General features: G+C 53.1%; 94 protein-coding genes, 3 tRNA genes, 1 pseudogene and 1 other annotated feature (2 of these 99 running past the window's edge). Of the genes and pseudogenes, 61 read left to right on the top strand and 37 right to left on the bottom strand.

Annotated elements, in window-relative coordinates; all coding sequences use genetic code 11:
• From EDF78_RS12955 to EDF78_RS12945, 3 genes are all read right to left on the bottom strand, one after another.
• Nucleotides 1-633: the 5' portion of a hypothetical protein gene (locus EDF78_RS12955; protein WP_133823220.1), read on the bottom strand. Its footprint begins 237 nt before the window's first position; only the first 633 of its 870 coding nucleotides appear in the window; the start codon lies at nucleotides 631-633; the stop codon falls past the left edge of the window.
• A gap of 18 nt (nucleotides 634-651) precedes the next feature.
• Nucleotides 652-3,153, bottom strand: a complete 2,502-nt coding sequence (gene vgrG / locus EDF78_RS12950; protein ID WP_133823219.1) for a type VI secretion system Vgr family protein — start codon at nucleotides 3,151-3,153, stop codon at nucleotides 652-654.
• Between the two features lie 320 nt (nucleotides 3,154-3,473).
• Nucleotides 3,474-4,436 carry a glycosyltransferase gene (locus tag EDF78_RS12945; RefSeq protein WP_243839452.1) on the bottom strand — a complete coding sequence of 321 codons (963 nt, stop codon included), beginning with the start codon at nucleotides 4,434-4,436 and terminating at the stop codon, nucleotides 3,474-3,476.
• Nucleotides 4,437-4,892: 456 nt separating this feature from the next.
• Between EDF78_RS12945 and EDF78_RS25790 the strand changes: the two are divergent.
• A pseudogene (locus tag EDF78_RS25790) lies at nucleotides 4,893-5,009 on the top strand (alpha/beta hydrolase); the annotation flags it as partial.
• Here EDF78_RS25790 and EDF78_RS12935 read toward each other — a convergent pair.
• Nucleotides 4,987-5,322, bottom strand: a complete 336-nt coding sequence (locus tag EDF78_RS12935) for a hypothetical protein (RefSeq protein ID WP_095924537.1) — start codon at nucleotides 5,320-5,322, stop codon at nucleotides 4,987-4,989. The pseudogene EDF78_RS25790 and the gene EDF78_RS12935 sit on opposite strands and share 23 nt — an antisense overlap.
• Nucleotides 5,323-5,952: 630 nt before the next feature.
• Here EDF78_RS12935 and EDF78_RS12930 point away from each other — a divergent pair.
• Nucleotides 5,953-7,089, top strand: a complete 1,137-nt coding sequence (locus EDF78_RS12930) for a porin (protein ID WP_095924538.1) — start codon at nucleotides 5,953-5,955, stop codon at nucleotides 7,087-7,089.
• Nucleotides 7,090-7,155: 66 nt separating this feature from the next.
• Here EDF78_RS12930 and EDF78_RS12925 read toward each other — a convergent pair whose 3' ends face one another.
• Nucleotides 7,156-7,377: a hypothetical protein gene (locus EDF78_RS12925; protein ID WP_095924539.1), complete on the bottom strand. Its 222-nt coding sequence runs from the start codon at nucleotides 7,375-7,377 to the stop codon at nucleotides 7,156-7,158.
• A gap of 469 nt (nucleotides 7,378-7,846) precedes the next feature.
• On the opposite strand from EDF78_RS12925, the gene EDF78_RS12920 reads away from it, so the two are divergent.
• Nucleotides 7,847-8,683 carry an HNH endonuclease gene (locus tag EDF78_RS12920; RefSeq protein ID WP_208294476.1) on the top strand — a complete coding sequence of 279 codons (837 nt, stop codon included), beginning with the start codon at nucleotides 7,847-7,849 and terminating at the stop codon, nucleotides 8,681-8,683.
• 30 nt (nucleotides 8,684-8,713) lie between these two features.
• On the opposite strand, the gene alsS is transcribed toward EDF78_RS12920, so the two are convergent.
• Complete coding sequence (gene alsS, locus EDF78_RS12915) at nucleotides 8,714-10,390, bottom strand: acetolactate synthase AlsS (protein WP_131693401.1); 1,677 nt, start codon at nucleotides 10,388-10,390, stop codon at nucleotides 8,714-8,716.
• A 27-nt stretch (nucleotides 10,391-10,417) separates the two neighbouring features.
• On the bottom strand, nucleotides 10,418-11,200 hold the full coding sequence (budA, locus tag EDF78_RS12910) for an acetolactate decarboxylase (protein WP_133823218.1): 783 nt from the start codon (nucleotides 11,198-11,200) through the stop codon (nucleotides 10,418-10,420).
• Between the two features lie 102 nt (nucleotides 11,201-11,302).
• On the opposite strand from budA, the gene EDF78_RS12905 reads away from it, so the two are divergent.
• Complete coding sequence (locus EDF78_RS12905) at nucleotides 11,303-12,175, top strand: LysR family transcriptional regulator (RefSeq protein ID WP_095924543.1); 873 nt, start codon at nucleotides 11,303-11,305, stop codon at nucleotides 12,173-12,175.
• 1 nt (nucleotide 12,176) lies between these two features.
• Here the strand turns inward: EDF78_RS12905 and EDF78_RS12900 are convergent, their stop codons facing one another.
• Genes EDF78_RS12900 through EDF78_RS12890 form a run of 3 tightly spaced genes read right to left on the bottom strand, consistent with a single transcriptional unit; the run spans nucleotide 12,177 to nucleotide 14,557 of the window.
• Nucleotides 12,177-12,674, bottom strand: a complete 498-nt coding sequence (locus EDF78_RS12900; protein ID WP_095925272.1) for an OmpA family protein — start codon at nucleotides 12,672-12,674, stop codon at nucleotides 12,177-12,179.
• Between the two features lie 15 nt (nucleotides 12,675-12,689).
• Nucleotides 12,690-13,970: a diguanylate cyclase gene (locus EDF78_RS12895; RefSeq protein WP_119822477.1), complete on the bottom strand. Its 1,281-nt coding sequence runs from the start codon at nucleotides 13,968-13,970 to the stop codon at nucleotides 12,690-12,692.
• 2 nt (nucleotides 13,971-13,972) lie between these two features.
• Nucleotides 13,973-14,557, bottom strand: a complete 585-nt coding sequence (locus EDF78_RS12890; protein WP_243839451.1) for a YfiR family protein — start codon at nucleotides 14,555-14,557, stop codon at nucleotides 13,973-13,975.
• 582 nt (nucleotides 14,558-15,139) lie between these two features.
• On the opposite strand from EDF78_RS12890, the gene EDF78_RS12885 reads away from it, so the two are divergent.
• From EDF78_RS12885 to EDF78_RS12875, 3 genes are all read left to right on the top strand, one after another.
• The gene (locus EDF78_RS12885; protein ID WP_133823217.1) at nucleotides 15,140-16,423 is read left to right on the top strand and encodes an HAAAP family serine/threonine permease; all 1,284 of its coding nucleotides are present in this window, start codon (nucleotides 15,140-15,142) and stop codon (nucleotides 16,421-16,423) included.
• A 103-nt stretch (nucleotides 16,424-16,526) separates the two neighbouring features.
• A complete protein-coding gene (locus EDF78_RS12880) occupies nucleotides 16,527-17,894 on the top strand; it encodes an L-serine ammonia-lyase (protein WP_095924546.1) in 1,368 nt (455 codons plus the stop codon).
• Between the two features lie 144 nt (nucleotides 17,895-18,038).
• Nucleotides 18,039-19,691, top strand: coding sequence for a dihydroxyacetone kinase subunit DhaK (locus EDF78_RS12875; RefSeq protein WP_133823216.1), 1,653 nt, complete (start codon nucleotides 18,039-18,041; stop codon nucleotides 19,689-19,691).
• A 64-nt stretch (nucleotides 19,692-19,755) separates the two neighbouring features.
• On the opposite strand, the gene EDF78_RS12870 is transcribed toward EDF78_RS12875, so the two are convergent.
• Nucleotides 19,756-20,487, bottom strand: a complete 732-nt coding sequence (locus EDF78_RS12870; RefSeq protein ID WP_133823215.1) for a hypothetical protein — start codon at nucleotides 20,485-20,487, stop codon at nucleotides 19,756-19,758.
• Nucleotides 20,488-20,746: 259 nt separating this feature from the next.
• On the opposite strand from EDF78_RS12870, the gene EDF78_RS12865 reads away from it, so the two are divergent.
• Nucleotides 20,747-22,927: a YgiQ family radical SAM protein gene (locus EDF78_RS12865; protein ID WP_133823214.1), complete on the top strand. Its 2,181-nt coding sequence runs from the start codon at nucleotides 20,747-20,749 to the stop codon at nucleotides 22,925-22,927.
• On the opposite strand, the gene rhaM is transcribed toward EDF78_RS12865, so the two are convergent.
• The 5 genes from rhaM to rhaB form a co-directional block, all read right to left on the bottom strand.
• Entirely contained in the window at nucleotides 22,902-23,216 is a 315-nt protein-coding gene (rhaM, locus tag EDF78_RS12860) for an L-rhamnose mutarotase (RefSeq protein ID WP_095924550.1), read from the bottom strand. The two genes, EDF78_RS12865 and rhaM, sit on opposite strands and share 26 nt — an antisense overlap.
• A gap of 179 nt (nucleotides 23,217-23,395) precedes the next feature.
• Entirely contained in the window at nucleotides 23,396-24,544 is a 1,149-nt protein-coding gene (gene fucO, locus EDF78_RS12855) for a lactaldehyde reductase (protein WP_131693398.1), read from the bottom strand.
• A 136-nt stretch (nucleotides 24,545-24,680) separates the two neighbouring features.
• Complete coding sequence (gene rhaD / locus EDF78_RS12850) at nucleotides 24,681-25,505, bottom strand: rhamnulose-1-phosphate aldolase (protein WP_119822482.1); 825 nt, start codon at nucleotides 25,503-25,505, stop codon at nucleotides 24,681-24,683.
• A gap of 52 nt (nucleotides 25,506-25,557) precedes the next feature.
• A complete protein-coding gene (locus EDF78_RS12845) occupies nucleotides 25,558-26,814 on the bottom strand; it encodes an L-rhamnose isomerase (protein ID WP_095924553.1) in 1,257 nt (418 codons plus the stop codon).
• Nucleotides 26,811-28,295: a rhamnulokinase gene (rhaB, locus tag EDF78_RS12840; RefSeq protein WP_133823213.1), complete on the bottom strand. Its 1,485-nt coding sequence runs from the start codon at nucleotides 28,293-28,295 to the stop codon at nucleotides 26,811-26,813. The genes EDF78_RS12845 and rhaB overlap by 4 nt, the downstream gene beginning before the upstream one ends.
• Nucleotides 28,296-28,635: 340 nt before the next feature.
• On the opposite strand from rhaB, the gene rhaS reads away from it, so the two are divergent.
• Together rhaS and rhaR are read left to right on the top strand one after the other, a co-directional pair.
• Nucleotides 28,636-29,463, top strand: a complete 828-nt coding sequence (rhaS, locus tag EDF78_RS12835) for an HTH-type transcriptional activator RhaS (protein WP_095924555.1) — start codon at nucleotides 28,636-28,638, stop codon at nucleotides 29,461-29,463.
• Nucleotides 29,464-29,546: 83 nt separating this feature from the next.
• Nucleotides 29,547-30,446 carry an HTH-type transcriptional activator RhaR gene (gene rhaR, locus EDF78_RS12830; RefSeq protein WP_133823212.1) on the top strand — a complete coding sequence of 300 codons (900 nt, stop codon included), beginning with the start codon at nucleotides 29,547-29,549 and terminating at the stop codon, nucleotides 30,444-30,446.
• 19 nt (nucleotides 30,447-30,465) lie between these two features.
• On the opposite strand, the gene rhaT is transcribed toward rhaR, so the two are convergent.
• Both rhaT and EDF78_RS12820 read right to left on the bottom strand, forming a co-directional pair.
• Nucleotides 30,466-31,500, bottom strand: a complete 1,035-nt coding sequence (gene rhaT, locus EDF78_RS12825; RefSeq protein WP_095924557.1) for an L-rhamnose/proton symporter RhaT — start codon at nucleotides 31,498-31,500, stop codon at nucleotides 30,466-30,468.
• A 579-nt stretch (nucleotides 31,501-32,079) separates the two neighbouring features.
• Nucleotides 32,080-33,174, bottom strand: coding sequence for a GGDEF domain-containing protein (locus EDF78_RS12820; RefSeq protein ID WP_119822484.1), 1,095 nt, complete (start codon nucleotides 33,172-33,174; stop codon nucleotides 32,080-32,082).
• A gap of 318 nt (nucleotides 33,175-33,492) precedes the next feature.
• Between EDF78_RS12820 and EDF78_RS12815 the strand changes: the two genes are divergently transcribed.
• Together EDF78_RS12815 and EDF78_RS25955 are read left to right on the top strand one after the other, a co-directional pair.
• The gene (locus tag EDF78_RS12815; protein ID WP_095924559.1) at nucleotides 33,493-33,777 is read left to right on the top strand and encodes a DUF1435 domain-containing protein; all 285 of its coding nucleotides are present in this window, start codon (nucleotides 33,493-33,495) and stop codon (nucleotides 33,775-33,777) included.
• Between the two features lie 17 nt (nucleotides 33,778-33,794).
• The gene (locus EDF78_RS25955; protein WP_267890972.1) at nucleotides 33,795-33,929 is read left to right on the top strand and encodes a hypothetical protein; all 135 of its coding nucleotides are present in this window, start codon (nucleotides 33,795-33,797) and stop codon (nucleotides 33,927-33,929) included.
• Here EDF78_RS25955 and EDF78_RS12810 read toward each other — a convergent pair.
• From EDF78_RS12810 to EDF78_RS12795, 4 genes are all read right to left on the bottom strand, one after another.
• Nucleotides 33,892-33,978, bottom strand: a tRNA-Leu gene (locus EDF78_RS12810). The two genes, EDF78_RS25955 and EDF78_RS12810, sit on opposite strands and share 38 nt — an antisense overlap.
• A 45-nt stretch (nucleotides 33,979-34,023) precedes the next feature.
• A tRNA-Leu gene (locus tag EDF78_RS12805) sits at nucleotides 34,024-34,110 on the bottom strand.
• Nucleotides 34,111-34,146: 36 nt separating this feature from the next.
• A tRNA-Leu gene (locus tag EDF78_RS12800) sits at nucleotides 34,147-34,232 on the bottom strand.
• A gap of 194 nt (nucleotides 34,233-34,426) precedes the next feature.
• Nucleotides 34,427-35,365 carry a LysR family transcriptional regulator gene (locus EDF78_RS12795; RefSeq protein ID WP_095924560.1) on the bottom strand — a complete coding sequence of 313 codons (939 nt, stop codon included), beginning with the start codon at nucleotides 35,363-35,365 and terminating at the stop codon, nucleotides 34,427-34,429.
• Nucleotides 35,366-35,489: 124 nt separating this feature from the next.
• On the opposite strand from EDF78_RS12795, the gene EDF78_RS12790 reads away from it, so the two are divergent.
• A complete protein-coding gene (locus EDF78_RS12790) occupies nucleotides 35,490-36,482 on the top strand; it encodes an aldo/keto reductase (RefSeq protein ID WP_133823211.1) in 993 nt (330 codons plus the stop codon).
• Nucleotides 36,483-36,497: 15 nt separating this feature from the next.
• Here EDF78_RS12790 and rsmC read toward each other — a convergent pair whose 3' ends face one another.
• Entirely contained in the window at nucleotides 36,498-37,544 is a 1,047-nt protein-coding gene (gene rsmC / locus EDF78_RS12785) for a 16S rRNA (guanine(1207)-N(2))-methyltransferase RsmC (RefSeq protein WP_131693392.1), read from the bottom strand.
• 139 nt (nucleotides 37,545-37,683) lie between these two features.
• Between rsmC and EDF78_RS12780 the strand changes: the two genes are divergently transcribed.
• The 15 genes from EDF78_RS12780 (at nucleotide 37,684) to yjjJ (ending at nucleotide 55,189) form a co-directional block, all read left to right on the top strand.
• Nucleotides 37,684-38,097: a DNA polymerase III subunit psi gene (locus EDF78_RS12780; RefSeq protein WP_131693391.1), complete on the top strand. Its 414-nt coding sequence runs from the start codon at nucleotides 37,684-37,686 to the stop codon at nucleotides 38,095-38,097.
• Nucleotides 38,066-38,509 (top strand): ribosomal protein S18-alanine N-acetyltransferase, encoded by a 444-nt coding sequence (gene rimI, locus EDF78_RS12775; protein ID WP_095924564.1) that lies wholly within the window; start codon nucleotides 38,066-38,068, stop codon nucleotides 38,507-38,509. The genes EDF78_RS12780 and rimI overlap by 32 nt, the downstream gene beginning before the upstream one ends.
• A 231-nt stretch (nucleotides 38,510-38,740) precedes the next feature.
• Entirely contained in the window at nucleotides 38,741-39,064 is a 324-nt protein-coding gene (locus tag EDF78_RS12770) for a helix-turn-helix domain-containing protein (RefSeq protein WP_095924565.1), read from the top strand.
• Nucleotides 39,065-39,066: 2 nt separating this feature from the next.
• Nucleotides 39,067-40,326: a type II toxin-antitoxin system HipA family toxin gene (locus EDF78_RS12765; RefSeq protein ID WP_133823210.1), complete on the top strand. Its 1,260-nt coding sequence runs from the start codon at nucleotides 39,067-39,069 to the stop codon at nucleotides 40,324-40,326.
• 161 nt (nucleotides 40,327-40,487) lie between these two features.
• Nucleotides 40,488-42,077: a peptide chain release factor 3 gene (gene prfC / locus EDF78_RS12760; protein WP_095924567.1), complete on the top strand. Its 1,590-nt coding sequence runs from the start codon at nucleotides 40,488-40,490 to the stop codon at nucleotides 42,075-42,077.
• Nucleotides 42,078-42,491: 414 nt separating this feature from the next.
• On the top strand, nucleotides 42,492-45,047 hold the full coding sequence (locus tag EDF78_RS25950; protein ID WP_133823209.1) for a glycosyl hydrolase family 18 protein: 2,556 nt from the start codon (nucleotides 42,492-42,494) through the stop codon (nucleotides 45,045-45,047).
• A 435-nt stretch (nucleotides 45,048-45,482) separates the two neighbouring features.
• Nucleotides 45,483-46,073: a molecular chaperone OsmY gene (gene osmY, locus EDF78_RS12750; RefSeq protein WP_095924569.1), complete on the top strand. Its 591-nt coding sequence runs from the start codon at nucleotides 45,483-45,485 to the stop codon at nucleotides 46,071-46,073.
• A 310-nt stretch (nucleotides 46,074-46,383) separates the two neighbouring features.
• Nucleotides 46,384-46,545 carry a DUF1328 domain-containing protein gene (locus EDF78_RS12745; RefSeq protein ID WP_013577105.1) on the top strand — a complete coding sequence of 54 codons (162 nt, stop codon included), beginning with the start codon at nucleotides 46,384-46,386 and terminating at the stop codon, nucleotides 46,543-46,545.
• Nucleotides 46,546-46,773: 228 nt separating this feature from the next.
• Nucleotides 46,774-48,006, top strand: coding sequence for a patatin family protein (locus EDF78_RS12740; protein ID WP_119822490.1), 1,233 nt, complete (start codon nucleotides 46,774-46,776; stop codon nucleotides 48,004-48,006).
• Nucleotides 48,003-48,788 (top strand): TatD family hydrolase, encoded by a 786-nt coding sequence (locus EDF78_RS12735; protein WP_095924571.1) that lies wholly within the window; start codon nucleotides 48,003-48,005, stop codon nucleotides 48,786-48,788. Before EDF78_RS12740 ends, EDF78_RS12735 begins: the two co-directional genes overlap by 4 nt.
• A gap of 546 nt (nucleotides 48,789-49,334) precedes the next feature.
• Nucleotides 49,335-50,114, top strand: coding sequence for a deoxyribose-phosphate aldolase (gene deoC, locus EDF78_RS12730; RefSeq protein WP_095924572.1), 780 nt, complete (start codon nucleotides 49,335-49,337; stop codon nucleotides 50,112-50,114).
• Between the two features lie 88 nt (nucleotides 50,115-50,202).
• Nucleotides 50,203-51,531, top strand: coding sequence for a thymidine phosphorylase (gene deoA, locus EDF78_RS12725; RefSeq protein ID WP_095924573.1), 1,329 nt, complete (start codon nucleotides 50,203-50,205; stop codon nucleotides 51,529-51,531).
• Between the two features lie 88 nt (nucleotides 51,532-51,619).
• Nucleotides 51,620-52,843: a phosphopentomutase gene (gene deoB, locus EDF78_RS12720; RefSeq protein ID WP_133823208.1), complete on the top strand. Its 1,224-nt coding sequence runs from the start codon at nucleotides 51,620-51,622 to the stop codon at nucleotides 52,841-52,843.
• 83 nt (nucleotides 52,844-52,926) lie between these two features.
• Nucleotides 52,927-53,646: a purine-nucleoside phosphorylase gene (gene deoD / locus EDF78_RS12715; RefSeq protein WP_013577098.1), complete on the top strand. Its 720-nt coding sequence runs from the start codon at nucleotides 52,927-52,929 to the stop codon at nucleotides 53,644-53,646.
• 196 nt (nucleotides 53,647-53,842) lie between these two features.
• Nucleotides 53,843-55,189: a type II toxin-antitoxin system HipA family toxin YjjJ gene (gene yjjJ / locus EDF78_RS12710; protein ID WP_133823207.1), complete on the top strand. Its 1,347-nt coding sequence runs from the start codon at nucleotides 53,843-53,845 to the stop codon at nucleotides 55,187-55,189.
• A gap of 1 nt (nucleotide 55,190) precedes the next feature.
• Here yjjJ and EDF78_RS12705 read toward each other — a convergent pair whose 3' ends face one another.
• Complete coding sequence (locus EDF78_RS12705; RefSeq protein WP_095924575.1) at nucleotides 55,191-55,979, bottom strand: YtjB family periplasmic protein; 789 nt, start codon at nucleotides 55,977-55,979, stop codon at nucleotides 55,191-55,193.
• Nucleotides 55,980-56,225: 246 nt separating this feature from the next.
• On the opposite strand from EDF78_RS12705, the gene serB reads away from it, so the two are divergent.
• From serB to EDF78_RS12680, 5 genes are all read left to right on the top strand, one after another.
• The gene (gene serB / locus EDF78_RS12700; RefSeq protein WP_133823206.1) at nucleotides 56,226-57,194 is read left to right on the top strand and encodes a phosphoserine phosphatase; all 969 of its coding nucleotides are present in this window, start codon (nucleotides 56,226-56,228) and stop codon (nucleotides 57,192-57,194) included.
• Nucleotides 57,195-57,223: 29 nt separating this feature from the next.
• On the top strand, nucleotides 57,224-58,606 hold the full coding sequence (gene radA, locus EDF78_RS12695; protein WP_112289023.1) for a DNA repair protein RadA: 1,383 nt from the start codon (nucleotides 57,224-57,226) through the stop codon (nucleotides 58,604-58,606).
• Nucleotides 58,607-58,678: 72 nt separating this feature from the next.
• Nucleotides 58,679-59,938, top strand: a complete 1,260-nt coding sequence (gene nadR / locus EDF78_RS12690) for a multifunctional transcriptional regulator/nicotinamide-nucleotide adenylyltransferase/ribosylnicotinamide kinase NadR (protein ID WP_095924577.1) — start codon at nucleotides 58,679-58,681, stop codon at nucleotides 59,936-59,938.
• 351 nt (nucleotides 59,939-60,289) lie between these two features.
• A complete protein-coding gene (locus EDF78_RS12685; RefSeq protein ID WP_133823205.1) occupies nucleotides 60,290-61,900 on the top strand; it encodes a DUF3300 domain-containing protein in 1,611 nt (536 codons plus the stop codon).
• A 17-nt stretch (nucleotides 61,901-61,917) separates the two neighbouring features.
• On the top strand, nucleotides 61,918-62,775 hold the full coding sequence (locus EDF78_RS12680) for a DUF2950 domain-containing protein (protein ID WP_133823204.1): 858 nt from the start codon (nucleotides 61,918-61,920) through the stop codon (nucleotides 62,773-62,775).
• A 66-nt stretch (nucleotides 62,776-62,841) separates the two neighbouring features.
• Here EDF78_RS12680 and EDF78_RS12675 read toward each other — a convergent pair whose 3' ends face one another.
• Nucleotides 62,842-63,843, bottom strand: coding sequence for a zinc-binding alcohol dehydrogenase family protein (locus EDF78_RS12675; RefSeq protein ID WP_133823203.1), 1,002 nt, complete (start codon nucleotides 63,841-63,843; stop codon nucleotides 62,842-62,844).
• A gap of 100 nt (nucleotides 63,844-63,943) precedes the next feature.
• Between EDF78_RS12675 and EDF78_RS12670 the strand changes: the two genes are divergently transcribed.
• Nucleotides 63,944-64,852, top strand: a complete 909-nt coding sequence (locus EDF78_RS12670; protein WP_119822496.1) for a LysR family transcriptional regulator — start codon at nucleotides 63,944-63,946, stop codon at nucleotides 64,850-64,852.
• 65 nt (nucleotides 64,853-64,917) lie between these two features.
• On the opposite strand, the gene ettA is transcribed toward EDF78_RS12670, so the two are convergent.
• The 3 genes from ettA to EDF78_RS12655 all read right to left on the bottom strand — a co-directional run bounded on the left by ettA (nucleotide 64,918) and on the right by EDF78_RS12655 (nucleotide 70,531).
• The gene (gene ettA, locus EDF78_RS12665) at nucleotides 64,918-66,585 is read right to left on the bottom strand and encodes an energy-dependent translational throttle protein EttA (protein WP_095925274.1); all 1,668 of its coding nucleotides are present in this window, start codon (nucleotides 66,583-66,585) and stop codon (nucleotides 64,918-64,920) included.
• Between the two features lie 203 nt (nucleotides 66,586-66,788).
• The gene (gene rcsA, locus EDF78_RS12660) at nucleotides 66,789-67,469 is read right to left on the bottom strand and encodes a transcriptional regulator RcsA (protein ID WP_095924582.1); all 681 of its coding nucleotides are present in this window, start codon (nucleotides 67,467-67,469) and stop codon (nucleotides 66,789-66,791) included.
• A gap of 323 nt (nucleotides 67,470-67,792) precedes the next feature.
• Nucleotides 67,793-70,531 carry a cation-transporting P-type ATPase gene (locus EDF78_RS12655; protein WP_133823202.1) on the bottom strand — a complete coding sequence of 913 codons (2,739 nt, stop codon included), beginning with the start codon at nucleotides 70,529-70,531 and terminating at the stop codon, nucleotides 67,793-67,795.
• Between the two features lie 590 nt (nucleotides 70,532-71,121).
• Here EDF78_RS12655 and sltY point away from each other — a divergent pair.
• Nucleotides 71,122-73,050, top strand: a complete 1,929-nt coding sequence (gene sltY / locus EDF78_RS12650) for a murein transglycosylase (protein WP_133823201.1) — start codon at nucleotides 71,122-71,124, stop codon at nucleotides 73,048-73,050.
• Between the two features lie 56 nt (nucleotides 73,051-73,106).
• The gene (gene trpR / locus EDF78_RS12645) at nucleotides 73,107-73,442 is read left to right on the top strand and encodes a trp operon repressor (RefSeq protein ID WP_095924585.1); all 336 of its coding nucleotides are present in this window, start codon (nucleotides 73,107-73,109) and stop codon (nucleotides 73,440-73,442) included.
• A gap of 27 nt (nucleotides 73,443-73,469) precedes the next feature.
• Here the strand turns inward: trpR and yjjX are convergent, their stop codons facing one another.
• Nucleotides 73,470-74,003, bottom strand: coding sequence for an inosine/xanthosine triphosphatase (gene yjjX, locus EDF78_RS12640; RefSeq protein ID WP_095924586.1), 534 nt, complete (start codon nucleotides 74,001-74,003; stop codon nucleotides 73,470-73,472).
• Nucleotides 74,004-74,054: 51 nt separating this feature from the next.
• On the opposite strand from yjjX, the gene gpmB reads away from it, so the two are divergent.
• Complete coding sequence (gpmB, locus tag EDF78_RS12635) at nucleotides 74,055-74,702, top strand: 2,3-diphosphoglycerate-dependent phosphoglycerate mutase GpmB (RefSeq protein ID WP_095924587.1); 648 nt, start codon at nucleotides 74,055-74,057, stop codon at nucleotides 74,700-74,702.
• 12 nt (nucleotides 74,703-74,714) lie between these two features.
• On the opposite strand, the gene robA is transcribed toward gpmB, so the two are convergent.
• Nucleotides 74,715-75,578, bottom strand: coding sequence for an MDR efflux pump AcrAB transcriptional activator RobA (gene robA, locus EDF78_RS12630; RefSeq protein ID WP_095924588.1), 864 nt, complete (start codon nucleotides 75,576-75,578; stop codon nucleotides 74,715-74,717).
• A 208-nt stretch (nucleotides 75,579-75,786) separates the two neighbouring features.
• On the opposite strand from robA, the gene creA reads away from it, so the two are divergent.
• On the top strand, nucleotides 75,787-76,269 hold the full coding sequence (gene creA, locus EDF78_RS12625) for a protein CreA (RefSeq protein WP_095924589.1): 483 nt from the start codon (nucleotides 75,787-75,789) through the stop codon (nucleotides 76,267-76,269).
• Between the two features lie 93 nt (nucleotides 76,270-76,362).
• Here creA and arcA read toward each other — a convergent pair whose 3' ends face one another.
• Nucleotides 76,363-77,079 (bottom strand): two-component system response regulator ArcA, encoded by a 717-nt coding sequence (gene arcA, locus EDF78_RS12620; RefSeq protein WP_013577079.1) that lies wholly within the window; start codon nucleotides 77,077-77,079, stop codon nucleotides 76,363-76,365.
• A 666-nt stretch (nucleotides 77,080-77,745) separates the two neighbouring features.
• On the opposite strand from arcA, the gene EDF78_RS12615 reads away from it, so the two are divergent.
• The 5 genes from EDF78_RS12615 (at nucleotide 77,746) to thrC (ending at nucleotide 83,510) form a co-directional block, all read left to right on the top strand.
• The gene (locus EDF78_RS12615) at nucleotides 77,746-78,432 is read left to right on the top strand and encodes a tRNA/rRNA methyltransferase (protein ID WP_095924590.1); all 687 of its coding nucleotides are present in this window, start codon (nucleotides 77,746-77,748) and stop codon (nucleotides 78,430-78,432) included.
• Between the two features lie 216 nt (nucleotides 78,433-78,648).
• Nucleotides 78,649-78,717: a thr operon leader peptide gene (gene thrL / locus EDF78_RS12610; RefSeq protein WP_071823645.1), complete on the top strand. Its 69-nt coding sequence runs from the start codon at nucleotides 78,649-78,651 to the stop codon at nucleotides 78,715-78,717.
• Nucleotides 78,656-78,771, top strand: a sequence feature (Thr leader region). It overlaps the preceding gene by 62 nt.
• A gap of 34 nt (nucleotides 78,772-78,805) precedes the next feature.
• Nucleotides 78,806-81,265 carry a bifunctional aspartate kinase/homoserine dehydrogenase I gene (gene thrA, locus EDF78_RS12605; protein ID WP_133823200.1) on the top strand — a complete coding sequence of 820 codons (2,460 nt, stop codon included), beginning with the start codon at nucleotides 78,806-78,808 and terminating at the stop codon, nucleotides 81,263-81,265.
• 1 nt (nucleotide 81,266) lies between these two features.
• The gene (gene thrB / locus EDF78_RS12600) at nucleotides 81,267-82,196 is read left to right on the top strand and encodes a homoserine kinase (protein ID WP_119822498.1); all 930 of its coding nucleotides are present in this window, start codon (nucleotides 81,267-81,269) and stop codon (nucleotides 82,194-82,196) included.
• Nucleotides 82,197-82,220: 24 nt separating this feature from the next.
• Nucleotides 82,221-83,510: a threonine synthase gene (thrC, locus tag EDF78_RS12595; RefSeq protein ID WP_095924593.1), complete on the top strand. Its 1,290-nt coding sequence runs from the start codon at nucleotides 82,221-82,223 to the stop codon at nucleotides 83,508-83,510.
• 66 nt (nucleotides 83,511-83,576) lie between these two features.
• Here thrC and yaaA read toward each other — a convergent pair whose 3' ends face one another.
• Both yaaA and EDF78_RS12585 read right to left on the bottom strand, forming a co-directional pair.
• A complete protein-coding gene (yaaA, locus tag EDF78_RS12590) occupies nucleotides 83,577-84,350 on the bottom strand; it encodes a peroxide stress protein YaaA (protein ID WP_119822499.1) in 774 nt (257 codons plus the stop codon).
• 113 nt (nucleotides 84,351-84,463) lie between these two features.
• Entirely contained in the window at nucleotides 84,464-85,891 is a 1,428-nt protein-coding gene (locus tag EDF78_RS12585; protein ID WP_133823199.1) for an alanine/glycine:cation symporter family protein, read from the bottom strand.
• 274 nt (nucleotides 85,892-86,165) lie between these two features.
• Here EDF78_RS12585 and tal point away from each other — a divergent pair, with 274 nt between their 5' ends.
• The 3 genes from tal (at nucleotide 86,166) to EDF78_RS12570 (ending at nucleotide 89,298) form a co-directional block, all read left to right on the top strand.
• Nucleotides 86,166-87,119, top strand: a complete 954-nt coding sequence (tal, locus tag EDF78_RS12580; protein WP_095924596.1) for a transaldolase — start codon at nucleotides 86,166-86,168, stop codon at nucleotides 87,117-87,119.
• Between the two features lie 126 nt (nucleotides 87,120-87,245).
• Nucleotides 87,246-87,833 carry a molybdopterin adenylyltransferase gene (gene mog / locus EDF78_RS12575; RefSeq protein ID WP_095924597.1) on the top strand — a complete coding sequence of 196 codons (588 nt, stop codon included), beginning with the start codon at nucleotides 87,246-87,248 and terminating at the stop codon, nucleotides 87,831-87,833.
• A 142-nt stretch (nucleotides 87,834-87,975) separates the two neighbouring features.
• Nucleotides 87,976-89,298, top strand: coding sequence for an MFS transporter (locus tag EDF78_RS12570; RefSeq protein WP_119822502.1), 1,323 nt, complete (start codon nucleotides 87,976-87,978; stop codon nucleotides 89,296-89,298).
• Nucleotides 89,299-89,374: 76 nt separating this feature from the next.
• Here the strand turns inward: EDF78_RS12570 and satP are convergent, their stop codons facing one another.
• A complete protein-coding gene (gene satP / locus EDF78_RS12565) occupies nucleotides 89,375-89,974 on the bottom strand; it encodes an acetate uptake transporter (RefSeq protein ID WP_095924599.1) in 600 nt (199 codons plus the stop codon).
• A 319-nt stretch (nucleotides 89,975-90,293) separates the two neighbouring features.
• On the opposite strand from satP, the gene dnaK reads away from it, so the two are divergent.
• The 4 genes from dnaK to nhaR all read left to right on the top strand — a co-directional run bounded on the left by dnaK (nucleotide 90,294) and on the right by nhaR (nucleotide 95,760).
• Entirely contained in the window at nucleotides 90,294-92,195 is a 1,902-nt protein-coding gene (dnaK, locus tag EDF78_RS12560; RefSeq protein WP_119822503.1) for a molecular chaperone DnaK, read from the top strand.
• Between the two features lie 99 nt (nucleotides 92,196-92,294).
• On the top strand, nucleotides 92,295-93,428 hold the full coding sequence (gene dnaJ / locus EDF78_RS12555; RefSeq protein ID WP_095924601.1) for a molecular chaperone DnaJ: 1,134 nt from the start codon (nucleotides 92,295-92,297) through the stop codon (nucleotides 93,426-93,428).
• A 229-nt stretch (nucleotides 93,429-93,657) separates the two neighbouring features.
• Nucleotides 93,658-94,833 carry a Na+/H+ antiporter NhaA gene (nhaA, locus tag EDF78_RS12550; protein WP_095924602.1) on the top strand — a complete coding sequence of 392 codons (1,176 nt, stop codon included), beginning with the start codon at nucleotides 93,658-93,660 and terminating at the stop codon, nucleotides 94,831-94,833.
• A gap of 39 nt (nucleotides 94,834-94,872) precedes the next feature.
• The gene (gene nhaR / locus EDF78_RS12545; RefSeq protein WP_095924603.1) at nucleotides 94,873-95,760 is read left to right on the top strand and encodes a transcriptional activator NhaR; all 888 of its coding nucleotides are present in this window, start codon (nucleotides 94,873-94,875) and stop codon (nucleotides 95,758-95,760) included.
• Nucleotides 95,761-95,832: 72 nt separating this feature from the next.
• Here the strand turns inward: nhaR and rpsT are convergent, their stop codons facing one another.
• The gene (gene rpsT, locus EDF78_RS12540) at nucleotides 95,833-96,096 is read right to left on the bottom strand and encodes a 30S ribosomal protein S20 (RefSeq protein WP_013577064.1); all 264 of its coding nucleotides are present in this window, start codon (nucleotides 96,094-96,096) and stop codon (nucleotides 95,833-95,835) included.
• A 439-nt stretch (nucleotides 96,097-96,535) separates the two neighbouring features.
• Between rpsT and ribF the strand changes: the two genes are divergently transcribed.
• The 5 genes from ribF to ispH all read left to right on the top strand — a co-directional run bounded on the left by ribF (nucleotide 96,536) and on the right by ispH (nucleotide 102,268).
• Nucleotides 96,536-97,474: a bifunctional riboflavin kinase/FAD synthetase gene (ribF, locus tag EDF78_RS12530; RefSeq protein ID WP_119822504.1), complete on the top strand. Its 939-nt coding sequence runs from the start codon at nucleotides 96,536-96,538 to the stop codon at nucleotides 97,472-97,474.
• 61 nt (nucleotides 97,475-97,535) lie between these two features.
• Complete coding sequence (gene ileS, locus EDF78_RS12525) at nucleotides 97,536-100,352, top strand: isoleucine--tRNA ligase (RefSeq protein ID WP_133823198.1); 2,817 nt, start codon at nucleotides 97,536-97,538, stop codon at nucleotides 100,350-100,352.
• Nucleotides 100,352-100,858, top strand: a complete 507-nt coding sequence (gene lspA, locus EDF78_RS12520; RefSeq protein ID WP_015698717.1) for a signal peptidase II — start codon at nucleotides 100,352-100,354, stop codon at nucleotides 100,856-100,858. Before ileS ends, lspA begins: the two co-directional genes overlap by 1 nt.
• A 5-nt stretch (nucleotides 100,859-100,863) precedes the next feature.
• Nucleotides 100,864-101,334, top strand: a complete 471-nt coding sequence (gene fkpB / locus EDF78_RS12515) for an FKBP-type peptidyl-prolyl cis-trans isomerase (RefSeq protein ID WP_047605761.1) — start codon at nucleotides 100,864-100,866, stop codon at nucleotides 101,332-101,334.
• The gene (gene ispH, locus EDF78_RS12510) at nucleotides 101,315-102,268 is read left to right on the top strand and encodes a 4-hydroxy-3-methylbut-2-enyl diphosphate reductase (protein ID WP_095924607.1); all 954 of its coding nucleotides are present in this window, start codon (nucleotides 101,315-101,317) and stop codon (nucleotides 102,266-102,268) included. Before fkpB ends, ispH begins: the two co-directional genes overlap by 20 nt.
• Nucleotides 102,269-102,334: 66 nt before the next feature.
• Here the strand turns inward: ispH and EDF78_RS12505 are convergent, their stop codons facing one another.
• Nucleotides 102,335-103,210, bottom strand: a complete 876-nt coding sequence (locus EDF78_RS12505) for an SMP-30/gluconolactonase/LRE family protein (RefSeq protein ID WP_133823197.1) — start codon at nucleotides 103,208-103,210, stop codon at nucleotides 102,335-102,337.
• A gap of 160 nt (nucleotides 103,211-103,370) precedes the next feature.
• Nucleotides 103,371-104,516, bottom strand: a complete 1,146-nt coding sequence (locus EDF78_RS12500) for an autotransporter domain-containing protein (protein ID WP_095924609.1) — start codon at nucleotides 104,514-104,516, stop codon at nucleotides 103,371-103,373.
• Nucleotides 104,517-105,205: 689 nt separating this feature from the next.
• Here EDF78_RS12500 and dapB point away from each other — a divergent pair.
• From dapB to kefC, 6 genes are all read left to right on the top strand, one after another.
• Nucleotides 105,206-106,027: a 4-hydroxy-tetrahydrodipicolinate reductase gene (gene dapB / locus EDF78_RS12495; protein WP_133823196.1), complete on the top strand. Its 822-nt coding sequence runs from the start codon at nucleotides 105,206-105,208 to the stop codon at nucleotides 106,025-106,027.
• Between the two features lie 477 nt (nucleotides 106,028-106,504).
• Nucleotides 106,505-107,656 (top strand): glutamine-hydrolyzing carbamoyl-phosphate synthase small subunit, encoded by a 1,152-nt coding sequence (gene carA, locus EDF78_RS12490; protein ID WP_119822508.1) that lies wholly within the window; start codon nucleotides 106,505-106,507, stop codon nucleotides 107,654-107,656.
• Between the two features lie 16 nt (nucleotides 107,657-107,672).
• The gene (gene carB, locus EDF78_RS12485; protein WP_095924612.1) at nucleotides 107,673-110,897 is read left to right on the top strand and encodes a carbamoyl-phosphate synthase large subunit; all 3,225 of its coding nucleotides are present in this window, start codon (nucleotides 107,673-107,675) and stop codon (nucleotides 110,895-110,897) included.
• Between the two features lie 338 nt (nucleotides 110,898-111,235).
• A complete protein-coding gene (locus tag EDF78_RS12480) occupies nucleotides 111,236-113,827 on the top strand; it encodes a glycosyl hydrolase family 18 protein (RefSeq protein ID WP_133823195.1) in 2,592 nt (863 codons plus the stop codon).
• A 117-nt stretch (nucleotides 113,828-113,944) separates the two neighbouring features.
• A complete protein-coding gene (gene kefF, locus EDF78_RS12475) occupies nucleotides 113,945-114,499 on the top strand; it encodes a glutathione-regulated potassium-efflux system oxidoreductase KefF (RefSeq protein WP_095925275.1) in 555 nt (184 codons plus the stop codon).
• A protein-coding gene (gene kefC, locus EDF78_RS12470) for a glutathione-regulated potassium-efflux system protein KefC (RefSeq protein WP_095924614.1) crosses the window boundary here: on the top strand, nucleotides 114,492-115,343 show its start. The gene runs 1,002 nt beyond the window's last position; only the first 852 of its 1,854 coding nucleotides appear in the window; it begins with the start codon at nucleotides 114,492-114,494; its stop codon lies beyond the right edge, outside the window. The genes kefF and kefC overlap by 8 nt, the downstream gene beginning before the upstream one ends.

Genomic DNA, 115,343 nt, shown 5'->3' with positions numbered 1-115,343 from the left:
TTCAGGTACACCTAACTTCAACATTCCTTTGTAAAATTCATCTTGGATCCAGGCTTGCCTTACGTTATAAAACTCGCCATTGCTATTGATTGCATACTTATCAGTAGATGGATAAAGGTTACTTTTGAAGTAAATTGCATCATCAGTCACAACGATTGTGTAATTTTTAGAGCTTGAGCTGTTAATTGCACCAAATTTAATATCACTAAATTTTTTCCCCCCATCGATACTGGCTGACAAAATACTGTAAGCACAACCTCTGAGTGAGTCCCCACAGGCATCGTTATCTCCACTCACTAACGGAATCGCCAGCATGTCGTCGTTTTTCGCTGCCCAGATAAACTTGCCCTTATAGTTCATTGTCCCCTTAGAGAGGAACCAGAGTTTAGTTTTTATCTTCTTGTTATCATTGTGATAATAAATCGACCCATCATCGCAGTTCGAATAATCTTCCAGCGTGAGATACCGATTTTTATCGATACGATAAATCACCAGTGATGGGTTATGGATGGGTTGTACTGCCAGCTTTTCTGTCTGCGTTGATGTTTGCATCGGAGGCGGTGTCACCGCATAGCTATTCAGGCTGGTCAGTGAAAATACTAATGCACCTGCGAGTAAAGTCAGCTTTTTCATATTCGGTCCTTGAAGTCCTTATTCGCCATCCAGTAACGAAATGACCATATCCTGAGCGGCTTGTGATTTAGTGAGAGAGGTCATGCCTTTTTCATCAGTCAGCCCTTCAATGATCTGTCCATCATCCAGCGTGATTTTATATTTCTGGGAAGCCAGTGGTTTGCCGTTGAGCGGATGAGTAACAACAAATCCTTCATTGAACTGTTCTGGCTCGAACGATTTCATCGCACTCTGCATGCTGGCCGAGCCTTGCTTGACGATGCCGCCATTTTTAACCAGAACTTTCCCAGGTCCGCCAATTTCAACGTTACCGCCTTTCAGTTTGATGTAGGCTCCGCCGCAGATCAGAACCAGCTCGTCCTGTGCTGTCACCGTCATTTTTTTCCCACTGGCAATATGCGTATCGTCCGTTGACCAGGTGGTGAATTTCCCGCCCTGCGCCTGAACGTCAATGTCGCCTTTGGCGGCAAACATTTTGGTGCCCTGGCGGCTGTAGAGGCTGATTTGATCACCGGCGGCGACGGTGAATTTCTTCGTCGCGCCGATATCTACCTGCTTACCGGCGGTTAGGGTCAGGCTGTCTTCCGCGTACAGCTGCATGCTGTCACCGCTGACAATCCCGACGCCTTTTGGCGCGCTGAGCAGTAAAACGGCCTGCTGAAGCTTGTCGAGTTTCTGCTGCAACAGCGTTTGTTGCCGGTCGATGTCTGCAGCTAAGGCCTGCGCCTGTTGAGCGCTGGCCGACAGGCTTTGCATTTCCACCATCGCACTGGAAAGCAGGGCTTTGGCCTGTTGCATATCCAGCTGCTGACCTCCGGCGGAGGCCTGAACATCGGCAGAAATAAACACGCCTTTACCGCCACGAACAGACACCCAGTCATCGGTACGCAGTTCTGCGCCATGTCCCCGGTCTTTACGCTTATCGTCGACCAGTGCACCGAGGTTCAGCTGACTTTTGCCGCTGGCCGGTGTGGAAAGCTTGATGTGTTCTTTGCCACGCGTATCGTCTAATCGAAGTTTGTTATTAGCCGGAGTGCGGATGACGTTCCGCTTGTAGTTCGGTAACGCGACATGGTCCGGATGCGTTGAATCATGCAGCGCACAGGCAATATAAGGCCGGTCAACGTCACCGTTCTCGAACGCAATTGCCACGCCGGTGGAGTCCAGCAGCGGCATATGGAAGCCGTAGGTATCACCGGAATAGGGTTTCGCCAGACGCAGCCAGCAGCTCTCAAAGCCTTTCTGCCATCCGGTGCGGTCGAAGCCAAACCGGGCGCGGTACAAACCGTCGGCGTTGATGTGGGCGTAAGGTTCGTCAGGATGCGCGCTGGAGATACGGGCAGGCAGCGTGCCGGTGACGGTCGGCCACGGCAGCAAGGCAGGGCGATACGGATGCTGGGTATTACGCGGAACCGCGGTGAAGGTGACGAAATACGCCGTGTCGCGGGCGACGTTTTTAGAATCGGTGGAGACAATCAGCAGGCCGTCCGGCGCTTCCGGCCAGTCCTTACCGGGCGTGGTGATGACCATCCCCGGACGCAGCGTCATGCAGTTAGATTTGCCCTCAAAGGTGATTTGCTCACTGAGGTAACGTTCCTGACGGCGTCTGGCGTACCACATGCCCTGTCCGGGCTCGCTGCTGAATTCCTTGCCCGGCTCAGGATAGTACTCACCCCAGCGGTAATCTTCGGCGACCAGCGCCGGATAATCCGGATTAGTCATCGTCGTGCCGGTCATATCGCTTTGCGCAGCGGGGTAGTAATCGTCGTTAACCGTGACAGATTTCGGAATGGCCTTGCGGCTGACTGACATCTCCCAGACTGATTCCAGGCCGCCGTCGAACATGCCCGCCGGGTTACGGAACGGGATGGCGACCGGTTCCGGCCAGGCGTAAGAATGGTCGGCCAGTACCATGACGTCGCAGTTGTTTTCTTCATCATATTCAAAGAAATACGAGATACCGCTGTCGGCAAGACGTCGCGCAATGTGCGCGTACTCGCTTTCGCCGAACTGCATCATGAATTTTTTCAGCGGATACTGATCATTGAGCGCAAACCGAAAATCCAGCCGGTCCATGTTGTAACGCAGGAAGGTGTTCTCGGTCATGCTGATGACGCTGTCATTCTGGTAAATCGCGTTATTGCTGCCCTGATTTAATCTTGTGACGCGGTGTTCCAGCATGGCGACGTAGCGGGTTTCATCGTCGGAGGTACCGCACTGACGGAACCGGGTGATCACACCGGGAATAATGCGCGGCTTAACGGGTTCCCACGGCTTGCCGTCGGGGTACATCAGGAACAGAGCGGAATAGTTGATGATGTGCTGAGCGGGAATGTCTTTCACCGTACTGGTGAAGGTTATCTCGTAGCGCAGGATATCGCTGATGGCCTCAGCGCCACTGAACCTGAGCACCGAAATATCAACGCCGGGCAGTTGGGATTCCAGTCTTTTAAAACGCAACTGATAGTGGTTGTGGATCGGTAATTTACTGCCTGCAAGGATGTATTCCTGAATGCTCATCGTTTAAGTCCTTTTAACGCTAACCGGCGTAAATAAATATTTCATGAGTAAATAATTAATGGTGCGAATGTATCTGTGCATTTACTTCTTTTGCACGAATACCACCACAAATGAAAATGGCATGAATATTTTTCAGAAAATCCTTTCCGGGGAGCAGAAAAAATAGCACAAGCTGGCGACGCATTAAAGCGGGTTGTGTCACCCAAAAGTATTTCATAATCAAATGTCAGGGAGGCGGTAATTAGGATATTTCATGATGGGTGTGAAAGTTCTGAGTGATTACATGCAGGCTAATGAATAATGGAAAAACCTAACTGATGTTATGTCAGGAGCTTCCAGCTTAGCTTCACAAAGAAAAATAAATCACTCGTATTACTTATTCCTTTAAATAATCTGAGTAGCGATATCTCAGTCCTGAAATGGATTTTTACCCCGGAAGTATCGCATACATTATTCCTGTACAATCCCAGAAAATGCCGCGCCTCCACCAGCGCATGCCGGTATAAAAACAGGCTGATATTTTTGTTTTTCTCCCGCTTTGCCAGACGGATGATGTCGGCAATCACCTCAATATAGCTTTGCGCCCTGACATCATAATAATCGCGCCGGTGCGTGATGGAATCGGCATTCACCTTATAGGTGTAATCTTTCGTATCTGACAGACTGAAACGCCCGTTGCTGACCGCAAGATGTATGGTCCAGAGGATATCTTTGTGGCTCTTGCCAGCCTGGAAGGAGAGGGCATGTTGCATGAGATAAGACGATCTGATGATCTGCAGCCACAGGTAATGCGGCCATTCGCGGTGCGTCACGCAGTGGCGTATCCAGTCATGGCCGGATAAGGTTTGTCCGTAAGGTTGCCGGGTATGTACCGGTGCCCTGAATGATCCTGAGTCTGTACGCCAGGCATTGAAAATCGCCACGTCAGCCTGGGTTTTTACGGCGGCCTGCCAGCGTTCATAAATGAATCCGTCTTCGACATCATCGTCAGCGTCGAGAAATATTACCCATTCGCCGCGATGAATATCTAATGCAGTATTCCGTGCCGCGTAGACCCCCTGATTGTTCTGCTCAATAAGGATAATTCTGCTGTCGCGGATATCCCGGACAATGCTGCCGGTTCCATCAACGGAACCGTCATTGACGATAATAAGTTCAATATTGATACGGGTTTCACTGAGGATCTTAGCGATTAATCCGGCGAGGTTATCAGCCGCATTGTAGACCGGGATGATGATACTGACATCGATCATCTGAAATTGTTTTTCCTGAGCGAGCGTCATTTAATTGTTATGCCTTTTGACGGGGACTTCTCTTTTCTCTCGTATTTCGATCTGAATGTCATATAAGCAATCATCACAAAGTTCTTTATCCTGAGAAAATAGCCGTTCGATGAAATGTCTTTTCTTATTACATCGGGTACACCTTTTCATATGTCATCTCTCAGGAACGGCATTATGCAAATGTTGTTTTCAGGACGAAATAAGCCCCGACTGCATCAACAGCCGTACGTAATATAAGCACCTTATCCCGCGTCAAGGAAAGCCAAGGATAACCAGAGTATGCGGGTAAAAGATAATCGTTTTGATAGATCAATAACTAAGAACTGATCGTTATTACCGATCGACGAACTGCGGGTCTTCCTTCATCCCATCGCCACAATGTCGTAAAGAGCCGGGCCGGATATATCGCGTATATAGTGTCAACGATATATCCGATGAGGGAGGATATTTTACCCGGCACAGCGTTATCCTGGCGTCATCCACGTTTTCTTTCAGCCTGCCGGGATCAACCTGACAGCACGAAATCTGATGCGGGATATCGGCGCCAGGGTCAGTTCATCGGATACACCGTAAACTTTTTGGTTTTGGCGAGTCCGCAATTTGCCTGCTCGCTTAATTCAAAAAGTACAGGCAGCAGGTGAGCGGAGGCTTTCAGGTAAGCACTCACCTGCGCAATGCCTTCCGGGGGCACTATCTCGCTGTTCTCCAGCCCTTCGCTTAAGCACAATAACCCCTGACACAAGCCATCGGCCGACTCTGAAGCCAGCGCATTCAGATCGTACAACTGCGCCTCTTCTAATTGACTGAAATCCAGCCCGGCCATAAGCGAGCGAAAGACGGTGATGGAGTTGGTGGTAAACGCGGTGTTGTTATCTGAATCAGTCATACAAGTCATTCCATTGTCAGTGAGTCGAGGCCCCCGGTACTGGCGGGGTGATTGCCGCTGCGGAGAAAACTCTATGCCTGTTCGTGAATCAAAGAAATAGCCTGTGTTTATTTACAGTGGTTTGTTGTCAGATCTGGAAGATGTCTCGCAAATTTCTCACTGACGATCGGGGATATTACCCACCAGAACAGTATTCATGAGATAAAAAATGAATTTGGTTAATTAATAACAGTGTTTGCCAGATATTATTCTGACCAATTGAAATTAACTCAAATTATAACTAATGAAACGCAGTGGTTGTCACGTGATGTAATTATCACGCTGGCATGATTTACTTATTGATGCTATTTTGCAGAGACAATTGTTATTAAATATTTCAATGTGAACGCCCTGATGATTGACAATAGATTAATTACCCGGCAGGTTGATAGTTATTTGCGCAATAATACACAATCCGTTTCCGTGAGTTACATTTAAAAATCTCTTTGTCTAATAATCATCCTAAATATATTTTTCTCTTATAGGGAACTTTCTGATTTTTCACTTTGTCCCCCGTCATACCTATGTTAATTATTTATACGCGGCGCAAGACCGCACACACATCACATAAATAATAAAGACAGGGTAATAATGAGCAATTTAAAAGCGTCAATGTTAATTGGCGGCGTCGTGCTGTCGGCGTTATCAGCCAGTGCGCAAGCCGAGATTACTGTTTTAGATAAAAATCCTCAGAGTAATTCTTTGCTGGCACCGCTGAGTTTGCAGGTAGGCGGGAGTATCCGTCCTGAGTGGATTTTCAATAACGGCCCGGAGCCTGGCTATTATAAAAATGGTCACGATGGCGGCACCCGTTTCCGCTTCCGTGGTGATTATAAACTGACGCAGGACACCTCCATCATCGCTTACTACGAGCTGGGTGTGGACATGGCGAACCTGCTGGGTATGAATGATCATTATCCGGAAGGGGGTCAGCGCGATACGCAGCGTCAGTTATATGCGGGCTTTAAGGACGACCGCTACGGGACATTAACCTACGGTCACCAGTACGGTATTTATTATTCCGTCGTCGGGATTAAAAGTGACGTATGGGATAACGATGGTCATGCGGGCGGTACCGGTATTGGTATTAACGGCAGCTATGATGGCGCGAATAAGCCGAAAAGCAGCCTGAAATATACCAATGACTTTGGTCCTGTGACGTTATACGCCAACTACCTGTTGCCGGAAGATGAAATTCAGGCGGGTGAAGGGCAGCATTATCGCCGTAATAACGGTGGTGGTTTGGGCTTCGATTATAAACTCACCAAAGATTTAGTCTGGAGTGCGGCTTACAGCCTGACCGACGCCACTGTTAAAGATAATCAATATAACGAAAAAGATTATCATCAGCAGTTGTCCGGTACAGCATTAACCTGGCAGCCAAATAACTGGTACATCGTCGGTACCGGCAGCTATTACAAAGATTTCGTGCCAAGCACCCGTGAAAATCCTGTCGAACACTACTTCGCAGGCAGCGGTTACGGTGTGGAAGGGTTCGTCGGTTATACCTTTAATATCGACAAACCGTTCCTGAAATCTATCCAGCCATACGTTGCAGCCGATTCCCTGCAACTGAAAGGCGGCGAAGAATACCACGCGAACCACGTCTATCTGGGCGCGGGTACCACCATCGGTTACGGCCTGTCCGTTTACGTGGAACGCACCTTAGCGCACACCACCGACGACGAAGCAGACGCCACCTGGGTGACCGTCTTCTACGATTTCTAATTCACACGCCTCGTGGATCCTCAGGCCAGCGCATCTGCGCTGGCTTTTTTATGTCTGCAAATCCGCTTAGTGCGTCAGAGGTTCCGCCACTTCTATATCCACGACATCATCATCGCTGAATGGCATTTCCAGCGACTGATACAGCACGTCCAGCCGTTCGCACAGAATATAGCTCAGCAGATCTTTCGCCTGCGGATTATCCAGCGACACAATGGCATAAGACAACGCACGGCAGTGATCGACGATCTCTTCCAGTTCCAGCGGGGTATTGTCATAAAGATTAGGCATGTTGAATACTCCAGAAAATAGTGAGTTTGCTACCACTGGAGACGCTAACCTCGGGGTGGTAGCTCAAACAGCGTTAGCGTTACCGGTTTTCTGGATCCGGTGCTTCGTGAGAAGCCACTGTCTGAGCCACCATAATTGGGGTGAGTGCAGACCGTACCACATTGGCTCTATTTTCATAGAGTTGTAGGTACCAGAAAATGACAGAACGCTAATTCTGACTGCGGGTTTTGCCGCAGTGGGGAGAGTCTAATACGTGGGAATTTATACAGTGAGAGGAATTTTTAGGCAGTTTTCGTTTTTGCGAGATGTCTTGGAAAAGAGCATAAAACTGAACGTGCAAATACGTTATTTACGGAGTCTTTTGAGAGAAAAAGTGGTCAATCTATTCAAAAATCAAATACATGAGTTGTAAGCGATTAAGAACACATTATACTTCCAACCTATTGATTCACTTAACAGGTATCAGTAGATGACCAACAAGGAAATGTGCGTTGTGCTTACGGAGAATGATGTTTCTCCTTGGGACGATGAAACAGGCAAGCTTTATCATTTTCCTAAGCAATACCAAAAGTCAGTAAGTCCTGGGATGCGGTTTGTTTATTACAAAGGGAAATTAAAGTCTGAGAATAAGCAGTATTCTTCCCAACGTTTATCGGACGCTCCACATTACTTCGGTGTTGGGCGGATAAGCAGGATAGAGCCTGATGATGCAGGTAACCTCAATGCTATCCTGACTGACTTTCAGAAATTTGATCAAGCGGTTCTTGCTCGAAAGGGGGATGATTATTATGAACAAATCCCTGAAAGTAAGAAATCTAACTACTGGCGTTCAAGTATCCGCCTGATTTCAGCAGAAGTCTTTGCTGACATAGCCGTAGCCGCTGCGATCACTGAACCACGCCACATCATCAGTGATATAAAAAACGAAGTTGTGCATATTGAAAATGAATCGGATGAAGAATCTCTGGTTTCTTATCTGGAAGGAAAGAAGTCTTCCAAATATGTCACCACTTATGAAAGAGATCAGAAGCTAAAGAAACTCGCTAAAATTATTCATGGCACAACCTGTTTTGCCTGTGGTTTTAACTTTGGTGACTTTTACGGTGAATATGCAAAAAACTTTATTCATATTCATCACGTTGTTCCGGTATCTGAGTTTGGCGGATCGAAAATTGTCGATCCTAATACTGATCTTGTTCCCGTTTGTGCTAACTGCCATGGGGTTATACATCGCAAAAAAGACCGTACGCTCTCGATTGATGAACTGAAAGTTATGATTGCCACGAGTAAGAAAACGCCCTTATAAGGGCGTATTAACCTTTAGTATATTCACCCCCTAAAAAATCCGCCCCATCTCCAGCTGTCCCATCAATAACGCGTTATCACTGTAATCCACCGGGACGGCGACGACGGCGGGGCCTTGTACGTCCATGGCGGCGCGGAGGGTGCTTTCGAGTGTTTCGGCGGAGGTGACGGCAAAACCTTTGGCGCCGAAGGCGTCGGCGTAGGCTTTGAAATCAATCGGGCCGAACTGGATGCCGGAGGTGCGCTGGTATTTTTTCTGTTCCTGGATTGCCACCATATTGTAGGCCTCATCGACCCAGATGATGTGCAGCAGGTTGACGCCCAGACGCACGGCGGTTTCCAGTTCCATGCTTGATTGCATAAAACCGCCGTCGCCGGATACCGAAACCACTTTGCGGCCGGGATCGACCAGTGCGGCACCGATCGCCCACGGCAGCGCCACGCCCATGGTTTGCTGACCGTTGGAAATCAGTACCTGACGGGCGCGGAAGCTGTAAAGGTAACGGGCGATCCAGATGTGAAAACTGCCCATATCGACGCACAGCGTCACGTCGCTGTTGACGATGTCCTGCATCGCGCGCACCAGACGCAGCGGGTGGATCGCAAACTGATGCAGGCTGCGGCCTTTCTGATCCAGCAGTTCACGTTGCTGGCGGCGATCTTCGAGGATCGCGATGGCAGAGGCGCTCAGGTCGATGCGCTGCGGGATCTGCTCCGTCAGCAAATCCAGGGTGTCGGCGATGTCGCCCACCAGCTCGACGTCCGGCAGGTAGTCGCTGTCGGTCTCGGCGGGCATCACGTCGATGTGCACCAGTTCGGCGCTGCCGTTACTCCATTGCGCCGGTTCATACTCGACCGGGCTGTAACCGATGGTGATCACCAGATCCGCGTTGCGCAGCAGGCGGTCACCGGCCTGATTATTGAACAGACCGACGCGACCGGCAAAGCGGTGGAAAGACGCCTGATCGATAACGCCTGCCGCCTGATAGGTGCTGGTGACCGGCAGATCGCTTTTGTGCAGCAGGCGGCGGATGGCTTCGGCGTTGCGCGGCTGGCTGGCCATCAGGCCGAGCAGCAGCACCGGATTTTTGGCCTGTTTCAGTAACTGGGCGACCTGCAATATCGCCTCGTGCGGCGCGCTGCCCAGTACCGGCGGTGGCGAGGTGAGTAATTTGCCGCTGGCCGGTTCGTTGACGATATCCATCGGCAGGCTGATAAAGGCCGCGCCGGGACGGCCGAACTCGGCGGCGCGAAAGCCGTTCGCCAGCACTTCGGCCAGCGCAGAAGGCGAGGTGACTTCGGCGGAATACTTGGTGACCGGGCGGAACATCGCGACGGTGTCCATGGTCTGGTGCACCTGTTTTACGTGGTCGGCGCGTTTTACTGCCCCGCCGAGCGCGACCAGCGGATCGCCTTCGGATGTCGCGGTGGCGACGCCGGTGATCAGGTTCGAACAGCCGGGGCCGGAAGTGACCAGCGCGACGCCTGCTTTGCCGGTCAGGCGGCCCACGGCACCGGCCATAAAGGCGGCGTTGGCTTCGTGGCGCACCGGTATCGTTTTGATGTGGGAATCGACCAGCGAATCAAACACGCGGTCTATTTTGGCGCCGGGAATGCCGAATACATGTCTGACGCCCTGGGCTTCAAGCTGCGCGACGACCAGGTCCGCACCGCATGTCCATTCACGTTGGCTGTCTGAATTTTTCATGGTTTTCATCCTTCTGTCTGCGGTCTGTTAACTTTCAACTGACTGAATCGCATCATTTAAATCATCAGGACTTAAATTGGCGTGCAGGAAATCGCTGTCCTGCGGGAAGTCGATCAATAGCTTTTCGACCGTGCCGAAGGTCAGCACGCCGCGCTCAACCTGATAATCCAGCACATGGCCGCCGCTGCTGCGTTGCTGATTGATAAAGTGTTCGTGATACCCCGCTACGTTGATGCCCTGCATATAAGCGGGGGTCAGGAAACCAATCAACACGCCGTGGCTGTGTTCGATATGAAAGGTCGGCTGCGCCTCAATGGCCTCCTGCATCGGTTTATACGGACGGTGCTGTTCCGGCACGGTACGGGTCTCGACGCGGCTGAACTCGCCATCAATGCGCAGCGCGCAGAAGGTGTTCTGGCTGGCGACGGCGGCGTCGATCACCTCGTGGATTTGCCCGCGGCTGTGCGGCCGGTCAATCACGTATTCATTCGTCGGGTTAAAGAATGTCATGACGGCGAACGGCGTTTTTTGTTCCGGTTTTGCACGGCGGGCGCTGCCGTCGCCGCGCAGCTGAAAGATATTGCTGTTGAAGGCGATCAGTTCGCCGTCGAGATGGTTAAAGGTGCCGAGACCAAAATCGCCGTGTTCCAGCAGGTCCGCCATCGTGGTATCGCCTTCGTAGACGCCGCTCAGCAGGGCGCTCATCAGTGACGACTGGTAAAGCACGCGGTCAGGGTGCTGATGTTTAAACGCGGTCGCCGTGCGGGCAATATCGGCGACGCAGGAGCAGGACTCAGAATGGCTTTTCATGCAGGAACTCCGTTCGAATAGTTAACTTTGCTAACTAAAGGTTGACGCCATTCCGCCCGGAGTTCCAATATGAGGAGGTGTTCACTTTGAGACGTTTTTGATATGGAACTTCGTCATCTGCGCTATTTTGTCGCGGTAGCAGAGACGGGCCACTTCACCCGTGCTGCCGAACAACTGGGGATCTCCCAGCCTCCTCTGAGTCAGCAAATCCAGCGGCTCGAACACGAAGTCGGCACCCCTTTACTCAAACGTCTGACGCGCGGCGTTGAGCTGACCGAAGCCGGAAAAGTGCTGTACGACGACGCACGAACCATCATCAAACTGACCGATACCGCCCTGGAAAGAACGCGTGCCGTGGCCCGCGGCATGAACGGCACGCTGCGTATCGGCTTTGCGACCTCGACGGCGTTTAATCCGCAGGTGTTTGCGTTGCTGCACCGCTTTCGCGACAAGTATCCGGGCATGGTGCTGGAGCCACAGGAAAAGGACATGGCGGGGCTGATGACGGCAATGAGCGAGGGCGCGCTCGACGCGGCGTTTATCCGTCTGCCTTGTGAGCGCAGTAAAGAGTTCAGTTACAAGGTGCTGGATATCGAAGAAATGATGGTGGCGTTGCCGAAGAAACATCCGCTCAGTCAGGGGAAAGACGTCCGGCTGGCGGCGTTGCGCCACGATACGCTGATCACCTTTCCCCGCGATTTATCGCCGGGGCTTTATGATGCCGTGACACAAGCCTGTGCGGAGGCCGGATTCTCCCCGCGCTACGGGCAGCAATGCCCGCAAATTACCTCGGCGCTGAGTATGGTGGCGACAGGATTTGGTTACGCGCTGGTGCCTGCGTCGCTGAGTAAAATCGATGAAACCCATGTGCGTTGTCTGCCCCTGGCGGGGCAGACGTTAACGACGCAAATCGCGCTGGCCTGGCGCAGAACGGATAACTGCAAGGCGGCGCTGCATCTGGTGGGATTGTTGTAACTTACACCACAATAATCACAGACACCCGGCGGTTCTGGGCGCGTCCGGCCTGGGTTTTATTGCTGGCCACCGGCTGACTCTGACCTAATCCACGGGTATGGATATTGGCGCGCGGCATGCCGGCCTCAGCAAACGCGGCGGCGACCGTATCGGCGCGGCGCAGCGACAGATCCCGGTTGTAACCGGCGTCGCCGTAGTTGTCGGTATGGCCGTCGAGGTTGACTTTATTCAGGCCGACATGCAGCAGCTCACCGGCCAGTTTTTCCACCGACTGCTGACTCTCTGCCGACAACGTCGCCTGATTGTTGCCAAACAACACTTTGGCATCCAGCCCCAGTTCCCAGCCTGCGTCAGTCTGCGAGAAGCCGTTTTTTTGCAGCACCGCGATCTGCTCCGGGGTTAATCCCGCCGGTTTGGTCTGACAGGCGGCCAGCAGCAGAATGCACAGCCCCATAGCGGCGAACTGACACCAGGTCTTGAACGTGTTGCAGGTATTCATGGTCATTAATTCCTTTTAGTCTTTCATCACGACAGGAAGCGGCATGCCTGAAGAGACGTGCCAGCAACTGCCGGAAATTTTTTTCGAGCGGTACATGGCCTCATCGGCCTTATCCAGTAACTCTTTCGCGTTGCTGGCCTGAGAAGGCGAGAGCGCGATACCGATACTGAGAGACACATCCAGCGTCTTGTTATTGAGCAGGATGACGGGTGTTTTCATGATCTCAACAATGCGTTCGGCAAAGGCGACCGCTTCGGCGGTGGAATTCATCGGCTCAAGCAGGATCGCAAACTCATCGCCACCCAGACGGGCCAGCACATCACCTTTGCGCAGCGTTTTCGCCAGCCGTTCGCCAATCACCATCAGCACGCGGTCACCGGCAGCATGGCCCAGCGAGTCGTTGATCTCTTTGAAGTTATCGACATCAATAAACAGCAGCGCCAGTGAAAGTGCCGGGCGCATCGGGTTGAAGCATTGATTGAGCGTATCAATGAAAAACGCGCGATTATGCAGTCCGGTCAATCCATCATGCAATGCTTTTTGAGTCAGCGAGACGTTCTCATTACGCATGTGGTTTTCCCAGGCTTCCAGCTCGGTCAGCAGGCTGTTGAAGTCCTGACTCAGCGTGTGCAGTTCGACAATCGGCGCGGAAGGTACGCGCAAATTAAACGAACGGTTGGCGCTGACGTCGTGCGTGACGCGGGTAATGTGGCCGAGGGCATCGACAATGCCTTTTTGCATCCGGCGGGAAAAATACAGCGCGACCAGCGCGGTCAGCACCAGACAGCCCAGCAGACTGAGCACGGTTTCCAGCAGGAAGCCGATCAGGCTGCCGCCATTACCCGCCAGCCACACGGTGCCAATAAGCGATCCGGAATGGTTCACCGGCAGGGTGATCGGCTCCGGGAAGGCAAGGTGTCCGACGAACTGGCCGAGTTTATCCCAGTTGCTGTTCACCGGGCGCGACCATTCCGTAAAGGTCGCACCGGCAGGCGTCAGAATTTTGGCCTGAGTGAAATCCCCTCTTCTGGCGATGAACTCCAGCGAATCATGGGCGGCGGCGGGGTCGTTAAACACCAGCGCGGCTTCGGTGGTGTAACTGATGGCGCGCGCCGTCAGTTGCAGATTACTTTCCGCGTGAGAGCGAAGGGCGATCAGCGCCAGCAGGGTCAGTAAAAACCCGGCCAGACCAATGGCGGTCAAAATCACAATCACATGGATTCTGTTCAGCGCGGCACTCAGCGTCGGGCGCTGGCGTGGCGGCTCTGTGTCAGGAACAGGAATTTTATTTTCCATGGTCACTCCTTTTCCCTGGCAAGTTGTAATACGGCGGGATTCACCCGCACCCCGCTGCGTGACAGCGTGTCCAGATTCAGTTTGAATCCGGTATGAACGGGTGTGATCACCAGACAAAAAGCGTTCAGTAATGCACAGGCATCATCCTGCTCACCGATGGTTAAAATGGCGTGGCCTTCCAGACGCTGATGCAAATCGTTCTGCTGTTCCGCCGTCGTGCTGCCGGAATAAAGGGCATCACACTGCGTCAGCAGCGGGCTGTCGAAAGGAAGCGTCAGGACTTTAAGCGGCCGGCCGGTGAAGGCACTGCCATCGGGTGTGAGCTGCGCGGCGTATTTCACCGGCGGGATAATACAAAGTGTCAGCGCCTGGGACGCGGTACCGCCCGGCCAGCGTGAATAGCTGAGGATGCCGTTAACGGTCTGCGCGACAGCGGCGTTGGTCGGGGCATCACCGGTTTCCGCGATGCCCTGCGTCAGCGGGGCGACCAGCAGCAACATCAGCAGCGCAAAACCGTACACCGCCTTCACTAAACGGCGGATAAGATTTTTTACTGACGGGCAAAAAGGTGATCGGGCTTTTCCCATTGAGTCGCTCTGTGTTTCTTCCGTTAAAAGTGTTTCTCCGGAATAAGAATAACTTTATCGGCAATACTTCTGAAAGCGTCAATAAAAAGTTTTTTGCCCCGTTACTTCTGCCGCGCTGTGCCGATTTTTTTACACAAGTCAGGAAAACTGCGCATCCTGAAGGATCGCTAATGGATTCAGGATGACAATTGAATGCTTTTTAAACAGCACTGTTTTAAGCGTGCCGACGATAAATAATACACATTGCTGGTATTTCAACCGTTATTAAAATAATAGTCACGGCGATAACAAAATATCACAAAAAATAAATGTTACCGTAATCACTATTTGATGAATTTAAATTGCAGGAAATGTTAATGGATTGGAATTTAAAGGAATATCAGACCACATTTTAGGGATATTCGTGACCATGATCTCAAAGCCACGCTGTTAGCCAGATTTTTATGCTGCCGATAGGTATCATGCCCGCATTAATGGTATGTTTTAGCCGTCAGGATGGTTTTTTCGATGACGGGTGCAGTAAAAAAACATCAACCATTCTGGGGAAACGGACTTATTTTAATAATCAGGTACTGAGGAATCATGGATAATACAACAATCGGGACGCTGTCTGGAAAATCGGTAAGTTCCTGGCGCAAAACTGACACCATGTGGATGTTAGGCTTATATGGAACGGCAATTGGTGCAGGTGTTCTCTTCCTTCCTATTAATGCCGGTATCGGGGGGTTAATACCGTTAATTATTATGGCCATTCTCGCCTTCCCGATGACATTCTTCGCGCACCGCGGATTAACCCGTTTTGTTTTATCGGGTAAAAATGCCGGTGAAGATATTACCGAAGTGGTGGAAGAGCATTTCGGTATTTCAGCCGGTAAATTAATTACCCTGCTTTATTTCTTCGCGATTTATCCGATCCTGCTGGTGTACAGCGTGGCGATCACCAATACCGTCGAAAGCTTTATTACTCACCAGATGCATATGAATGCGCCACCGCGTGCCTTACTTTCATTGATCCTGATCCTCGGTTTAATGACGCTGGTGCATTTTGGTCAGGATATGATCGTTAAAGCGATGAGTATTCTGGTGTTCCCGTTTGTGGCCGTGCTGATGGCGCTGGCGCTGTACCTTATTCCTAACTGGAATGCGTCGGTGTTTGAAAACGTCTCCCTGTCCGGTAACGGCGTGGGTCACGGTATGCTGATGACGCTGTGGCTGGTCATCCCGGTGATGGTGTTCTCGTTTAACCACTCGCCAATCATCTCTTCTTTTGCGGTGGCAAAACGCAAAGAATACGGCGATGAGGCAGAGAAAAAATGTTCGCGCATTCTGGCATTCAGCCACATCATGATGGTGATCACCGTAATGTTCTTTGTTTTCAGCTGTGTCCTGAGCCTGTCTCCGGCCGACCTGATGGAAGCCAAAGCGCAGAACGTGTCTATCCTGTCTTATTTGGCGAACCACTTCTCCAATCCGGTGATTGAATATATCGCGCCGTTTATTGCCTTTATTGCCATTACCAAATCTTTCCTCGGCCATTATCTCGGTGCGCGTGAAGGTTTCAACGGTATGGTGATTAAATCCCTGCGCAGCAAAGGTAAGAAAATTGCCCTGCCCATGCTGAACCGTTATACCGGCATCTTTATGTTATTAACCACCTGGTTAGTGGCAACCCTGAATCCAAGTATTCTGGGGATGATTGAAACGCTGGGCGGCCCGATTATTGCGATGCTGTTATTCCTGATGCCAATGTATGCCATCCATAAAGTGCCGGCGATGAAAAAATACAGCGGCCATATCAGCAACGTGTTCGTGGTGATTATGGGTCTGATTGCCATGTCAGCGATTGTATTTAGTCTGATTGGTTAATAATTAATAGTATTCAATAAAATGAGCGGGGTCATTCCCGCTCTGCTTTCCTCCGTTTTGTTCTTTATTCTGCCCGTCATTTACTTCACATGGAGTGCCCACCATGATCAGCGTCTTCGATATTTTCAAAATCGGTATTGGTCCTTCCAGTTCGCATACTGTCGGCCCGATGAAAGCCGGGAAAATATTCACTGATGAACTTATCTCTTCCGGCCATATTACCCAAACGACCCGCGTGGCGGTCGATGTTTACGGATCACTGTCGCTGACCGGTAAAGGCCACCATACCGATCTGGCGATCATCATGGGGCTGGCGGGCAATATGCCGGACGATGTGGATATCGACGCAATCCCGGCATTTATCCGCAATGTGGAAAATACCGGACGTCTGATGTTAGGCAAGGGCGCCAGAGAAGTGGATTTCCCGGCCGGTTCCGGCATGAATTTCCATTTTACTAATCTGCCTCTGCACGAAAACGGCATGACAATCAGCGCGTTCAACGGCGACGAACTGCTGTACACCCAAACCTACTATTCCATTGGCGGCGGCTTTATTGTCGAAGCCAGCAAGTTTGGCATGCAGGATGAAAATCCTGTCGTGCGCCCGTACCCGTTCCGTTCGGCCAGTGATTTGCAAAAACATTGCACCGATACCGGTCTGTCGCTTTCCGCCCTGATGCTGCAAAACGAACTGGCGGGCCATACGCGGGCAGAAATCAGCGACCACTTTGCGGCCATCTGGAACGTGATGAGTGAAGGGATCACGCGCGGCATTCACACCGAAGGTCTGCTGCCGGGGCCGATGAAAATCAACCGCCGCGCCGCCGCATTGCGTCGCATTCTGGTAACGCAGGATAAAAATAATGTCGATCCGATGGGCGTCGTCGACTGGATCAACATGTATGCGATGGCGGTGAACGAAGAAAACGCGGCGGGTGGCCGTGTGGTCACTGCGCCGACCAATGGCGCGTGCGGCATCATTCCGGCCGTGCTGACGTACTACGATCAGTTTATCCGTCCGATCAGCCCTGATTCCTACAGCCGTTTCTTCCTGGCGTCCGGCGCCGTCGGCATTCTGTTCAAAATGAACGCCTCGATTTCCGGCGCAGAAGTCGGTTGTCAGGGCGAAGTCGGCGTGGCCTGTTCCATGGCCGCCGCCGGTCTGACGGAACTGCTGGGCGGCAGCACCGCGCAGGTATTTATGGCCGCAGAAATTGCCATGGAACATCACCTCGGCCTGACCTGTGATCCGCTTGCCGGACAGGTACAGGTCCCGTGCATCGAGCGTAACGCGATTTCAGCGGTGAAAGCAGTGAATGCCTCGCGCATGGCGCTGCGCCGCACCAGCGAACCGCGCGTCTGTCTCGATAAAGTTATCGAAACCATGTACGAAACCGGCAAAGACATGAACTCAAAATACCGTGAAACCTCAACCGGCGGACTCGCGATTAAAGTCCTGGCATGCAATTGATTTCTTTCTACATCATTTCCTAAAAGGCGGGAAACCGCCTTTCTCGCCCCCTTCGGTTCTTTTCCCTGTGTTATGTTTTTGGTTATCTATACTGCGTAGAAGCGTTTTTTTCACCTGGAAAACAGTTAAAAGGAAAGATCCGGCATGTCTAAATTCTTTATGAATGACCGCAAGACTCTGATTAACGATGTTATCGAAGGGGTGATCCTGACCTCTCCCTACAAAAACCTGGCCAAACTGGACATCGATCCGGCAATCCGCGTCGTTGTTCGCCGTGACTGGGATAAGAAAAAAGTCGCCCTGATCTCCGGCGGTGGCTCCGGCCATGAACCCGCGCATGTCGGGTTTGTCGGCAAAGGTATGCTGACCGCCGCCGTGTGCGGTGAAGTGTTTGCGTCACCGAGCGTCGATGCGGTGCTGAGCGCGATTGTGGCGGTTACCGGTAAAGCGGGCTGTCTGCTGATTGTCAAAAACTACACCGGCGACCGGCTGAACTTCGGTCTGGCGGCTGAGAAAGCCAAAGGCATGGGCTATGACGTTGAGCTGGTGATGGTCTCTGACGACATTTCCCTGCCGGATAACAAACAGCCGCGCGGCATCGCCGGAACGGCGCTGGTGCATAAAATTGCCGGTTACGCAGCAGAGCAGGGGAAATCCCTGAAAGATGTCACCAAAATTGCCCAGCAGGCCATTGATGCCACGGCCAGTATCGGTGTGGCAGCCGCCGGTTGCAGCCTGCCGGGTGGCGGAGAAGATGAAGAAGAACAGCGTATCGAATCGGGCCACGTTGAGCTGGGTTTAGGGATTCACGGCGAGCCGGGTGTGTCGACCATGAAAACCCAGAACAGCCAAAAAGTGGTGGATACGCTGGTCAGCAAGCTTGCGGCGCATGTGAAAAAAAGCGACAAGCTGGCGGTGCTGATTAACAATCTCGGCGGCGTATCGCCGCTGGAGATGAATCAGATCACCAAAGAAGTGGTGCATTCAGCGCTTGGGAATTCGATCCGTTATCTGATCGGCCCGGCCTCGCTGGTCAGCGCGCTGGACATGAAAGGCTTCTCGCTCTCTGTGATTGCCCTCAAAGGCGGCATTGAAGAAGCCCTGCTGGCGGATGTGGAAGCGTCCGGCTGGCATCCGCTGGTCAGGTTGGAAAAACTGGCGACCAAAAAAGGCAAGAAAATCAGCGATAAAAAAGCCGTAAAAGCCTCATCCAATGCGGAAGTCGGCAAAATCGTGGAAACCATTACCCAGACCCTTTCTGATCTGGAAGATGAGCTGAACAAGCTGGATGCCAAAGTCGGTGACGGCGATACCGGTTCGACATTTGCCACTGGCGCACGCGATATCCAGAAACAGAACAAAGGCAAAAAACTGCCGCTGAACAATGTGGCGGATCTGCTGGGCGTCGTCGGCGATCGTCTGGCAACCGTGATGGGCGGATCCAGCGGTGTGCTGATGTCGATCTTCTTCACCGCCGCCGGTAAAAAGGTCGCTGAAGGCGAGAAGTTGCCGCAAGCCTTGCTGTCTGGCCTTGAACGTATGAAACATTACGGCGGTGCCGATCTCGGCGATCGCACCATGATCGACGCGCTGCAACCGGCGCTGGAAGCCTTAGGCAAAAAAGATGCACTGAAGGGGGCCGCCAAAGCCGCCGCCAAAGGGGCAAAAGACACGGCCAGCATGAAGAAAGCCAATGCCGGGCGATCGTCTTATCTCAGCAGCAACAGCCTGAAAGGGGTGAAAGATCCGGGCGCAGTGGCCGTTGAAAAAGTGTTTGAGGCGCTGGCGAAAAAATAATCTGTGTTTCACAAAAAAATGGCCTGCGGGAAACCGGCAGGCCATTTTTATGACAACAAAAACGTCAGGTAATCGCATTGGGATCAATCAGCGAATAACGCTTTTTATCATGGATCCGCTGCGAAATCCGGTACTGGGTTTGTTCATAAATGACGAACTTGCCGATACGGATCGCTTCACGGGAATCCCTGTTAGCAAAATGGTCGTAAACACCGCCGGGATATTTCCCCTTCAGGCCACGGTTAGACCATTTGTTCATTTTAATCTTCCACTCAAGAGAATAATGCGCCAGCGGGCAGACGATCTTTGCCCACGGATCGCAAATCAGTGCGTTCTCGAGGATCCTTCCGTTGTTACGTACAGGCTGGGTGCCGACTAACACCAGGCAATGATCGACCGGATTGGTAATGAAAATACTGAGCACTTTCAGGGGCGTACCGGCGAGTCTTTCCCATTTTTGAATGTTTTCACTGATATAGCAAAATGCGACGCGGGCATTTTCGCCGCAGTTGCCCGCATTTTCTTTCCCGTTGCGATAATCTTCTTCAACTTTCCGGTAAAGCTGCTGGGAGGAAAGATTGAGCTTTCGCAGACCCCGCACCATGGCACCCCGATCCCTGTCGCCGCCCAGTGAATGCAGCCGGTATTTTTTAGGATCCGACATCATCAGACCATCAATCATTCTTTTATCCGGATAAAACTTATTGGCGGATTTCAGTGACAATCGTGAACGCGTAAAGAGCATGGCTTCGGTAAGCTTGGGCAAGAGTAATTTCTGGAAACGTTTATTATCCATAACGCTAGTTTTCCTTTAAAACCTGTTTCAGCAGTGGAGTATTTGAGCACTCTTTATTGCCGGTATAAAGGAAATGACTTCTTAAGAAATACGGGATCTGCTGAGACCTTCCGCGCCGGAGCAGCCCGGTTAAAACACGGCGCTCAGTCAGAAAACATAATTTGATCTAAAACAATTTTAAGCGATTTGCTCACCCGCCGCGGTTTCCATCCCCGTATAATTTGCGGCCAATTATTTGCCGCCGAACGAAGACCCTACTATGCCAGTCAGCCTGATCCAACCAGATCGCACCCTGTTTTCTTACCCGCGTTACTGGGCCGAATGCTACGGCACTGCGCCGTTTTTCCCGATGACCCGGGAGGAAATGGATCAGCTTGGCTGGGACAGTTGTGATGTGATCGTGGTGACCGGCGACGCCTATGTCGATCATCCGAGTTTCGGCATGGCGATCATTGGCCGCATGCTGGAAGCGCAGGGATTCCGCGTCGGGATCATCGCGCAGCCGGACTGGACCAGCAAAGACGATTTCATGCGCCTCGGTAAGCCGAATCTGTTTTACGGCGTCACCGCCGGTAACATGGATTCGATGATCAACCGCTATACCGCTGACCGGAAATTGCGTCATGACGATGCCTATACGCCGGGCAACGTCGGCGGTAAACGACCGGATCGCGCCACGCTGGTGTATACCCAGCGCTGCAAAGAGGCTTTCAGCGACGTGCCGGTGGTGCTCGGCGGCATCGAAGCCAGCCTGCGGCGCATCGCCCATTACGATTACTGGTCAGATACCGTGCGCCGCTCGGTGCTGGTGGATTCCAAAGCCGATATGCTGATTTATGGCAACGGCGAACGCCCGCTGGTGGAAGTGGCGCACCGTCTGGCTGCCGGTGAATCCATTACTGATATTCATGACGTGCGTAACACCGCCGTGATGCGCAAAACGGCGCTGATCGGCTGGAGCGGTGTGGATTCCACTCGGCTCGATAAACCGGGGCGGATTGAGCCGATCATGAACCCGTACGGCGAAGATTTGCCCTGTTCAGAAGGGGAATTGCCTGCGCCAGATGCGCCGCAGCCGGTGACGGTACGAGCGCCGAAGCCGAAACCGTGGGAGAAAACCTACGTGCTGTTGCCGTCATTTGAGAAAGTGAAGGGCGATAAAGTGCTGTACGCCCATACCTCGCGCATTCTGCATCACGAAACCAACCCCGGCAGTGCGCGTGCCCTGATGCAAAAACACGGCGACCGCTATGTGTGGATCAACCCTCCGGCGATCCCGTTATCCACGGAAGAAATGGACGAAGTGTTTGGTCTGCCGTTCCAGCGCGTACCGCATCCTTCTTACGGCAAAGCGACGATCCCGGCGTATGACATGATCCGTTTCTCGATCAATATCATGCGTGGCTGTTACGGCGGCTGTGCATTTTGTTCGATCACGGAACATGAAGGGCGGATCATTCAGAGCCGCTCTGAAGCATCGATCGTCCGCGAAATTGAAGAGATCCGCGACAGCGTGCCGGGATTCACCGGTGTGATTTCCGATCTGGGTGGCCCGACCGCCAACATGTACATGCTGCGCTGTCAGTCGCCGAAAGCGGAACAAAGCTGTCGCCGCGCGTCCTGTGTGTATCCGGAAATCTGCACGCACATGGACACAAACCATGAACCCACGATCAATCTGTACCGCCGCACCCGCAGCCTGAAAGGCATCAAGAAAATCCTCATCGCCTCCGGAGTGCGTTACGATCTGGCAGTGGAAGACCCGCGTTATATCAAAGAGCTGGCGGAGCATCATGTCGGCGGTTATCTGAAGATCGCACCGGAACATACCGAAACCGGACCGCTGTCGAAAATGATGAAGCCGGGGATGGGCAGCTATTACCGGTTCAAAGAGCTGTTTGACAGTTATTCCAAACAGGCCGGGAAAGAGCAGTATCTGATCCCTTACTTCATTTCTGCGCATCCGGGGACGCGAACGGAAGACATGATCAATCTGGCGCTGTGGCTGAAGAAAAACCGTTTCCGCCTGGATCAGGTGCAAAACTTCTATCCGTCACCGCTCGCCAGCGCCACCACGATGTATTACAGCGGCAAGAATCCGCTTGGCAAAGTGGATTACAAAAGCGAAGACGTGGTGGTGCCGAAAGGGGATCGCCAGCGCCGGTTGCATAAGGCGCTGCTGCGCTATCACGATCCGGTCAACTGGCCGGTGATCCGCGAGGCGCTGACCGCGATGGGCATGCGCCGTCTGATTGGCATCCGGCCTGATTGTCTGGTGCCGCCGGACGGTTTTGATCCGAAGTTTGCCCCGTCTCGTTCGGGCAAAGCGAAACCGGCAGCCACGCGTTTTACCGCTTCAAAAGCGCAAAACCCGACAGCCGGAAGCGGAAAAGGAAAACCCGCCGGTCAGCGGGTTAATCGAGGTAAAAGACCGGTTTAAGATCGTTACTCACCGGGCTGTTATCGGCATTGGCAGGCATCACGTCTGCCATATGCTTCCACCATTTCTGGCAGACTTCCGTTTTCGCCACGGCATTCCATCTTTCTTCTGATTCAATTTCCACATAGCCAAACAGCAGATTGCGTTTTTCATCCAGAAAAATGCTGTAGTGATGTGCGCCGTGGGCTTTCAGGGTTTCCGCCAGTTCCGGCCAGATTGGCGAATGACGACGCTGATATTCGTCGTGTGCATTCGCGTTGACCTGCATCACGAAGGATTTACGGATCATGTTTTTCTCCGGTTAGATTTACTCCCTCCCCTGCGAAGGGGAGGGCTGGGGTGGGGTATTAATGGCAGCGTTGAATCTGAAGTTGCCTGCTAAACCCCCTCCCAACCTCCCCCTTCGCAGGGGGAGGAGTAAAGAAATTACACCTTTTTCTTCCCCTTCACAGAGGCAGACACTAGAAACTACATTGCTTTCAGATACAGCTCACGCACTTCTTCGCGGGTTGCGGTGCGCGGGTTGCAAGGCGCACACGGGTCAGCCAGCGCTTTGTCCAGCCAGCCTTCGATATCCGCCTCTGAAATGCCCAGTTCTTTGAAACCGGAAGGAATACCCACGCGGGTGGATAAGGTGCGGATAGCGTCGATGGCCGCCATGCTGGCCTGCGTTTCACTGATACCTTGCGTGTGCACGCCCATTGCGCGGGCGATATCGGCGAAACGAGCAGGTGCGGATGAGCGGTTAAATTCTTCGACCACCGGCAGCAAAATCGCATTACAGACGCCGTGCGGCAGGTTGTGTGTCGCGCCCGGCTGATGCGCCAGTGCGTGAACCAGCCCTAAACCGGCGCTGTTAAATGCCATGCCTGCCAGATATTGCCCCTGCGCCATTTTCTCGCGGGCTTCGATATCGTCGCCATGATCGACGGCTTTCGGCAACCATTGCGTGATCGTGGAAATCGCCGCGAGCGCCGTCGGATCGGTCAGCGGATGTGCGCCGACGGAAACATAGGCTTCGATGGCGTGGGTCAGCGCATCCATGCCGGTCGCCGCAGTCACGCTGGCCGGGATCTTGAGCATAATTGACGGATCGTCAACGGCGATATCCGGGATCAGATTGGCGTCGATGATCACTTCTTTCACCTGACGCTGACTGTCGATGATCACCGCATTACTGGTGAGTTCTGCTGCGGTGCCTGCGGTGGTGTTAATCGCCACCAGGAAGACACCCGGCTGAGTGACTTTGCCGACACCGGAATACCGTGTGGCTGGACCCGGATTGGCGGTCAGAATTTTGATGCCTTTCGCCGTATCAATCGGGCTGCCGCCACCGAAGGCGATCAGATAATCGCAGTGGTTTTCCTGATACAGACGGAAGCCTTCATCCACATGGGCGGAGGTCGGGTTCGGCACGACGCCACCGTAAACGGCGTAAGGCAGTGCGGCTTGTTTCATTGCGGAGAATAAACTGTCGAGCAGGCCCAGTTCGATTAACTGGCCGTCGGTGACGATAAGGGCTTTGCCGTGGCGTTTGGTCGCCAGCATCGCCACCATATCTTCGATTGCGCCCTGGCCGTGAAGGCTGATTTTAGGTAGTGCCAACATGAAACTCATAAAAATTCCCTCTACAGAGTAAGTAAAATAGGTGTTCTGTTGTGCGCTGCTCCGTGGTCTTTGCCATTTCCTGCTACGGGAAACATCCCCTGTTCCCCGTGCAGGATTTATGTGGTCTGGAGCATTAAATGCCGGATCAGGCTTTCAACGCGGCCTCGAAAGGCGTGACGTCAAAACGTTTGCCGAGAGCAATCAGTTCATCAGTCTGAATGGTTTGTTTCATGCCACCCATCGAGATCACTTTCACCAGAATTTCCGCCGATTTTTCAGCGGTGTCGATCAGGCCAAAGGCGTCATCCAGTGTCGGGCCGCAGCCGAAGATACCGTGGAATGCCCACAGCACCAGGCTGTGATGTTGCATACGGTCGGACGTGGCGGCACCAATGCCGTCGGTGCCCGGCACCATCCACGGCACAATGCCCACGCCGTCCGGGAAGACCACCAGACATTCGGTGCTGCATTCCCACAACTTGCGGGTGATTTTGGCGCTGTCGAGTTCCAGCACATACGTCAGTGCGATCAGGTTGGTGGCATGGCAGTGCATGATCACGCGATCCTGACCGTGTGTAACACGTTTACGCACGGCATGAGATTGCAGATGCGAGGCCAGTTCTGAGGTCGGTAAGCCGCCCGCTGTCAGGCCCCACAGAATTTTATAGCTGGCGCCTTTGTCATCGAGCTGGATAACGGTCAGCGCTTCAGACGGAGCCAGTTGCACGTTACGGAAAAACTTACCGGAACCGGTCACGATGAAGTATTCGTTGGCCAGATCAGGCGCATGCTGTGTCAGTTCAACCTGACGCGGCTGGGCGTAAAAATCGTTCTTATAAGGGGCAACGTCTTCCGGTAACAAACGCATGCTGACGTTGCCGCCGTTGCGCTCATCCCAGCCTTTCAGCCACATATCGGTGGTCGCTTTGACCATGCCTTGTACAAACCACGAGCTAAATAATGTTTTCATCGGTTCTTTCCTGCGAATAAGGTGAATGCGTTTCTGTGGTGTTCAGCGGCAATTAACGTTTTGCCAGCACGCTGGTTTCGTAATGACGGACGGTATCCAGCCACTGACCCCCCACCGGTACATCGTGGCGCTGGCAATACATGTCCCACACGGCCTGCCATGGCAGGGATTTTTGTTCTTCCAGCAGCGCCAGACGCGCGGTGTAATCGCCTTCCGCTTCCAGTTTTTTCAGTAAATCGGTCGGTTCCAGCAGGGCTTTCAGCAGGGCTTTTTTCATGTTGCGGGTGCCGATAACCCAGGCCGCGATGCGGTTGATCGAAGCATCGAAGAAATCCAGACCGATATGCACGCGGTTGAACAGATCATGGCGAACGATTTCGCTGGCGATGGCTTGCGTTTCGTCGTCCAGCAGCACGACGTGATCGCTGTCCCAGCGCACCGGACGGCTGACGTGAAGCAACAGGCGCGGTACATACAACATCGCGGCAGAGATTTTGTCGGAGATAACTTCCGTCGGGTGGAAGTGACCGGCATCGAGGCACAGCGCGGTGCCACGGCTGGCGGCATAACCGAGATAGAATTCGTTAGAGCCGACGGTGTAGCTTTCGGAACCGATACCGAACAGTTTGCTTTCAACGGCATCGATATGTTCAGAGAGATCAAATTTTTCAGAAATCACTTCATCCAGTGCACTCAGCAGACGCTGGCGCGGTGCCAGACGATCCACGGTGACGTCTTTCATGCCATCCGGTACCCAGATATTCATGACGGACGGTGTGCCTAATGCGCGGCCAAACGAGGCAGAAACGCGACGGCTTGCCTGGCAGTGTTCGATCCAGAACTGACGGATTTCCGGGTTGGCGTGAGACAGCGTGAAGCCGTCGGCACTCATCGGGTGTGAGAAGCAGGACGGGTTGAAATCCAGACCCAGTTTGTTTTTCTTCGCCCAGTCTACCCAGCCGGTGAAATGCTTAGGTTCAATTTCATTACGGGCAACTGGCGTATCAGATTCCAGATAAATCGCATGCAGGTTCAGACGGTTAGGACCGGGTATCATGGAGATCGCCAGTTCTAAATCGGCACGCAGTTGCTGTGCATTTCGCGCTTTGCCGGGATAGTTACCGGTCGCCTGAATACCGCCGGTCAGGCCGCCTTCAGGGTTTTCGAAGCCCGCGACATCATCCCCCTGCCAGCAATGAATGGATACGGGCAGGGTATCGAGTTGTTTGATTGCTGCTTCGGCATCAATGCCCAGCTGTGCAAAGCGTTCTTTGGCAAGTGTCCATGCTTGATCGATAGATGAAGTCATACTGCGAGCTCCTCATTGGCGTGACACAGCGCCTGAAAACGGCGCCAGTGAATAGCAAAATCCGTGTGATTACGGGGAATGTAGTGGCGTTGCTCGAAATTCGTGGCAACGATGCGACGAAATTCAGCGGTATCTTTGACGGCGTTCAGCGCCATCAGCTGGCAACCGATATTGCCCAGCGTCGAAGCCTCAACCGGACCGGCGCTGACGCTGACCTGACAGACATCGGCACAAAGCTGGTTCAGGAACTGGTTCTGGCTGCCGCCGCCGACGATGTGAATGTCTTCCAGCGGCATGCCTTGTAAATCAGCCAGTTGTAAGGCGATTTTGCGATACAACATGGCGAGGCTGTCGAGAATGCAGCGTGCCAGTTCAGCCTGAGACTCCGGCACCGGATCGCCCGCCTGACGGCAGGCATCGCGAATGGCATCCACCATCGACGGCGGATTAATAAAGCGGTCTTCGTTCGGGTTAATCAGATAGGTGAACGGCGTGACGTTTTTCGCCAGCGTGATCAGTGACGGCAGATCCTGAATATTCAGTTCGCGGCACACCCGCTGGAACAGCCACAACCCCATGATATTTCTCAATACCCGATAGCTGCCGTTAATGCCGCCTTCGTTAGTGATGTTGTCGTGCAGTGCCTGCGCATGGTTGAAGGCTTTCGGGCTTTCGATGCCCATCAGGGACCAGGTACCGGAGCTGAGATAGGCGCTGCGGGAGCTGGTGAGCGGGGCGGCCACCACCGCGCTGGCGGTGTCGTGTGTCGCGACGCTGAATACCGGCACGCTGCGTCCGCGCGGACTTTTCCACTGTCCGGGCGAATTGCCCGGCTGCGTCGGTTTTTGCAGCCAGTGACGCGGAACGCCTGCCAGTTTCAGCAAATCCTCATCCCAGTCGCCGGTGGCGAGATTAAGCATCTGCGTGGTGCTGGCGTTGGTGTATTCCCAGTTCATTTTGCCGGTGAGGCGATAGAGGAAATAATCCGGGATCATCAGCATGTGTGCGGCTTTGCTGACGATGTCGGGCTGCTGTTCGCTCAGCGCACGCAACTGGTAAAGGGTGTTGAAGGGCATGAACTGAATGCCGGTTTTCTGATACAGCGTCTCGCGGCTACATTGCTGCGCCATCCGTGCCATCACGCCGTCGGTACGGCTGTCACGGTAAGCGACCGGCAAACCGACCCGCTGACCCTGTTCATCAAGCAATACGTAATCCACACCCCAGGTATCAATGCCGATACCGTCAAGCGGAACGCCGGAAGCATCGAGGCGATTCAGCCCCTCAAGGATGTGTTTTTCCAGCGCGTCGAGGTCCCAGGTGTCGTGACCGTCAACGCGGATCAGGTTGTTGGGAAAACGATGGATTTCCTGCAATGTCAGCGTCGCTGCCGGATCGGGATCCTGACGGGTAAACGTCGCCAGCATCACCCGGCCGCTGGAAGCGCCGAGGTCAATAGCGGCAAGATGGTGAGTTCTCATAGCGGCCATTCCTTATTGAATATGCGGCCAGTGTAGGGGAGGCGTTTCGGGGGTACCTTCCGGTGATTGCCACCGGTTTTGGCGGGATGGCAGCATTAAAAAGGTAGATGCGAGGCAGATCACATAACGCTCCAAAGCTGGCTCATGCGGGGGGTTGCAACGTCAGCGTAACGCCGGAGAGGCGATTGTGATCTTTACCGCAGATCCGCATCACGACAGGGGCAATCTTTGAAATATGACCGCTTATGACGTTTTTAACGCCGTGGTTTGAAGGTAAGGAGGCCGCGTGCAGGGTAGGGTTGTTTCCCGAAGCATAATGATGTTGAACCGGAGGCAAACAATGACGTTACTGAGAGGTGATGATTATTTTGCGGCACCTGAGCTGACCGTGACGGTCGAGCGGCGTCTTCCGCAAGATGTCTTCCCGGAGCACTACCATGATTTCCACGAGATTATGCTGGTGGAAAGCGGATCAGGTGTGCACATCTTTAATGACAACCCTTACACACTGACGGCCGGAACGGTCTGTTTCGTGCGCGCCAGCGATCATCATCTGTTTGAGAATGTGGACAATCTTCGTCTGACCAATGTGTTGTTTCGCTCACCGAAAGCCTTTCGCTTCATTCAGGATGTCGGCCATTTTTTGCCGCAGGAACACCACTATCAGTCGCAGATCCACTGGCAACTCAGTCCTTGTGTGTTGCAACAGGTCCTGAACTGCATCACGCAGCTGGAGGCGCTGCCTGCCAGCGTGGAAATGGAACATATCGCCACGCGCGAAAGCCTGTTTTTACAGCTGCTGATCCTGCTTTATCAGGACTGTTTCCAGCCACAATTGCGAGATACATCGGAAAACAAGGTCAATCAACTTTTGCAATGGCTCCAGTCCCATTACAGTGAGGATGTTAACTGGACTGAAGCCGCAGAACGTTTTTCACTGGCGCTGCGAACCTTGCACCGGCAGATGAAGCATTACACGGGCATGACGCCTCAGCGGTATCTCAACCGGCTGCGTTTATTAGAAGCGCGCCGTCGCTTACATCATAGTGATCAAAGCATTACCGATATCGCGTATGCCTGCGGGTTCAGTGACAGTAACCATTTCTCGACGCAATTCCGTCGGGAGTTTTCGGTGTCGCCAAAACTCATGCGTGATCAGCTACGTTAAGCGGCACCCTCTTGCGGTCTTCGGGATAACACACCGAAATCGCCTCGTTTATTTTGTCGTCAAACGGGTATGAGATTGCTGCTATGTCATTGAGACTGAGTAAGAATGACTTCTTCCTGACCGGCATGAATTCGGTCGTGGTGGCCGAACGCCATCCCCAGGCGGATTTCCCCAGCCATGACCACGATTTCGATGAACTGGTCATCGTCTGGCGTGGAAATGGTCTGCATGTCTGGAACGATATCCCTTATCCCATCACCTGCGGTGATCTGTTTTATATCAACGCCCGGGACCGGCACAGCTATGAGTCAGTGAATGAACTGGCGCTGGATAATGTGCTGTTCTGCCGTGAGCGTTTCGGGCTGGCGGCCGACTGGTCACAACTGTTGCCGGAGGAGAACGCCAGTCAGGAACAGCGATACTGGCGGCTTAGCACGCTCGGGATGTCGGTTTTGCGCGATAAAGTCGATGAGCTGGCGAAAGAGTGTATGAAGTCTGAGCCGCTGTCGGTGCAGCTGAGTGAAGCCCTGCTGATGCAACTGGCGTTGTTGTTGCTGCGTTTTCGTCACCGGCCGGACAGCGGCGCGTTGCCGGATGCCCATCAGCTGGATTTATTGCTGATGGCATTGCGGGCTAACGTCGCCGAAAATTTCCATCTTGAGACATTTTGTCAGCAACATCAGCTGAACCCGCGTGCGTTGCGTGCGTTGTTCAAACAGCATACCGGCATGAGCGTAACGCATTACTTGCGTCAGCTGAGGCTGTGCCGGGCGATGAGTTTGCTGCGTTACGGCAACATGACGATCAGTGATGTGGCGGCGGAATGCGGATTTGATGACAGTAATTATTTCTCTGTGGTGTTCAGCCGCGCCTGCGGGGTTTCACCGCGTGACTACCGCCAGCGTTTCGTGGGGCAGTCAGGAAAAGATGTCGCCGCTGAACTCACCGGTGATGACGGCAGAATAAGTTCTGCCGTCAGGTGAAAAGGGGTTAACGCTGCGCTTACAGCGCCATGCCCATCCCCACAATGTTGGCCGCCAGAATAATCACCAGCGCGCCGATACACAGAACACGCACCGGTTTCCTGCCCACGCCAATCCATTCCTTGAGCACCAGTCCGACGATACCGCCGCACAGTACGTAGAAACTCATGTGCAGCATCCAGCTCATGTAATCATATTCTGCCGGAATGCTGGCGTGTCCCCAGGCGTAGAAGAAGAATTGCAGATACCACATGACGCCGCCAATGATGGAAAAGACCGCATTGGTGAGCAGCAGTGATTTTGCCACCGACATATCGGCGCGGAACGAGATCGTTTTACGGGTTGCCAGACGGATGATACAGAAACCCAGGTTAACGATGGCGCCGCCGCCCATGATGATCACATAACTTGGCAATGCGACGTAAAGCGGGTCGATACCCAGCTCACGCGCGGTTTCGTGCATCGGCACGGCGGCACTCATGGCGAATGACATCCCGGCGGAGAAAATCCCGCACATCACGGCCAGAACCAGCCCTTTGCGCAGGTTGAACTCTTCGGCTTTAATCCCCAGCGCTTTCTCTTTCAGGAAACCCGCGTAGCTGACAATCGCCACGCCGATAACGGCAACAAATACCCCCAGCAGCGTAAGCTGACCGCCCGCAGTGCCGAACAGCATGCCAATTTTGCCCTGCAGGACCGGTGTCATCAGCGTGCCGATAATCAGCGTGATACCGATCGCGATGCCAATCCCCATCGACATGCCGAGATAGCGCATGGTCAGGCCATAGTTGATGTTACCGATGCCCCACATGGCGCCAAACAGAAATACAGGCAGCAGGGTCGCGAGGCTGAATGAGCCGTAATAGGCCCAGAAATCAGGCAGTAAAATGTAGCTGACGGTCCAGGGCAAAATGATCCACGAAAAGAAGCCGCCGAGCGACCACATGGTTTCCCATGACCAGTGTTTGACTTGTTTAAAGGGCGCGTAGAAGCAAGCTGCGCTGGCTGCTCCTATCAGATGCCAGATGATCCCTAACACTATCGAATTGTTCATACACTAAGCCTTTTATATTTGTAGGGTGGTGAGATAAGCAAATACGCTGCGGTTAACTGATCCTTCAGAAATCGGGGCAGCGGGTGGCCGGTAGTGTAAGAAGTGCCCAGTCAGGCAGCCTTCCAGTCAGTGCCACTGTGAAAAGCGTGCTGGCACTCGCCGGAAGGTATACATGAGTCAGTTCACAAATTCAGTAACGCAGGGGATAATCACGTAAAAACAAGAAGCTAGCCCATGAGGACAGGGCCGGGGAGACGCTCAAAACGGATGGCGGAGACGCGGACAGAGAAAGGGCTAGGAATTTTATTATCCGGTATTATTTCCGGCAAGGTTTGGCAGCGTTATGGATTATTTACGCAGGAAGAATACGCGCGAAGTAACATGCTCGCGTAACATTTAATAAAGGAAACAAGCCTGTTTACTTTCAGCCAGATTGATTGATCTGGCTGAAAGTTGAATGGTTATGCAGAAATAATGAATGGCGGGCTTCAGTTAAGAATATCATTGCAATGAGACATCGCCAGCAGAAAAATGAATAACATTAAACGTGGTGTTATTAATGTTACGGGTAAACTCCCCTCAGGCTAATTTTTCTTCGATGATTTCCTGCCTCTCCCGCTGTTCTTCCCAGGCATAGAATATTTTATTCCTGCCACTGTTCTTTGCTTTATACAGTGAAGCATCGGCACTGCCTAACGCCTGAATAAAATCGCCTTCTTCCAGTGCGGCAAGCCCGGCGCTGACCGTGACATGTGTGGAGACTTCGGCATTAAATAAATGCGGGATATTTAGCCCCAGCACTTTATTCTGGATACGTTCAGCCATACGGACAGCGTGTTCCTGTTTGACGTTGGACATCAGCACCAGAAACTCCTCTCCGCCGTAGCGCACCACCACATCACGCGAACGTACCGCATCGCGGATAGCCGCAGAGACACGCACCAGTGCCTGATCGCCCATACTGTGGCCGTAGTTATCGTTATAGGCTTTGAAATGGTCGATATCGAGCAGCATGACATAATGGCCAGATGCCTGACTGAACAGGGTTTCCAGCTTATTTTGCAGGCCGCGACGGTTGTACAATCCGGTCAGGGGATCCAGCATGCTCAGATCGCTGAATTTCTCCCGTTCGCTGTAAAGATTCGAGACCATTCTGCGGGTAAATTCATCGCTGCGTTTGAGCATCAGATGGTGCAGCCACAGCCCGATAAGCGGTAATGACACGGTAAATACGATGCGTCCGACGTGTTGAAAATCGTCCAAAAAGATGACGCAAAGAGTAGAAGGTACTGCGTGAAGGCAAAAAGCCAGAAAATTATCTGACAAAGCGATGGCACTGATAAAGAATATACTGAGTAAACTCACCAGCAGGTAATTCTTATCCAGATGGCCAATTTGTTCGAAACGTAATGCAATTTGCCACGCCCATAACAGGCCGACCATCACGGAACACATATTCAGATGGGCAGAGTAATTTTTCTTACTGAAAAAAGAAAATATTAACCCGGCAAAGCAAAGTCCAAAGATCAGTACCAGCGGAAGGGGAGTTGATGCCGCGTTCTCTGGTGGGTAAACCATACTAAATAGGGCAGTGGCACTATTTAAAAAAAAGAATAGCAACATCGCCAACCGATGTTTGCTTTTCAGCAGCTCATCATAGGAATGAGATATCATCAAATGTACTCTATTTATTGTGTGTGGTGCTGAATAGATAAAGTGTCTTATCGCCCTATACCGCGTGCTTATTCCATTAAGACAAGTTCCATGCAGGCAGGCTAATAGTTCTAATCCGTAATTATTATAATGCAATAAATATCGTTTTTATCGTCACTGTGTATTTATGGCTGTTTTATAATTTGATTTAACGGCATCAAAATTAGCACTTTTGTCGGCAGGTGTCACCCATACGAAGGACCCGCAAGCAAATAGGTGGTAAATGAGAAAAAATCCTATATGATATTAGTTCTCATTATCAACGTTTGGAGCAGGGTTATGATACCGGCAATTGTCATGGCATGTGGGATCTGGGCGGTTGTATGGATGCTGGGTAAGCGCCTGACCAGTGGCTGGGGCGTCTTGTTGCCTTGCGCCCTGATGCCTTTGCTGGCGCTGGCACATATGTCGCTGGATCAGCTGCGTGTGCTGGTCGTCGTCGCCATGCTGGTGACGCTGGGCATGTTGTTCCACCGCACGTTACGCCATTATATGCTGTTGCCTTCATTCATGGCGCTGGCAGGTGGTCTGGCTGCGGTTACGTTGAATTTTAGTTTGTTGTAATACAAGGATATTTTTAGATGAAAAACAGAAAGCACAATAAATCTGCAGGGATTTTTTATTTTTTGAAACTGAAAGAAGTGTTGCAGGAAGGAAAACCGGAGGAACAGAATCATGTGGTGCGAAGAGAGGGACTTGAACCCTCACGTCCGTAAGAACACTAACACCTGAAGCTAGCGCGTCTACCAATTCCGCCACCTTCGCACAGATGATTTCTGCTTACTGCTGATTCGACTTATATCACCGGAGTGGTGCGAAGGGAGGGACTCGAACCCTCACATCCGTAAGGACACTAACACCTGAAGCTAGCGCGTCTACCAATTCCGCCACCATCGCGTACCGTGCCGTGCAATATAAATCTCGTGATTGTATTGGTGCGAAGGGAGGGACTCGAACCCTCACATCCAAAGGACACTAACACCTGAAGCTAGCGCGTCTACCAATTCCGCCACCATCGCGTTCCAATTGATTACTGCATTGATGCGTTCATAAGAATGTCATCAGTGAGTAACACAACCACGGAGGCGAATTCTAGAGATTTTCCCGGGTGCGTCAACAGTTATTTCCCCCATTGCGGACGTTTGATGTAAAAAACAGCATATTCCCGGTGAATGGTTCCCTGTGTCAGTGCGTCGTCAGGTTAATCGATGGTTTAATAAACGATTTTTCCGTTAACGCTGTCCTGTACATGGGGCGGAACCGGCCCGGAAAACAACCGGATCAGCCAGTCCAGCAGCACGCGGATCCTCGGTGCCAGAAAACGTCCCGGCGGATACATGAGGTACAGCGGCATCGGCGGCGGCAGATGCTGATGTAACACTTCCACCAGACTTCCCTGTGCCAGTTCCTGCTCCATGGCCAGTTCTGAGGCCTGAATCAGGCCAAAGCCCGCTTTTGCGGCGGCAACATAGGCGTCTGCTCCGCTGACGGTCAGCGTGCGGGTGAGCGCCCGCTTTTGAACCTTGCCGTCAGTGACAAATTCCAGATGCGATTCTGTCCGCTGATGCGCGAAAAAATACCCCACGGCCTGATGTCCCGCGAGATCTTCCGGGGTCTGCGGCGTGCCAAATTTCACTAAATAGTCCGGCGAGGCGCAGGTGATCTGCCTGAGATCGGCCAGATGGCGTGACTGCAAATTTTCATCTTCTGAAGGCCACGCGCGCAGCACGCAGTCTGCTCCCTGGTCCAGCAAATTGATGGCGTTATCATTGGCGCTGATGCTCAGGGTAATCTGCGGATATTGCTGATAAAAATCCGGCAGCGCCGGGATCACCATCACGCGCGCCAGCGAATGCGGCATGTCGATCCTGACGGTGCCGGCGGGCTGATTTTTGTGATGGGCAAAAAGCGAGTCAGTTTCTTCCAGCGCCGCCAGCAATTGCAGGCAACGCTGGTAATAGATTTTACCTTCGTCAGTGATTTTGACCTGCCGCGTGGTGCGTAAAAACAGGCGGACGCCGAGCCGCTGCTCCAGCCCTTTCAGGGTGGTGCTGACTGTCGCACGGGGCAGATTAAGGTCTTCCGCTGCCCGGCTGAAACTTTCCAGCTCAGCGATACGAATGAAAATTTTCATCGCCTGAATGTGGTCCATAACCTTCCGCCGATTGTTTGTGATTTCTGAACAGTGTTGCACGTTTTCACTGATTTATCTTTCCCTGCATAACAACCAGACTTCATCACGTTACTTCTCCCTCACTGAGTCTTAAGGAAAAAACATGAAACAGCGTCAGTTAGGTAAAAACGGTCCGATGGTCTCTGCGCTGGGACTGGGTTGCATGGGCATGAGCGATTTCTACACCACCGGCCTTGATGAAAAAGAGTCACTGGCGACGCTGGAACGCGCGCTGGAACTGGGCGTCACGATGTTGGATACCGCCGACGTCTACGGGCCGCATACCAACGAAGAGCTGCTGGGGCGCTTTCTCAAAGGGCGTCGCAATCAGGTCTTTTTAGCCACCAAATTCGGTATCGTGCGGGATCCGGCAAATCCGCAGGCGCGCGGCACCAACGGTCATCCTGATTATGTGCGCAAATCCGTAGAAGCCAGCCTGAAGCGTCTGGGCACCGACGTTATCGATCTCTATTATCAGCACCGTCCGGATCCGACCGTGCCGGTCGAGGAGACCATGGGTGCGCTGGCGGATCTGGTGCGTGAAGGCAAGATCCGTTATATCGGGCTGAGTGAAGTGCCGGTGAGCATTCTGGAGCGGGCGCATAACGTGCATCCGGTTACGGCGCTGCAAACCGAATATTCGCTCTGGTCGCGGGATGTGGAAGCGGATATTTTACCGGCCTGCGAACGTCTGGGGATTGGTTTTGTGCCATACAGCCCGCTGGGTCGCGGTTTTCTGACCGGGCAAATCCGTTCAGTGGATGATCTTGATGCCGACGATTACCGTCGCGACAGCCCGCGTTTTCAGGGTGAAAATTTCGCGAAGAATCTGCAACTGGCGGAAAAAATCGGAGAACTGGCGCAGGAGAAAGGCGTGAAACCGTCGCAGCTGGCGCTGGCCTGGGTTTTATCGCGCGGTGACAACATGGTGCCGATCCCTGGCACCAAACGTCGTCATTATCTTGAGGAAAACATCGCCGCGCTTGATGTCTCCCTGAGTGAAGCCGAAATCGCGGCGATCGAAGCAGTCTTTCCTTTCCGCGTGGCAGCAGGGGATCGCTACAACGCAGAAATGATGCGTATCCTCAGTGTCTGAACAGGGTAAAACGGATTAACGTTTTTTCTTTTTCAGATCCCGTGGCGGACGTCCGCGTACGGCTTTGTACACCTTGAAACGGCCATTTTGTGCCAGCACTTCATGGCTGCCAAAGGTCTCATCGAGCAGAGCGGCGTATGGCAGGAAGGCGTTCGCCACAATACGCAGTTCGCCGCCAATGTTCAGATGGCTTACCGCACCGCGGATCAGTTGCTCCGCCGCCGTCAGGCTGGTTTGCAGCCCTTCGTGGAATGGCGGGTTGGAGATGATCATATCGAAACGACCGGCAATGTCGGAATAGACGTTGCTGGCGATCACTTCGCCCGGCAGGTCGTTCGCGGCCAGTGTCGCGCGGCTGGCTTCGATAGCGGCTGCGCTCACATCGCTCAGGGTGATTTTCATCTTCGGCGAATACATCGCCAGCACAGAGGCCAGCACGCCGGAACCGCAGGCGACATCCAGCACTTTGCCTTTCACCGGTTCTTCGAAGCTGTTGATCAGCAACAGGCTTCCGCTGTCCAGACCTTCACGGCTGAACACGCCCGGCAGGGTTTTGATGGTCACTTCTTCGACCATGTATTGATCCCACCAGCCGTCAGCATCAAATTCAGGCTGTTTTTCCAGACGGCCATGATACAAACCGCAACGACGCGCGCTGTCGACTTTGCTCAGTTCACACAGACCTTCCAGCGTGGTTTCCGCACTGCGGACACCACTGCGGTTTTCACCAATGACAAACACATCGATGCCGACCGGCAGTTGGGACAGCAGGTTAAACAGCTGGAATTTCGCTTCCAGTTTGCTCTTCGGCCAGTAATAAACCAGCACATCACACGGGGCGATGAATTCAGCATCCGCCACTAAACCAAACTGAACGTGGTCACCCAGCGGTTTGCTGAGCATTTGCCAGTGGTGATACATATTGGTGTGGACGCGGACTTCTTCGGCGTCGATTTCAGCAGGCAGGCTGTCTTGTAAGTCACCGGCGAACAGGACGCGGCGGCCTTCAAATTCTTCGCTATGGCGCAGTATGACTTCGCTGGCCGGAGTTAATGCAGACATCAGGATAAGGCTCCTCAGGGTTTGGCCCGCGATTATATACTCTTCGCCCCTGATTGAGTAATCGAGCTTTATTGGCGCATATTCGATGTGTTTGCTAGCATAGCCGGGCTTTTCGCATTTCAACGGGCAGGAAACAGGCATGGCATCCAGACGAGATACATTGTTACAGCAACTGGGGATTACTCAGTGGACGCTGCGCCGGCCTGCGGTATTACAGGGCGAAGTGGCGGTCAGCCTGCCCGCAGACACCAGACTGCTGATTGTGGCCGATGTGCCGCCTGCTGAAGATGATCCGCTGGTGAATGATGTCCTGCGCAGTCTGGCGTTAACCGGATCTCAGGTTTACCGCCTGACACCTGAACAGGTGACGATGTTGCCCGAAGAAACCCGCTGCAATATATGGCGACTCGGGCAGGGCGAACCGCTTACCCTGACCGGCCCGCAGTTATCCAGTCCGGCGTTGGCCGAACTTTATCAAGACGCCGGCGCCAAACGCGCGCTCTGGCAGCAGATCTGTGAAAATGAACAACATTTCTATCCTGACGCCCGCTGATCTCCCCCGTGCCTTCGTGATTGAACAGGCCAGCCATGCCTTTCCGTGGACTGAAAACACGCTGGCCAGCAATCAGGGCGAGCGCTATCTGAATCTCAAAATCATGCAAGGCGAAGTGATGGCCGGTTTTGCCATTACCCAAATCGTGCTCGACGAAGCCACACTGTTCAACATTGCTATCGATCCGGCGTTTCAGCGTCAGGGCTTAGGCCGCATATTGCTGGAAGAGGTGATACAACAGCTTGAGCAAAAAGATGTTTTCACCTTATGGCTGGAAGTCCGCGCCTCCAACGCCAAAGCCATCGCGCTCTATGAAAGCCTCGGCTTTAACGAACTCTCCATCCGCCGCAATTACTATCCCGCCGCACAAGGCCGCGAAGATGCCATCATGATGGCGCTGCCGCTGGGCTGATACTGTAACAACATCTCATTTACTGTAATTGATATTTTTTACATCCAATGAGTTGTATTCCAGCCTGATTACAATTAAAAAGGTGTAATTGTTTTTATTTACAGTTAAAGCGTTGTAATCAGCGTTATTTACAGCAAATTAGATGTAAAATAGCATTATTACAATTAATATGTTGTTGGGTGAACCTGAAAATAGCTAGTGTGTTGTAAGTGGTCTGTCAGGAGATAGCAAATGAGAACTCTCAAAGAATTGCCTGCCTTATTAAAACAAAAACGCCTGCAGCTGGGGCTGAGCCAACAAGATATGCGTATGAGAACGGGTATGACTCAGCAGCAATATCAGAAGATTGAAGCGGGCGCGGATCCCCGTCTTTCAACATTACTCAGGCTCCTGGAAGGCATGGAACTGGAGCTCATGCTGGTGCCGCGTCAGCGTGTACAAGAGATTAAAGAGCTGCTTGATTCGACAGTCAGCAGTTGTCATCGCCCATCTGAACGGGAATCAGAGAGTCTTAACAATGACTGGGATGACATCTTACGGGATCTAAAGGAGTAAACATGGAAAAGCGGGTGGAGTCAGTCGAGGCCTTGGCACTGTATCTTGATGAGCAGCGTGTAGGGGTTTTAGCGCATTATGCAGGCAGCCGCAATATACTGTCTTTTGCCCCGGAGTATCTCGAACTGCCCGTCAGTCAGCGTCCCGTGTTTACATTGACGCAAAAAGTGGGGGCAGAATATCTCAATAAGCCGCTTATCAGTTTTCACAAGCTTCCCCCCGTTCTTTCAAATTTGTTGTCAGAAGGCGCATTGCGGGAATGGATGGCGGTGACGCTAAAAGTCCATCATGACGATGAGTTCCCATTACTGGCCTATGCCGGTAACAACCTGCCAGGTGGGATAACCGCCGTGCCACTTAAGGGGGGCGAAATACCTGACTGGGCGCTGACTTCTCGTGGCGACAAACTTGAAGCCGTTCAAATTGATGTTTCGCATAGCACAGACAAATTTTCTCTGGCAGGTGTCCAGATGAAGTTCTCTGCCTTACGACAAGATGGCCGTTTCAACGTGAGTACGGATGTCGGGGGAGACAGTTGGATTATCAAAACTCCGTCAACGGCACATCGTGCAGTGCCTGAGAATGAATTTAGTGCGATGAAATTAGCGCAGGTAATCGGGGTCAACATCCCTGAGATTAAGCTTGTTGAGCTTCGAAATCTGGTCAATTTACCTGATATCCCTTTACCTGATGAGCCTTATGCTTACGCGATTCGTCGCTTTGACCGCACGGACGAAGGGCGTGTACATACCGAGGATTTTGCACAGATTTTTCAGGTTTATGCGCGGAATAAATATAAGGGCTATAGCTACGACGATATTGGTCGTGCTCTTTACAGAGTGGGCGCGGGAGGAATCATCGATATTCAGCAGATGGCGCGCCGGATGCTGGCGAACATTTTAGTGGCGAATGGGGATGCCCATCTAAAAAACTGGACGGTGATCTACCCCAATCGAGTGGACGCTGTCCTTTCACCAGCCTATGACATTGTTTCTACCAAACCCTATGTTAAGAGGGAAGATGGTGTGGCTTTGAATATGGCAAAAGAAAAACGATGGGGTGTGATTAATATGCAGACCTTCGAGCGCTGGGCTGAAAGAATTGGTGTACCGTGGTCTGCCGTTGAAGTGCATCTTAATGAAGCCATTGAAATTGCACGTGAACGCTGGCCAGATTTGCTTACAGAGCTGCCGATGCTTGAAGAACATAAAATAGTTCTGCGAGAACACTGGGCCTCGTTGCCCACCGACTTCAGGCTTTGAGATTTTCCTGAACAGAGCACAAAAAAACCATTGATTGCCCATCCCGTCTAAATCAGTGAAAATAGCCGGCTATAACTTTTATTACCGCTTTGCCTGACGTCACCTTCTGACGTGATGTGAATACCGATGCAGGGCGGACCAACCGCAGAAACGTGAAAAACATGTCTCCAAGTGAATACGCCCTTGAAGTGGCCAAGCGCCGCACATTTGCCATCATCTCGCACCCCGATGCCGGTAAAACCACGATCACAGAAAAAGTCCTGTTATTCGGACAGGCCATTCAGACCGCCGGTACCGTAAAAGGCCGTGGCTCCAGCCATCACGCCAAATCTGACTGGATGGAAATGGAAAAACAACGTGGTATCTCCATCACCACGTCTGTGATGCAGTTCCCGTACAAACAGTGTCTGGTCAACCTGCTCGACACCCCGGGGCACGAAGACTTCTCCGAAGATACCTATCGTACCCTGACCGCCGTCGACTGCTGTCTGATGGTGATCGACGCCGCAAAAGGTGTAGAAGATCGTACCCGTAAGCTGATGGAAGTCACCCGTCTGCGCGATACGCCGATCCTGACGTTCATGAACAAACTTGACCGTGACATCCGCGATCCGATGGAAGTGATGGACGAGGTAGAACGCGAGCTGAAAATCGCCTGTTCGCCGATTACCTGGCCGATCGGCTGCGGTAAATTGTTCAAAGGGGTATATCACCTCTATAAAGACGAAGTGTATCTGTATCAGACCGGTAAAGGTCACACGATTCAGGAAGTGCGTGTCGTTAAAGGGCTGGATAATCCTGAACTGGATGCGGCGGTGGGTGACGATCTGGCTGCGCAGCTGCGTGATGAGCTGGAACTGGTACAGGGCGCATCCCATGAATTCGATCACGAAGCTTTCCTGCAGGGCGAACTGACACCGGTGTTCTTCGGTACGGCACTCGGTAACTTTGGTGTCGATCATATGCTGGATGGTCTGGTGGAATGGGCGCCTGCGCCGATGCCGCGTAAAACAGACGTGCGCGAAGTGAAAGCCGATGACGAGAAATTCACCGGTTTCGTGTTCAAAATTCAGGCCAATATGGATCCGAAACACCGTGACCGCGTGGCATTTATGCGCGTGGTGTCCGGTAAATATGAAAAAGGCATGAAGCTGCGTCAGGTGCGTACCGGTAAAGACGTTGTCATTTCCGACGCGCTGACCTTTATGGCCGGTGACCGTTCGCACGTTGAAGAAGCGTACCCGGGCGACATCATTGGTCTGCATAACCACGGCACGATCCAGATTGGCGACACCTTTACTCAGGGTGAGAACATGAAGTTCACCGGCATCCCTAACTTCGCCCCTGAACTGTTCCGTCGTATTCGTCTGCGTGACCCGCTGAAACAGAAACAGTTGCTGAAAGGTCTGGTACAGCTTTCTGAAGAGGGCGCGGTGCAGGTGTTCCGTCCGATCTCTAACAACGATTTAATCGTCGGTGCGGTCGGTGTGCTGCAGTTTGAAGTGGTTGTGGCACGTCTGAAAAGCGAATACAACGTGGAAGCGATTTACGAATCCGTGAATGTCTCGACGGCGCGCTGGGTAGAATGCAGCGACGTGAAGAAATTCGAAGAATTCAAACGCAAAAACGAAACCAACCTCGCGCTGGATGGCGGCGATAACCTGGCGTACATCGCGCCAACTATGGTGAACCTGAATCTGGCTTCAGAGCGTTATCCGGAAGTGAAATTCCGCAAAACCCGCGAGCATTAATCGGTTCCCGTTTCAAAAAAGGCGACATGACTGTCGCCTTTTTTATTGCCGCTTAATAAGCTATTAAATAAATATATATTAAATAGCGTATCAGGCCTTCTGTTTCATTACTTCTTTGTATATATTTTTTGATGGAAATACGCTCAGCTTATTAAATATACTTAATTGTATTTATTAGTGCTGTTCGTTATTTTTAGGTTGGCTTGTTTCTTAAAACCTATGTCATTATACGCGGGCCACAAATCACTTCATATTTATTCAATATACATCGCAATGAAGTCATGCTTTGTATTTATGAATTAATAAAAAATAGTCTTAATCCACCATAGTTTCAAATAGGTTTTCTCGTGAAACATATATGTATTCTATGAATATCCCGCCGTGGCAATGATATATATATAAGGAATGTAAGTTATGAAAATGAATAAAATCACACAGATGTTGTGTGTTGCCGGTCTGACGATGGCCTCGGCCAGCGCGTTTGCGCTGGAAGCGTGGAACGGACAGGAAGGCGGCGACACCTATGAAGTCATCTTCGACGGCAGTGTTTACTCCAACGCCTGGTGGGTCGGTGCGACCAATTGCCCGGGCACGGCTGAACAAGATCAGGGTGCCAATCCGTGGCGTAAAGTGCGCGACGCCTCAGCGACGGAAATGAGCCAATATGGCAATCCGACCGTTTGTGAAATCGCCGGTGATGGCACTCAGAACCATTATGTCGATTACGACAGTAGCCGTGATTATTTAGCCGGTGATATTGTTCTGGCGAATGGAATGACCTACAAAACCGCCAAAGCCACCCCTGCACACAGTTTCGCCCCTGCAGAAAATAACCCGTGGGTCGTTTATGCGCCGCCGCCGGTCTGGAGCAGCAGCACCACATATAATCAGGGTGATAAAGTCCAGAAAAATGGCGTTATGTACGAAGCGCTGTTCTATACCATTAATAATGACCCTTCACTGGCGGAAAATCAGAATCCTGAAGGCAATAATGGTCACCCGTGGAAACCATTAGGTCCGGTGCAATCTTATTCTCAGGATCAAATTGATCATGCTCCGGCATTAGATCTCAATACATTGTATCCAGCTAATTCATTAGTGAAATATAACGGTAAGAATTATCAGTCTTCTGTAATGGTTCAGAAAGTGAAACCTGATGATGTGACACCGTGGGCTGTTTATATGGACTGGAGCGGTACCAAAGAACGTGTGGGTACTCCGAAGAATCCATGGCCAAAACAGTTCTATGCGCCTTATGTCGATTTCACCTTAAACATGCAGCCTGATCTGGTGGGTCTGGCGAAAAACCAGAACGTTAACCATTTCACCATGGCCTTTATGGTCGCTAAAGATGCTAACACCTGTGTGCCAACATGGGGCACCGCTTACAGCGTGACCAACTACGCACAGTACAGCAAAATCAAAGCATTGCGTGAAGCGGGCGGCGACATCATGGTTTCCATCGGCGGCGCCAACAACGCACCGCTGGCTGCGGCCTGCCATAACGTGAATGATCTGGCACAGCATTATTATGACATCGTCGAAAACCTGAACCTGCAGGTGCTTGATTTTGATATCGAAGGCAACTGGCTGGCGGATAAAGAATCCATCCAGCGCCGTAATGCCGCGGTCAAAGTCGTGCAGGATCGCTGGGCAGCGGAAGGCCGTCACATCGGTGTCTGGTATACCCTGCCTGTTCTGCCAACCGGCCTGACCCATGAAGGCATGGAAGTATTGCAGGATGCCAAAGATCAGGGCGTGGTGCTGACCGGCGTCAACGTGATGGCGATGGACTACGGCAACGTTCAGTGCCAGTCCGCCAATACCGAAGGCCAGAACATCCACGGTAAATGTGCGACTTCCGCCATCGACAATCTGTTTGCTCAGGTGAAAGGTTTATACCCTGAGAAGAGCGCGGCACAGGTTTACGCCATGCTGGGGACGACCCCGATGATTGGCTATAACGACGTACAGGGCGAGGTGTTCTATCTCTCTGATGCCCGTCTGGTTTACCAGCAGGCGAAAGATTATGGCCTGGGTATGATCGGTGCCTGGTCTATGGCCCGCGATCAGCCGGGTGTGTCCGGACAAGTCTCCGCTGAACACAGCGGCATGACCCCTGAACAGGCGCCGCTCTATGCTTACAGCCAGATCTTTGCGCCAATCACCAGCGGTTCAGCGGCACCGGTTGCCACCAATACTCCGCCGGTTGCGAATGCGGGTATGGCACAACAGGTTAACGGCACCGGTGTGATCACTTTGGACGGCTCTGCCAGCACCGATAAAGAAGGCGACAGCCTGACGTATCAGTGGAAGCAGATTTCCGGCCCGGCAGTGACACTGCAAAACAGCAACTCTGCGAAAGCGACCTTCAGCGTAGCGCAGCCTGTGACCAATGCGGTTTACACCTTCTCGCTGACCGTGAGCGACAGCGAAGGCAGCACCACAGCACAAACCAGCGTGAATGTGATTGATGCGTCCAAACCAGTTGCACCGTCCATCTCCATCGAGCCGTCTTATACCGTGAATGCGGGCGAATCGCTGACACTGACTGCCAAAGTGACCGATCCGGATACGCTGGCTGCGGATCTGCATTATCAGTGGGCGAACCCGGCCGGGCTGCCTGTCGCACCGGTTCAGGGTGCAGCATCCAACACGGAAGTGATCACGGCTCCGCAAGTGACCGCAGATACACGCTTCACTGTTGACGTAACCGTCACCGATAACACCGGTTTAACGGATACCGCGACCACCACCATTCTGGTGAAAGCCAAAGCGGCGGCCACTGGTTACGACTATGTTTATCCGCAAAGCAGTGAGAAATATGTTGCGGGTACCAAAGTCCTGGGCAGCGATGGCAGCATCTATCAGTGCAAACCGTTCCCATACTCTGGCTGGTGTGGTCAGGCTTCCTGGGCTTATGCGCCAGCGACCGGGACTAACTGGCAGGATGCGTGGGATAAGCAGTAACCTGAAAACAAAGTCTGATTTTTAAAGCAAATTTCTGACGCAATAATGTCAAATGGCTCCTTTTACAGGAGCCATTTTTTTATCTGACGTGTGTCAGTCTCCAGATATTTCTTATCACTATGCCGATATTTTGTGCAGATTTAGGGGAAAACCTTCGGACTTGTCTGCATTAGGGTTCCTATTCGACGATCTTCCTACACTTTTGATCAATCTTGACTATATTAAATGTGTGTTCCGGAAACGGTGGCTTAAAGCACTGCTTTGAAGTCACCATGCAGAGAGTTATATCGTGTGGCAATTAAAAGCCAGAAGAAAACAACGCACTCTGCTACAACGGAAGTAAAAACAGCAGCAATACAATTTGTTAGAAGGCGTCACCAAGAATGTGACGTACAGGGCCGCAATTCAGGCTCATAAACTGAAAGGAAGAAATCGATGAAAAACTCTAAATTTGCCTATTCCATGATGGCCGTTGTTCTGGGTACCGCGCTGATGAGCGGTAGTGCATTAGCAGCCAGCACAACGGATAGCGCAGGTGCAAAAATCGATAGTTCCATGAAGAAAGTTGATAACTACATGGGCGACAGCGCCATCACAGCAAAAGTGAAAAGTGCTTTGGTGGACGATAAAGCCATCAAAAGCAGCGACATTTCTGTCACGACCAATGCCGGCATTGTTACGCTGAGCGGTTTTGTCGGTTCGCAGGCTGAAGCCGAACAGGCTGTTGCCGCAGCCACCAAAGTTGAAGGTGTGAAATCTGTCAGTGACAAACTGCACACCAAAGACAGCAAGGATCAGAGCGTCAAAGGCTACGCCGGTGACAGCGCGACCACCGCGTCTGTAAAAGCGAAACTGCTGGCGGATGACATCGTCCCTTCACGTAACGTGAAAGTGGAAACCACTGACGGTGTGGTACAGCTCTCCGGCGCAGTGAAAGATCAGGCACAGTCTGATCGTGCCGAAAGCGTAGCGAAAACCGTTGATGGCGTGAAAAGCGTTAAAAACGACCTGAAAGTCGCACCGTAACGGCTCGTTGAACGACCCGGCGCCCTCCCACGGGCAGGGCGCCACATCTTTTGAATAATGCATAAAAATATTTGTGTTGCCCGCTCTCTGTTTGGGACAGACAACATTTGCCTGAAGTTCGAAAAATATCGTGACGGAAGCTCTAACACTTTCATTTTTCGACTACCTTTATTAAGTAGGCTGTTTTTTAGTTCCCGGCGTACTGCCGGTTAATAAAGTGTCATCAGGCCTCTGTTGAGAATGAATCAGGCCCGAAGCGGGGCACCACCTTTTAAACTGGCAAAGTGAAAATAGGGTAAAGGAGAAGCTTATGTTTCGTTGGGGCATTATCTTTCTAATCATCGCGTTGATCGCGGCGGCTCTTGGTTTCGGTGGTTTGGCGGGTACAGCTGCCTGGGCTGCAAAAATCGTATTCGTAGTGGGTATCATCCTGTTCCTGGTCAGCCTGTTTACCGGTCGTAAACGACTCTGACGCATTAACCTGTGATGCCAGACTGCAGTAAATAATGACATCGCCCCCTTCACTGAAGGGGGCGATTTTTTTGTGCCTGTGGCACGCATCCCGTTAACAGGACGTAACGATTTTATCGCCCGATTTTGGCAAGAAATTCACCCAAGCCGGTAAGACGAGGTATGCTCAGAAATGAAGGCCAACTGAATAAGGCCATTTTTGTCATGCCGACTTTGTGAGGAAAGTGCGTTGGGATACCGAATACCTGTCACGCTGGGCAATATCGCGCCGCTGGCGTACAAACCCTATACGCCGGGAAAGATCGCCCTGGTATGCGAAGGCGGCGGGCAGAGAGGCATTTTTACGGCAGGTGTGCTGGATGAATTTCAGCGCGCGCGTTTCAATCCCTTTGATTTATATCTGGGGACCTCGGCGGGCGCGCAAAATCTGTCCGCCTTCGTGTGCGGGCAGCCCGGCTACGCCAGAAGGGTGATCACCCGTTACACCACCAGCCCCGACTTTTTTAATCCTCTGCGCTTTGTGCGCGGCGGACACCTTATCGATCTCGACTGGCTGGTTGAAGAAACCGCCAAAAACATGCCGCTGGCGATGGATACCGCCGAAAAGCTGCTGATTGATGGCCGTGAATTCCTGATGTGTGCCTGCCGCAGTGACGATTACGCCGCCAACTATTTTTCCCCGACGCGGGAAAACTGGCTGCCGGTGATCAAAGCTTCCAGCGCCATTCCGGGATTTTATCGTCTCGGCGTGGATCTCGATGGCGTCAGCTATCAGGACGGCGGGATCAGTGACGCGATCCCGGTCGAGGAAGCCTATCGCCGTGGCGCGGATACCATTGTGGTGATCCGCACCGTGCCGTCGGCGATGTTCTATACGCCGCAGTGGATGAAACGTATGGAGCAATGGCTGAGCGAAAGCAGTCTGCAACAACTGGTGCGCATGATGCAGCACCACGAAGAAAGCTATCACCGTATTCAGCAATTTATTGAGAATCCGCCAGACGACGTGCGCATTTTTGAGATCTTCCCGCCGAAACCGCTGGCCAGTCACGCGCTCGGCAGCCGTCTGCCTGCCCTGAATCAGGATTATCATCTTGGCCGCCGTTGCGGGCGGTATTTCCTGTCTGCCGCGTCACACTGGCTGTTGCCGCGTGAAAATGAGCGCCCTTATCCGCACATCGAGCCACGGGTCACCCGCCGTCCGAAACGGATTATCGTGCCGCAGGACGAGCCGGAAAATGTGATCCCGCTGGCGGCATCGGTCAGTACGGCGGAGCAAATTATTCTCGATCCTGCCGTGCTGACGGATAGGGTGGCCGACGGCGGCGTGGTGCGTCCGGCGGCATTTAAAGACAGCGTGGTTCATGACCCGCAGCCGAAACGCGCGGCGTCTGATATGCCACCGCCGGAAAGCGCGGCGCCATCAGAAAATTATCCGTCCAGCGAGGGCGAAAAGCTGTGAGTCATACCTTCGTCGATACGCACTGTCATTTCGATTTTCCGCCCTTTACCGGTGCGGAAACCGAAAGCCTGCGTCTCGCCGCCGGGGCGGGCGTGCGGCAGATTATTGTTCCGGCGGTCACGTCCGATCGTTTTCAGGGCATTCTCTCGCTGGCAGAAACCTTCCCGCCATTGCACGCTGCGCTGGGCTTACATCCTCTTTATATTGCAGAGCACAAAGACAGTTGTCTGGAGTTACTGGATTCGCTGCTCAGCCAGCGGAGCCGGAACCTGATCGCGGTCGGAGAAATCGGGCTGGATTTGTACATGGAAGAGCCACAGTTTGAGCAGCAACAGCGGCTGCTGAAAGCGCAGTTCGCGCTGGCAAAGCGTGAGGCGCTGCCGGTGATCCTGCATTCCCGCCGCAGTCACGATCAGCTGGCGGCCATGTTGCGTCAGGCAAAATTACCGGCGACCGGTGTGGTACACGGCTTTGCGGGCAGTCTTTCGCAGGCGCAGGCGTTTATCAAACTGGGCTTCGCGATTGGTGTGGGCGGCACCATCAGCTATGAGCGCGCGCAGAAAACCCGTCATGTGATGGCTGAACTTCCACTTTCTTCTTTACTGCTGGAAACCGATGCACCGGACATGCCGTTGCAGGGCTTTCAGGGGCAGCCGAATCGCCCGGAGCGTGCGGCCTGCGTGTTCGAGGTTCTGTGCAGCCTGCGCAGCGAAACGCCGGAACAGATTGCCGCTGCCTTGCTCGATAATACCCGCCGCGTATTTGATCTTCCTGTCCGTTAACTCCCCAGATAGTCGGTTTTGTGATTTAAATAACATTTATTTTTATCTTTCATGCCTTTATTAGCAGACCGTCTGGCGGGTGGCGATTTCTGTTCTCTTTAAAATGTTATTATTATAACATTGCTCGTAAGATCGCCGTTCGGTGATCGCCGTGTGGCCGCCCGGACTCCGTTTGTCATGATTCGGGTATACACTCATATAAAGGTCGAATACTGAGCATAACGGCAGTGAAATGTGATTCAGATCTCATTTCACCAAGCAACGTTGCAAACGGTTTTCATTTTGTGTGAAATACTGCACACAGGAACCTGATGTGACGTGTTCAAATAGTCACAACGAACTGGCTTGTGCCAGTCAAAGCGCGGTGAGAAGGATCTCAGTTGCCACGTAAGCCATGACACGCCGCTTACGCACGCTATCTTCAAGGAACCAAGTCCGCTCGCCAACGTGCAGAATTCCCCTGCCGGCGTCTCACGCCGCAACGAATTCATGACTGTATGCTCAGTTCCGGCCGGTCGCTGGAATTGAAAATTGTTGGAGAGTTATATGACCGATTTAACCGCCGCAGCGCAACGTGCGCTGAACCTGATGGATTTAACCACCCTGAACGAAGACGACACCGATGCAAAAGTGATCGCGCTTTGTCACCAGGCGAAAAGCCCGGCAGGTAACACCGCTGCTGTCTGTATTTATCCTCGTTTTATTCCTGTTGCCCGCAAAACCCTGCGCGAGCAAGGCACGCCGGACATCCGCATTGCGACCGTGACCAACTTCCCGCACGGGAATGACGATCTTGAGATCGCGCTGGCAGAAACCCGCGCGGCGATCGCCTACGGTGCCGATGAAGTGGACGTGGTCTTCCCGTACCGCGCATTGATCGCCGGTAACGAGCAGATTGGTTTTGAAATGGTGAAACAGTGCAAAGAAGCCTGTGCCGCTGCCAATGTCCTGCTGAAAGTGATCATCGAAACCGGTGAGCTGAAACAGGATGCGCTGATCCGTAAAGCCTCCGAAATCGCCATTAAAGCTGGCGCTGATTTCATCAAAACCTCTACCGGCAAAGTGCCTGAAAACGCCACGCTGCACAGCGCAGAGCTGATGATGAGCGTGATTGCTGAGATGGGCGTGGGCAAAACCGTCGGTTTCAAACCGGCCGGTGGCGTAAAAACCGCTGAAGATGCCGCGCAATATCTGGCGCTGGCTGACCGCCTGCTGGGCCGTGAATGGGCTGACGCACGTCACTTCCGTTTCGGCGCCTCCAGCCTGCTGGCAAGCCTGCTGACCACTCTGGGTCACGCTGGCCAGAAAGCCACCAGCAGCTACTAATCACGGTTGTTATACGGATACCGGCGCTGTGTTATGGCGTCCGGTATTCGCGTCCACATTTAGCATCCAGCTCAGGCAGGGGGATACCTTGTTTCTCGCACAAGAAATTATTCGTAAAAAACGTGACGGTCAGCCTTTAAGCGACGAAGAGATTCGTTTCTTTATCAACGGTATTCGTGACAGTCAGGTGTCAGAAGGACAAATTGCCGCGCTGGCAATGACTATCTATTTCAACGACATGACCATGAATGAGCGCGTGTCGCTGACCATGGCAATGCGTGATTCCGGTACCGTCCTGGACTGGAAAAGCCTCAACCTGAACGGTCCGATTGTCGACAAACATTCGACCGGCGGCGTGGGTGACGTGACGTCCCTGATGCTGGGGCCGATGGTGGCGGCCTGCGGTGGTTATGTGCCGATGATTTCCGGCCGTGGCCTCGGTCATACCGGCGGCACGCTGGATAAACTCGAAGCCATTCCGGGTTTTGACATTTTCCCGGATGACAGCCGTTTCCGCAGCATCATTCAGGATGTCGGCGTGGCGATTATCGGCCAGACCAGCTCGCTGGCACCGGCGGATAAACGCTTCTATGCCACCCGCGATATCACCGCAACTGTCGATTCTATTCCGCTGATCACGGCGTCGATCCTCGCCAAAAAACTGGCCGAAGGGCTGGATGCGCTGGTGATGGACGTCAAAGTGGGTTCCGGTGCGTTTATGCCGACCTACCAGCTGTCAGAAGATCTGGCGCAGGCGATTGTTGATGTGGCGAACGGCGCGGGGTGCAAAACCACGGCGCTGCTGACCGACATGAATCAGGTGCTGGCATCCAGCGCCGGTAATGCGGTAGAAGTGCGCGAAGCGGTGCGCTTCCTGACCGGCGAATACCGCAATCCGCGTCTGCTGGAAGTCACCATGGCGCTGTGCGTGGAAATGCTGCTGTCAGGTGGGCTGGCAAAAGATGACGCAGAAGCCCGCAGCAAATTGCAGGCCGTGCTGGATAACGGCAGGGCCGCAGAAGTGTTTGGCCGCATGATTGCCGCGCAGAAAGGCCCGACCGATTTCATCGAGAATTACGACAATTACCTGCAACGGGCGACGCTGAGCAAACCGGTATATGCCGAAGGCAACGGGATTGTCAGCGCGATGGATACCCGCGCGCTGGGCATGGCCGTGGTGTCACTGGGAGGCGGACGTCGCCGCGCCAGCGATGCCATCGACTACAGCGTCGGTCTGACCCATATGGCGCAGCTGGGCCAGCAGGTCGATACCCGACAGCCACTGGCGATGATCCACGCCAACAGTGAAGCGGCCTGGCAGCAGGCAGCGCAGGAAGTGCGTGCGGCCATTGTTCTGAGTGACAACGCGCCGGAAAGCACACCGGTGGTGTACCGTCGGATCGGTGGTAACGCTTGATTTCAGGCCACATCGCCCCCATTTAAGATTGATCAGGTGCGCGGCAGTTCCGCGTGACCCAATGCGTAACCATTCGCAGGAGAGCAAAATGAAACGTACATTTATCATGGTGTTAGACTCATTCGGTATCGGTGCCAGTGAAGATGCAGAGCGCTTCGGCGATGCCGGTTCTGACACACTGGGTCATATCGCGGCTGCCTGTGCGCGTGGCGATGCGGACAAAGGCCGTCAGGGCCCTCTGAATCTGCCTAACCTGACCCGTCTGGGGCTGGCGAAAGCCGCTGAAGGATCCACCGGTAAAATTCCTGACGGCATGGACGGTAATGCCGAAATTACCGGTGCCTATGCGTACGCCAGTGAACTGTCTTCCGGTAAAGACACGCCGTCAGGCCACTGGGAAATCGCCGGTGTGCCTGTGCTGTTTGACTGGGGTTACTTCAGCGAGACCACCAACAGCTTCCCGCAGGAGCTGCTCGATAAACTGGTAGAGCGCGCCAATCTGCCGGGTTATCTCGGCAACTGTCACTCTTCCGGTACCGTAGTGCTGGATGATCTGGGCGAAGAGCACATGAAAACCGGCAAGCCGATCTTCTACACTTCTGCCGACTCGGTCTTCCAGATTGCCTGCCATGAAGAAACCTTCGGGCTGGATCGCCTGTATGAACTGTGCGAAATCGCCCGTGAAGAACTGACCGAAGGCGGCTACAACATTGGCCGCGTGATTGCCCGTCCGTTCATCGGCGACAAAGCCGGTCACTTCGAACGTACCGGTAACCGTCACGATTTAGCGGTGGAGCCACCGGCTCCGACCATCCTGAAAAAGCTGGTTGATGAGAAAAACGGCCACGTGGTGTCTGTTGGTAAAATCGCCGATATCTACGCGCAGGTCGGTATCACTAAAAAAGTGAAGGCCACCGGTCTGGATGCGTTGTTTGACGCGACCATCAAAGAGATGAAAGAAGCCGGTGACAAGACCATCGTCTTCACCAACTTTGTTGATTTCGACTCCTCTTACGGCCACCGCCGTGATGTGCCGGGCTACGCTGCGGCGCTGGAACTGTTCGACCGCCGTATGCCGGAACTGCTGGAGCTGGTGAAAGAAGACGACATCATTATCTTCACCGCTGACCACGGTTGTGACCCGACCTGGCGTGGCACGGATCATACCCGCGAGCACATCCCGGTCTTAATCTATGGCCCGAAAGTCAAACCGGGTTCATTAGGCCACCGCGAAACCTTCGCGGACATCGGACAGACCGTCGCCAAATACTTCGATCTGACACCGATGGATTACGGCAAATCCATGCTCTGATACTTTTCTTACGCGGCCAGTCTCTTATACTGGCCGCGTTTTTTATAATGAATATGACACCTCGCTGATTAAGGAATAAGAAGATGGCAACTCCACACATTAATGCTGAAATGGGCGACTTCGCTGACGTCGTGCTGATGCCGGGCGATCCATTGCGCGCCAAGCACATCGCAGAAACGTTCCTTCAGGATGTGAAGCAGGTGAACGACGTGCGTGGCATGTTGGGTTTCACCGGCACCTACAAAGGCCGTAAAATTTCTGTGATGGGTCACGGCATGGGCATTCCTTCCTGCTCCATTTATGCCAAAGAACTGATCACTGAATTCGGCGTGAAGAAAATCATCCGTGTCGGTTCTTGCGGCGCAGTGCGTGCAGACATCAAACTGCGCGACATCGTGATCGGCATGGGTGCCTGCACCGATTCCAAAGTGAACCGCATGCGTTTCAAAGACCACGATTACGCGGCTATCGCTGATTACGACATGGTGCGCAACGCGGCTGACGCGGCGAAAGCCAAAGGCATCAACGCGCGCGTAGGCAACATCTTCTCCGCTGACCTGTTCTACACGCCAGATCCACAGATGTTCGACGTGATGGAAAAATACGGCATTCTGGGTGTGGAAATGGAAGCCGCCGGTATTTACGGCGTGGCTGCAGAATTCGGTGCAAAAGCACTTACCATCTGTACCGTTTCCGACCATATCCGTACGCACGAGCAAACCACTGCCGCTGAACGTCAGACGACCTTCAACGACATGATCGAAATCGCGCTGGAATCCGTTCTGCTGGGCGATAAAGAATAAATTCTGCCGATATTGCAGAGACTAAAACGGGCACCGATGGGTGCCCGTTTTGCTATGCATTTTAAGGGGGTAGTTTCTCTATTTTTAACTTCGCAATATCTTCATCTCTTTGATATCAAGATATCTTGATATCAACATTCTCGCCATTCAGCTATGCTATTAGCTATGCATTTTTCTATTCATCATTGAGCTGCTCATGTCTGAACTTGTTGATTTACTGCGTCAGGGCAGTCTGACGGCGAAAGAGATCACTGAACGCCTGCGAATCACCCAGTCAACGCTTTCCAGACGGCTGGCCAGAGTCCCTGAAATTATCAAAATCGGAAAAAGTCGTTCGACCCGTTATATTTTGCCGCGTCCTCTGGATAACCAGTGGAGCTTTCCTCTGTACCAGATTAATGAGGCCGGAAATGCCGAAAAAGCCGGAACCTTGTATTCCATCTGGCCGGGTGAGAGTTGTGCGGTAGAAACATCCAGCGGCCAGTCGCTGATTTATGACGGTCTGCCCTGGTTTATCACCGATATGCGGCCCCAGGGTTTTTTAGGCCGTGCGTGGGGACGTGATATTAATGCCGCACTGCATTTTTCTGATGACATAAAAATATGGACCGAATCTCAGACGCTGGTGGCTTTAGCCAGAGCGGGTGATGAAACGGTCGGTAATTTTGTTATTGGGGAAATCGCCTATCAGCGATGGTTTCATAAGCCGGAAGATATTCCCGTTCCCCGTGAGGACAAAGTTCAGGTCTATGAAAGGCTGGCGCAGAGAAGTCTGGCAGGAGAAGAAATCGGATCATCTGCGGGCGGTGAACAGCCTAAATTCAGCTGCTATACAGAACATGAAGACCGGGACGCCTCGCAGGTTCTGGTAAAATTTTCTCCTCCGGCGATTAATGAAAACGCCTGTCGCTGGGGGGATTTATTGCGCTCTGAAGCCCATGCGTTACAGGTTTTGCAAGCGGCAGGCATTCCGGCTGCGACGGCCGATATCTTTACCGGAAGAAAGGGCGAGGTTTTCCTCGAGGTTGAACGGTTTGACCGGGTCGGTGAGCGCGGACGGCGCGGCTTGGTGTCACTGGAAGCCGTCTCTGCTGAGTTTGGCGGGGGCAACATCAACTGGTTTTTGACCGCGCAGCAGTTACGCCGCGGCCGGGTGATTACCTCAGCTACGCTGGAAAGAATTGAGCAGATTTATTCCTTCGGAAAACTGATCGCCAACAACGATATGCATCAGGGAAATCTGTCGTTTATCGATCCGGCCATCGATCCTTTAAAACAAGCGCTGTCGATATCGCCAGTGTATGACATGCTGCCCATGGCCTTTGCCCCGACCAACGCCGGGACGATGCGCCGTGAAACTGTGCCTTTAACGCTTGATCCTTTAGTGTCTAAAGAAAAGTGGTTGAATGCACAAAAATGGGCGAGCGAATTCTGGCGGAATGTAGAAAGCGATAGTGACATCAGTGCTGAATTCCGCCATCTGGCCAGCGGTATGCTGGCTCAGGTGGACGGCTTAACAGCCATTATTCAGCGACTGGCCTGAATCACTTCGGCCGGCTGCGTTTCAGGCTGCGGTAAGCGGCCTGTGCCGCTTCTTTGGTTTGTGCTTCAGTCGCAGGTTTGGCAGGCACCACGTCGGATTCCGGTTCCGGGATGTTCAGCACCGGCGGCGGGCCGAACTCATCCGGTTCCTCTTCCTGCTCATCATCTTCTTTTACCGGCTTGCTGGCGGTCAGCAGGAACGGCGACTGCTGCCAGCGGGAACGGCGGCCTTGCAACAGCGTGCGGGCCAGAATAATACCGACGCCCAGCGCGGCGAGCATCATCAGACGCAGCAGATTGGTGGTGTTATCCACCTGCTTGGATTCTGTCGCCAGCACGTGCGTGTCCAGCGTGATACGTAAAAATCCGCTCGGGCCGTTTTTATCTTCGATCGGCACCACAATCTGATGATTGAAGTAGCTGCCCGCCCGTTTACCATCCAGCGAGAGACGATCCCGCACCGGCACCTGTTCGCCCGCGTGCGCGACCAGAGAGCCGTCAGACTGGTAAACGCTGGCGTCGAGAATGCGACTGCCATCGGTAAGCTGACTCAAAATAGTGGAAATTTGTGCGATATCAGCGCCATCATTGTCGCTGTCCATCAGCGGCGCGAGGGAAAACGCCACCTGTCTGGCGAGCGTCTGGGCAAGCTGTTCCACCTGCGTTGAACGTGCCAGCTGATGTCCGAGACTGAAATAGGATGCGCCTTGCATCAGGATGACTAATAATGCCAGACTTATCAGTACGATAGCGGCACGATGCAGGCGAAATTTAAGTTTGGCCTTAGCCATTCTGTTTCCTTGCGTTTTTCGATGACTTTATGTTGCCAGAAGACGCCACGATAAGGTAGCTTGATGCCTCATTTTACCCTGCATCCTTCAAGCTGCCTCTGCGTTGGCTGCCTTCATTCACTCCGGTCACTGACCTGTGTCAGCTCCCGGAGATTCATTCAGTTGCCGCCTTGATGCAACTCGAATGATTTTGGGTAAATAGTGATATTTGTTTTTCTAATGCCATAACGCCCTACAGGAGCCATCATGCCAAACAGTCTGACCTATTGCGATCTTCCTGCGGAGATCCATCAATGGCCGGGACTTCCCCTTTCATTGAGCGGTGACGAAGTCATGCCGCTGGATTACCGGGCAGGACACACCGGCTGGCTCTTGTATGGCAGAAAACTTGATAAAACGAGCATTACGCTGTTCCAGCGCCGCTTAGGCCGCGCTCTGGTAATTGTCAGTGCCTGGGCCGTCGAAGGTTATCAGGTGGTGCGTCTGGCCGGTTCACTCACTGCTGATGCGCAGCTTCTCGCCGAATCCTTTGAATTTGATGTCGCTCAGCTGGGCAAAGTGCCGTATCTGCGCGCACCGGGTCTGCTGGTGATGGACATGGATTCTACCGCGATTGAGATTGAATGCATCGACGAAATTGCCAAACTGGCCGGCGTCGGTGAGCAGGTGGCGGAAGTCACGGAACGCGCCATGCGTGGTGAGCTGGATTTCTCCGCCAGCCTGCGTCAGCGCGTCGCCACCCTGAAAGACGCGGATGCCAGCATTCTGCAGCAGGTGCGTGAAACCCTGCCGCTGATGCCGGGGCTGACCGTGATGGTTCAGCGTTTGCAGGAAGCAGGCTGGCACGTGGCCATTGCGTCCGGCGGTTTCACCTATTACGCCGAATATTTGCGTGACCAGCTGAATCTGGTGGATGTGGCCGCGAACGAGCTGGAAATCCGTGACGGTAAACTGACCGGCCGGGTGATCGGGCCGATTGTGGATGCACAATATAAAGCCGATACCCTGCTGAAACTGGCGGAAAAACTGGGGGTTTCCCACGAACAGACCGTGGCTATCGGCGATGGCGCCAATGACCTGAAAATGATGGCGGTGGCAGGCATGGGTATCGCTTATCACGCCAAGCCAAAAGTGTATGAGCAGGCTTCCATTTGTATCCGCCATGCTGATTTACTCGGCGTGCTGTGTATTCTCAGCGGTAGCCAGGCATTATAAATTTCTTCTGAATATCATCGAGGTAAGTTGTGGCAAAAGCAGCAAAACGTGCATTTGTGTGTAATGAATGTGGCGCAGATTATCCGCGCTGGCAAGGGCAGTGCAGTGCCTGTCAGGCCTGGAACAGCATTACTGAAATCCGTTTGGCCGCTTCGCCGACCGTGGCGCGTAACGAACGTCTGACCGGTTATGCCGGTGATGCGGGCGTCAGCCGAGTGCAGAAACTTTCTGACATCAGCCTCGATGAACTGCCGCGTTTCAGCACCGGTTTTAAAGAATTCGACCGCGTATTAGGCGGTGGCGTAGTGCCGGGCAGTGCGATCCTGATCGGCGGTAACCCCGGCGCGGGGAAAAGTACGTTGCTGCTGCAAATTCTGTGTCATCTCAGCGAGAACATGAAAACCTTGTACGTCACCGGTGAAGAATCACTGCAACAGGTGGCGATGCGCGCGCACCGCCTGGGGTTGCCGACGGCCAACATGAACATGCTGTCGGAAACCAGTATCGAACAGATTTGTGACATTGCCGATAAAGAACAGCCGAAGCTGATGGTGATCGACTCCATCCAGGTGATGCACATGGCGGATATCCAGTCGTCACCGGGCACGGTGGCACAGGTGCGTGAAACCGCGGCCTATCTTACCCGTTTCGCTAAAACGCGCGGCGTGGCAATTGTGATGGTAGGGCATGTGACCAAAGACGGTTCGCTGGCCGGGCCGAAAGTGCTCGAACACTGCATCGACTGTTCCGTGCTGCTCGACGGCGATGCGGACTCGCGTTTCCGTACACTGCGCAGCCACAAAAACCGTTTTGGTGCCGTTAACGAACTGGGTGTTTTCGCCATGACCGAGCAAGGGCTGCGCGAAGTCAGCAACCCGTCAGCGATTTTCCTCAGCCGTGGCGATGAAATTACCTCCGGCAGTTCGGTGATGGTGCTGTGGGAAGGGACGCGTCCGCTGCTGGTTGAGGTGCAGGCGCTGGTCGATCAGTCAATGATGGGCAATCCGCGTCGTGTGGCGGTGGGTCTTGAACAGAACCGTCTGGCGATCCTGCTGGCCGTATTGCACCGCCACGGGGGGCTGCAGATGGCCGATCAGGATGTGTTCGTCAACGTGGTGGGCGGCGTGAAGGTGACGGAAACCAGTGCCGATCTGGCGCTGCTGCTGTCGCTGGTATCGAGCCTGCGTGACCGTCCGCTGCCGCAGGATCTGGTGGTCTTCGGCGAGGTCGGGCTGGCCGGTGAAATCCGTCCGGTGCCGAGCGGACAGGAGCGTATTACCGAAGCCGCAAAACACGGCTTTAAACGCGCGATTGTGCCCCATGCTAACGTGCCGAAAAAAGTGCCCGCCGGTATGCAGGTGTTTGGCGTGAAAAAACTGGCCGATGCGCTGGCGATCCTCGACGATTTGTAACGGTTAACCGCTGTCGCTGTTCAGTGCCTTTGTGCTATTTTTTGTTTAGTACAGAAAACCTGAGGACAAGGCATGTCACAGTTCGACTATCTAAAAACCGCGATTAAACAACAGGGACGCACGCTGCAACAGGTGGCCGAAGCCAGCGGGATGACCAAGGGTTATCTCAGCCAGTTGTTGAATGCAAAGATAAAAAGCCCCAGCGCCCAAAAGCTGGAGGCGTTGCACCGCTTCCTTGATCTTGAGTTTCCCCGTCGCGAAAAGAATATCGGCGTGGTGTTCGGCAAGTTTTATCCGCTGCACACCGGCCATATTTATCTGATCCAGCGCGCCTGTAGCCAGGTGGATGAGCTGCATATCATCATGGGCTATGACGAGCCGCGCGACCGCGAGTTGTTTGAGAACAGCTCGATGTCCCAGCAGCCGACCGTCAGTGACCGTCTGCGCTGGTTATTACAAACCTTCAAATACCAGAAAAACATCCGCATTCATGCCTTTAACGAAGAAGGGATGGAGCCGTATCCGCACGGCTGGGATGTCTGGGGACGTGGCATTAAAGAGTTCATGAGCCAGAAGGGCATCGAGCCGAATACCATTTATTCCAGCGAAGAGGCCGATGCGCCGCAGTACCGCGAACATCTCGGCATTGAAACGGTGTTGATCGACCCGAAACGGTCGTTCATGAATATCAGTGGCCGCCAGATCCGTCAGGATCCATTCCGCTACTGGGATTACATTCCGACCGAGGTCAAACCGTTTTTCGTGCGTACCGTGGCGATTCTGGGCGGCGAGTCCAGCGGAAAATCCACGCTGGTCAATAAGTTAGCCAACATCTTCAACACCACCAGCGCCTGGGAGTATGGCCGCGATTATGTCTTCTCGCACCTTGGCGGTGACGAGATGGCGCTGCAATATTCCGACTACGATAAAATCGCGCTAGGTCAGGCGCAGTACATTGATTTTGCGGTGAAATATGCCAACAAAGTGGCGTTTATTGATACCGATTTTCTGACCACGCAGGCCTTCTGTAAAAAGTATGAAGGGCGTGAGCATCCGTTTGTGCAGGCGCTGATGGATGAATACCGCTTCGATCTGGTGATCCTGCTGGAAAACAATACGCCGTGGGTTGCGGACGGTTTGCGCAGTCTGGGAAGTACCTCTGACCGGATGTCATTCCAGAATCTGCTTATCGGGATGCTGAAACAGAACAACGTGGAATATGTTCACGTGGAGTCATCGGATTACGATCAGCGTTTTCTGGAATGCGTGGAACTGGTACAAAACATGCTGGCGGCGGATACCAGCCGGCTGAATGGTCCGCCGGTTCGCTGATTAAAAAACCGCAATAATAAAAGCGTGTGTTCTGCGGAATACGCGCTTTTTTATTTTCATTCATATTATGAATACTTTATTTATCATTCATTTCTCATAATTATTAATAAATTCATCTGATTATCTTCCTTCGTGATTTTATTAATTCAGTTTGTAACGCTGTAAAATAAAATCCCCTTTCTATTCATGGGATTGGCGTGAGTGCCTTTTTTGAGAGATTTTATTGCGCATTTTATGTGTAAATCCCTGACGTGAAATAAAAATACAGTGGCGGCCGTTGAGTTTTATTTATCCGATTATACTCATTCAATATGCCTCGCATTCCGGCTGAGGCTTTCTAAGGTGATCCGAATGAATTTATCATTCAAGCCCTGGGGTATCGCAGTAGTGTGCGGCGTGGGGGCATTTGCTCTGGCCAGTGTCATGTTTATGCAAGGCTGGCTTCCGGTCAGCAGTCAGGCCGAAACCACGGCACAGACTGCGCCTGTGCCGGCTCCTGTTGCTGTTCCTCCCGCCGCGCCTGTCCCTGCTGCTGCGGTAACACCACCGGCGTTTACGCAGGCTCAGCTCGATCAGTGGGTCGCGCCCGTAGCGCTCTATCCTGACAGCCTGCTTTCACAAGTGCTGATGGCTTCCACTTACCCGATGAACGTCATTCAGGCGGTGCAATGGTCACGCGACCATCCGCAAAGTCAGGGTGATGCCGCGGTCACTCAGGTCGCGAATGAACCCTGGGATCCGAGCGTGAAATCGCTGGTGGCTTTCCCGCAATTGCTGGCGCTGATGGGCGAAGATCCGGCCTGGGTGCAGAATCTGGGTAACGCGTTTCTGGCGCAGCCGGACGATGTGATGAATACCGTGCAGAAATTCCGCCAGGTCGCGCAAAGCAGCGGGGCGCTGAAAAGCACGCCGCAGCAGACGGTCACTGTAAAACCGAAAGCGGCAGCGCAGGGCAGCTCAACCACCGTCGTGAAATCCGCACCCGCACAGCAAACCATCGTGATTGAATCTGCGGATCCGCAGGTGGTTTACGTGCCGAGCTACAACCCGAATGTGGTGTATGGCACATGGCCGACACCGGCCTATCCGCCGGTTTACCTGCCACCGCCTCCGGGGCAACAGTTCGTTAACGGCATGGCATCGGGTATCGGGTTTGGTGTCGGCGTGGCCGCCACTTACGCCATTTTTGGCGGTATTGACTGGGATGACGACGATCATCATCACGACGATTATGATCACCATGACGACGGGCATCACGGCGGTTCGCAGAACAATTACGTCCACGTGAACGTCAACAATTACAACCGTATCTCCGGCAACAATAACACCGGGCTGAACCACCCGGGCAACGGGAATACCGCGGGCTGGCAGCACAATCCGGCCTTCAACGCCGGTTTGCCAAACCACAGCAATAACCTTAACGGCGCGACGCAAAACCAGGCGCTGAGCAACGCGGCGCAGCGTAATAACTACCGGGGTTTTGACAGCAACACGGCGGGTTTGAGCCATAACGCAGTCGGGCGCAATAATGGCGGTGTTCAGAATCAGAATCTGGATCAGCGCCGTCAGCAGGCGGCATCGGTGATGAATCATCATCAGAATACGCCGCAAAGCACCGGGCATTCGCAACAGCAAAATCTGGCGCGTTCAGCCTCCGCTGGCAGTGTGGGAAACCACAGCGGCACGCACAATGTCACCGGCCGCACGTTGCCGCAGCATCAGCAGGCGCAGTCTCCGCATAATGCGAACCGTCAGCCCGCTCAGCAGCTCAACCATCATCAGCAACATCAGCAGCGGCAGAATCTGAATGCATCCCGCAGCACGGCGTTCAGCGGGAATTCCAGCCGCGGGCCGTCGTGGCAACAGCAGCAATCCCGGGGCAACCGGAGCCGTGAGCATATGCAGAACGTCCAGCGGTCACGTCCTGCGAATGCAGAATCCGGCCATTTACACCGTCGCTAGACTGACGAGGAAAGGTAATGAAAAGATTGCGTGATTTTTTGATTTCTACCAGCCTGCTGCTTTTGCCTCTGACCGGCTTCGCGCAGCAGATGTTTACCAGCCCGGAACTGGCCTCACAGGCACTGGTGAAAGCCATTCAGACGCACGATGATGCCTCGATGCAGCAACTTCTGGGCGACGACTGGCGGGTTTATCTGCCGAAAAAGGATGTGGATCCCGACGAAGTGGCGCGTTTTCTGCGTGACTGGAATATCAGCCATACGATCGCCGAACACGGCGATACCGCCCACCTGAATGTCGGGCCGGAGAACTGGCAGTTACCGATCCCGATGAAACACACGGCGCAGGGCTGGTCATTTGATATGGCCGCCGGTGCTGCTGAAATTGAAACCCGTACGATTGGTCGCAATGAGCTTTCTGCCATTCAGGTCGTGTCAGCGTATGCGGATGCCCAGCACGAGTATCAGCAGATTACCGGGCAATATGCCCAGCGCTTTGTCAGCACTGAAGGACAACACGATGGCCTTTACTGGCCGGTGAAAGAGGGCGAAGCGCCAAGTCCGCTGGGGCCAGCCTTTGGTGATGCGAAGGCGGGGTCTGATTATCACGGCTATTACTATCGCATTCTGACGTCGCAGGGGGCGAATGCCAGCGGCGGTGCCTTGAGTTATATCGAAAATGGCAAGATGACCAAAGGTTTTGCGCTGATCGCCTGGCCGGCGGCGTACGGTCATACCGGTGTCACCAGTTTTATGATCAATCAGCAGGGCGAGGTGTATCAGCAGGATTTAGGCGAGAATACTGATGCCGCGGCAAAAGCGATCACGACATTTGACCCCGATGCTAAATGGCAGAAAGTGGACGACGGCGAATAGTGGAAATATGTGAATGAAAAAGCCCCGGCATGAAAGTGACGGGGCTTTTTTTAGGCGACAGCGTATTTAGAAAGCGACGACGACTTTGCCCTGCATATGGCCGTCGAGCACTTTGGCATGGGCCGCTTCGATGCTTTCCACGGTCAGGCCGTGAAGGGTTTCGCTCAGTGTGGTTTGTACTTTACCTTCATCCACCAGCGCGGCGACTTGTTTGAGGATCTCGCCCTGTTCGGCAATATCCGGTGTGGTGAACATGCTGCGGGTATACATCAGTTCCCAGTGCAGTGCGGCGCTTTTCAGCTTCAGCTTGTTCATGTCCAGCGGATGTTCGTTTTCAACGATGGTACAGATGTGGCCCATCGGTGCGATCAGGTCAGAAATGGCTTCCCAGTGGCCGTCGGTGTCGTTCAGACACAGAATAAAATCCACCTGTTTGATATCGTGCTTCGCCAGTTCACCTTTCAGATCTTTGTAATTCACAGTCAGATCCGCACCGCGATCCAAACACCATTGTGCCGATTCCGGACGTGACGCGGTGGCAATCACTTTCACTTTGCTGCGCAATGCGGCGAACGGGATCGCCAGCGATCCCACGCCACCGGCACCGCCGATGATCAGCAGGGTTTTATCGGCAGACGCATCCTGAATTTTCAGATGTTCGAACAGGGCTTCCCAGGCGGTCAGCGTGGTCAGTGGCATGGCAGCGGCTTGTGCCCAGTCGAGGCTTTTCGGTTTAACTGACACAATGCGCGAGTCGATCAGTTGTTCGGTGGCGTTGCTGCCGGAACGGGTGATATCCCCGGCGTACCAGACTTCATCGCCCGCTTTAAAATTTTTCACCGCGCTCCCGACGGATTTCACGATGCCGCTGGCATCCCAGCCCAGCACTTTTGGCGCATCCAGACCGCTTTTCTGCACGCCTTTGTGCACCTTGGTATCGACCGGATTGACCGACACGGCTTTCACTTCCACCAGCAGATCGTAATCTTTCGCCACCGGTTGGGGTAATTCGATGGCGATGAAATGTGCCGGGTCTTTCGGGTTTACTGCGATTGCTTTAATGGTCATGTTTTCTGCCTCCGTTAGGTATGCAGACAGTGTAGTCCTCATAGCGGAAGCTGATAAGATGGACAATAACTAACAAAGTGTTCGTCTGAGGTGAACAATCATGTTTAAGCAATTGCAGGATATGGCGCTGTTTGCGCTGGTGGCTGAATGCGGCAGTTTTACTCAGGCGGCCAGCCGCGCCGGTTTGCCGAAATCCAGTGTCAGCCAGCGTATCAGCCAGCTGGAAAAATCTGTCGGCCTGCGTTTGCTTAACCGCACCACGCGGCAACTGAATCTGACGTTTGCCGGTGAACGCTATCTGATCCACTGTCAGGAAATGATGCAGGCCAGCGAACGGGCGGAACTGGCCATCCGCCGGTTGCGTGATAACCCGAGCGGACGGTTACGGATCACCAGCCCGGCAGGGTTGGGCGCGACCTTGCTGGCACGCATGAACGTCGAGTTTCAGAAGCGTTATCCCGATGTGTCGCTGGAAGTGTCCGTGTCCGATGCGCTGGTGGATCTGGTACAGGAAGGATTTGATATCGCGCTGCGTACCGGCAAACCGCAGGATTCCTCACTGATTGGCCGTGAACTGGGGCACAGCCCGCGCTATCTTCTGGCGTCACCGGACTATCTGGCGCAGCATCCGGCTCTTGAGTCGCCGCAGCAACTGGCGTCGCATCACTGTATTGCGCACCGCGCCTGGTCGGAATGGGTACTGCATCGCGGTGACACTTATCATCGCTGGCTGCTGCCTTCGGCGCATACCACCGACAATTTGCTGTATGCGCGCGAGTGTGCGCTGGCAGGCGCAGGCATCACGTTGTTACCGGCGTTTTTATGTCATGACGAGGTGGCGAAAGGCTCGCTGGTGCGCGTATTGCCGGAATGGGAAGCCGAGGGCAATGATCTGTATCTGGTCTATCCGGGGCGGAAACTGAATTCACCGGCGCTGGCCTGCTTTATTGAATTTATGCTGGAAGAGTACGGCTTTGCGAAGAGTTATAGTGAGGCGCTGGCAGGGTAGATTTCACTGGCGTGACGTCATAAAAAAGGCCCGTTTCCGGGCCTTATCTGTTTTCGTCAGGACGATTACTTGATCATCTTTTTGTACTTGATGCGCTTCGGCTCTAACGCTTCGGCACCTAACGTACGTTTTTTGTATTCTTCGTATTCGGTGAAGTTACCTTCGAAGAATTCGACTTTACCTTCATCCTGATAATCGAGGATGTGAGTGGCGATACGGTCAAGGAACCAGCGGTCATGGGAAATGACCATCGCGCAGCCCGGGAATTCCAGTAAGGCGTTTTCCAGTGCGCGCAGGGTTTCGATGTCGAGGTCGTTGGTCGGTTCATCGAGCAGCAACATGTTACCGCCAACCTGCAGCAGTTTTGCCAGATGCAGACGACCACGTTCACCACCGGACAGCTCGCCCACGCGTTTGCCCTGATCAACACCTTTGAAGTTGAAGCGGCCGACATAAGCACGGCTTGGCATTTCGGTGGTGCCGATACGCATGATGTCCTGACCGCCGGACACTTCTTCCCACACGGTTTTGCTGTTATCCATGGAATCACGGAACTGATCCACAGACGCCAGTTTCACGGTATCGCCCAGCTCGATGGTGCCGCTGTTGGCTTCTTCCTGACCCGACATCATGCGGAACAGGGTCGATTTACCGGCACCGTTCGGGCCGATAATGCCGACGATCGCGCCTTTCGGCACGGAGAAGGACAGGTCGTCGATCAGAACGCGATCACCATAAGACTTGCTCAGGTTTTTCACTTCAACGACTTTATCGCCCAGGCGTGGACCCGGTGGAATGAACAGTTCGTTGGTTTCGTTACGTTTCTGGTATTCGGTGCTGTTCAGCTCTTCAAAGCGTGCCAGACGGGCTTTGCCTTTAGACTGACGGCCTTTCGCGCCCTGACGAACCCACTCCAGCTCTTTCTCAATAGACTTGCGGCGGGCCGCTTCGGAAGAGGCTTCCTGCGCCAGACGTTCGTCTTTCTGTTCCAGCCAGGTGGAATAGTTACCTTCCCACGGAATACCTTCACCACGGTCAAGCTCAAGGATCCAGCCGGCGACGTTATCGAGGAAGTAACGGTCATGGGTAATCGCCACTACGGTGCCTTCGAAGTCGTGCAGGAAGCGTTCCAGCCAGGCCACGGATTCTGCATCCAGGTGGTTGGTCGGTTCGTCGAGCAGCAGCATGTCAGGTTTTTCAAGCAGCAGGCGGCACAGTGCCACACGGCGGCGTTCACCCCCGGAGAGGGTCGCCACTTTTGCATCCCAGTCTGGCAGACGCAGCGCATCAGCGGCGCGTTCCAGCTGGCTGTTCAGGTTGTGGCCGTCGTGTGCCTGAATGATCTCTTCCAGTCTGCCCTGTTCAGCCGCCAGTTTATCGAAATCAGCTTCCGGCTCTGCGTACAGTGCATAGACTTCATCAAGGCGTTTTAAGGCACCAACGACTTCAGATACCGCTTCTTCCACGGAATCACGCACGGTGTGTTCCATGTTCAGCTGAGGTTCCTGAGGCAGGTAACCGATTTTCAGATCAGGCTGCGGACGTGCTTCACCTTCGATGTCGGTATCGATACCGGCCATGATGCGCAGCAGGGTGGATTTACCTGAACCGTTCAGACCCAGAACACCGATTTTGGCGCCAGGGAAGAAACTCAGGGAGATGTTCTTAAGAATATGACGCTTCGGCGGAACAACTTTGCCGAGGCGATGCATGGAATATACGTATTGAGCCACGTTGTTTTGAGCCTCTTTCTCTGCGGGCCGCGCGCTGTCTGCGAAGGGCAGGCGCTGCGGCAAATTAAAGCCAGCCCCGCCTGACTGCGGCATGACTGATAAGGGTTCCGACTGGGAAGTTTAGCGTGTTTCAGTCGGGTTCCCAACCATCAGGTTCACAGTAAGGCAAGAATGTGACCGGCCAGCCGCAGAAGGGAGAAAAATCAGCCGAAAGGAACCGTGAATTCATCCGGCTCGCTGGTGGGGCGCAGCGGCTGAATGCGGCCCACAAACATCCCTGAGGTCAGGATGTCCGTCAGCTTAACCACATGATAAATCGCCTGTTTGTTCTGGGTTTTTACCTTGCGCTTAATATTGCCTTTATGCGAGGCCACGGTTTTCTGTTTGATATTCAGGTGCTGGGAAATATTTTCCGTGTTCAGCCCTGACATCCACATTTTCAGAATGCTGGACTCGGTGCGGCTCAGGCTGACCGGGGTCAGATCCAGCGGCAGTCCGTTATCGCCCGAGCGTGACAGATGCAGATTGTGGGCGATCAGCTGATAAATGGTGGTCGTCCGGATGGATTTGGACAAAATAATGATGTTTTTGCGGATCGGCACATAGTTCTGATAATTCAGGTTTTCTTTGGAAATGAAAACAAAAAACAGTGTGCCGGGATGCGCGTCGATCACGGCACGCAGGGCGTGGCCGGATTGCGCATCCGACGTAAAACAATCTTCATTCACGAAGATGATTTCAGGCGTCAGGGAATTGCATGTCGCTTGCAGTTCATTGATGTCCTTAAGCGAAAGAATGTCTTTCGGGTGTTGTCCGTTTAATTGCAAAAGCGAATGCAATGCCAGCTGTGTGTAATAGCACTTATCTACAATGAGCGATGACATTGTTTTTTACCTATTTTTTGGCCTCTGTTTGACTGCAAAACAGCCAGAGAGCTCGTTTTTATAAAACTTACCGTGTCGCGATGGGGCACATTCCCGTAAAAGTTGCCGGTCATCGGCAAAACTAACATTGCTGTGAAAAGGGATAGCCCTGGAGAGAGTAATAAGGGGGTAAAGGATTGATGTAAATCAGCAGAACGGGCTTTGGGACGTTTTGTGAGATCTTTGAGACGAATTGAGTGCGGGAGAGGCTAAAGTTTCAGAATGATGATGTTTTTTATCGTAAAACGCCGGGTCACACAAGGTCACCCGGCGGCAGGAAAAGGTCAGACTTTCTTGCGAATGAAGCGGTTAACCAGCCACTTCTCGATTTCGACAATCACGAAGATCATCGCACCGACCACCAGCGTAATGCCCCAGAATTTCAGCGGCATCGGCACGGTACCGAACAGCTGGTTCATCACCGGCAGGTAAATCAGCGCCAGTTGCAGGAGCAGCAGCACGCCGGAAACAATCCACAACCCTTTGTTAACGAACACTTCGCGGGTCAGCGGGAAGCGGTCCATCACGCGGCAGTTAAACATGTACACCCACTGCGCGGTAACCAGCGTCTGCAACAGCACGGTGCGGATCAAATCGCTGCTGTAGCCCCGTGGCTGCATCCAGGCTTCCAGCACGAAGGCGCTGCAGGCAATCAGGATACCGACAAACGCGATGCGCCAGACCGCATGCAGGTCGAGAACGTGCTGACCCGGCGCGCGCGGACGGCGGCGCATCATGCCTTTTTCACCCGGCTCGAAGGCCAGACCGAACGACAGCGTGGTCGACGTCGCCATGTTCATCCATAAAATCTGAACCGGCGTCAGCGGAATGACCGCTCCGGCCAGAATTGCCAGGATAATCAGCAGCCCCTGCGCGAGGTTAGTCGGCAGAATAAACAGAATCGTTTTCTTCAGGTTGTCGTAAACGCGACGACCTTCCCTGACCGCGCTGGCGATGGTGGCAAAATTGTCATCGGTCAGCACCATGTCAGCGGCTTCTTTGGTGACTTCGGTGCCTTTGATCCCCATCGCGATACCGACGTCCGCCTGTTTCAGCGCAGGCGCATCGTTAACGCCGTCGCCGGTCATGCCGACCACTTCGCCGTTATCCTGCAAGGCTTTGACCAGACGCAATTTATGCTCAGGACTGGTACGGGCAAAGATGTCGTACTGGCTGGCCGCGACGGCCAGTTCGGCGTCATCCATGTGCTCGAGCTGGTAACCGGTGATCGAGTCGCCGCTGTTGCCAATCCCTAACATTTTGCCGATGGCCATGGCGGTTTCCTGATGGTCACCGGTGATCATCTTCACGCGGATCCCGGCCTGCTGGCACTGCGTAATGGCATCGATAGCCTCAGGGCGTGGCGGATCCATCATGCCGGCGATACCCGCAAAAATCAGACCCTGTTGCAGATGGCGGTGATTCAGGTCGCCGTCGATCTCCGGCTCATCTTTCAGCGCCGCCGCCACCATGCGCAGACCCTGACGGGCGTAGCGCGCCATCTCTTCTTCCCAGTACTCACGACGGAAAGGGCGCACGCCGTCTTCGGTCAGTTCAAACGCAGCCAGCGAGAACAGCACATCCGGCGCACCGGTCACGAACAGACGGGTTTTGCCGTTGATACGTTGCAGCGTGGACATGTATTTGTGCTTAGAATCGAACGGGATTTTATCCAGCGGTTCGACTTTGCCGATATTCAGGCTGGACTTGGCGGCCAGCACTTTCAGCGCGCCGGAAGTCGGCCCGCCGGTAATGCCCCAGTGGCCTTTGTCGTCCTGCATCAGCTGGCTGTCGTTGCACAAATCCACGGCGGTGATGAAGGTGTTGAGCACCGGCGTATTGATGACATCAATCTGTTTCCGGGTTTGCGCGTCAACAATCCGGCCTTTCGGCTGGTAGCTTTCACCTTCTACCTGATACGCGCGGTCGGCCAGAATGACGGCTTTCACGGTCATTTCGTTCATGGTCAGCGTGCCGGTTTTATCCGAGCAGATCACGGTCATGGAACCGAGGGTTTCCACCGTCGGCAGCTTACGGATAATGGCGTGATTGCGCGCCATCGACTGCACGCCCAGCGACAGGATAATCGAGATAATCGCCGGTAAGCCTTCAGGAACCGAGGCGACGGCCAGACTGATTAACGAGAGCAGCAGTTCGCCCAGCGGCATATCGCGCAGGATGAAAGCGAAGACAAACAGGAATGCCATCATCAGCAGAATCAGGGCGAAAATGCCTTTGCCCAGTTTGTCGATCTGCTGCAACAGCGGGGTGCGCTGTGGCGTAATCGACGACATCATCTGGTTGATATGACCCAGTTCGGTGTCTTTACCGGTGGCGTACACCACACCGGTTGCGGTGCCGCCACTGATCATGGTGCCGGAGAACAGCAGGTTGTGGCGGTCGCCGATCATGACTTCATCGTCAATGGTCCGGGCATTTTTGACCACCACGGTGGATTCACCGGTCAGGATCGCTTCTTCGACCTGCAGGTTATGCGCGCTGACAATGCGCAGGTCCGCCGGAATTTTGTCTCCCGGACGCAGTTGCACGATATCGCCGGGCACCAGCTGGTCGGCATTAATGGTCTGCACCTGCCCGTCACGCACCACCACGGCCTGACTGGAGAGCATATTCTGAATACTTTTCAGCGACTTCTCGGCGCTGTTTTCCTGCAGGAAACCAATCAGGGCATTGATGACGGCGACGCCCAGGATCACCAGCGTATCAACCCAGTGCCCCATGGCACCGGTCACCACCGCAGCCGCGAGCAGGATATAAATCAGGACGTCATTGAAGTGCGCCAGAAAACGCATCAGCGCGCTTTTGGCGGCTTTTTCCGGCAATGCGTTCGGGCCATATTCATTCAGACGCGCGCTGGCATCCTGCTGGCTCAGGCCATTTTCGCCGGTATCCAGACGTTGCATGGCATCACTACCACTGATCTGATACCAGGCTTTGTTTTCTGCCCTGACCGATGAGGAAGGGCTGGCATTCGTTTTTACAGATGAACGTGAATGAGTCATATACTTTTCCATAAGCGATGAACAAGTGCGCTATTAATATTTATTTCAATCCGGACGGTGAAATAGCGAATATCAAATAAAACATGTTTTCAATAGACTCTGATAATAAAGACTTATCCGGTAATAAATTTGATCTGAGCCAATAAATACTTTGTTGCGTTAAGTTTAATAATAAATGTCTATTAAAATCATACTGATAAATGCATTAGGAATTTCGTTATTATTTACATGTTATTTAACATTTGTTTAGAAAGTAAATATCAACGTAAAGAGACGTAAATAAAGCTGAGTTTTGTCAGTGTGGTTATTTTTACTGAAATAGTAAGGCTGCTAATTAACTGTCAAATAGCGGGAAATACCCGCTATTTAATTGCGGATATTCCGCACTGAAAATGATCTCCGCCGCGACGTTCTGTGACAGAAAATAGATCTGCCGCTGTCTGGTAACTGCCCGTCGCTTGCACCACACTGTGTAAAGTTTGTGATGCCGTCCCCGCATCGCTTCAATTTTAAAAATGAATCGATTAGCGTAGTGGCTGTCTACACAATGCAGAACAGTTTCGGCACAACCCGTGAGGATAAAGGTAAGTATGGTCAAGGTGGACAAATGGCACTCTCTGGCAATGAGCGTATTGCTGGTAACGGTATCGGGCGTGGCGAAAGCTGACTCGCTGGACGCACAACGTCAGCACTATATGCAGATTAAACAGGCGTGGGATAACAATCAGTTGGATGTCGTCAGCCAGCTGATGCCCACGCTGGAAGATTATCCGCTTTATCCTTATCTGGAATACCGGCAACTGACGCAGGATCTGGCTGACGCGACGCCGTCGCAGGTGAATGCTTTTGTCAAAGCGAACCCGACATTGCCGCCCGCACGATCCCTGCCTGCCCGTTATGTGAATGAACTGGCACGCCGTCAGGACTGGAACAGTTTGCTTTCTTTCAGCCCGCAGCCGCCGAAACCGGTCGCCGCGCGCTGTAACTACTATTACGCCAAATGGGCGACGGGCGATCAGAAAACCGCGTTTGACGGTGCGAAAGACATCTGGCTGACCGGCACCTCGCTGCCCAATACCTGCGACAAACTGTTTTCCGTCTGGCAGGGCGCAGGTAATCAGACCGCGCTGACCACGCTGCAACGTATCGGTCTGGCGATGAAAACCGGCAACACCAATCTGGTGAATTATCTGGCGAAGCAGTTACCGCCGGATTATCAGACCATGCGCGATGCGCTGCTGGATCTGCAAAACAACCCGAATACCATTGAAAGCTTTGCGCGCGGCGTCGGTCCGACCGATTTTACCCGCAACGCCACCAGCATTACCTTCGCCCGTATCGCCCGTGACGATGCGGATAATGCCCGTTCGATGATCCCGGTGCTGGCACGTTTACAGGAAATGAGCGACAGCGAGCGTCTGGATCTGGAAGAAGCCGTGGCCTGGCGTTATATGGGCAGCGATGCCACGCCGGAGCAGGCAGCATGGCGCGACAACGTCATTTTGCGCAGCCATTCCACCACGCTTGTTGAGCGCCGTATCCGCATGGCGCTGGCAGCCGGCGACCGTCAGGGGCTGAGTCAGTGGCTGGATCGTTTGCCATCTGATGCGCTTCAGGCGGATGAATGGCAATACTGGCGTGCGTCGGTGATGATCGATAAGGGTCAGCGCACGCAGGGTGAAGCGATGTTGCGTACGTTAATGAAGGGGCGCGGATTCTATCCGATGGCCGCTGCGCAAAAGCTGAACGTCACCTATCCGATGCAGATTTCTGTGGCTGCGACGCCTGATGCCAGCATTGCGAAACTGCCGGAAGTGGCGCGCGTTCGTGAACTGATGTACTGGCAGATGGACAATCTGGCGCGTACCGAATGGAGCTATCTGGTCAGCAGCCGCACGGAATCCCAGCAGTCGGCACTGGCGCGGTATGCCTTCGAACAGAAATGGCCGGATCTCAGCGTGCAGGCGACCATTACCGGCAAGCTGTGGGATTATCTGGAAGAGCGTTTCCCGCTGGCGTGGCCGGATGAATTCCGTCGTGCCACCAATGATAAAGGCATCACGCAAAGTTACGCGATGGCGATTGCCCGTCAGGAAAGTGCGTGGAACCCGAAAGCCCGTTCACCGGTCGGCGCGTCGGGTCTGATGCAGGTGATGCCTGCGACCGCGCAGCATACCGTGGATATGTTTGGTCTGCAGGGTTACAGCAATCCGGCGCAACTGCTGGATCCGCAAATGAACATCACCATCGGCACCAGCTATCTGGAATATGTCTATCAGATGTTTGGCCGCAACCGTATTTTATCCAGCGCAGCCTATAACGCCGGGCCTTCCCGCGTGAATACCTGGCTGGGTAACAGCGCGGGCAGGGTGGATTCGGTGGCCTTTATCGAGAGTATCCCTTTCTCCGAAACGCGCCGATATGTTAAAAATGTGTTGGCATATGATGCGTTTTATCGCTATTTTTTACATCAACCGGCCAAGATTTTGACCGATGCTGAATGGCAGAGGCGTTACTGATCCCGGATCGTTTATGGTAAGCTGCTGTACTAGTTTAATAGTATGGCAGCCTTCTCATGACTCAACGACCAATCACTGACCCTGCTCTTTCCCAACAAGGCAATGAGGACTGGCAGTGCTTTCTGGCACTGCTACAGCAATCTTTTGCTGAAAATCTGCATCAGGATCTGCTGCAACTGCTGCTTACGCCCGACGAACGTGCGGCGCTGGGTACGCGGGTGCGCATTATTCAGGAGCTGATGCGGGGAGAGATGAGTCAGCGTGAGCTGAAAAGCCAGCTGGGTGCAGGCATCGCGACGATTACACGCGGATCCAATGGCCTGAAAACGGCACCGGCTGCGCTGAAGGATTGGCTGGGTGAGCAACTGCTGACAGACAAAACGGACGACTGAAGCGCCCGTTTCTGTCTTTCATTCATTTCAATGGGTCTGGGCGCGGGTTTGATAAACCGTATTATGGAAAGGCGCCAGAGCCAGAACCAGTGCCTGATGATAGACGCTGGTGCGGGTCAGTTTACCGGCGGTAAAGACACCAATAGCACCGCCTTTGCGTTTCACTTCTGCGATACCCGTCAGTTTTTCCATCTCATCCCCCAGTTCACTGCCCTGGTTGATCCCCTGTAAAATGATTTCAGGTAACATTAAACTGGCTGAACGGGATTCGCCGCGCTGGTGCATATTCTCAATCACCATCCACGCGAAGGTCATATTGTCTTCGATACCCGCTTCCACGCCGACCCAGAAGTCTGCTTCGGGACGAACCTGACGTGCGCCGATTACGCGGTGGCGTGCTCCGGTACGGGTTTCATTACTGCCGATAGGCTGACTGGGAACACCACTGTCGACGTCAACGCCTTCAATGCGAAATGCCTCAGCGCCGAAAATATCTTCAAAAGCCATGGCGATAGCTTTAATTTTTGCCGGGTTAGTGGTTGCAGCGACAACATGGTACATAGAGTTTTAGCATCCTTTAGCAAATTTCACGCAGTATAACGGAAAACACTCATGTTACAGGTATATCTCGTCCGTCATGGCGAAACAGAATGGAACGCCGCACGCCGTATTCAGGGGCAGTCAGACAGCCCGCTGACAGCAAAAGGTCTGTATCAGGCCCGTCAGGTTGCTCAGCGCGTGCGCGATGAAGGGATCACTCACGTTATCACCAGTGATTTAGGACGTACCCGCCACACGGCGCAGATTATCGCTGATGCCTGTGGCTGTGAAGTCATCAATGAGCCGCGTTTGCGCGAATTGCATATGGGGGTGCTGGAAGAACGTATTCTGGATGGCCTGACGGAACAGGAAGAAGGCTGGCGTAAGCAGATGGTCGATGGCTCACCGAAAGGGCGTATCCCCGAAGGCGAAACCATGACCGAACTGGCCGCGCGTATGCGTGCCGCGCTCGACAGCTGCCTGGATTTACCGCCGGGAAGCAAACCGCTGCTGGTCAGCCACGGCATCGCGCTGGGTTGCCTGATCAGCACGATCCTCGGATTACCGGCGTATGCGGAGCGCCGTCTGCGTCTGCGTAACTGTTCACTGTCGCGTGTCGATCACCAGAAAAGCGCCTGGCTGGCGAATGGCTGGATTGTTGAAACGGCGGGCGATGTCTCACATCTTGATTTGCCCGCGTTAGACGAGTTGCAACGCTAACGCCAGAAGGCGTTAGCGGCGGATAGGGATCAGGTAATCACACTGTAATTCGGTTGGCGTCGTGCCGGGGGCACGGCCATTCGTGTAAAAGCGTTCGATATCCTGTCCCTTTCTGCGGGTCAGTTTTAATGTTGGCAGACAGGTGCTGTACAACGTCAGAATAAATTCCTGCAAATGCTCCGGCGTGCCATTGTAATGGAACATGGCATATTCACCGTGCTGCAACACAATCGGCTGACCTTCTACGTTTTCCGGCAGATGCTGGGCTTCCAGTGCAGTCGTGTACAATACTTCCTGCTCGTCATCTTTTTCCTGGCTTGGACGCGAATGGTGCAGGCCATAAAGGATCGGCGGCAGCGTTTTCGCCTCGCCGATATACTGACGCCAGAAATGACGACGCATCTCGTTGCGGTAGGTGGTGATTTGCTCCAGCGTACAGGCGTAGCTTTGCGTCATGCCGACCAGATGCTGTTCCGGCAACGAGATATACTCAGGCTGCGGCAAAATGAAGGCACCCAGACGGATCGGCGGGCAGATACCGAAGGAATGCCAGTCTTCAGCACGACGGTATAAGGCCGGCGTTTGCGCGAACTGTTTTTTGAACGCCCGGGTAAACGTCTGTTGAGAGTCAAAACGGTACTGAAGAGCGATATCTAAAATCGGGCGACTGGTGAGGCGTAAAGCGACAGCCGCTTTTGACAGGCGGCGGGCACGAATATAAGCGCCAATGGCATTATTAGTGACATCTTTAAACATGCGCTGCAGGTGCCACTTGGAATAGCCGGCCTTGGCTGCGACATTGTCGAGTGACAAGGGCTGGTCTAAATGGGTTTCTAACCAGCTAAGAAGGTCACGAATGATTCCTGCTTGATCCATAGATCGTCCTCGTTGAACTAAGATAAATGCACAGAATGATGGGCGGCATAATAACAACTTTTTCCTGAGAAGACTTCCTAAGAATTTTTTGGCTATCTGTGCTATTTACAGGTGTTACAGAGTATTTCATTCCGAAAGTGTGAATACACGCTTTCTGATTGGGGTTTCTTTAGAAAACAACGTCATGCTCATGACGTGGAGTAACTTAATGAATAAATGTTGGATTTTTGTTTTTGGGATGTTTGCTTTTTGTTCGGGAGCAGCACAGGCAGAGCAGGTCGGGTCTGTCGATACGGTCTTCAAGTTATTCGGTCCAGACCACAAAATCGTGGTCGAGGCCTTTGATGATCCTGATATTAAAAATGTAACTTGTTATATCAGTCGCGCAAAAACCGGTGGAATTAAGGGCGGATTAGGTCTGGCCGAAGATACGTCGGATGCGGCGATTTCCTGTCAGCAGGTCGGCCCTATTGATCTCAGTGACAAGATTAAGCAGGGGAAAGATAAGGGCACCGTGGTTTTCCAGAAACGGACATCGCTGGTGTTCAAAAAGCTGCAGGTGGTGCGTTTTTATGATGAAAAACGTAACGCGCTTATCTACCTGAGCTATTCCGATAAAGTCGTCGATGGCTCACCGAAAAATGCGCTCAGCGCGGTGCCGATTATTCCGTGGGCGCACAGCGCACCCTGAATTTTCAGCATGATGCACAAAACAAAAGGCCAGCTTTCGCTGGCCTTTAACGTTGGATCACATCGACTACACAGCGGTTGGCAACCTTCTGTATCAGTCTTCCAGATCGCCGCAGAAACGGTAACCTTCGCCGTGAATGGTGGCGATGATTTCAGGCGTATCCGGCGTAGCTTCGAAATGCTTACGGATGCGACGGATGGTCACGTCAACGGTACGGTCATGCGGTTTCAGTTCGCGGCCGGTCATTTTCTTCAGCAGATCGCCACGGGTTTGGATTTTGCCCGGGTTTTCGCAGAAATGCAGCATGGCGCGGAATTCACTGCGCGGTAATTTGTACTGTTCGCCTTGCGGGCTGATCAGTGAACGGCTGTTGATGTCGAGTTCCCAGCCATTGAATTTGTAGCTTTCAACCAGACGACGTTCTTCACCGGTAGTGCCCAGGTTCATCGTGCGGGACAGCAGGTTACGGGCGCGGATGGTCAGTTCACGCGGGTTGAATGGCTTGGTGATGTAGTCATCAGCGCCGATTTCCAGACCTAAAATCTTATCAACTTCGTTGTCGCGGCCGGTCAGGAACATCAGAGCAACGCTGGCTTGTTCGCGCAGTTCGCGTGCCAGCAGCAGGCCGTTTTTGCCTGGCAGGTTGATGTCCATGATAACCAGATTGATGTCATTTTCGGACAGAATGTGGTGCATTTCAGCGCCATCATTAGCTTCATGTACCATGTAGCCTTCTGCTTCAAAAATGCTCTTTAACGTATTACGTGTCACTAACTCGTCTTCGACGATCAGAATGTGAGGGGTCTGCATGATTGCTACCTAAGATTGCCAACAAATAGAAAATAGGAGTACAGAAGTCCTTGTTATCCCAATGAATTATGATGCCTTATTGGCCATCTCACTCGTTACATGACTAAAGTACGTAAACGCGTTCTCGATGCAATTTCCATCAACGGCAACAACATCGCAAGCTCGGTCAGGGATTCCACTTTCTGCAGTTCCACGGGGTCCTAAAGCGGCGCATATCCTAACCCTATTAACAGCAATATAACAGCGAGTGCCGAAATTACCACCCAACAAAATTACGGTTTGTTGACATATATCAAGTTCAATTGTAGCACGGTAACAGAACAGTGAAAAACACTTACAAGAATGCACGCTTGAGTCACATTTCGGCCTTTATTGTACACGATTCAGCAAATCCTCATGAAACGAAAGATAAATGCAAAATCTGTATAGGTCATTATTATATATCCATATGAAAAATAATGACTAATTTTTTAAGGAAATGTGCTTAACCGCGCCAGCAGCTTTTTTACCTGCCGGCTAAGCTTTTCCGATAAAATAAAGGAATATATCCAGTAGACTGTTAAGTTCTTGTGAAGAATATAAACGATGAATAGGTCTGAAACAGGATAAAATTTCATCGCTGAAATACAGGCGACAAATTCTTCCCTCTCCCTGCAAAGGCGCGATATGCAACTTCATATTATTTTAGTCTCCCCGGCGCGGCCGGAAAATGTCGGTGCGGCAGCCCGTGCCATGAAAACCATGGGTTTTGCTTCCTTGCGGATTGTTGACAGCGAAGCGCACCTCAAGCCGGAAGCTGGCTGGGTCGCTCACGGCTCCCAGGAGATCCTGCAAAATGCCCTGCATTTCGACACGCTGGCAGAAGCCCTGGCCGGTATCGATTTCACGGTAGCCACGACGGCGCGCAGCCGGGCGAAGTTTCACTATTACTGCACGCCGCAGGAACTGCAGGTGCAGCTCGAAGAGAAAAGCCAATGGGTGAACCATGCGGCGCTGGTGTTTGGGCGCGAGGATTCCGGGCTGACCAATGAGGAACTGGAACTGGCCGACGTGCTGACCGGCGTGCCGATGGTGGCGGATTATCCGTCGCTCAATCTCGGCCAGGCGGTGATGGTGTTCTGCTATCAGCTCTCTTCGCTTAACCAGGTGACGTCAGCCAAACCTGAAAATGCCGAAGCCGGACAGTTGTCCGCATTGCGTGCGCGGGTCGGACGCTTACTGGAAAATGTCGGGGCAGAAGATGACCAGAAATTGTCCGACTGGCTGCATCAGCGCCTGGGTCTGTTGCAGCAACGGGACGCGGCGATGCTGCATACTTTGCTGCATGACATCGAAAAAAAGCTGACCCAATGATGTGAGGGGAATCTTTGCAGCGACAGTTTGATATCCGGTGAGTGATGCGCAGGCCTGGCGATTCCACTGGAATGGGTTGCGATGGCAGAGCATTACCCCTTTGATTCTGCGCGTGATAAACCGGGCGAAAACAGAAAAAAATTGACTTATTGTGCCTTATGCTTTAGCTAATAGAGGCAGACAGAGTACAAACCTAAAGACAGACAGAAAATAAAAATGCGAATCATCAGCCTGAACACAACAATTATTACCACCACCGATACCACAGGTAACGGGGCGGGCTGACGCGTACAGGAAAAAGAAAAAAGCCCGCACCTAACCAGTGCGGGCTTTTTTTTTACCTTTTAACGAGAGCTTCAGGAGAGAACCAGAAATGCGAGTGTTGAAATTTGGCGGGACCTCGGTAGCAAACGCAGAACGCTTCTTGCGGGTTGCGGACATTATGGAAAGCAATGCGCGTCAGGGACAGGTCGCGACGGTATTATCCGCGCCTGCCAAAATCACCAACTATCTGGTCGCCATGATTGAGCGAACTGTCGCAGGACAGGACATTCAGACCATCATGAGTGATGCAGAAAACATTTTTGGTCAGCTGATCACCGGTCTCGCAGCCGCCCAGCCCGGCTTTGATTTACCGAAAGTGAAAGCTTTCGTCGATCATGAATTCGCTCAGCTGAAACAGCTGATGCATGGCATCACCCTGCTGGGGCAATGCCCGGACAGCGTCAATGCTTCCATCATCTGTCGCGGCGAAAAACTGTCTATTGCCATCATGGAAGCGGTGTTCCGTGCCAAAGGTTTTGGCGTCACCGTGATTAACCCGGTCGAAAAACTGCTCGCGCAGGGGCATTACCTCGAATCCACCGTAGATATCAACGAATCCACCCGCCGCATCGCCGCCAGCGCCATTCCTGCCGATCACATCGTGCTGATGGCCGGATTCACTGCCGGTAACGAGCAGGGGGAACTGGTGGTGCTCGGACGCAACGGTTCCGACTATTCTGCCGCCGTGCTGGCCGCCTGTTTACGCGCCGACTGTTGCGAGATCTGGACCGACGTCGACGGCGTTTATACCTGTGACCCGCGCACCGTGCCGGATGCCCGCTTACTGAAATCGATGTCCTATCAGGAAGCGATGGAGTTGTCGTATTTTGGGGCGAAAGTCCTTCACCCGCGTACCATCCTGCCGATTGCTCAGTTCCAGATCCCTTGCCTGATCAAAAACACCACCAACCCGCAGGCGCCGGGCACCCTGATTGGCAGCGAAAGCCTCGGCGACAACACGCCGGTGAAAGGCATCACTAATCTGAACAACATGGCGATGATCAACGTTTCCGGTCCGGGAATGAAAGGGATGATCGGCATGGCGGCGCGTGTGTTCGCGGTGATGTCCCGTTCAGGCATTTCCGTGGTGCTGATCACCCAGTCTTCTTCCGAATACAGCATCAGTTTCTGCGTACCGCAGAGCGAGCTGGAGCGCGCCCGTAAAGCGCTGGAAGACGAATTCTACCTCGAGCTGAAAGACGGCCTGCTGGAGCCGCTGGATGTGATGGAGAAGCTGGCCGTTATTTCCGTGGTCGGCGACGGTATGCGCACACTGCGCGGTATTTCGGCGAAATTCTTCTCTGCACTGGCGAGCGCCAATATCAATATTGTGGCGATCGCGCAGGGCTCTTCCGAACGTTCCATTTCCGTGGTCGTCAATAATGACGATGCGACGACCGGCGTGCGTGTCAGCCACCAGATGTTGTTCAATACCGATCAGGTGATCGAAGTCTTCCTGATTGGCGTCGGCGGTGTCGGCGGGGCGTTGATCGAACAGATCCGCCGTCAGCAGGCGTGGCTGAAAACCAAACATATCGATCTGCGCGTCTGCGGTATCGCCAACTCCCGCGCGTTACTGACCAACGTGCACGGCATTGCGCTGGAAACCTGGCGTGATGAGCTGGGTGCCGCCAAAGAGCCGCTGAATCTGGGCCGTCTGATCCGTCTGGTGAAAGAGTATCACCTGCTGAACCCGGTGATCGTTGACTGTACGTCGAGTCAGGAAGTGGCCGATCAATACGCCGATTTCCTGGCCGACGGTTTCCACGTCGTGACGCCAAACAAGAAAGCCAACACTTCCTCCATGAATTACTACTATCAGCTGCGTAAAGCGGCGGATGGCTCACGCCGTAAATTCCTCTACGACACCAACGTCGGCGCGGGCTTACCGGTCATTGAGAACCTGCAAAACCTGCTGAATGCCGGTGATGAACTGGTGCGTTTCTCCGGTATTCTGTCCGGCTCGCTGTCCTTCATTTTCGGTAAGCTGGATGAAGGCATGTCGTTGTCTGCCGCCACCTTGCAGGCGAAGGAGATGGGCTACACCGAACCGGATCCGCGTGATGACCTGTCCGGTATGGACGTCGCCCGTAAATTGCTGATCCTGGCGCGTGAGGCCGGTTACAAACTGGAACTGACCGATATCGATGTGGAATCTGTTCTGCCGCCGTCTTTCAATTCAGAAGGCTCAGTGAACGATTTTGTGGCGCGTCTGCCGGAACTGGATGCTGAATTTGCGCAGCGTGTGGCAGAGGCGACCGCCGCAGGGAAAGTATTGCGTTATGTCGGGGCTATCGAAGACGGTCAGTGCAAAGTAAAAATCGATGCCGTCGATGGTAATGACCCGCTTTATAAAGTAAAAAATGGGGAGAATGCGCTGGCGTTTTACAGCCGCTATTATCAGCCATTGCCGTTGGTTCTGCGTGGCTACGGTGCCGGTAATGATGTGACGGCGGCAGGTGTGTTTGCCGATCTTTTGAGAACGCTGTCATGGAAGTTAGGAGTTTAATATGGTTAAGGTGTATGCCCCGGCTTCAATCGGGAACGTCAGCGTCGGCTTCGATGTTCTGGGCGCAGCGGTGTCTCCGGTGGATGGCACGCTGCTGGGCGACTGTGTTTCCGTGGAAGCGGCCACAGCATTCAGTCTGAAAAACGAAGGCAAGTTTGTCTCCAAACTGCCTGACCGCATGGAAGACAATATCGTTTATCAGTGCTGGCAGCGTTTCTGTCAGGAAATCGGCAGGGAAGTGCCGGTGGCGATGACGCTGGAAAAAAACATGCCGATTGGCTCCGGTCTGGGATCCAGCGCCTGTTCGGTGGTCGCCGGTCTGATGGCGATGAATGAATTTTGCGGTAAGCCGCTGAATGAAAACCAGATGCTGTTGCTGATGGGCGAGCTGGAAGGGCGTATTTCCGGCAGCGTGCATTTCGACAATGTGGCGCCATGCTACCTGGGCGGCATTCAGCTGATGCTGGAAGAGCACGATATCATCAGCCAGAACGTGCCCTGTTTTGACGACTGGCTGTGGGTGATGGCGTATCCGGGGATTAAAGTCTCGACCGCGGAAGCGCGCGCTATTTTACCCGCACAGTATCGCCGTCAGGATTGCATCAGCCACGGACGCTATCTGGCAGGCTTTATTCACGCCTGCCATACGCAGCAACCGGCGCTGGCCGCGAAACTGATGAAAGATGTGATTGCTGAACCTTACCGCACCCGTTTGCTGCCGGGCTTTGCCGAAGCGCGCAGTGCCGCAGAAGAAATTGGTGCGCTGGCGTGCGGGATTTCCGGTTCCGGCCCGACGCTGTTTGCAGTATGTAACGACAGCGCGACAGCGAAACGTATGGCTGACTGGTTGCAGACGCATTATCTGCAAAATGACGAAGGCTTTGTTCATATTTGTCGTCTTGATACCGCGGGCGCGCGGGTATTGGGATAACTCGATAATTTATTGGGATAACTAATGAAACTGTACAACCTGAAGGATCACAACGAGCAGGTCAGCTTTGCTCAGGCCGTCAAACAAGGTCTTGGAAAACAGCAGGGTTTATTCTTCCCGCTGGAACTGCCTGAGTTTGAACTGACTGAAATCGACCGCTTGCTGGAACTGGATTTCGTCACCCGCAGCAGCCGTATTCTCTCTGCTTTCATCGGCGATGAGATCCCGGAAGAAGAGTTACATCAGCGCGTGAAAAATGCGTTTGCCTTCCCGGCGCCGGTTGCCAAAGTAGAAGAAGACATTGCCTGTCTGGAGCTGTTCCACGGCCCGACCCTGGCCTTTAAAGATTTCGGCGGCCGCTTCATGGCGCAGATCCTGACTCAGGTTTCAGGTGACGAGCCGGTGACCATTCTGACCGCAACGTCCGGTGATACCGGTGCGGCAGTGGCGCATGCCTTCCACGGCCTGAAGAATGTCCGTGTGGTGATCCTCTATCCTCGCGGAAAAATCAGCCCGTTGCAGGAAAAACTGTTCTGTACCCTTGGCGGCAACATCCATACTGTCGCCATCGACGGCGACTTTGATGCCTGTCAGGCGCTGGTGAAACAGGCGTTTGATGATGAAGAACTGAAACATGCGCTGAAGCTGAACTCGGCCAACTCCATCAACATCAGCCGTCTGCTGGCGCAGATTTGTTACTACTTTGAAGCGGTGGCCCAGTTGCCGCAGGAAGCGCGCAATCAGCTGGTAGTTTCTGTGCCAAGCGGTAACTTCGGTGATCTGACCGCCGGTCTGCTGGCGAAATCTCTCGGCCTGCCGGTGAAACGCTTTATCGCAGCGACCAACGCCAATGACACGGTGCCGCGTTTCCTGTCAAACGGCGAGTGGGAACCGAAGAAAACCGTTGCGACGCTGTCGAACGCGATGGATGTCAGCCAGCCAAACAACTGGCCGCGCGTGGAAGAACTCTATCGCCGTAAAACCTGGCAGCTGAAAGATCTGGGCTTCGGCGCGGTCAGCGATGACACCACCGAAGACGCGATGCGTGAGCTGGCGAATATCGGTTATATTTCAGAACCTCACGCCGCTATCGCCTACCGCGTGCTGCGCGATCAGCTGCAACCGGGCGAGTTCGGTCTGTTTATCGGCACCGCACATCCGGCGAAATTTAAGGAAAGCGTGGAAGCGATTCTGGATCAGGATATCGGTTTGCCGAAAGAACTGGCGGATCGCGCTGACCTGCCGTTGCTGTCGCACAACCTGCCAGCTGATTTCAGCGAAATGCGCGCATTCCTGATGGCGCTGCCTGAATAAACGCTGTGAGCTGAAATGCAAAAGCCCTCTTCACGAGGGCTTTTTTATGCCTGTCGGTCGGGTAAATCAGCGTTCAGGGCGGGTAAACACCAGCTCATTGCCCTGCGAACGTGATTCGTCAAAGGCATAGCCTTCCAGATTGAAATCCTGAAGTTGTTTCGGCTTATCGAGGCGTTCCTTGATAATAAAGCGGCTCATCAGACCACGCGCTTTTTTGGCATAGAAACTGATGACTTTGTATTTACCGTTCTTCTCGTCGAGGAACACCGGCTTAATGATTTCGCCTTCCAGCCGTTTCGGTTTCACCGCTTTGAAGTATTCATCGGAGGCCAGATTCACCAGCACTTTGCTTTTTTGTTCGCTGAGCAACTGATTGAGTTTGTCAGTCAGTAACTCGCCCCAGAAGGCATACAGGTTCGCGCCCCGGGGATTTTCCAGACGGATACCCATTTCCAGACGGTACGGCATCATCAAATCCAGCGGGCGCAGCAGGCCGTATAAACCCGACAACATCCGCAAATGTTTCTGTGCAAAATCAAAATCTTTTTCGCTGAAATCTTCTGCCTGCAAACCGGTATACACATCGCCTTTAAAGGCCAGCAGCGCCTGACGGGCATTTTCCGGCGTGAAATCCGGCAGCCAGTCATTGAAACGTTCGGCGTTCAGATGGGCCAGTTTATCGCTGATCCCCATCAGTGAAGAGATCTGCGCAGGGGACATTTTGCGCGCCACGGTGATCAGCTGGCTGGATTTATCCAGCAGTTCCGGTTGGGTATAGCGCGTTGTCGCAAGCGGGCTTTCGTAATCGAGCGTTTTGGCAGGTGAAATAATGGTCAGCATAGTCTCGTCCGTTGGTCAGTGACGGTTCACATTCAGGAATGATGAGTTGCCCTACTGTAGCAAAAAAGCCACGACGATGGAGGCATGATATCAATAGGTAAAAGCGTAGAAAATCAGCGCGGAGGAGGGCGTTTATCCCAGATACCCGGATCCAGCTGACCGCGTAATTCAGGGTAATGATCGGGATTAAACACCGGTGTTTTCCCCATGCGCCGCTGGCGATCGTAATCTTTCACCACCTTGACCGCGACGCCCGACAGCAGCAGTAAGGCGGTGAGATTGAGTATCGCCATCAGGGCCATGAAAATATCGGCCAGTTTCCACAGCAGTTGCAGTTCCATCAGACAGCCGCAGAACACCATCGCAATCACCAGCAGGCGGAAAATCAGCAGCTTAACTGGCGCTGCACGGTGCACGAAGCTGAGATTATTTTCGGCATACACATAGTTACCGGCAATGGATGTGAACGCAAAAGAGAACACCAGCACCGCCAGCACAATGTGGCTCCAGCCGGGCATTGACGGGCTGATCGCTTCCCGGATGAGCCGGATACCCGAGGGCGCGTCGGGATTATCCAGCACGCCGGAGGTCAGTACGATCAGCGCGGTGGCGGTGCAGATCACCACGGTATCGATAAACACGGCCAGCATCTGGTTAAACCCCATGGCCGCCGGATGGCTGACCGACGCCATCGCCGCCGCGTTTGGTGAGGAACCCACCCCGGTTTCACTGGCGAATGCGCCGCGTTGCATCCCCTGAGTGATGGCCTGTGTGACACCGTATGCCAGCGCGCCGGAGGCCGCTTCCTGCAGACCGAACGCGCTTTTAAACACCAGCGCCAGAACGCGGGGCAACTGTTCAATGTGATGGCCGATGACCCACAGGGCCAGCAGCAAAAATGCGAAGGCCATCAGCGGGATCAGCCAGCTGGAAAGCCAGACAATGGCGCGTATTCCGCCAAAGATCATCAGGGCGACCAGCGAGGCTAAAATACAGGCGGTCGTCAGCACCGGAACATGCAGCAGATGGAAAGACGCCTGCGCAATGGAATTGGCCTGTAACGCGCTGAAAATAAAGCCGCAGGACAGCACCATCAGCAGCGAGAACAGGACGCCCATCCAGCGCATACCCAGCCCTTTCTCCATATAATCGGCCGGACCGCCGCGAAATTTTCCACGGGTCCCGATGCCTTTATAAATCTGCGCCAGCGTATTTTCTATCAGTGCGGTCGCCATGCTGAACACGCCAATGACCCACATCCAGAAGACGGCGCCCGGCCCGCCGAGCGTAATGGCGATCGCGACGCCAGTCAGGTTGCCGGTCCCGATGCGCGAAGCCAGACTCAGACACAAAATGCGCCAGGGGGAAACGCCGCGCGGATCATGGTTGGAGGCAAAATGGGACAGGGAGAACAGATGGGCAAAGCGGCGTAGCGGAATCAGGCCCAGACGGAAGGTCAGATAAATGCCGGTGCCAAACAGCAGGTAAATCAGGATCGAACTCCAGAGAATGGTGTCGAAAAAATCCAGCAGATCATTCATGAGTTATCCTTGGTTGATTACCCTTCATCGTTTTTATGGTTTTCCTTCAGGGCAATGACCACTTCGGAGGGCTAACATACCTTTTTTATCGAACCGGTAACATATGCATTTTGGCTGAATTTGTGTGTTTTAGAAGGTGAGAAATCCATAGATGTTCGTAGCCGAGCATGCCGTGATATGCGCCTTGCGCCTGGCTTTTTGCATGTTATCATCAGCCAAAGGCAAGGCATGAAAATGCCTATACGAAAACGTCCAAACGATGAGATATGCCATAATGACCGATAAACTGACTTCCCTACGCCAAATGACTCAGGTTGTTGCTGACACCGGAGATATCGCGGCAATGAAGTTGTACCAGCCGCAGGATGCGACCACTAACCCGTCACTGATCCTCAGCGCTGCGCAAATTCCTGAATACCGTAAACTGATCGACGAAGCTATCGCCTGGGCACGTGACCAGAGCAGCGATCATGACCAGCAGATCACTGATGCCGCTGACAAACTGGCAGTAAATATCGGTCTGGAAATCCTGAAACTGGTCCCGGGCCGTATTTCAACAGAAGTTGACGCGCGTCTGTCCTACGACACCGATGCCAGCGTGGCGAAAGCTAAACGCCTGATCAAACTCTACAACGATGCAGGCATCACCAACGACCGTATCCTGATCAAACTGGCTTCTACCTGGCAGGGCATCCGCGCTGCAGAGAAACTGGAAAAAGAAGGCATCAACTGTAACCTGACCCTGCTGTTCTCCTTCGCTCAGGCTCGTGCGTGTGCGGAAGCAGGCGTGTTCCTGATTTCTCCGTTCGTTGGCCGTATCCTCGACTGGTACAAAGCCAATGGCGATAAGAAAGAGTTCGCGCCGAATGAAGATCCGGGCGTTGTGTCTGTGACCGAAATCTACGAATACTACAAACAACACGGCTACGAAACTGTCGTGATGGGTGCAAGCTTCCGTAACATCGGCGAAATCATCGAACTGGCTGGCTGTGACCGTCTGACCATCGCCCCTGCGCTGCTTAAAGAGCTGGCAGAAAGCGAAGGCCCGCTGGAGCGCAAACTGTCCTTCTCCGGTGAAACCAAACCACGTCCGGCGCCACTGAATGAACCTCAGTTCTACTGGGAGCACAACCAGGATCCAATGGCTGTCGACAAACTGGCGGATGGCATCCGTAAGTTTGCAGTCGATCAGGGCAAACTGGAAAAAATGATTTCTGACCTGCTGTAATCAGCACTCAGTTTCAGCAAAAAGCGGCTAATCAGCCGCTTTTTTTGTGCCTGCGATAAAACCACCGGCCGGTTACCGATATACTGAGGGCTGTGACAATGAAGAAAAGTGCTGTGGAGAAATAGCATGGATACATTACGAATTGGTCTGGTATCGGTGTCGGACCGCGCGTCGAACGGTGTTTATCAGGACAAAGGCATTCCGGCGCTGGAAGCGTGGCTGGAAAAAGCGCTCATTACGCCTTTTAAGCTGGAGAAAAAACTGATCCCCGACGAGCAACCGTTAATTGAACAGGCGATCAGTGAACTGGTGGATGAAAGCGGGTGTCATCTGGTGCTGACCACCGGCGGAACCGGACCCGCGCGCCGTGATGTCACGCCGGATGCCACGCTGGCTGTGGCTGACCGGGAGATGCCTGGCTTTGGCGAACAGATGCGCCAGATCAGCCTGCATTTTGTGCCGACGGCGATTTTGTCGCGGCAGGTTGGCGTGATCCGCAAACAGGCGCTGATCCTTAATTTACCCGGCCAGCCGAAATCCATTCAGGAAACGCTGGAAGGACTGAAAGATGCCGACGGTAAAGTGATTGTTTCCGGCATTTTTGCCAGCGTGCCTTACTGCATCCAGTTGCTCGACGGCCCTTATATCGAGACCCATGACAACGTGGTAGCAGCTTTCCGTCCCAAAAGTGCCCGCCGCGATACAAAAAGCTGAATAGCGATCATTTTTAACATTAAGCGTAGTTATGCGTCAGACACCACTGGTGTGAAAAATATTTGCCGTTATAGTAATGATTACTTTACATGAGGTGGCAAAGCCTTTTTCCATTCTTCTCTCTGGTGTCTGACGGTATCCTATGCAACACGCACAATCGCGCCGGTTGAACCGGCAGGACTTCAAAACGCTCTCCCTTGCGGCGTTGGGCGGCGCTCTCGAATTCTACGACTTCATTATTTTCGTCTTCTTCGCTGCGGTGATTGGCGATCTCTTCTTCCCGGCAGACATGCCCGACTGGCTGCGTCAGGTTCAGACCTTTGGTATTTTCGCCGCCGGATATCTGGCACGGCCGCTGGGTGGCATCATCATGGCGCACTTTGGCGATCTGGTGGGCCGTAAGCGGATGTTCAGCCTGAGCATTTTATTAATGGCTTTGCCGACGCTGGCGATGGGGTTGTTACCGACCTACGCCTCGATCGGTATGGCGGCACCGTTACTACTGCTGCTGATGAGGTTGTTACAGGGCGCGGCGATCGGGGGCGAGGTGCCGGGCGCATGGGTCTTCGTGGCAGAACATGTGCCGCGTAACCGCATTGGTTTTGCCTGCGGTACGCTCACCGCCGGGTTAACCCTGGGGATCCTGCTGGGCTCACTGGTGGCAACTTTACTGAACACCAGCATGACACCTGCGACCATCAGCCAGTATGGCTGGCGTATTCCTTTCTTTATTGGTGGGATTTTCGGTCTGATCGCCATGTACCTGCGCCGCTGGTTACAGGAAACGCCTGTCTTTATGGAGATGAAAGCGCACAAAGCGCTGGCGGAAGAGTTACCGCTGAAAGCCGTGGTGGCCAATCATAAAAAAGAAATCGTGGTCTCGATGCTGATGACCTGGCTGTTATCGGCCGGCATCGTGGTGGTGATCCTGATGACGCCGACCTGGTTGCAGAAACAGTTTGGCATTCCGGCGGCAGCGGCATTGCAGGCAAACTGTCTGGCCACCATCGCGCTGATGTTTGGCTGCATTATCTCGGGCAGCATTGTGGACCGCCTCGGTGCCAGCAAAACCTTCATCTTCGGCAGCCTGTTCCTCGGGATTTGCAGCTGGTCTTTCTATCATATGGTCGCGGCAGATGCGTCTGTACTGATGGGCATGTATGCCCTGGCGGGACTGAGCGTCGGTGTGGTCGGCGCGGTGCCGTATGTGATGGTGCGGGCGTTCCCGGCAGAAGTGCGTTTTACCGGCATCTCCTTCTCTTACAACGTGGCCTACGCAATTTTCGGCGGGCTGACACCGGTTTTCGTCACGCTGATTATGCGCCTGACCCCGATGGCACCGGCATATTACGTGCTGGCCTTGTCCGCGATTGGGTTGCTGACCGGTATTTATCTCAGCCGTGATTTGAACAGTGAGACGACCCGCGCGGCAAAATTTGCCGAAGGTGCCTCTTCAGGTCAGTAAATCCCGCTCCTTTTGCCTTACGCGATGCATAAAAAAGCCCTGCGATGCAGGGCTTTGTCGTCTGACAGCGGGGCGGTTATGCCGTCACTGCCTCTCCTTGTGGGGAGTGGCTTTTCGGTTCGCCGACAGGCAAAACAGTACGGCCATATTGTTCATTCAGCACTTCGGCCATGGCGAGATAAATCGCGCTGGCACCGCAGAAGATGCCTTCAAAACCGGCAAAGTGCAGTACCGCGGTGTTACCGGTCATGTTGCCGAAACATAACAGTGCGAACAAAATCACCAGGCTGCCGAAAACAACCTGTAAACCCCGGTTGGCTTTCAGGGTGCCAAAGAACATAAATAATGTGAACACGCCCCAGATGCCAAGGTAAGCGCCGAGGAAACTTTCACTGCTGGCGTCAGCCATGCCCATGCGTGGCAGCATTAAGATGCCGACCAGGCTCAACCAGAACGCACCGTAAGACGTGAATGCGGTGGTACCGAAGGTATTCCCTTTTTTAAATTCCATCATCCCTGCAAGGATCTGAATCAAACCACCATAAAAAATCCCCATGCTGACAATGACTGCGGTCAGGGGAAAAAAGCCTGCGTTGTGTAAATTCAATAAGATAGTGGTCATACCAAATCCCATCAGCCCAAGCGGGCCTGGATTTGCCAGGGTTTTGCTGTGCATAGATCCTCTGTATCAGATTTATTATTCATTGATAATCGGGGGAAGAAACGCTTGGGAAATGGGTAAAAAAGCCGCATATCTTTAGAAGCGCGCGGCATCATAAGGAGGGTTGCGTCAGTAAACATTGATCTGGCGTAACAGCAATTGAAGATTTTTTTTCACTTTGCCCCTTGATGCTGAGCAGCATGGCCCCATCTTATTCCCAACCGCAGTTGTTACCGTCGGGAAATCCGTAATATGGGGCTATTGAAATCGATAAGATTGGCCGCATATACAGTAGCAACCTGAACGAATATGAATTTAAGTGGAGACGTTTTAGATGGGTAAAATTATTGGGATCGACCTGGGCACCACCAACTCTTGTGTAGCTATCATGGATGGCACGACTGCTCGTGTACTGGAGAATGCTGAAGGCGACCGCACCACTCCGTCCATCATCGCTTATGCGGCAGATGGCGAGACTCTGGTGGGTTCTCCGGCTAAACGTCAGGCTGTGACTAACCCACAGAACACACTGTTCGCGATTAAGCGCCTGATTGGCCGTCGCTTCCAGGATGAAGAAGTACAACGTGATAAAGGCATCATGCCTTACCAGATCGTAGGCGCTGACAATGGCGACGCCTGGATCGACGTTAAAGGTCAGAAAATCGCACCTCCGCAGATCTCTGCAGAAGTGTTGAAGAAAATGAAGAAAACCGCTGAAGATTATCTGGGCGAACCAGTAACTGAAGCTGTTATCACTGTACCTGCATACTTCAACGATGCTCAGCGTCAGGCAACTAAAGATGCTGGCCGTATCGCAGGTCTGGAAGTCAAACGTATCATCAACGAACCGACTGCAGCGGCACTGGCTTACGGCCTGGATCGTGAAATCGGTAACCGTACTATCGCGGTTTACGACCTCGGTGGTGGTACATTCGATATCTCTATTATCGAAATTGATGAAGTTGACGGCGAAAAAACCTTCGAAGTTCTGGCAACCAACGGTGATACTCACCTCGGTGGTGAAGACTTCGACAGCCGTATGATCAACTATCTGGTTGAAGAGTTTAAGAAAGAGCAAGGCATGGATCTGCGTAACGATCCACTGGCGATGCAACGTCTGAAAGAAGCCGCTGAAAAAGCGAAGATTGAATTGTCTTCTGCTCAGCAAACTGACGTGAACCTGCCGTACATCACTGCTGATGCGACAGGTCCTAAACACATGAACATCAAAGTGACCCGTGCAAAACTGGAATCTTTGGTTGAAGACCTGGTAAACCGTTCTATCGAACCACTGAAAGTGGCGCTGAAAGACGCAGGTCTGTCAGTTTCTGACATTCAGGACGTTATCCTGGTGGGTGGTCAGACCCGTATGCCAATGGTTCAGAAGAAAGTTGCTGATTTCTTCGGTAAAGAACCACGTAAAGACGTGAACCCGGACGAAGCTGTGGCAATCGGTGCAGCAGTTCAGGGTGGTGTATTGGCCGGTGACGTGAAAGACGTTCTGCTGCTGGACGTTACCCCGTTGTCTCTGGGTATCGAAACCATGGGCAGCGTGATGACTCCGCTCATCACCAAAAACACCACTATCCCGACGAAACACAGCCAGGTGTTCTCTACTGCGGAAGACAACCAGTCTGCAGTGACCATCCATGTGTTGCAGGGTGAACGTAAGCGTTCAAGTGACAACAAATCTCTGGGTCAATTCAACCTGGACGGTATTCAGGCAGCACCACGCGGCCAGGCTCAGATCGAAGTTACCTTCGACCTTGATGCCGATGGTATCTTGCATGTGTCTGCGAAAGACAAAAATACCGGCCGTGAGCAGAAGATCACCATCAAGGCATCTTCTGGTCTGAGCGAAGAAGAAATCCAGAAAATGGTAAGCGATGCCGAAGCCAATGCTGAAGCTGACCGTAAGTTTGAAGAACTGGTTCAGACCCGCAACCAGGCGGACCACCTGATCCACGGTACCCGTAAGCAACTGGAAGAAGCCGGCGATAAACTGCCAGCTGAAGACAAAACCGCAGTAGAAGAAGCCCTGAAAGCACTGGAAGTTTCTGCTAAAGGTGAAGACAAGGCTGACATCGAAGCGAAAATCCAGGCGCTGGTACAGGTTTCCGGCAAACTGATGGAAATGGCTCAGCAGCAAGGCCAGGCCGAAGGCGGCGACACCAGCGCGCAGAAAGATGACGACGTTGTTGACGCTGAATTCGAAGAAGTTAAAGACAAAAAATAATCGCCCTTAAGCGGGCACAGTAAGAAGTTTTACTGATAACCAGCACGGGCGTCGAGGAAACTCTACGCCCGTGCACGCATGTTGAGGGTAGGTTAAAGCATGGCGAAGCAAGATTATTACGAGATTTTAGGCGTATCCAAAACAGCGGATGAGCGTGAAATCAAAAAGGCTTATAAGCGCCTGGCGATGAAACATCACCCTGACCGAAATCAGGGCGATAAAGAATCTGAAAGCAAATTCAAAGAAATTAAAGAAGCTTATGAAATTCTGACCGATGCGCAAAAGCGTGCGGCCTACGACCAGTACGGTCATGCAGCCTTTGAACAGGGTGGCATGGGCGGTGGCGGCGGTGGTTACGGCGGCGGTGCAGATTTCAGCGACATCTTTGGTGACGTCTTTGGCGACATCTTTGGCGGCGGTCGCCGTCAGCGTGCCAGCCGGGGTTCAGACCTGCGTTACAACATGGATCTGACTCTGGAAGAGGCCGTTCGTGGTGTCACCAAAGAGATCCGCATCCCGACGCTGGATGAATGTGACGTCTGCCACGGCAGCGGCGCGAAAGCGGGTAGCTCTCCGACCACCTGTCCGACCTGTCACGGTGCGGGTCAGGTGCAGATGCGTCAGGGCTTCTTCACGGTGCAACAGGCGTGTCCGACCTGTCAGGGACGCGGGAAAGTTATTAAAGACCCGTGCAACAAATGTCATGGTCATGGCCGCGTAGAACGTTCTAAAACGTTGTCGGTGAAAATTCCTGCGGGTGTGGATACCGGCGACCGTATTCGTCTGGAAGGTGAAGGCGAAGCCGGTGAGCATGGCGCTCCGTCAGGCGATCTGTACGTTCAGGTTCAGGTCAAAGCGCACAAAATCTTTGAGCGTGAAGGCAATAACCTGTACTGCGAAGTGCCGATCAATTTCGCCATGGCAGCTTTAGGCGGCGAAATCGAAGTGCCAACGCTGGATGGCCGCGTGAACCTGAAAATTCCGGCTGAAACGCAAACGGGTAAGATGTTCCGTATGCGCGGACGCGGTGTGAAATCTGTTCGTGGCGGTGTGCAGGGCGATTTAATGTGCCGTGTGGTCGTGGAAACGCCGGTCAGCCTGAGCGAAAAACAGAAACAGCTGTTGCGTGATCTGGAAGAAAGTTTTGGTGGCGTGTCTGGTGAAAAAAACAGCCCGCGCTCTAAAAGCTTCCTGGATGGCGTGAAAAAGTTCTTTGATGATCTGACCCGCTAATCCTTCGCTGAATACAGCGGTGGAAAGCCAGATGAAATCCCCGGCAGCGGTTCACGCTCCGGGGATTTTTTTATGGGATTTTAAGTCAGTGTTTAAAATAAATGATTCGTAAAAACCGAGGTATACTGCAGAAATAATCGACTTTTTACGAAGTGATGAGCTGCGTACAATTCGCATTCCATTGTGGCAATCCTTTTTGCGCCACGGTTTTTTCTACAGGAGAGTCAGAATGCCGAATGTAATCCGTCAGTTTTTACGTATGGAAGCGGCGGGCGGTATCGTCCTGATCGTTGCCGCTGTTATCGCGCTGGTGATGGCGAACAGCCCGTTGCAGGGCGCCTATCAGGCGTTTCTGGATATCCCGGTCACGCTGCGTTTCTCTGAGTTGCTGATCGACAAACCGCTGTTGCTGTGGATTAACGACGGCCTGATGGCGGTGTTCTTTCTGATGATCGGCCTCGAAGTGAAACGTGAGTTGTGCGAAGGCGCACTGGCGAACCGCGAGCAGGCGATGTTTCCGGCGATTGCTGCGCTCGGCGGCATGGTGGTTCCGGCCTTAATTTATTTACTGTTTAACGGCGGCGATGAGATTGCACGTCAGGGTTGGGCGATTCCGGCCGCAACGGATATTGCATTTGCGCTGGGTGTGATGGCTTTGCTGGGTTCCCGCGTGCCGACCGGCCTGAAAGTGTTCCTGCTGGCGCTGGCCATTATTGATGATCTGGGTGCGATTGTGATCATCGCGCTTTTTTACAGCCACGATGTATCGATGATGGCGCTGGGACTGTCAGCGGCGTGCATCGCGGTGCTGGCGTTACTGAACTGGCGTGGCGTGACAAAGCTGACGCCTTACCTGCTGGTTGGCGCGGTATTCTGGGTCTGTGTGCTGAAGTCAGGTATTCACGCGACATTAGCCGGTGTGATCCTCGGCTTCCTGATCCCGCTAAATACCCGGAGCAATAAGGCTTCACCTGCGCGCCGTCTGGAGCACGGGATCCATCCGTATGTGGCCTGGTTTATTTTGCCAATGTTTGCATTCGCCAATGCGGGAATTTCGTTGCAGGGCGCAACGGCTGCCGGTGCATTTTCTTTGTTACCGATGGGCATCGCAGCGGGGCTTCTGCTGGGCAAACCACTGGGCATCATTTTGTTCGGGGGTCTGGCATTGAAATCCGGGATTACCCGTTTGCCATCCGGCATTACGTTTAGCCAGATCGCTGCGGTCTCCGTGCTGTGCGGTATTGGTTTTACCATGTCGATTTTCATCGGTTCACTGGCGTTTGCTGAGCTGGATGCGGCACTGCTGACGTACGCGAAAATGGGCATCCTGATGGGGTCGGTGGCGTCAGCCGTATTGGGTTACCTGTTACTGAGTCGCGCATTACCGAAGAAAATCACCCGATAATCGTCAGGTGGGTTCGATACTTCAGGAAAGGATGAAAGCATGCCTCATATTAATTACAACCATTTGTATTATTTCTGGCACGTGTGTAAATCAGGTTCTGTTGTGGGAGCCGCAGAGGCGTTGTATCTGACTCCGCAGACCATCACCGGGCAGATTAAATCGCTGGAAGAAAGGCTGGGCGGCAAACTGTTTAAGCGTCAGGGGCGCGGTCTGGTGCCTTCTGAACTGGGACAACTGATTTACCGTTATGCCGATAAGATGTTTACGCTCAGCCAGGAAATGCTGGATATCGTGAATTACCGCAAAGAGTCGAGTCTGCTGTTTGATGTGGGCGTGGCGGATGCGTTATCCAAACGACTGGTCAGCCGTGTACTGGAAGCGGCGGTGCCGGACAATGCGCAAATTCACCTGCGCTGTTTTGAATCGACGCACGAAATGCTGCTCGAACAACTGAGCCTGCATAAACTGGATATGATTTTGTCTGACTGCCCGGTGGATTCCACCCAGCAGGAGGGGCTGTTCTCGGTAAAACTGGGTGAAAGCCCGATAAGCTTCTTCTGCTGTACTCCGCCGACAGGTGTGGATTTTCCTGCCTGTCTGGAACAGCGTCCTTTGCTGATCCCCGGTCGCCGTTCAATGCTCGGCCGCAAATTGCTGAACTGGTTTAATACCCAGGGACTGAAGGTAAACATTCTGGGCGAGTTTGATGATGCTGCGTTGATGAAAGCATTCGGAATGAACAACGACGCGATTTTTGTCGCACCGGCGATCTATTCTTCAACAGAATTTCAGGATGAGAAAATTGAGGAAGTCGGGCGTGTAGAAGGGATCATGGAAGAGTATTACGTCATTTTTGCTGAGAGAATGATTCAGCATCCTTCAGTACAGCAGATTTGTCATACCGACTTTTCGGCGTTGTTTGAATAACCCGCCTGAATTTCAGATATAAAAAAACCGGCGTGAGCCGGTTTTTTTATCAAGCATTTCAGCGTAATGCGATTATTGCATTGCGTTGATTTGCGCAGTCAGGTTTGACTTATGACGCGCTGCTTTGTTTTTGTGGATCAGGCCTTTGCAAGACTGACGGTCCACGATTGGTTGCATTTCGTTAAATGCGTTTTGTGCAGCAGCTTTGTCGCCTGCTGCAATAGCCGCGTATACCTTCTTGATAAAGGTACGCATCATAGAACGACGGCTCGCGTTGTGCTTACGGCGTTTTTCTGACTGTACGGCGCGTTTCTTAGCTGATTTGATATTAGCCAAGGCCAACTCCCAAATATTTTTCTATTGATGAACAATTCAAAGGCCGAGGAATATGCCTTTTCGGTCTTCTTTTGTCAACGGATTTGTGCAAATAAGCGGCGTTTTAAAGAGTGAACTTTACTCGTCGCTTGTTACGTTGTGATGGCGCAGGATTTTAACAGCTTCCGGCATCGGAATACAGTCTTTCGCGAGAAAAATCGACAGGAGAGTGTACAAACTGCCCACTACGGCCATTAACGCTTTGTTTATGCGAAAAGTCACGCATTCCCTGTATGCAACGAAAGATTTTCATCGCCACGCCGCCATTTGAACCGCAATATCTGCCGTATGCAAGAGAGAATGGTGTGATCCTGCTAATCGCTGGTTAACCTTGGAGGCTGTACAAGGTATAATCCGCCGATTTCCATCGTTATGAGTCAGCATTGGATTTGAGCCAGCTATGGAGCTAATTCGCGGAATACACAATATTCGAGCACGTCATCATGGATGTGTGCTGACTATTGGCAATTTTGATGGTGTACACCGTGGTCATCAGGCCCTGATTGAACAGCTGAAGCTGGAAGGTCAACGTCTGGGACTGCCGGTGATGGTCATGATTTTTGAGCCACAACCTCTGGAACTGTTTGCCGGTGATAAAGCACCTGCACGTTTAACCAGTTTACGCGACAAAGCCAAATATCTGGCGGAGTGCGGGGTTGATTACCTTTTATGTGTCCGTTTCGAGCCACGGTTCGCGGCACACATGGCGCAGGCGTTTATCTCGCAACTGCTGGTGGAAAAACTGGGCGTCAAATTCCTGACGGTCGGGGATGATTTCCGCTTTGGTGCCAGTCGTCTTGGGGATTTTGAGCTATTACAGAAAGCCGGTGAAGAATACGGCTTCGAAGTGATCAGCACGCAAACTTTCCGGGAAGGCGGGAACCGCATCAGCAGCACCGCGATCCGTAATGCGTTGCGCGATGATGACTTAGCGCTGGCCGCGAATTTACTCGGTCACCCGTTCAGCATCTCAGGCCGTGTCGTACACGGCGATAAGCTGGGGCGTACCATTGGCTTCCCGACGGCGAACGTGCCGTTGAAGCGGGTCGTGTCGCCGGTGCGCGGCGTGTATGCGGTGGATGTGTTAGGTCTCGGACCTGAACCTCTGCCGGGCGTGGCCAATATTGGAATACGTCCGACGGTCGGTGGCGTGCGCAAGCAGTTGGAAGTGCACCTTCTCGACACCACATTAGATTTATACGGGCGCCACATTGATGTGGTGCTCCGCGCGAAATTGCGCAACGAACAGCGTTTCTCCTCGCTTGATGCTTTAAAGCAACAAATTGCGAACGATGAAGTGACGGCCCGTGAGTTCTTCGGGTTAAAGACACTACGCTAAACATGTACTGACAGGCGTGTCACAACGCCTGGAATCCAGCCGAAAACGGAACCGAGAATCTATGAGTGACTACAAGAACACCCTGAATTTGCCGGAAACAGGGTTCCCGATGCGTGGCGATCTGGCCAAGCGTGAACCTGACATGCTGAAAAATTGGTATGACCAGGATCTGTACGGGATTATTCGTGCTGCCAAGAAAGGCAAAAAAACCTTTATTTTGCATGACGGCCCTCCGTATGCGAACGGCAGCATTCATATTGGTCACTCAGTAAACAAAATTCTTAAAGACATGATTATCAAGTCCAAAGGACTTGCGGGCTTTGATGCGCCGTATGTGCCGGGCTGGGATTGTCATGGTCTGCCGATCGAGCTGAAAGTCGAACAACTGATCGGTAAGCCGGGCGAGAAAGTTACGGCGGCGGAATTCCGTGAAGCCTGCCGTAAATATGCCGCAGAACAGGTTGAAGGCCAGAAGAAAGACTTCATCCGTCTGGGCGTGCTGGGCGACTGGGATCATCCGTACCTGACGATGGATTTCAAAACCGAAGCCAACATCATCCGTGCGCTGGGCAAAATCATCGGTAACGGCCACCTGCACAAAGGCGCCAAGCCGGTGCACTGGTGTACAGATTGCGGTTCGTCGCTGGCCGAAGCCGAAGTCGAATATTACGACAAGGCCTCGCCTTCTATTGATGTGGCGTTCAACGCGACGGATGCCGCAGCCGTGGCAGCGAAATTTGGCGTTACTGCCTTTAATGGCCCGATCTCGCTGGTTATCTGGACCACGACACCGTGGACCATGCCAGCTAACCGCGCCATTTCACTGAATCCTGAGTTTGCTTATCAGCTGGTTCAGGTCGAAGGTCAGTGTCTGATCCTGGCAACCGATCTGGTTGAAAGCGTCATGAAACGTGCCGGTATTGCCGGATGGACCGTTCTGGGCGAGTGCAAAGGCGCAGACCTCGAACTGCTGCGCTTCAAACACCCGTTCCTCGGTTTCGACGTTCCGGCGATCCTGGGCGATCACGTGACGCTCGATGCGGGTACCGGTGCCGTGCATACCGCACCAGGCCACGGCCCTGACGACTTTGTTATCGGCCAGAAATACGGCCTGGAAGTGGCGAATCCGGTAGGGCCGAACGGTTGCTACCTGCCGGGCACTTACCCGACACTGGACGGTAAATTTGTCTTTAAAGCCAACGACCTGATCGTTGAGTTGCTGCGTGAAAAAGGCGCATTGCTGCACGTTGAGAAAATCACGCACAGCTATCCTTGCTGCTGGCGCCACAAAACGCCAATCATCTTCCGCGCGACGCCGCAATGGTTCATCAGCATGGATCAGAAAGGCCTGCGTCAGCAGTCTCTGGAAGAGATCAAAGGCGTGCAGTGGATCCCAGACTGGGGTCAGGCGCGTATCGAAAACATGGTCGCTAACCGTCCTGACTGGTGTATCTCCCGTCAGCGTACCTGGGGCGTGCCGATGTCTCTGTTCGTTCACAAAGACACTGAGCAGCTGCATCCGCGCAGCCTTGAGCTGATGGAAGAAGTGGCGAAACGTGTTGAAGTGGATGGCATTCAGGCGTGGTGGGATCTGAATCCGGAAGACATTCTGGGTGCAGACGCCGCAGATTACGTCAAAGTGCCGGACACGCTGGACGTCTGGTTTGACTCCGGTTCAACGCATTCTTCCGTTGTGGATGTGCGTCCTGAGTTCAACGGGCATTCTCCTGATCTTTATCTGGAAGGTTCTGACCAGCATCGTGGCTGGTTCATGTCTTCCCTGATGATTTCGACGGCAATGAAAGGCAAAGCGCCTTACAAACAAGTGCTGACTCACGGTTTCACCGTGGATGGTCAGGGCCGCAAAATGTCTAAATCCATCGGCAATACCATCGCGCCGCAAGACGTGATGAACAAGCTGGGTGGCGACATTCTGCGTCTGTGGGTCGCGTCGACGGATTACACCGGCGAAATCGCCGTGTCCGACGAAATCCTCAAACGTGCTGCTGATTCTTACCGCCGTATCCGTAACACCGCACGCTTCCTGCTGGCGAACCTTAACGGTTTCGATCCGGCGCTGCACAGCGTGGCTCCGGAAGACATGGTGGTGCTGGATCGCTGGGCTGTTGGCCGTGCGAAAGCCGCTCAGGAAGAAATCATTGCCGCGTATGAAGCCTATGATTTCCATGGCGTTGTTCAGCGTCTGATGCAGTTCTGCTCGATCGAAATGGGTTCCTTCTATCTGGATATCATTAAAGATCGTCAGTACACCGCGAAAAGCGACAGCGTTGCACGTCGCAGCTGTCAGACCGCGCTGTATCACATCAGTGAAGCGCTGGTTCGCTGGATGGCACCGATCATGTCGTTCACAGCCGATGAAATCTGGGCGGAACTGCCGGGAAGCCGTGAGAAATTCGTCTTCACTGAAGAGTGGTACGATGGTCTGTTCAGTCTCGCAGGCAACGAATCCATGAACGATGCGTTCTGGGATGAACTGCTGAAAGTGCGTGGCGAAGTGAACAAAGTGATCGAACAGGCGCGTGCGGATAAACGTCTGGGCGGTTCTCTGGAAGCAGCGGTCACGCTGTTTGCTGATGATGCGCTGGCAACAGACCTGCGTTCTCTGGGCAATGAACTGCGCTTTGTGCTGCTGACGTCAGGGGCGAAAGTTGCCGCACTGAGTGATGCGGATGACGCGGCTCAGTCGAGTGAATTGCTGAAAGGCCTGAAGATTGGTCTGGCGAAAGCAGAAGGCGACAAGTGCCCGCGCTGCTGGCATTACACTACCGATGTCGGCCAGAACGCGGAACACAGCGATATCTGCGGCCGTTGTGTCACTAACATTGCTGGCGACGGCGAAGAGCGTAAGTTTGCATAATGAGTAAATCGATTTGTTCCACCGGACTCCGCTGGCTCTGGCTGGCGGTCGTGGTCATTATCGTGGATCTCGGCAGTAAGTTTCTCATTATGGGAAACTTCCAGCTCGGTGAATCTATGCCTTTGATCCCGTATCTGAATCTGTTCTACGCCCAGAACCACGGTGCTGCGTTCAGTTTCCTGGCAGACAAAGGCGGCTGGCAGCGCTGGTTCTTCGCGTTAATCGCGCTGGTGATCGTCGTGGCGCTGGTCGTGCTGATGTATCGCGGCAGCGCGAAGCAAAAGCTCAATAACATCGCGTTTGCGATGATTATCGGCGGTGCGCTGGGCAACTTGTTTGACCGCTTGTATCACGGCTTTGTGGTCGACTTTATCGATTTTTATGTCGGTAACTGGCATTTTGCGACGTTCAATCTGGCCGACAGCTTTATCTGTGTCGGCGCAGCCATGGTGGTGCTGGAAGGTTTTCTGGCAAAACCCTCTGAAGCCACAAAGAGTAAAGGATAAGGTTTATGTCTCAACAGGTGAAACACGACAGCGCTGTACTGGTGCATTTTACGTTGAAGCTGGAAGATGGCTCGACGGCGGAATCAACCCGCGCCAATGGCAAACCTGCACTGTTTCGCCTTGGCGACAGCAGCTTGTCTGACGCGCTGGAAAATCAGCTGTTAGGGCTGAGCGTCGGGGATAAACGGGCATTCACGTTAGCCCCTGAATCGGCATTCGGTAGCAAAAGCCCGGATCTGGTTCAGTTCTTCTCCCGTCGTGATTTTCAGGAAACTGGGGTGCCGGATGTCGGCACCATCATGTTGTTCAGCGGTCGTGATGGCAGCGAAATGCCGGGCGTCGTCCGTGAAGTGACAGAAGATTCCATCACTGTAGATTTCAACCATCCGCTGGCAGGGCAACATATCGATTTCGATATTGAAGTGCTGGAAATTGACCCGGAGCTTGAGGGGAAACATGCAGATATTGCTGGCTAATCCGCGAGGGTTTTGTGCGGGCGTTGACCGCGCAATCAGTATTGTAGAACGTGCGCTGGAGCTGTACGGCGCACCTATCTACGTTCGCCATGAAGTGGTACATAACCGCTATGTGGTTGACAGTCTCCGCCAGCGCGGTGCTGTTTTCATTGAGCAAATCAGCGAAGTGCCTGATGGCTCGATTCTGATTTTCTCGGCTCACGGTGTCTCTCAGGCGGTGCGCGCGGAAGCTAAAGCGCGTGATCTGACCATGTTGTTTGACGCGACCTGTCCGCTGGTGACCAAAGTGCATATGGAAGTGGCCCGTGCCAGCCGTAAAGGCACGGAAGCGATTCTGATTGGTCACGCCGGGCACCCGGAAGTCGAAGGCACCATGGGGCAGTACAGCAACCCGAAAGGGGGCATGTATCTGGTTGAAGGGCCTGAAGATGTGTATAAATTGCAGGTCAAAGATGAAAACAACCTGTGTTTTATGACGCAAACGACACTGTCGGTTGATGATACGTCTGCGGTGATTGATGCGCTGCGCGATCGCTTCCCGAAAATCATCGGGCCGCGTAAAGACGATATTTGCTACGCGACGACCAACCGTCAGGAAGCCGTGCGTACGCTGGCTGATGGCGCGGATGTCGTGCTGGTGGTCGGTTCGAAGAACTCCTCGAACTCCAACCGTCTGGCCGAACTGGCGCAACGTGTCGGCGTGCCTTCCTATCTGATTGACTCTGCGGCAGATATTCAGGAAAGCTGGCTGAAAGATGCGAAAAGCATTGGCGTGACGGCAGGCGCATCCGCACCGGATATTCTGGTGCAGGACGTGATCAGCAAGCTGAAAACATTCGGTGGCCTTGATGTGATCAACATTGAAGGACGCGAGGAAAATATCGTGTTCGAAGTGCCGAAAGAGCTGCGCGTAGATGTAAAACAGATCGACTGATGGCTGACTCAAAATGAAAAACCGGCTCACTGTAGCCGGTTTTTTTGTGCCTGCGTGTTGGCAGAATTAATGAATCTCAAATTTGAATAAATTTTGCGGCGCACCGACCGTCGTGGTGTCGACGTGCAGCAACGCCCCCTCCAGCGCATGTGGCGCATCGAGGTTCTTACGTGCCGAGGTGATGAATAACTCCGTCATGTCCGGGCCGCCAAAGGTGCAGCAGCTCGGTTGCGTGACCGGCACCGGCAGCGTATCCAGGGTCAGTAATTCGCCCTGATTGATCTGCTGACGGAGCAGACATTTCGAGCCCCAGCAGGCGGTGATCAGCCAGCCATTCTGAGCCAGTGCGGAACCGTCGGGGATCTTATCACCGGATGAAAAACAGGATATTTTCAGCGGATTGATCCGGCGGGCGTTGGCAGAAAAGAAACGTTTTTTCTTGCTGTCGGCGAACCAGACTTTGCCTTCATACCAGACCAGCGTATTCGTGCAGCCGACCTTATCGAGCATCATCTCGGGCTTTTCCGTCCCCGCTTCATAGCGGAACCATTCCCCGTTATCTTTTTCTTCTTTTATATCCAGCGTACCAAACCACAGTGAACCGTCGGGCGCGATGGCGGCCTCGTTCGGACGCGTACCTTCCGCACCCGGATAATCGCAGAGCTTCTGGCGGCTTTTCTGTGAGTAATCGTAGAGATGGATCCCGTCGACGGACACCAGCAGAAACTGATTTCTCTTTTCCGTCAGCAACACGGCGCTGGTCAGCGCGGGAAGCTCATGAATTTCAGTTTGCCTGGTATCGGGCCAGTAACGCAAAACACGCTGAGCCAGAATATCGACCCAAAGCAAAGATTGTGTGCGCTGGCACCAGACGGGGGTTTCACCCAATTCGGCTCGATAGTCGCCAATGGCTGTTATGTCGGACCGGAAAAATGCTGACATCGCAAAGCTCTCCTGCGGTTACAAAATGGATATAGCGAAAACAGTCTGTACTCAGTCTAGTCTGGCTTTGGTCGCGGAGGATAGAAGAAATGGCGTAAAAAGAAAGGGCCAGCCCGTCAATAAGACGTAAAGCTGGCCCCGGAAGTGCAGTCGTTAAGGCTTAGAAGTCGTAACGCAGACGGATCAGGTTCATGTCGCCGAGGTTATCGGTAGAGGAGGTGAACACGTGTTCGTAATCCACACGGAAGCCGTAATCAAGCTGGAAGGAGACACCCAGACCGTTATCAATACGCTGGTAATCACGGCCGGTCACATAGCTCAGACGGTCACCCATGAAGTATGGCTGAATGGTTTTCACTGCCAGCTGATTGATTGGGAAGGTATAACCCAGGAAGTATTCCAGACCGTATGCGTCGCCCGCGAAGAACTGATCTTCGGTTTTCACGCCAGTGGTCAGGAAGTCATGGTAATAACCGCCGCCGAAGGATGCTGTCCAGTTGCCTGGTTTCCAGCTCAGCGCCGTACCGACAATGCTCTGGTTGTAATCTTTCGAGGTGTTATCACCCGGATTTCTCATTTCTGCGTCGGTGTAGTTGTACGCCGTACCCCATGTCAGGTCTTTGGTGATGTGGTAATCCACACCGACAGAACCGCCGCCGTTACGTTTGTAACGCAGGCCATTTTTGCCGGTCAGCAGTTCGCTGTCTTCAAACAGGTAAGAAGCGTAAACATCCGCGTCGCCGAAGGTGTTTTTGTATTTCAGCATCTTACGGGAACGGTAAGATCCGTCGTAGTCGCCGTTAACACCGTTACCCGGTGCCTGAGCGAGCATGTCGTAATCCCAGATATCGGTTTTCGCCCCGACCACATCGTAATACACGCTGTTTTGCTGACCGAAGGTCAACTGGCCGTAAGTTTTGCTTTTCAGACCGGTGTAAAGCATACGGCGGGAGGTGTTATGCGCGCCATCGGCGTGGTGATTGTCCCAGCCGGTCAGGGCAGGAATATTGACACCCAACTCGTAGTAGTTGATCCAGCTGATGTCATCAAACAGATAATAATCAGCAGAGAAACGGAAACGTGTACCGCCGTCAAAACCGTTGGTTTTGTAGTTTTTCACGCCGTTCTGGAACTGGAACTGTGGACGAATACTGCCGCCGACCTGGAAGTTCAGGCGGCTCAGCGGATCGTTAGGCTGTGGATCTTGTTTAATCAGGGTGATTTCTGCGTGTGCAGCAAAAGACGCTAAGCCAAACAACAGGCCTGCGGTCGCCACTTGCGTGACGTTGTTCAGTTTGAATTTCATGTTAAGTCCCTGCGCCAATATACTGATCGGAAAAAACCAGCAACAAAATTGGCGATAGCTATTTATTATTTTCCCCTTACTGATGACTGTCTGGTAAGGGTGAAGACGCGCCTTATGGAGCCAGGCTACTTATTTTACTGTCGTTAAATCAAATTTCGGCAGTTAAAATTAGGTTGCTATTTATTACCACAATCATTGGTTTTATCAATATTATTTCACTACATATAATAAAAATTTAATGTTTCAGATCTAAGAAATACGCGGTTCGCTGCTTATTTGTCATTCATCTGGGAAGGGAATTCGCTTTTTCGTCTCTCGCGCTCATCATCGCTTTTATCCGGTGAGACATATTGTCAGGGGGTGCCCTGCGGGACGGTGGTAAAATCCGTGGCGTGCGGCATGATGCATGAAGGGCGTAGCTAAGCGGGGACTTATGCATGAAATTGCATGATTATGCGAAGGGCGTTTTTCGGGACTTTTTGACCGTTTTTCCTTAACCAGTTCCAGTTGCGTCAACCGGTTAACACAAAATCATCGATTGCGTAACCTGAAACCAGATGGCTTTTACTGATATTAACGGGTCTGTATCATAATTTTCTAATTATGAGGCAATTTCGCTGGCTCCCTGATTGCGGGGTCGATAACCTGATTCTGTTTCACGGCAGAACCACAATAAGAAGAGAGTAATTATGAGTAACGCTGATATTCGCATGGCCATTGTTGGCGCCGGTGGCCGTATGGGCCGCCAGCTGATTCAGGCCGTCACTGATGCCGAAGGCGTGGTATTGGGCGCAGCGCTGGAACGTTCCGGTTCTTCCTTAGTGGGCGCCGATGCAGGCGAACTGGCGGGTGTCGGTTCAGCGGGCATAACGGTGCATGACAATCTGGAAACCGTGGCGGATGACTTCGATATTCTGATCGACTTCACCCGTCCCGAAGGCACACTGGCGCATCTGGAATTTTGCCAGAAACACCATAAAGGCATGATTATCGGCACTACGGGCTTTGATGACGCCGGGAAGGCCGCAATTAAACAGGCTTCAGAGGTGATCCCGGTGGTTTTCGCGGCCAACTTCAGCGTGGGCGTGAATGTGGTCCTCAAGCTGCTGGAAAAAGCCGCCAAAGTCATGGGCGACTATACAGATATTGAAATCGTGGAAGCGCACCACCGTCATAAAGTTGATGCACCATCAGGGACTGCGCTCGCGATGGGTGAAGCGATTGCCGATGCCTTAGGGCGTGATCTGAAAGATTGCGCGGTGTACGCACGGGAAGGGCATACCGGTGAGCGTGATCCAAAAAGCATTGGGTTTGCCACCATCCGTGCAGGCGATATCGTCGGGGAACATACCGCGATGTTTGCAGATATCGGGGAGCGTGTTGAGATAACTCACAAGGCTTCCAGCCGCATGACATTCGCAAATGGCGCTGTTCGTGCGGGTAAATGGCTTTCTTCCCATAAAAGCGGTCTTTATGACATGCGGGATGTGCTGGGTTTAGATGATTTGTAATCCATAGTTTAGATGTGATGTGGTTGTTTTGATCATAATCTTTTGATAAAAGGGCAGTTCCTTGATTGCCCTTCTCTTTTTTATTGAAAATATCGTCCTGGTGTTTATTTTTAGCTGTAACCCGTATTTTTCGTTCTTTTCGTCAATTATGAAGTGTGGGTTGCTTGTTTTTTGAACGCCGCGACTTCCCCGTCTTGTTACAAATCCGCTTTCTTCGTCATTTTTCAGACATCCTGTTCCGCAAACGGTTACTATGCTTACTTAGACTGTCTTTTTATGGCGGTAAGCGCGCGTTTTCGCTGAGTGGTGCAAAAAACAGAGAAATATTGGTGCTTTTGGTAGACAAACCCGACGGCCATCATTAGAATGCGCGCAATTTGCCAAAAATTGGCTTTGGGAGCGATTTTTGCATTGATTTAGATCGGGTTATCTGAATTAATATGCAGATATTGTGATTTATTATTCTTGGAGGATGCTTTGATAAAGTCAGCGCTATTGGTTCTGGAAGACGGAACCCAATTCCACGGTCGGGCCATCGGGGCAGAAGGGTCGGCAGTGGGGGAAGTGGTCTTCAATACGTCGATGACCGGTTATCAAGAAATCCTCACTGATCCTTCCTATTCCCGCCAGATTGTCACTCTCACTTATCCCCATATCGGTAATGTCGGCACCAATGCCGCTGATGAAGAATCCTCCGCAGTACACGCTCAGGGCCTGGTCATTCGCGATTTACCTCTGATTGCCAGCAACTACCGCAGTGAAGAAAACCTTTCTGATTACCTCAAGCGCAATAACATCGTTGCCATCGCCGATATTGATACCCGCAAGCTGACCCGTCTGTTACGCGAAAAAGGCGCACAGAACGGTTGCATCATCGCGGGCGATTCACCGGATGCTGAACTGGCGCTGCAAAAAGCCAAAGCGTTCCCGGGCCTGAAAGGCATGGATCTGGCGAAAGAAGTGACCACGACGGAATCTTACAGCTGGCAACAAGGAAGCTGGACGCTGGAAGGCGAATTGCCTGAAGTGAAGAAAGCTGAAGATCTGCCCTTCCACGTAGTGGCTTATGACTACGGCGCGAAACGCAACATCCTGCGCATGCTGGTGGATCGCGGTTGTCGCCTGACGGTGGTTCCGGCGCAGACCCCGGCAGAAGACGTGCTGAAAATGAATCCGGACGGCATCTTCCTGTCCAACGGACCGGGCGACCCGGAGCCTTGCGACTACGCTATCGCGGCCATCAAAACTTTCCTGGAAACCGACATTCCGGTCTTTGGCATCTGCCTCGGACATCAGTTACTGGCACTGGCCAGCGGCGCGAAGACGGTGAAAATGAAACTCGGCCACCACGGCGGTAACCACCCGGTGAAAGATCTCGATAAAGATATCGTGATGATCACCGCACAGAACCACGGCTTTGCGGTGGATGAATCTGACCTGCCAGCCAGCCTGCGCGTGACGCACAAATCTCTGTTTGACCATACGGTGCAGGGTATCCACCGTACCGATAAAGCGGCGTTCAGCTTCCAGGGCCACCCTGAAGCCAGCCCGGGCCCGCACGATGCGGCACCGCTGTTTGACCACTTTATCGAACTGATTGAAGCTTTTCGCACAAACAACGCCAGATAACAGGAGCGAATAAAAAATGCCAAAACGTACAGACATAAAAAGCATCCTGATTCTGGGCGCCGGCCCGATTGTTATCGGCCAGGCTTGTGAATTTGACTACTCCGGTGCACAGGCGTGTAAAGCGCTGCGTGAAGAGGGTTACCGCGTCATTCTGGTGAACTCCAACCCGGCCACCATCATGACTGACCCTGAAATGGCGGACGCGACCTATATCGAGCCAATTCACTGGGAAGTGGTGCGCAAGATTATCGAAAAAGAACGTCCGGACGCCGTGCTGCCAACCATGGGCGGCCAGACCGCACTGAACTGTGCGCTGGAACTGGAACGTCAGGGCGTGCTGGAAGAATTCGGCGTGACCATGATTGGCGCGACCGCAGACGCCATTGATAAAGCCGAAGACCGTCGCCGTTTCGACGTGGCGATGAAAAAGATTGGTCTGGACACCGCGCGTTCCGGTATCGCACACACCATGGAAGAAGCGCTGGCGGTTGCCGCTGACGTCGGCTTCCCGTGCATCATTCGTCCTTCCTTCACCATGGGCGGCACCGGTGGCGGTATCGCGTACAACCGTGAAGAGTTTGAAGAGATTTGCGAACGCGGTCTGGATCTTTCCCCGACCAAAGAGCTGCTGATTGATGAGTCGCTGATTGGCTGGAAAGAGTACGAGATGGAAGTGGTGCGTGATAAAAACGACAACTGCATCATCGTCTGCTCTATCGAAAACTTCGATGCGATGGGCATTCACACCGGTGACTCCATCACTGTCGCCCCGGCGCAGACCCTGACCGACAAAGAATATCAAATCATGCGTAACGCCTCGATGGCTGTACTGCGTGAAATCGGCGTAGAAACCGGCGGCTCTAACGTCCAGTTCTCGGTGAACCCGAAAAACGGCCGTCTGATCGTTATCGAAATGAACCCGCGCGTATCACGTTCTTCCGCGCTGGCGTCTAAAGCGACCGGTTTCCCGATTGCCAAAGTGGCGGCGAAACTGGCCGTCGGTTACACCCTCGATGAACTGATGAACGACATCACCGGCGGCAAAACCCCGGCCTCTTTCGAACCGTCTATCGACTACGTAGTGACCAAAATTCCTCGCTTCAACTTCGAGAAATTTGCCGGTGCCAACGACCGTCTGACCACGCAGATGAAATCTGTCGGCGAAGTAATGGCGATTGGCCGCACTCAGCAGGAATCTCTGCAAAAAGCTCTGCGCGGTCTGGAAGTGGGCGCGAGCGGTTTCGACCCGAAAGTGAGTCTGGATGACCCGGAAGCACTGACCAAAATCCGTCGTGAACTGAAAGAAGCCGGTGCCGAGCGTATCTGGTACATCGCTGATGCCTTCCGTGCCGGTATGTCGGTTGACGGAATCTTCAACCTGACCAACGTTGACCGCTGGTTCCTGGTGCAGATTGAAGAACTGGTAAAACTGGAAAATGAAGTGGCCGAAGGCGGCTTCAACATCCTGACCCACGATTACCTGCGCATGCTCAAGCGTAAAGGCTTCGCGGATCTCCGTCTGGCGAAACTGGTCGGTGTTTCAGAAAGCGAAGTGCGCAAACTGCGCCACAAATACAACCTGCATCCGGTCTACAAACGTGTGGATACCTGTGCGGCGGAATTCTCAACCGATACCGCCTACATGTATTCAACGTATGAAGAAGAGTGCGAATCCAACCCGACCAACGACAAGCCGAAAATCATGGTGCTGGGCGGCGGTCCAAACCGTATCGGTCAGGGTATCGAGTTCGATTATTGCTGCGTACACGCCTCACTGGCGCTGCGCGAAGACGGTTACGAAACCATCATGGTTAACTGTAACCCGGAAACGGTGTCTACCGACTACGACACTTCCGACCGTCTGTACTTTGAATCCGTCACACTGGAAGACGTGCTGGAAATCGTGCGTATCGAACAGCCGAAAGGCGTGATTGTTCAGTACGGCGGCCAGACTCCGCTGAAACTGGCGCGTGAACTGGAAGCCGCTGGCGTGCCGATTATCGGCACCAGCCCGGATGCGATTGACCGCGCCGAAGACCGTGAACGTTTCCAGCAGGCGGTTAACCGTCTGGGTCTGAAACAACCGGCAAACGCCACGGTCGCGACGATCGAACAGGCTGTCGAAAAAGCGGCGGGTATCGGTTATCCGCTGGTGGTGCGTCCATCTTATGTGCTGGGCGGCCGTGCGATGGAAATCGTTTACGACGAAATCGACCTGCGTCGTTACTTCCAGAATGCCGTCAGCGTGTCTAACGATGCGCCGGTGCTGCTGGACCGCTTCCTTGACGACGCCGTAGAAGTTGACGTTGATGCCATCTGCGACGGCGAGCGCGTGCTGATTGGCGGCATCATGGAACACATCGAGCAGGCTGGCGTGCACTCCGGTGACTCCGCATGTTCACTGCCTTGCTACACGCTGAGCCAGGAAATTCAGGATGTGATGCGTCAGCAGGTCGAGAAACTGGCCTTTGAGCTGAGCGTTCGCGGTCTGATGAACGTCCAGTTCGCTGTGAAGAACAACGAAGTCTACCTGATTGAAGTCAACCCGCGTGCTGCGCGTACCGTACCGTTCGTCTCCAAGGCGACCGGCGTGGCGCTGGCGAAAGTGGCGGCGCGCGTGATGGCGGGGCAGACACTGGCGCAGCAGGGCATCACCGAAGAAGTGATCCCGCCTTACTACTCCGTAAAAGAAGTGGTGCTGCCGTTCAACAAATTCCCTGGCGTTGACCCGATTCTGGGGCCGGAAATGCGCTCTACCGGTGAAGTCATGGGCGTGGGCCGTACTTTCGCCGAAGCCTTTGCCAAAGCGCAACTGGGAAGCAACTCCGGTATGAAGAAAGCCGGTCGCGCACTGTTGTCGGTTCGTGAAGGCGACAAAGGCCGCGTGGTGGATTTAGCCGCGAAACTGCTGAAACGCGGTTTCGAGCTGGATGCGACGCACGGCACCGCAGTGGTACTGGGCGAAGCCGGGATAAACCCGCGTCTGGTCAACAAGGTGCATGAAGGCCGTCCGCATATTCAGGACCGTATCAAGAACGGTGAATATGTGTATATCGTGAACACCACGGCGGGACGTCAGGCGATTGAAGACTCCAAGCTTATCCGTCGCAGCGCACTGCAATACAAAGTGCATTACGACACCACGCTGAACGGTGGTTTCGCTACGGCGATGGCGCTGTCATCTGACCCGACTGAACAGGTGATCTCAGTGCAGGAGATGCACGCGAAAATCGGCAAGTGATTATGTACTAAATTGCTGCGGTCGCTGAAACGTCCGTTCCCTCAGGGAGCGGACGTTTTTTTATGCCTGTACAAAAGTGAGATGTTAATTATATATATTAAATATGTTTATCAAACTAATTATACATAGTGCGCATAATTCCTTTCGGATGAAAGTGATTTGCACCTAACTCATTATTTTAGATCATTATTTCTAGTTAATGTGATGGGTGTCATGTGTGGTATATGTTTAATTATTCTTATGTATTTGTGCGTGAATTTATACTCATTGCCTTGGTTAGTTCACACAGAGAATTAACCCTTCTTGCTGTGCTTTCAGTCAAAAATGAGGAATCTCACATGTACAAAACACCTGTTACCCTTCTGGCGTTACTTATCGGCGCGGTTCTTGCGCCGGTATCACAGGCGGCACTGCCCGGAAAGCCGACCCTTGGCGCGGATGAAACCACCTTTGCAATCGTTGATATCAATCAGTCTGCCTCAGCCTATAACCAGCTGGTGACGGTAAAAAATGCGGCGGATGTGACGGTCACCTGGAATTTATGGACCGGCGACGCGGGCCAGACGGCCAAAGTTTTACTCAATGGTGCGCAGGTCTGGAGCGGCCCCTCCGGCGCGACAGGCAGCGCCACGTTTGCTGTCAATAAAGGCGGGCGTTATCAGTTACAGGTCGCCTTATGTAACAGCGAAGGCTGTACCACCAGCGATGCCAAGCAAATTGTGGTGGCGGATACCGACGGCAGCCATTTATTGCCTTTGACCAGCACGCTGAAAGAAAACAACCAGCCGTATAACAACAAATCCGGCAAAGTCGTGGGCGCCTATTTTGTTGAGTGGGGTGTTTACGGGCGCGGATTCCCGGTCGATAAAATTCCTGCACAGAATCTGACGCACATCCTGTACGGCTTCACGCCAATTTGCGGCGGTGACGGCATTAACGACAGTTTAAAAAGCATCGAGGGCAGTTTTCAGGCTTTGCAACGTGCCTGTGCCGGACGCCAGGACTTTAAAGTGGCGATCCACGATCCCTGGGCTGCGGTACAAATGCCTCAGCAGGGTGTCAGTGAATATTCTGCGCCTTATAAAGGCAATTTCGGTCAGATGATGGCGCTGAAAAAGGCCTATCCCAACCTGAAAATTGTTCCTTCGATCGGTGGCTGGACGCTCTCTGACCCGTTCTATTTCATGAAAGACAAAGCTAAGCGCGACGTTTTTGTGGCCTCGGTGAAAGAATTCCTGCAAACCTGGAAGTTCTTCGACGGGGTGGATATTGACTGGGAATTCCCGGGCGGTGGCGGTGAGAACCCGGCACTGGGCAGCACGGCGGATGGCGAGACTTATGTGCAGCTGATGAAAGATCTGCGGACGATGCTCAATGAGTTATCTGCCCAAACCGGGAAAACCTACGAACTGAGTTCGGCGATCAGCGCCGGTCGGGACAAAATTGATAACGTCGATTACAGCGCCGCGCAGCAGTATATGGATCATATATTTCTGATGAGCTACGACTTCTATGGTGCTTTCTCCCTGACAACGCTGGGACACCAGACCGCACTGTATGGCTCCGCCTCGAAACCCGATACCGATTACACCACCGATCACGGCGTTCAGGTTTTGTTAACTCAGGGCGTGACACCGGGCAAAATTGTGGTGGGCGCGGCCATGTACGGGCGCGGCTGGACGGGCGTTAAGAATATGCAAAATAATGACCCGTTCACCGGCACGGCCACCGGTCCGACCGCCGGAACCTGGGAGAATGGCATTCTCGATTACCGTCAGGTGGCGAAACTTAAAGCCAGCAGTGACTGGCAGTACAACTATGATGCGGCCGCTGAAGCGCCGTATTTATGGAAGCCATCCACCGGCGATCTGATCACTTATGACGACACCCGTTCCGTGATTGCCAAAGGGAAATATGTGCTTGCGAATCAGCTCGGTGGCCTGTTCGCATGGGAAATCGATGCGGATAACGGCGATATTTTAAATGCCATGCACGAAGGTTTAGGGGACGGCAGCGGCGGCGGTTCGACGAATCTTGCACCACTGGCGAACGCCGGGACAAATCAGAATGTGACCGGCCCGGTTAGCGTGACGCTTGATGGCACGGCTTCCCGTGATCCGGAAAATGGCGCGCTGACCTATCTGTGGAGCAAAGTTTCCGGCCCGGCCGTGACGCTGACCAATGCCGATAAAGCCAAGGCGCAGTTTAGTGTGCTCAGCACCACGCAGGATCAGGTCTGGGTATTCCAGCTTAAAGTCACCGACCCGCAGGGGCTGAGTGCCACCGCGCAGGTTCAGGTGACAAACTCCGCAGTGCAGGCGAATCAGCCGCCGGTAGTGACGTTGCCAGCGGCCATGACCGTGACGGCGGGGAACACCTTCGCGCTGGTGGCGCAGGCGACGGATGCCAACAGTGATCCGTTAACCTATCAGTGGACGCTGCCCGCCGGTCTGAGCGCCAGCTCGCTCACTGCCAGTTCCATCAACATCACGGCACCCGCGGTCACCAGCAGCACGGTATATCCGGTCAGTGTGGTGGTCAGCGACGGAAAATCATCCGCCACGGCCAGCTTACAGCTGACGGTTATCCCGGAAAGTTCCGGCGGATGTGGCGTGACAACGGACCCGGCTGCTGCAAGCGTGCCTGCCTGGGTCAGCAGCAAAATCTATAATACGGGCGATGCGGTGAGCTATAACCAGCTGATATGGAAAGCAAAATACTGGACGCAAAACAATCCACCTTTACGCAGCAGCGATCAGTGGCAACTGGTCAGCAATGTCACGCTTCCTTACGACAATGCGGCGACCTACCTGCAGGGCGAAATGGCCACCTCTGGCGGCCATAACTGGAAAGCGAAAGTCTGGACACAAGGCGTTACGCCGGTTGCCGGTGACAACTGGCTGGATCTCGGAGCAATCAGTTGTCCGTAAATCCTGCGCGATAAATCAACAGGGCCAGATGGCCCTGTTTTTCATCGTATTTACGGCAGTTATTAATGTTAAAAATACTTTATGATGAATCCATATTCTGTCGATATGAGTTCACTGATGATTTTAATAATTTACGCCCATCCTTATCCGCGTCATTCAAGAGCCAATCAGGGGCTGTTGTCGGCAGTCAGTGATCTGCCCAACGTCGAAGTGCGTTCGCTCTACGACCTCTATCCCGATTTCAATATCGACATCGCCGCTGAACAGAAAGCGGTTGAACGCGCGGATTTGGTGGTTTTTCAGCATCCAATCCAGTGGTACAGCCTGCCGCCGCTGATGAAACTGTGGATCGACAAAGTGCTCGAACACGGCTGGGCGTACGGCCATGAAGGCAACGCGCTCAACGGCAAACATTGTCTGTGGGCGGTGACCACGGGCGGTAACGAGCATCATTTTGAGCTGGGCGATCACCCTGATTTTGACGTGCTGGCGCAGCCGTTACAGGCGACAGCCATTTATTGCGGTATGCACTGGCTGCCATATTTCGCTGTGCACAATACGTTTATTTGCGATGAGGCAGCGCTGAAAGCGGCGGGCGAAGAATACCGCCGCCGTCTGACCGCCTGTCTCAGCCTGAAAGAAGGCTGTCCGCCGGAGGTGAGTCTTGGATAATCATAACCTGATGATTGAAGGGCTGATTTATCTCGGCTCGGCGGCGCTGTTTGTGCCGATTGCTGTGCGCCTGGGACTGGGGTCGGTGCTCGGTTACCTGATTGCGGGCTGCATTATCGGGCCGTGGGGGCTGAAACTGGTCTCCGACGCGGAGTCGATTCTGACCTTTGCCGAAATCGGTGTGGTGCTGATGCTGTTTGTCATCGGGCTGGAGCTGGATCCTAAACGGCTGTGGACGATGCGGGCCTCGGTCTTTGGCGGCGGCAGCATTCAGATGGTTGGCTGCGGCGTGGTGCTCAGCGTGTTCTGTTATTTCCTCGGACTGGACTGGAAAATTGCGCTGCTGATTGGTCTGACGCTGGCGCTGTCTTCCACGGCGATTGCCATGCAGGCGATGAGTGAGCGCAGCCTGACGCCTTCACCGATTGGCCGCAGTTCGTTCGCCGTGTTGCTGTTCCAGGATATCGCCGCGATCCCGCTGGTGGCGATGATCCCTTTACTGGCGAGCACCGGTGAAGCGACAACGCTGATGAGCTTTGGTTTGTCAGCTGCAAAAGTGGCCGGTGCACTGGTGCTGGTTATCCTGCTCGGACGCTATGTCACGCGGCCCTTGCTGCACTTTGTCGCCCGCTCCGGTATGCGCGAAGTGTTCAGTGCCGTCGCGCTGTTTCTGGTTTTCGGTTTCGGCATTTTGCTGGAAATGGCAGGCATGTCGATGGCGATGGGCGCGTTTCTGGCGGGCGTATTGCTGGCAAGCTCTGAATACCGTCACGCGCTGGAAAGCGATATCCAGCCGTTCAAAGGTCTGCTGCTCGGCTTGTTCTTTATCGGTGTCGGTATGTCG

Origin of the sequence: Rahnella sp. BIGb0236 (genome assembly GCF_004364755.1) — a bacterium.
Lineage (GTDB): Bacteria > Pseudomonadota > Gammaproteobacteria > Enterobacterales > Enterobacteriaceae > Rahnella > Rahnella victoriana.
This window is presented reverse-complemented; position numbering and strand designations above follow the sequence as displayed.

Bases quoted from the DNA above. Each gene is read 5' to 3' on its own strand.
- vgrG (WP_133823219.1), bottom strand. From the start codon at position 3,153: ATGAGCATTCAGGAATACATCCTTGCAGGCAGTAAATTACCGATCCAC.
- EDF78_RS12945 (WP_243839452.1), bottom strand. From the start codon at position 4,436: ATGACGCTCGCTCAGGAAAAACAATTTCAGATGATCGATGTCAGTATC.
- EDF78_RS12935 (WP_095924537.1), bottom strand. From the start codon at position 5,322: ATGACTGATTCAGATAACAACACCGCGTTTACCACCAACTCCATCACC.
- EDF78_RS12930 (WP_095924538.1), top strand. From the start codon at position 5,953: ATGAGCAATTTAAAAGCGTCAATGTTAATTGGCGGCGTCGTGCTGTCG.
- EDF78_RS12925 (WP_095924539.1), bottom strand. From the start codon at position 7,377: ATGCCTAATCTTTATGACAATACCCCGCTGGAACTGGAAGAGATCGTC.
- EDF78_RS12920 (WP_208294476.1), top strand. From the start codon at position 7,847: ATGACCAACAAGGAAATGTGCGTTGTGCTTACGGAGAATGATGTTTCT.
- alsS (WP_131693401.1), bottom strand. From the start codon at position 10,390: ATGAAAAATTCAGACAGCCAACGTGAATGGACATGCGGTGCGGACCTG.
- budA (WP_133823218.1), bottom strand. From the start codon at position 11,200: ATGAAAAGCCATTCTGAGTCCTGCTCCTGCGTCGCCGATATTGCCCGC.
- EDF78_RS12905 (WP_095924543.1), top strand. From the start codon at position 11,303: ATGGAACTTCGTCATCTGCGCTATTTTGTCGCGGTAGCAGAGACGGGC.
- EDF78_RS12900 (WP_095925272.1), bottom strand. From the start codon at position 12,674: ATGAATACCTGCAACACGTTCAAGACCTGGTGTCAGTTCGCCGCTATG.
- EDF78_RS12895 (WP_119822477.1), bottom strand. From the start codon at position 13,970: ATGGAAAATAAAATTCCTGTTCCTGACACAGAGCCGCCACGCCAGCGC.
- EDF78_RS12890 (WP_243839451.1), bottom strand. From the start codon at position 14,557: ATGGGAAAAGCCCGATCACCTTTTTGCCCGTCAGTAAAAAATCTTATC.
- EDF78_RS12885 (WP_133823217.1), top strand. From the start codon at position 15,140: ATGGATAATACAACAATCGGGACGCTGTCTGGAAAATCGGTAAGTTCC.
- EDF78_RS12880 (WP_095924546.1), top strand. From the start codon at position 16,527: ATGATCAGCGTCTTCGATATTTTCAAAATCGGTATTGGTCCTTCCAGT.
- EDF78_RS12875 (WP_133823216.1), top strand. From the start codon at position 18,039: ATGTCTAAATTCTTTATGAATGACCGCAAGACTCTGATTAACGATGTT.
- EDF78_RS12870 (WP_133823215.1), bottom strand. From the start codon at position 20,487: ATGGATAATAAACGTTTCCAGAAATTACTCTTGCCCAAGCTTACCGAA.
- EDF78_RS12865 (WP_133823214.1), top strand. From the start codon at position 20,747: ATGCCAGTCAGCCTGATCCAACCAGATCGCACCCTGTTTTCTTACCCG.
- rhaM (WP_095924550.1), bottom strand. From the start codon at position 23,216: ATGATCCGTAAATCCTTCGTGATGCAGGTCAACGCGAATGCACACGAC.
- fucO (WP_131693398.1), bottom strand. From the start codon at position 24,544: ATGAGTTTCATGTTGGCACTACCTAAAATCAGCCTTCACGGCCAGGGC.
- rhaD (WP_119822482.1), bottom strand. From the start codon at position 25,505: ATGAAAACATTATTTAGCTCGTGGTTTGTACAAGGCATGGTCAAAGCG.
- EDF78_RS12845 (WP_095924553.1), bottom strand. From the start codon at position 26,814: ATGACTTCATCTATCGATCAAGCATGGACACTTGCCAAAGAACGCTTT.
- rhaB (WP_133823213.1), bottom strand. From the start codon at position 28,295: ATGAGAACTCACCATCTTGCCGCTATTGACCTCGGCGCTTCCAGCGGC.
- rhaS (WP_095924555.1), top strand. From the start codon at position 28,636: ATGACGTTACTGAGAGGTGATGATTATTTTGCGGCACCTGAGCTGACC.
- rhaR (WP_133823212.1), top strand. From the start codon at position 29,547: ATGTCATTGAGACTGAGTAAGAATGACTTCTTCCTGACCGGCATGAAT.
- rhaT (WP_095924557.1), bottom strand. From the start codon at position 31,500: ATGAACAATTCGATAGTGTTAGGGATCATCTGGCATCTGATAGGAGCA.
- EDF78_RS12820 (WP_119822484.1), bottom strand. From the start codon at position 33,174: ATGATATCTCATTCCTATGATGAGCTGCTGAAAAGCAAACATCGGTTG.
- EDF78_RS12815 (WP_095924559.1), top strand. From the start codon at position 33,493: ATGATACCGGCAATTGTCATGGCATGTGGGATCTGGGCGGTTGTATGG.
- EDF78_RS25955 (WP_267890972.1), top strand. From the start codon at position 33,795: ATGAAAAACAGAAAGCACAATAAATCTGCAGGGATTTTTTATTTTTTG.
- EDF78_RS12795 (WP_095924560.1), bottom strand. From the start codon at position 35,365: ATGGACCACATTCAGGCGATGAAAATTTTCATTCGTATCGCTGAGCTG.
- EDF78_RS12790 (WP_133823211.1), top strand. From the start codon at position 35,490: ATGAAACAGCGTCAGTTAGGTAAAAACGGTCCGATGGTCTCTGCGCTG.
- rsmC (WP_131693392.1), bottom strand. From the start codon at position 37,544: ATGTCTGCATTAACTCCGGCCAGCGAAGTCATACTGCGCCATAGCGAA.
- EDF78_RS12780 (WP_131693391.1), top strand. From the start codon at position 37,684: ATGGCATCCAGACGAGATACATTGTTACAGCAACTGGGGATTACTCAG.
- rimI (WP_095924564.1), top strand. From the start codon at position 38,066: ATGAACAACATTTCTATCCTGACGCCCGCTGATCTCCCCCGTGCCTTC.
- EDF78_RS12770 (WP_095924565.1), top strand. From the start codon at position 38,741: ATGAGAACTCTCAAAGAATTGCCTGCCTTATTAAAACAAAAACGCCTG.
- EDF78_RS12765 (WP_133823210.1), top strand. From the start codon at position 39,067: ATGGAAAAGCGGGTGGAGTCAGTCGAGGCCTTGGCACTGTATCTTGAT.
- prfC (WP_095924567.1), top strand. From the start codon at position 40,488: ATGTCTCCAAGTGAATACGCCCTTGAAGTGGCCAAGCGCCGCACATTT.
- EDF78_RS25950 (WP_133823209.1), top strand. From the start codon at position 42,492: ATGAAAATGAATAAAATCACACAGATGTTGTGTGTTGCCGGTCTGACG.
- osmY (WP_095924569.1), top strand. From the start codon at position 45,483: ATGAAAAACTCTAAATTTGCCTATTCCATGATGGCCGTTGTTCTGGGT.
- EDF78_RS12745 (WP_013577105.1), top strand. From the start codon at position 46,384: ATGTTTCGTTGGGGCATTATCTTTCTAATCATCGCGTTGATCGCGGCG.
- deoC (WP_095924572.1), top strand. From the start codon at position 49,335: ATGACCGATTTAACCGCCGCAGCGCAACGTGCGCTGAACCTGATGGAT.
- deoB (WP_133823208.1), top strand. From the start codon at position 51,620: ATGAAACGTACATTTATCATGGTGTTAGACTCATTCGGTATCGGTGCC.
- deoD (WP_013577098.1), top strand. From the start codon at position 52,927: ATGGCAACTCCACACATTAATGCTGAAATGGGCGACTTCGCTGACGTC.
- yjjJ (WP_133823207.1), top strand. From the start codon at position 53,843: ATGTCTGAACTTGTTGATTTACTGCGTCAGGGCAGTCTGACGGCGAAA.
- EDF78_RS12705 (WP_095924575.1), bottom strand. From the start codon at position 55,979: ATGGCTAAGGCCAAACTTAAATTTCGCCTGCATCGTGCCGCTATCGTA.
- serB (WP_133823206.1), top strand. From the start codon at position 56,226: ATGCCAAACAGTCTGACCTATTGCGATCTTCCTGCGGAGATCCATCAA.
- nadR (WP_095924577.1), top strand. From the start codon at position 58,679: ATGTCACAGTTCGACTATCTAAAAACCGCGATTAAACAACAGGGACGC.
- EDF78_RS12685 (WP_133823205.1), top strand. From the start codon at position 60,290: ATGAATTTATCATTCAAGCCCTGGGGTATCGCAGTAGTGTGCGGCGTG.
- EDF78_RS12680 (WP_133823204.1), top strand. From the start codon at position 61,918: ATGAAAAGATTGCGTGATTTTTTGATTTCTACCAGCCTGCTGCTTTTG.
- EDF78_RS12675 (WP_133823203.1), bottom strand. From the start codon at position 63,843: ATGACCATTAAAGCAATCGCAGTAAACCCGAAAGACCCGGCACATTTC.
- EDF78_RS12670 (WP_119822496.1), top strand. From the start codon at position 63,944: ATGTTTAAGCAATTGCAGGATATGGCGCTGTTTGCGCTGGTGGCTGAA.
- rcsA (WP_095924582.1), bottom strand. From the start codon at position 67,469: ATGTCATCGCTCATTGTAGATAAGTGCTATTACACACAGCTGGCATTG.
- EDF78_RS12655 (WP_133823202.1), bottom strand. From the start codon at position 70,531: ATGACTCATTCACGTTCATCTGTAAAAACGAATGCCAGCCCTTCCTCA.
- sltY (WP_133823201.1), top strand. From the start codon at position 71,122: ATGGTCAAGGTGGACAAATGGCACTCTCTGGCAATGAGCGTATTGCTG.
- trpR (WP_095924585.1), top strand. From the start codon at position 73,107: ATGACTCAACGACCAATCACTGACCCTGCTCTTTCCCAACAAGGCAAT.
- yjjX (WP_095924586.1), bottom strand. From the start codon at position 74,003: ATGTACCATGTTGTCGCTGCAACCACTAACCCGGCAAAAATTAAAGCT.
- gpmB (WP_095924587.1), top strand. From the start codon at position 74,055: ATGTTACAGGTATATCTCGTCCGTCATGGCGAAACAGAATGGAACGCC.
- robA (WP_095924588.1), bottom strand. From the start codon at position 75,578: ATGGATCAAGCAGGAATCATTCGTGACCTTCTTAGCTGGTTAGAAACC.
- creA (WP_095924589.1), top strand. From the start codon at position 75,787: ATGAATAAATGTTGGATTTTTGTTTTTGGGATGTTTGCTTTTTGTTCG.
- arcA (WP_013577079.1), bottom strand. From the start codon at position 77,079: ATGCAGACCCCTCACATTCTGATCGTCGAAGACGAGTTAGTGACACGT.
- EDF78_RS12615 (WP_095924590.1), top strand. From the start codon at position 77,746: ATGCAACTTCATATTATTTTAGTCTCCCCGGCGCGGCCGGAAAATGTC.
- thrA (WP_133823200.1), top strand. From the start codon at position 78,806: ATGCGAGTGTTGAAATTTGGCGGGACCTCGGTAGCAAACGCAGAACGC.
- thrB (WP_119822498.1), top strand. From the start codon at position 81,267: ATGGTTAAGGTGTATGCCCCGGCTTCAATCGGGAACGTCAGCGTCGGC.
- thrC (WP_095924593.1), top strand. From the start codon at position 82,221: ATGAAACTGTACAACCTGAAGGATCACAACGAGCAGGTCAGCTTTGCT.
- yaaA (WP_119822499.1), bottom strand. From the start codon at position 84,350: ATGCTGACCATTATTTCACCTGCCAAAACGCTCGATTACGAAAGCCCG.
- EDF78_RS12585 (WP_133823199.1), bottom strand. From the start codon at position 85,891: ATGAATGATCTGCTGGATTTTTTCGACACCATTCTCTGGAGTTCGATC.
- tal (WP_095924596.1), top strand. From the start codon at position 86,166: ATGACCGATAAACTGACTTCCCTACGCCAAATGACTCAGGTTGTTGCT.
- mog (WP_095924597.1), top strand. From the start codon at position 87,246: ATGGATACATTACGAATTGGTCTGGTATCGGTGTCGGACCGCGCGTCG.
- EDF78_RS12570 (WP_119822502.1), top strand. From the start codon at position 87,976: ATGCAACACGCACAATCGCGCCGGTTGAACCGGCAGGACTTCAAAACG.
- satP (WP_095924599.1), bottom strand. From the start codon at position 89,974: ATGCACAGCAAAACCCTGGCAAATCCAGGCCCGCTTGGGCTGATGGGA.
- dnaK (WP_119822503.1), top strand. From the start codon at position 90,294: ATGGGTAAAATTATTGGGATCGACCTGGGCACCACCAACTCTTGTGTA.
- dnaJ (WP_095924601.1), top strand. From the start codon at position 92,295: ATGGCGAAGCAAGATTATTACGAGATTTTAGGCGTATCCAAAACAGCG.
- nhaA (WP_095924602.1), top strand. From the start codon at position 93,658: ATGCCGAATGTAATCCGTCAGTTTTTACGTATGGAAGCGGCGGGCGGT.
- nhaR (WP_095924603.1), top strand. From the start codon at position 94,873: ATGCCTCATATTAATTACAACCATTTGTATTATTTCTGGCACGTGTGT.
- ribF (WP_119822504.1), top strand. From the start codon at position 96,536: ATGGAGCTAATTCGCGGAATACACAATATTCGAGCACGTCATCATGGA.
- ileS (WP_133823198.1), top strand. From the start codon at position 97,536: ATGAGTGACTACAAGAACACCCTGAATTTGCCGGAAACAGGGTTCCCG.
- lspA (WP_015698717.1), top strand. From the start codon at position 100,352: ATGAGTAAATCGATTTGTTCCACCGGACTCCGCTGGCTCTGGCTGGCG.
- fkpB (WP_047605761.1), top strand. From the start codon at position 100,864: ATGTCTCAACAGGTGAAACACGACAGCGCTGTACTGGTGCATTTTACG.
- ispH (WP_095924607.1), top strand. From the start codon at position 101,315: ATGCAGATATTGCTGGCTAATCCGCGAGGGTTTTGTGCGGGCGTTGAC.
- EDF78_RS12505 (WP_133823197.1), bottom strand. From the start codon at position 103,210: ATGTCAGCATTTTTCCGGTCCGACATAACAGCCATTGGCGACTATCGA.
- EDF78_RS12500 (WP_095924609.1), bottom strand. From the start codon at position 104,516: ATGAAATTCAAACTGAACAACGTCACGCAAGTGGCGACCGCAGGCCTG.
- dapB (WP_133823196.1), top strand. From the start codon at position 105,206: ATGAGTAACGCTGATATTCGCATGGCCATTGTTGGCGCCGGTGGCCGT.
- carB (WP_095924612.1), top strand. From the start codon at position 107,673: ATGCCAAAACGTACAGACATAAAAAGCATCCTGATTCTGGGCGCCGGC.
- EDF78_RS12480 (WP_133823195.1), top strand. From the start codon at position 111,236: ATGTACAAAACACCTGTTACCCTTCTGGCGTTACTTATCGGCGCGGTT.
- kefF (WP_095925275.1), top strand. From the start codon at position 113,945: ATGATTTTAATAATTTACGCCCATCCTTATCCGCGTCATTCAAGAGCC.